Below are 93,690 nucleotides of genomic sequence, written 5' to 3' on the forward strand. Positions count from 1 at the left end.
CGCAAGCCCTGATCCTGGCGCCAACCCGAGAGTTGGCGCTGCAAGTAGCAACCGCTTTTGAAACCTACGCCAAGCAAATGCCAGGCGTTACCGTTGTGGCCGTTTACGGCGGCGCGCCGATGGGCCCGCAACTGAAAGCAATCCGTAATGGCGCGCAGATCGTTGTCGCTACCCCGGGTCGTCTGTGTGACCACCTGCGTCGCGACGAGAAAGTGCTGTCGACCGTGAACCACCTGGTTCTCGACGAAGCTGACGAAATGTTGAAGCTGGGCTTCATGGATGACCTGGAAGTCATCTTCAAGGCTCTGCCAGCGACCCGTCAGACCGTTCTGTTCTCGGCTACCCTGCCGCAGTCGATCCGCGCCATTGCCGAACGCCACCTGCGCGATCCGCAACACGTCAAGATCCAGACCAAGACCCAGACCGTTACCGCGATCGAACAGGCTCACCTGTTGGTTCACGCTGACCAGAAGACTTCGGCCGTTCTCAGCTTGCTGGAAGTGGAAGACTTCGACGCTCTGATCTTGTTCGTGCGCACCAAGCAAGCGACTCTGGATCTGGCCAGTGCCCTGGACGCCAAAGGCTACAAAGCCGCTGCGCTGAACGGTGACATCGCCCAGAACCAGCGTGAGCGCGTGATCGACTCGCTCAAGGATGGCCGTCTGGACATCGTTGTTGCGACCGACGTTGCTGCTCGTGGTCTGGACGTTCCGCGCATCACCCACGTTTTCAACGTGGACATGCCGTACGATCCGGAATCCTACGTTCACCGTATCGGCCGTACCGGCCGTGCCGGTCGCGAAGGTCGTGCGCTGCTGCTGGTGACTCCGCGTGAGCGCCGCATGCTGCAAGTGATCGAGCGTGTAACCGGTCAGAAAGTGGCTGAAGTTCGTCTGCCGGACGCTCAGGCTGTTCTCGATGCGCGCATCAAGAAACTGACCAACAGCCTGTCGCCGCTGGTCGCTGATGCCGAATCGACTCACGGTGAACTGCTCGATCGTCTGACCGCGGACATCGGCTGCACCCCGCGTGCTCTGGCTGCTGCTCTGCTGCGCAAGGCCACTAACGGTCAAGCGCTGAACCTGGCTGCAATCGAGAAGGAACGTCCACTGGTGCCGAACAACGCACCGCGTGGCGACCGTCCTGAGCGTACCGGTGATCGTCCGGATCGTGGTGACCGCGAGCGTCGTGCGCCAATGCCTTTGGGTGAAGGCCGTGCTCGTTGCCGTACCGCGCTGGGTGCGCGTGACGGTATCGCCGCCAAGAACCTGCTGGGCGCCATCCTCAACGAAGGTGGTCTGGCCCGTGAAGCGATCGGTCGCATTCAGGTGCGTGACAGCTTCAGCCTCGTTGAGCTGCCGGAAGATGGTCTGGACAAACTCCTGACCAAGCTGAAGGACACTCGCGTTGCTGGTAAGCAGCTGAAACTGCGTCGCTATCGCGAAGATTGATCCGCCCTTGGGCTGATTGATCGAACATAAAAAATCCCCGACTGGTTCGGGGATTTTTTTTGCCTGTTTGAAAGATCAAAAGATCGCAGGGTAGGAGCTGCTGAAGGCTGCGATCTTTTGATTTTGCCTTTGCCGAAGCGGTAAATATCCATACCCAGCGCACCCATGGTGAATCCCTTATGCGCCACACTGAATTCACCCCCGGCACCCCGGGCAAAGTACAACGGCAACAAATGCTCATCACTCGGATGGCTGCGCACCGCGTTCGGTGCCTGCTGGCGGTAGTCATGCAGCGCCGCTTCATCATCGGTCGCAAGCTTTTCGATCACCCAGTCACGGAAGTCTTTTGCCCACGGCTCCACGCTTTCCGGACCGGCATGCCAGTCCAGCTCGCGCAGGTTGTGGGTGATGCTGCCCGAGCCGATCAACAAAATCCCTTGTTCACGCAAGCCTGCCAACGCACGACCAACACGGGTTTGCAGCGCTGGACCGCCGCGACTCGGCAGCGAAACCTGCACCACCGGAATGTCCGCTTGCGGGTACATCAGCGACAGCGGCACCCACACGCCGTGGTCGAACGGCCGTTGCGGATCGAGGCGTGCCGGCAGGTCGTTGGCGCTCAGCAACTCGGCGACTTCGGCAGCCAATTGCGGATTGCCCGGCGCCGGGTACTGCACTTCAAACAACGCCCGAGGGAAGCCGCCGAAGTCATGCCAGGTCTCGGGCTGCAGATGGCTGCTGACCAGCAATTCGTGGCTCTCCCAATGTGCGGAGACGATCACGATAGCTTTAGGTCGGGGCAGTTCAGCGGCCAGTCGGGCTAGCGCCGGGCCACTCGCGCCGGGCTCCAGCGCAAGCATGGGTGAACCATGGGAAATAAACAGGCTGGGAAACATGATGGGTTCCTGAGCGTTAAGATGGCTCATCATCAGTCACATCATTGATCTAAATCTAATATAAGTTTTAACGCTTTTTGATCGAATTTTTAGGGGGATTCATGCAGCCTGAGTTTTGGCACAAGAAGTGGGCTTCGGACCAGATCGGTTTTCATTTGTCTGAGGTGAACCCGCATCTACAGCGACACTGGCCTGACCTCCCGATTCCTGCGCAGGCGCGGGTGTTGGTTCCGTTGTGTGGGAAAAGTCTGGATTTGCTGTGGTTGGCTGAGCGTGGCCATCAGGTGCTCGGGATTGAGTTGTCGGAAAAGGCCATTGAGGCCTTTTTCAGTGAGCAACATGTACAGCCGCAGGTTAGCGAGAAAGACGGGTTCAAGGTCTATCGCGCCGACTCCATTGAATTGTGGTGCGGTGATGTCTTCACGCTCACGGCAGAGGATGTGGCTGATTGCACGGCGCTGTACGACCGGGCAGCGCTGATAGCCCTGCCGCCGCCGATGCGTGAGCGCTATGTGGCGCATCTTCAGCAGATCCTGCCGCAGGGAGTGCAAGGGTTGCTGATTACGCTGGATTACGATCAGGCGCAGATGCCCGGGCCGCCGTTTGCAGTGGTGGATGATGAGGTGCAGCGGTTGCTGGGCGGTGCTTGGCAGGTGCGGGTGCTGGAAGAGCAGGATGTGCTGAGTGAGAGCGGGAAGTTTCTGCAGGCCGGGGTGACGCGGTTGGCGGAGCGGGTTTACCGTATTTCGCCTCGTTAGTTTGTGTTGGCTGTTCCGGCCTCATCGTTGGCAAGCCAGCAATCAGGCCAGTGGGAACAACCCATTACTCTAAGCAAAAAAAAGGCCCGCATCACTGCGGGCCTTCTTGTTTTTACGCCAGTCTGATCAACCGCGACGACGCAATGCGTCGATACGCTCTTCCAGCGGCGGGTGGCTCATGAACATGCGGGCGAAGCCCTGTTTGATGCCACCGTTGATGCCAAAGGCGTTCAGGGTGTCCGGCATGTGCACCGGCAGACCCTGCTCGGCGCGCAGGCGTTGCAGGGCGCCGATCATTGCGCTGGTGCCAGCCAGACGCGCACCGGCTTCGTCTGCGCGGAATTCGCGTTTGCGCGAGAACCACATGACGATCGCGCTGGCCAGAATACCCAGTACCAGCTCGGCGAAGATGGTTGCCACGTAGTAGGCAATGCCCTGGCCTTCTTCGTTCTTGAAGATCACCTTGTCGACGAAGTTGCCGATGATCCGCGCGAAAAACATCACGAAGGTGTTCACCACGCCCTGGATCAGCGCCAGGGTGACCATGTCACCGTTGGCGACGTGGCCGATTTCGTGGGCCAGCACGGCTTTCACTTCATCGGGCGAAAACCGTTCGAGCAGGCCCTGGCTGACTGCGACCAATGCGTCGTTCTTGTTCCAGCCCGTGGCGAACGCGTTCGCTTCGTAGGCCGGGAAAATACCGACTTCGGGCATCTTGATCCCGGCTTCGCGGGACAATTGCTCAACGGTTTGCAGCAGCCATTGCTCATGCCGGGTACGTGGCTGGCTGATGATCTGGGTACCGGTGCTCATCTTCGCCATCCACTTGGAGATGAATAGCGAGAACAGCGAGCCGGCGAAACCAAAGACCGCACAGAAAACCAGCAGCTGACTAAGGTCGAGATCAACCCCGTTGGCCGCCATGAACCCGTTGAAGCCGAAAAGGCTCAGGGTGATGCTGGCTATCAGCACGACCGCCAGGTTAGTGGCCAAAAACAGCAGGATGCGCATCATGGTTGTAGAAATCTCCTCAAGCTAAAGATGTAGCGTACTGCGGGGTATATAAGGTGCGGCACCCGGCTATTCAACTGGGTGACTATTTCAAACTGTGTCCTACAGCAGTTTCCTCGGCGCGCGACCTGTTTCCCACGACAGACACCGACACGGACGACGGGCAGTCGCGACCCGTCGCCATTGCGTCAGACGCAGGTAACCGGTACGAAACGCAAGTGTAGAAGGCGTGTGGATGTGGGTAATGCAGAAGTGTTGCTGAATCAGACAGTGCGCAACGTTTGGGTCGTTGCGCACTGCTGGCCAGTTACTGGCGGTATGACTTGATAAAGCTGCCGATACGGCCAATCGCCATTTCCAGATCATCGACGCGGGGCAGTGTGACGACGCGGAAGTGATCCGGCCACGGCCAGTTGAACGCTGTACCTTGCACCACCAGCAGCTTTTCGGAGAGCAGCAGGTCGAGGACGAATTTTTCGTCGTTGTGGATCGGACAGACCTTCGGGTCGATCCGTGGGAAGGCGTACAGCGCACCCATTGGCTTGACGCAGCTCACGCCGGGAATGTCGTTGAGCAGCTCCCAGGTGCGGTTGCGCTGCTCCAGCAGGCGACCCTGCGGCAACACCAGATCGTTGATGCTCTGATAGCCGCCCAGTGCGGTCTGAATGGCATGCTGGCTCGGCACGTTGGCGCACAGGCGCATGTTGGCCAGCATGTCGATGCCTTCGATGTAGCTCTGGGCATTGTGCTTCGGCCCGGAAATCGCGATCCAGCCGGAGCGGAAACCGGCCACGCGATAGGATTTGGAAAGACCGTTGAAGGTCAGGCACAGCAGGTCCGGAGCCAGCGAGGCGGTGCAGATGTGCACGGCGTCGTCGTACAGAATCTTGTCGTAGATTTCGTCGGAGAACACCACCAGATTGTGCTGACGGGCCAGCTCGAGCATGCCCAGCAACACTTCTTTTGAATACACCGCGCCAGTCGGGTTGTTCGGGTTGATGATCACCATGGCCTTGGTGTTCGGGGTGATCTTGGCCTTGATGTCGGCCAGGTCCGGGAACCAGTCGGCGCCTTCGTCGCACAGGTAATGCACGGCGTTGCCGCCGGCCAGACTGACGGCGGCGGTCCATAGCGGGTAGTCCGGCGCTGGCACCAGCACTTCGTCACCGTTGTTGAGCAGTGCCTGCAAGGACATCACGATCAGCTCGGACACGCCGTTGCCCAGGTAGATGTCTTCGATACCGACACCTTCTACCTGCTTTTGCTGGTAGTACTGCATCACGGCCTTGCGCGCGCTGAACAGACCTTTGGAGTCGCTGTAGCCTTGCGCGGTCGGCAGGTTGCGGATCACATCCTGAAGGATTTCGTCCGGCGCTTCGAAACCAAACGGCGCCGGGTTGCCGATGTTCAGCTTGAGGATGCGCTGGCCTTCCTCCTCCAGACGTTTGGCGTGCTTTAGCACCGGGCCGCGAATGTCGTAGCAGACGTTGGCGAGCTTGTTCGATTTGCTGAACTGCATGGCGATGTGATCCCGAAAATGAACGATCCAGGCGGCGGATGGACAACCGTACTGGGATTCCTGCGTCTTCACACAGGCGGACGTCTGAGCCGTGGCTCCGAGAATCCGTTTGAATGCGCCCGGTCTGGCTGCCAGACTGGCGCGTGACGAGGCGCAATCATACGTGCCGCCCGATCCGTGGAAAAGGTACAGATCGGGCTTTTTCAGCCGCTGAGGTGTGATGATGGAAAAGTTGGAAAAAACCCTGGAAGAGTGGAAAGCCATGCTCGATCCGCAGCAGTACGAGGTTTGTCGCCTCAGTGCGACCGAGCGACCGTTCTCCGGCAAATACAACGCCACCAAAACCGACGGTGTTTATCACTGCGTGTGCTGCAACGAGGCACTGTTCGATTCCAATACCAAATTCGATTCCGGCTGCGGCTGGCCGAGCTTTTACGCGCCGATCGGTGAAAGCGCCATGACCGAGATTCGCGACATCAGCCACGGCATGATTCGTACCGAAGTCAAATGCGCCCGTTGTGACGCGCACCTGGGGCACGTGTTCCCGGATGGCCCGCCACCGACCGGTTTGCGTTACTGCATCAACTCGGTGTGCCTGGATCTGGTGCCCCGCGAGTAGGTGATCGGGTGGCCCGAGGGTCGCCTTTCTGATAATTAAATTGCACGCAATTTAATTGCTCGCTATGTTTGGTCTTTCCCGATGATCTGAGGAGCCCGTCTCATGAGCGACAACTTGCTGAATATCCCGTGCACCACCATCAAGGGTGAGCAAAAGACCCTGGCCGATTTCGCCGGCAAAGCCGTGCTGGTGGTCAATACCGCGAGCAAGTGCGGTTTCACTCCGCAATACAAAGGTCTGGAAGCGCTGTGGCAGACCTACAAGGATCAAGGCCTGGTGGTGCTGGGCTTTCCGTGCAACCAGTTCGGCAAGCAGGAGCCGGGCAACGAGGGTGCAATCAGTGAGTTCTGCGAATTGAATTTCGGTGTCAGCTTCCCGCTGTTCAAGAAGATCGAAGTCAATGGCGCCGGAGCCCATCCGCTGTTTGTGCAATTGAAGAAGCGCGCTCCCGGCGTACTGGGCTCGCAAGGCATCAAGTGGAACTTCACCAAATTTCTGATCGGCAAGGATGGCCAGTTGGTCAAGCGCTTCGCTCCGGCCACCAAGCCGCAGGATCTGAGTCGCGAGATCGAAGCCCTGCTCAAATGAACAACCTGCCCGTTGATTCGCTGAAGCTCGACAGTCAGTTGTGCTTCAAGTTGTATGCCGCGTCCCGGGCGGTGATTCGCGGCTATAAGCCGATGCTTGATCAGCTTGGCCTGACGTATCCGCAGTATCTGGCGATGCTGGTGTTGTGGGAATGGCAGGAGTGCGGGCCGGAGCAACCGACCGTCAAGGCTTTGGGTGAGCGTCTGACGCTGGATTCCGGAACGCTGACGCCATTGCTCAAGCGTCTGGAGCATTTGCAACTGGTTCAGCGTCAGCGCTCGGTGCGCGATGAACGTGAAGTGCATTTGAGTCTGACGCCAGAAGGGCAATTGCTGCGCGAACAGGTCGGGCCACTCAAGGCCCGCCTGCTGTGCGACAGCGGGGTCGATCTGGACCGACTCAACGCATTGCGCGACGGTCTCGATCAGTTACTGGGGCAGATCAAGGCGCTGTCGTAGTCCGGATCCACTGATCCAGCAGCGCCGCCAGTTCTTCTCGGCGAAACGGCTTGGCCAGATAGTCGCTCATGCCCGCGGCCCGGCAGCGTTCGCGTTCTTCAGACATGGCATTGGCCGTCAGGGCAACGATTGGCAGGTCCGGCCATCGCCCGCTCTGGCGGATCTGCCGGCTCGCCTCGTAGCCGTCCATGACCGGCATGTTGCAGTCCATCAACACCAGATCGAAGGCCTGATATTCCAGTTGATCCAGTGCTTCGGCGCCATGGGCGGCGACGATGACATCACAGCCGAGTTTGCCGAGCATGCCTTTGGCGACCAGTTGATTGACCGGGTTGTCTTCGACCAGCAGCACCCGACCGCGTCGTATGGATGGCAAAGTTTCCAGCTGTGCGTCGCTGATAGTGGCGACGTCCGGTTGCAGGGTCCGTCGCAGGTTCTGGTAGAGCGCGTTACGCGCCAGCGGTCGTGCCTGCTGTTGCAGTGGGGCGAGGGCTGCCGCCTCTTCGCTGGGCAGAAAACTGCCATAGGCCGTTACCAGCAGAATGGGCGCGCCGAGTGTAGGACGCAGCCCGAACAGACACTCCGGACAGTCGGTAATCACCACGTCCGGCGTCACGCCCAACAGTGAGTCGTCGAGGGTGCGTTGCTCATACTCAAGCCCCCAGACCGGCAGCAAGCTTCTTAACAACTCGGCCAGGCCACTGCTGGCCGGGGTGATGGCGAGGACTTTGCCCTGCAGAGGCGCCGGAGCCAGCGCGCGCGTATGGCAGGGCAGTGGCAGTTCGGCGCAGAACTGACTGCCGAAACCGGTCTCTGAACTGATGGTCAGGCGCCCCCGCATCGCTTCGCATAGGTTGTACGTCAGCGCCAGCCCCAGTCCTGTGCCGCCGTACTGACGGGTGATACCTGCGCCCGCCTGAGTGAACGGCTGGAAGATTCTCACCTGGGCTTCCTGTGCGATGCCGATACCGGTGTCGCAGACTTCGATACGCACGCCATCCTGGTAGGCCGACAAGCGCACATCGACCCGACCGAAGCGAGTGAATTTCAGCGCGTTGGACAGCAGGTTGCTGACGATCTGTCGGACCCGGGTCGGATCCCCCAGTACCAGCGCCGGAAAATGCGGATCGATCAGGCAGGTCAGCTCGACGCTCGGCGCCGCGTTTTGCGAGAGCAGGTTGGCGGTGTCTTCGATCAATGAGCCGAGATCGAACGGAATGTGTTCAAGCTCCAGTTGCCCGGCATCGAACTTTGACAGGTCGAGAATATCGTTGAGCAACTCCACCAGCACTTTTCCCGAGTCGTGGGCGATCGACAGTTGTTGCTGCTGCTCGGCGTTCAGTGGCCCGTCGAGCGACAACGCGATCATCCCCAGCAGTCCGTTGAGCGGCGTGCGGATCTCATGGCTCATGTTGGCGAGGAACGCCGAGCGGGCTTCGGCCATTTCCAGTGCCGTGCTGCGGGCGACTTCGAGTTCCTCATTGGACTGGCTGAGCCGCGCGTTGATGGCCTTGAGTTCGGCGGTTCGCGCCGAGACGATGGTTTCCAGTTGGCCGAGGTAGTCGGTCAGACGGTTTTCCGCGTTGCGCCGCTGCTGGATCTCGGTGGCGATGTTCTCGAATTGCTGATTGGCGACTTTGACCAGCACGCCGATTTCATCGTTGGCGTGTCCGGCCGGACACTCCAGCGTGGTCGCTTCGGCGCTGCGCGGATCGCGCCCGCTGAGTTCGCGGATCACCCGCACCAGCGGTTTGGTGAGCATCACGTAGAACAGCGCCAACAGGAGCCCGGTCAGGATCAGGCTGCGGGCGAACCCGTTGAGCAGGGTGATCTCGGCCCGGCGCAGGAAGCGGCTGCCGAAGGCATAGGTATCCACTTCCAGGCTCAAGACACCCAGCGATTCGTTGGGTAGATGGTCCAGATACAGGCGATCTTCGAACTGGCGTTTGGCACCGAACAGGAAGTCGCTGATCATTCGATAGCTGCTTTGCAGCTCAGGGCGTTTGACGCTGGCCAGCACGGTATTGTTGTTGTCGGTCAACTGCGCCGAAATGATTGCCGGTGAACGCAACAGGCCCAGGGTGAGTTCCTGAGCCAGTTCGGCATCGATGTTGTAGGCGATACGTGATGCCGGGTTATGGCTGATTTCCAGCAAAGACAGGATTTCACGGTTGATGGAGGCGTCTTCGCTGGCATAATCGATGCCGATTTGCAGCAGGCTGAGCAGCGTGCCCAGAATGAACCCGACCAGCACAGTAAGCCTGGCTTGTTTGTACGACAGCCGGTGGGTGAATTTGATATCCATGGGGTGTTGAACCACTTCCGTTTCCCTTCGCTGCTCAAGCATAGTCGATCATGTATCGATACCGAGGTTCCCGAATCGCCTTGTAACAAGGCACGGGGCGGGAATTTTGATCCGCGAGTCGTCGCTGGATCGCCATCATCACTGTGAACGTGCCCGAGGAGAAGATGTGGATTCCCGATTGAATGCTTTTCTTGAACGTGCCGAGTCGGTTCTGGCGCGGATCGAACCGTTGTTGCCGGCGCCGCGCCCGGTGATCGACTGGGGCACTTGCCTGGCCGCGCGCTGGCAGCGTGACGGCCGCAGCGGATATTTGCTGCCGCTGGAAGTCAGCCTTGATATGCGTTTGTCCGACCTGATCGGTGTTGACCGGCAACTGGAACAACTGGGGCGCAATACCCAGCAATTTCTTGATGGCATGCCGGCCAACCATGCGCTGCTCTGGGGCTCGCGTGGGACCGGAAAGTCCTCGCTGGTAAGGGCGTTGCTCGCTGAACACGCCGAGTCGGGCCTGCGTTTGATCGAGATCGAGCGCGACCATCTGGCCGACTTGCCGCGGGTGGTCGAGCAGATCGGCAAACTGCCGCAACGTTTTGTGTTGTTTTGCGATGACTTGTCGTTCGAATCCGGTGAGGGCGATTACCGCGTGCTCAAAAGCGTGCTCGACGGCTCGCTGGAACAGGCGCCGGACAACGTCTTGCTGTACGCCACTTCCAACCGTCGCCACCTGGTGCCGGAGAAGGAAAGCGACAACGAAAACTGGAAACGCGTCGACGGCGAACTGCACCCCAGCGAAGCGGTGGAAGACAAGATCGCGCTGTCGGACCGTTTTGGTCTTTGGTTGTCGTTTTATCCGTTTACTCAAGAACACTTCCTCAACGTCGTCGAACACTGGATCGGCCAACTGGCCGCCAAGGCTGGTCTGAGCTGGCAGCGCGACGAAGAGCTGGAAATTCTCGCCGTGCGTTGGGCCACCGGCCGCGGTAATCGCAACGGACGTTGCGCATACCAATTCGCCCGTTACTGGGTGGGACTGAAATTGTTGGAGCACAAGCCATGATTGATTTGCAACAAAGCGGCCAAGGCCTCGAAGGCTATGGCATGTTGGCTGCACAACTGGAATCGCTGCTGGCGGACGAGCGCGATTTTATCGCCAACGCCGCGCAGTTCTCGGCATTCCTGTTCAACCAGCTCGATGACCTGAACTGGGCCGGTTTTTACCTCAATCGCAACGAAGAGCTGGTACTCGGCCCGTTCCAGGGCCAGATCGCTTGCGTACGCATTCCGTTTGGGCGCGGCGTGTGTGGCGCGGCGGCGGCCAGCCTGCAGACGCAGCGGGTTGAAGATGTGCATGCGTTTCCCGGCCATATCGCCTGCGACAGCGCCTCGAACAGTGAGTTGGTGGTGCCGTTGGTCAAAGAGGGTCGCCTGATCGGCGTGCTCGATCTCGACAGCCCGAAGCTCGCCCGTTTCGGTGCACAGGACCAGGCAGGAATCGAGCAACTGGCGGCGATTTTCCTGCGTCTGACCGACTGCTGATCACGCGCCAAGGCCAGCCTTGTGCAACAGGCTGGCCGTGTCCACGGCATCGATCTGCCGAGGATCGAGAAAGCGCTCGGCGTACTGCATATACACGCCGTCGTTGATGAACAATCCAAACAACTGCGCATCGATGTGCGCCTCGCGGCACATGGTCGCCATGATTCCCAATGCCTCGCTCAATGACTTGGCTTTCTTGTACGGGCGATCGGCAGCGGTCAGCGCCTCAAAAATATCGGCGATCGCCATCATCCGTGCCGGCAGGCTCATTTCTTCGCGCTTCAGGCGTTTGGGGTAGCCGGTGCCGTCCATTTTTTCATGATGCCCACCAGCGATTTCGGCAATGCTGTCGAGGTGGCCGGGGAAGGGCAGGTGACTGAGCATCATGATCGTCTGCACCATGTGGTGATTGATGATGTAGCGCTCTTCGCGGGTCAGTGTGCCGCGGGCGATGCTCAGGTTGTACAACTCGCCGCGATTGTATTTGTGGCGCGGCACATCCAGCTTGAAGCCCCACGGATTGTCTTCAGGGATTAACTCGTTTTTATCGCGATCGAGCAAATGTTCTGGCTTGTCCGCCAGCAGCTTTTCACTGACCGGCAAGTTTGGCGCAGGGGTTCGGGCCTGACGCTTGTTTTCTTCCCACGACACGCCCAGGCGGTCGTCCAGCGTGCGCAGCCAGGTGCGTTGGGACAGATCATTCAGACGTTGCAAATCTGCCTCGGCCATCGCTTCGCTGCCCAGGTTGCAACGGGCGACAAAGGCAAAGTCTGCGTCCAGTGCGCACAAGGTCTGCTCGCGCATTTCGGCCAGCGTCGCTTCGTCTCCACCCAGGGCCAGCGCCTGCCAGTAATTGATCCAGGCATCGCGCTTGAGCACTTCGAAACGGGTTCGGATCTCGTGGATGCGATCGTTGATGGTTTCCAGTTTGGTGGCTTTGTCGACCACGTATTCCGGCGTCGTGACCTTGCCGCAGTCGTGCAGCCACGCGGCAATGTGCAAGGCTTCCCATTCGTCCTCGCTGGGCTGATAAGTGCTGAAGGCGGGCGCCTGACTCGCTGCCGCGGCTTGAGCGAGCATCAGCGTCAGTTCCGGTACGCGTTGGCAATGTCCGCCGGTATACGGGCTCTTGGCGTCGATGGCCCCGGCGAGCAACTGAATGAAGGCATCGAGCAATTGCTTCTGTCTGGCTTGCAGGCGCTGGCTCTCGATGCTCACCGCCGCAGCGCCGGACACCGCTTGCAAGAAGGCGATACGGTCGGGGCGCAGTTTTTCCAGATCGGCCGGGGTGCCGCTGTCGTTGATCAACAGGATCAAAAGGCCGATGGTTTCGTTGTGGCGGTTGCGCAGACGGATACCGATGAGATGGATCCTCGGCGCTGCCATTGCCAGCAGCACTTTCTGCAAATCCCCGGCGTTTTCGAAACCTAAGTTGCTCACCACGTTGTCGGCGCTGACCAGTTGTTCAAACCACGCCGGACCCGCGCGCTCTTGCAGGTCGTGGCCCTGAATGTCGAACGCCTCCAGTGCTTGTGGCGCGCCATCGATTACCAGACCGTAAGGCTCCATGCGACTGCCGTCGTGTTCACGCAGATAAATCAGCCCTGCCTGAGCCTGGGCGATCTGCACCGTTTCAAACAGCACCCGTTGCAGCAGCGGTGCGAATCGGGTTTCGGCACACAGGCTGTCGGTGATCCGGAAGAAGCTCGCCAAGGTGTCTTTCATCCGCGCCATCGACACGCTCAACTGGTCGACTTCCAGCACCGGCGAGCGTCGAGCCAGCGGAAAATTGAAGTCGAAACTGCGAATCGCATCGGCTTCCTTGACCAGCGCGTGCAAGGGCTTGACCAGAATTCGTGAGATCAGCCAGCCCAGTGGCAGGCACAGCAGCAAGGTGGCGAGGGTGATCAGCGCACCTTGCCAGCGCATGTGATAGGCATCGGCCAGCAATTCGTCTTCCGGCACTAGCAACGCCAGCTGCAAACCTTTCGGACCGCCTTCCTGAATGCTGCTGCGGGCGACAATCCATTGCCGGCCATCGGCATTCAGACGATTGCCGGTGTGCTCAGCGGACAGCAGCCTATTGAGGCTCGGACTCAAGTCAGCCACTTTGGCCAGGTGTGCGGTGCTGTCATTAACGATCAGTCGGCTACTGTCGGGGTAGGCCACGGCGTTGCCGTCGGAATCGAACAGGGCGATTTCGGTGGACGGTGTGACGACATGTTTACGCAAGGTGGCAGACAGGGCTACCAGCGTCAGATCGGCGCCAATGACCGCGTTTTCGCCACTGCGTCGGGCCAGCGTAGTGCCGACGTTGTGGGTTGAGAAAAAGACGTAGGGCTCTGTGGTGATTTGTTCGGTTTGCTGGCGGGCATTGATGTACCAGGCGCGGTCGCGCGGATCGTAGGGATCCCGGGGATTGTCCTGCCGGCTGATCGGCGTCAATGCCTGATCGAAGAACAGTGACTGCGAGCGCACTTCGCCGCGCGGGTCATGCTCGATGCTCCAGACCTGATACGCCGCCGCTTCGGGGGCGCTGAGCAGTGTTTTCAGGGCCGCGTTGCGTAGCGGGCGCACCATGAAGAAATCGCCGTTGGCATAACCCAGATACAGCGAAGCGAGGTTCGGGTTGTCCGTGAGGGACTGGCTGAACGGCCTGAGCAGCGGCAATCGTTGTTCAAGCCCCGAAGCCCGGGTAGCGGGATTGTCCGCCAGCAGGCTCAGCAGGTGACGGATCGGCTGATAGGTGGCAGACATGTCCAGGCGCACTTCCTGCTCGATCCGATCGAACAGTTTCTCGCTACTCGACAGGATGATCTGCGTCGTCTGGCGATAGTTGAACAGCCCCAGCACCACGCCTGTGAGCAACAGGAGAAACGTGAACATGACACTGATGTGTACGTGCAGCGGAAACCGGCGTTGCTCCGGGTGCAGTGGGCTGGGCATTTCGGGTTCTCCATGATGGTTAACTCACTGCTCAGCGCCAAGCATAGTTAAGGCAAGCTCATTGTGCTTTGGTCAGACAACGCCAATTGTTGTTGCAAGGCTTGCTCCAGTTCGAGCATTGCCCTGTTGCTCGCCTCGCAGAGGCGGGCGATCTCATCTGTTGGCAAAGCCTGCGCGCAGGCCTGTTCAAGAGCATTGCAACATTCGATCACCTGCGTCGCCTGCGCGATGCGCGCGGCGCCCTTGATTTTGTGAGCGACTACGGCCAACGCCCCGCGATCTTGTCGCGGCGATAGCGCGAGCAGTTCCTGTCGGTCGAGACGGCTGCTTTTTAGCAGCTCGACCAGCAGTCGTCGGGCCTGTGTCGGGTTGCCGCCGGTCAACAGGTTAAGGCTTTGCAGGTTGAATGCCGCAGGCTGCGACGCTGGAGTGATGCCATCGACCCACTGGCTGAGGAGACTCAGGCTCAAGGGTTTGAACAGGCAGTCGTCCATGCCGGCCTGTTTGCAGCGTTGTATTTCTTCGGGTTGCGCATTGGCCGTGAAACCCAGCACGGTGCAGGGCGGCCAGCGGTTCTGCAGCTCCTGCTGGCGAATGGCACGGGTCAGCTCATAACCGTTCATCACTGGCATGTTGCAGTCGACAATCACCAGATCAAAGCCGCCATCCATCCACCGTTCAAGCCCGCTGCGGCCGTTCTCGGCGAGGCTGAAATGATGGCCGAGGAATTCCAGTTGCTGACACATCAACAGGCGGTTGGCCGGGTGGTCATCGACCACAAGCACCCGCAGAGGCGTTAGCGAAGTCTTGAGCGCGGGTTCGTTTCTGGTCGTGCTCACCTGGACAGGCAGAGTTTCCAGCGGTAGCGAAACGCAGACCTGAGTGCCTATTCCGGGCTGGCTGCTCAATTGCAGCTGGCCGCCCATCATTTCGCACAGGTTGCGACTGATGACCAGGCCCAGACCCGCGCCGCTTCTGGCTTGCTGATGGCTGTTTTCCGCTTGCGCGAAAGGTTCGAACAAGCGTTGCTGATCCTCCGCACTGATACCCACGCCGCTGTCCTGTACGGTCAGTTGCATCAGTGCCCGTGCAGGCATCTCCGTGTTCATGAGATCGAGGGTAATCCTGACGTGACCGTGCTCGGTGAACTTGATGGCATTGCTGACTAGATTGGACAGCACTTGTTTGAAGCGCAGCGGGTCCAGATCGACATCGACCGCCAGGTCCGGCGGGTTGACGATGACTTGCAGGGCGAGATTCTTCTGTCGGGCGAGGCCGTCGAAGATTCTGGCAACCGACGCCACCATGTCGACCAGATTGACCCGTTCAGGACAAAGACTCAGGCGCCCCGACTCGATCCGTGCAATGTCGAGAATGTCGCCGATCAGGCCCAGCAGATCCTTTGCCGAATGGTAGGCCGTATCGATCGACGAACGATCCGGATGCTGTGTGTCCATGCGTCTGAGCGTCAGTTCGAGCATGCCGATCACGGCGTTCATCGGGGTACGGATTTCATGGCTCATGGTGGCCAGAAACGTGCTTTTGGCGCGGTTGGCTTCATCCGCCTGCTCCTTGGCCGCGCGAAGGTCTTCGAACAGCTGGCGGCGTTCACTGATGTCGATCCAGCCACCGATGATGCCTTTCACATCGCCGCTGGAGTCGCGATAGGGAAGTATCCAGTGATAGATCGTCAGGCGGCGGTTGCCGATGTGCAGCGGCCGGTCGAGCACCAGCGGAGTGCCTTCTGCGACGACGCGCTGATAATCGGCTTGAAAGGCCTGTGCCTCGAAAGCGTTGCTCAGGGTGCCCTGCATGACGCTTTTGCCGATAACGTCCTCACGCTTGGCATTGAAGGCTTCGAGGTAGCTGTCATTGCAGCTTTGCAACAGGCCCTGGCGGTCGCGAACGTAGATCGGATGCGGCGTACCGTTGACCAGCGAGCGCATGAATTCGAACTGGTCGTTAAGGGCACGTTCGGCCGCCTGGCGTTGTTTGATCTGGTGTCGCATATAAGCATTCCAGGCCAGCAACAGCAGCAGAACCAGGCAAGCGGCAGTGATCATTTGATAGAACAGACGCTGGTAGTTGTGCCAGATATTCTGGGAGGCGGTGGAGTAACCGCGCCACCGGCCATTGATCACACCCAGCTCTTCCGGGGCAATGCTCAGCAGAGCTTTGTTGATGATCGAGCCCAGCTCCTTGTTGTCGCGGGCGGTCGCCAGAGAGAACGCGGCCTGACCGGTGCCGATGGTGGTGGTGATCTGCAATGGATGGTCAAAGATCCGCGAAGAAATGAAGTAATTGGCGATCACCAGCGAGTTCACCGCGCCGTCGACATGCCCCTCGGCAAGCAACGAAACGGCGCTGAAGGTATCGGCCGTTTCGATCAACTGAATGAGTGGAAACTCTCGGCGCAGGTACTCGACCATCGGGTTGCCCTGGGCGATAGCCAGCGGCTTGCCTTTGAGCTGGCCCAGATTGGTTGGGCCATCGGCGCTTTTGCGGGTTAGCAAAACATAGGAGTTTTCCAGGTAAGGGCGACTGAAGTTCAGGGCTTTTTCCCGTTCGGCGGTCGGCAGCAGTGCTGCAATCAGATCGGCTTGATGGCTGTCGAGTTGCTTGATCATGTCCGCGTCGTTGCGACTGCGGCGAATCTCGAAACGCAGGCCGGTGCGCAATCGGATCAGTTCGAGCAGATCGGCGCTGATGCCGCGAAAATTTCCATCATTGTCGAAGAAGGTCAGCGGCGCAAACGCCTCATTGACCACCACGCTCACGACAGGGTGCTGTTTGAGCCACGCCTCTTCGCGCTGGGTCAGTTGCATTTTCTGATCGGTGAGCAACAGGTCGCTGCCGGCACTCCAGCGTTTGGCGATGTTGTCGCGTTCGCTGCTTGGCACCGCTTTGAGTACGGTGTCGATGATGCCCAACAGGTGCGGATTGTTTTGGCGTACGGCGAAGCTGAACCCCTGGGCTTCCTGTTTGCCGAAATTGGCCATGCGCACGTTGTTGAGGTAGCCCTTGTTGATCATGTAATGCGTGGAAATGGTATCCCCGAGAAACACATCGGCCTGATCGAATGCCACGGCGTTGATTGCATTCTGGTAGGAGGGATAGCAGGTAATCAGCGCTTTTGGATACAGCGCCTTGACCTCGGGCAACGGCAGATAGTGATAGACCATGCTCAGTCGCAGCCCCGCCAGGCCTTCGCTCAGTGAGCGGGTTTCGTCCTCGCGGGTGACGAGTACAGGCTGATCAATGGCATAGGGTGTGGAAAGCGCGAGGCTGGCGTTGCTCGCCTCGAAGCCGTTGGCTGTGCCGAGCAGGTCGACCTGGCCGTCGACCAGTGCGCGAATCGCAGCATCCCGGGAGGGGAAGCGCTGCACCCGGATTGGCAAACCGGTGGCCTGACTGAGGATTCCGGCGTAGTCAGCCGTCAGACCTTCGTAATCCTTTCCGCTGACGGTCATGTCAAAGGGTGGGTAGTCGGGCGCGGAAGTGCCGAGTATCAGTTCGCTGCGCTCATGCAGCCACTGCCGTTGGGACTGTTCGAGCGCGACCGGGACCGACTCGCTTGCCGACCGGCTGAGCAAGACATAGTCCGCCGAAGCGCCAGGCATGGCGAACACGTTGGCGCTCAAGTACAGACCGGCGCACAACGCAATTAAGTAGTCCTTTAAACGACTGGGCATGCGGGCTCTCACACGAGTGCGTTACGTTTGGCCATCTCGATAAGTTCTACAAGTGATTTGGCTTTGAGTTTTTGCATCAGGCGTTTTTTGTAGGTGCTGACGGTTTTATTGCTGAGGAACATGCCCTTGGCTATTTCCTTGTTGGTACGGCCCTGAGCAAATAGTTGCAATACCATCAACTCCCGATCATTGACGGATTTGAAAAGTTCCAGTTCTGCGTAACGAATATCGTCGCTGCGCACCGGATTCAACGCCTGGCTGGGGAAATAGTTGTAACCGGAAAGTACTGCCTTTATCGCGCTGACCAGTTCGCTCAAGTCTTCTTGTTTACAGACATATCCTGACGCGCCGGACTGCATGCAGCGAATACCGAATAAAGTCGGGCACTGGGCGGTCAGTACCAGGGTCTTCAATGGTGAACTCATGGCGTTGAAGCGGGCCAGCACTTCCAGGCCGTCGAGCTTGGGGATACTGATGTCGAGAATGATCAGGTCAGGCATGCACTCGCGCACCATCTGCATGGCATCGACCCCGTTATCGGTTTCACCGACGACCTTATAACCTTCATGTTCCAGCAGCATGCGAACGGCGAGACGGATGACCGGGTGATCGTCAACAATAAAAACGGAGTTCATAATCAAATCCCATACAAGCACGAATAAAGCGCGCACCTTAGCTCAGATGAATGAACACTCGCATGAACTGACTTGGCTCCAGTCGCGTTATCGGATAATTCCTACAATTAATGAGGAAAGGGACTACGGCCAAACTAGGATCAACGTAAGGAAGTGCAGGGATGGTATCGGCTTATAGTTGGCTGTGTTTGTTTTGCAAGTGCTGGATGTCAATAGTTATTTCATCGCTGTTTAAGTGTGCTGATTCGTCGCTTTTTTGTTGTTGGTTGTTTTGCCGTTATATCCCGGCATAAAACTGCTAAATGCACTCGTCGAAAATGACATTGCAGGTAGAAAATGATCGACAGGTAATCAGCCTGCCGGCGGTACCGGCCGGCTGAATACGCTGGATCAGTGGCTGGAGCGCCCAGTCATTTCCAGCGCCATGTCGCTGGCGTAGCTGTCGGTCATGCCAGCGATGAAATCGATCATGCGCAAAAACGATGCGTGCAATGTACCTTGTGGGTCCGGCGCATTGTTGCCCAGCAAATCGAGGATGCGTCGGCTTTTGAACGACGGAGTACGCCCATTGTGCTGTTCCAGCGCGGCGCCGCAGAACGAATTGAGCAGAATCTCCAGCGTCGTATAGGCGCCGATTTCGTGCAGGGTTTTGCGTTTGTCCTGAAAGATCTTCTTGCGCGCAATGTCCTTGGCGTTCAGCACACACCGCTTGGCCGGGCCGTGCATGTGCTCGACCAGATCGCCGTGCAACGTGCCGGCGAGCAGTGCGTCCTGTTGCTCGACAAAGGCCCGCGCGGCGGCGTTGGTCAAATGCTCGATGGCTTTGCCGCGCAGGATCGCCAGTTTGCGCCGCCGTGAATCCTGCGGACCGAGTTGGCGATAGGTTTCCGGTAAATCATCGCCCACGAGGCCGAGCAGCAGGGATTCGACTTCGGCGTACTCCAGCAACTCCATCTCAAGACCGTCTTCGAGGTCGATCAGCGCGTAGCAGATGTCGTCAGCGGCCTCCATCAGGTACACCAATGGATGGCGCGCCCAGCGTTGGTCTTCCAGTTGCGGCAGGCCGAGCTTGTGGGCAATTTGCTCAAGCAGCGGCAGTTCGCTCTGATAGCAGCCGAACTTGTGCTTCTTGTAACCGAGGGAGTCGGCGTGACGAGCCGTCCACGGATACTTCAGATAAGTGCCGAGGGTGGCGTAGGTCAGGCGGGTGCCACCGTCGAACTGATGGTACTCAAGCTGCGTGAGCACGCGGAAGCCCTGGGCATTGCCTTCGAAGTTAAGGAAGTCACCGCGCTCGGCTTCGCTCATGCCGTCCAGCCAGCCACGCCCGGCCGCTTGCTGAAACCAGTGGCGAATAGCGTCTTCACCGGAATGGCCGAACGGCGGATTGCCGATGTCGTGAGCCAGGCAGGCCGACTGCACAACCATGCCGAGGTCGGCAGGATCACACCAGTCGGGAAGGGCACTGCGCAGGGTTTCGCCAACGCGCATGCCCAGCGAACGGCCCACGCAGCTGACTTCCAGCGAGTGGGTCAGGCGTGTGTGGATATGATCATTACTGGTGACCGGGTGCACTTGGGTTTTACGGCCCAGGCGACGGAAAGCTCCCGAGAAAATGATGCGGTCATGGTCTTTATGAAAAGGGCTGCGGCCAAGCTCTTGCGGGCTGTACAGCGGCTTTCCGAGGCGTTCGCGGTTGAGCAGGGTTTGCCAATCCAAGGCTGATTCTCTCCGTCAGGTGACTGAATTGACCTAGCTTCCCGGTTCAGCCGTATGCCTGCAAGCGGAACTATAATCCTGCAGCATCGATATCGATCAACAGCAGGCGTTCGCCATTGTCGAAGAACTGCCCGGCCGTCAGGCAATACTGGTTGCTGGTGGCATCTCGGTAGGTATTGGAGAGGGTCAGACGCCGTTCGTCCCAACCTTCGGCCAACAGATGATAGAAGTACGGACGCCACGACCAGTTGTGTCCCAGATAGCGGTTGTCGGCGATCCAGCCGTTGTGGCGCCATTCCAGATTGGGGGTCAGTTGCGTGCCGTGGCGGTCGCACTGATAAAACCGCAGCAGCCATGGAAATGCTTCCAGGTGGGGCAATGCACTGAGTGGCGCACGGGCTTGCGCCCATTTTTGCAGGATCGCCATCAATTCACTAAGTTGCTGGCGCATCTGCATCAATCGCCCACGCTCGGCGAGCTTCTGCTGAACGTAACGCTGGCGCAGCTCGGCAAAGCGCTGCACAAAGGCGTCGGTGGCAAAGAACGCCTCCTGCGCCCGAGCGAACAGGAAACCCTGCACGTAGCGCGATCCGCATTCCAGAGCGAAATTCAGCTGCGCCTCGGTTTCGACCCCTTCGGCAATGATCCAGCAGCCGGTTTTCTCGGCCATTTGCGCCAGGGCCTTGACCACATCACTGCTCGGCCCGCCCAACGCGGCGGCCTGAAACAGTCGCATGTCGAGCTTGAGGATGTCCGGTTGCAGCGCCAGCACTCGATCGAGTTGCGAATAGCCGGCGCCAAAATCATCAATGGCAATCCGTGCCCCAGCCTCGCGATAACGCGCAACCACTTCGGCCAGACGTTGGCCATTGCCGCCCAGTTCGGTGATCTCGAACACAATGCGCTGTGGATCAACGTTGTGTCGCGCCAGTTGCTTGAGGCTGGGCAGGGCCTGGTCGGGGCGCAGGCGACTGATCCAGCGCGGCGACATATTGAGACTGAGAAACCAGTCAGCCGGGGCTTCATGCAGACGGCTCAGGGCGTTGTCGCGGATCTGCCGGTCGAGGCGGCGCAGGGCCATGGCCGGCGTGCGCGGGTCAGCGAACAGCGGCCCGACCGAGGTCAATTGTCCATCGCTCTGGCGCAGGCGGCCCAAGGCTTCGACGCCGGCGATGCGTCCAGTGGCGGTATCGATGAAAGGCTGAAAACAGGCGAGCGGTTGCCCGTCGATCACGGGGCCTCCTTAGTCGTTCTTGTTCTGGTTGAAACCTGCCGACCGGGTAGGCGTTCAGGATTGAACCTCTTCTAGAAAGAGGTTCATCCCGAAGGTATTGCAAGAATGTAGCCAGTTGCGAGAGGTCAGCGTTTGCCCGAACTCTGCATGACCAGTTTGATCAGTGGCCCGAGGCTGGTACCGAGGCGAACCAGTCGGGTCAGGCCACCGACGCCGCCGCTTTTCGCGCCCTTACCGGTGATGAATCCCAGCAGGGTGACAGCGGCCACGCCCCACAACGGCGCGTGTTTGATGCCGAATCCGCCTTGCAGGTTTTGCGACATGCCGCGCATGCGTTGCAAGGGTTGCAGCACTTGCCCGGCTTCGTGACGGATTTCCTGACGATGCATTTCCATGCGCAGGCGGATCAGTGCCTTGCGCATTTCCCGACGAGAGCTGTTATGTGGAATTTCAGGCAGGCTCATGGCAGCAGACGCTCCCGGTCGTTGGCCAGCTCTTCGAGCGTGCCGTGGAAGGGTGAGGATTCATCGAAGACCGCAGCCTTCAGGCGCACCCCGCAGAACGCGGCCGCCAGTGTGTAGAACACGCACAGGCCGATGATCGCGGGCAGACGATAGGTGTCCCAGAACACGATCAACACCAACGTCGACAAACCTACCAGCAACAGAAGGGCAAACACCAAGGCCAAGCCTGCGAACAGCAACAGGCTGACGGTACGTGCTTTCTGCTCCTGCAATTCGATGCCGAACAATTCGACATGACTGTGCAACAAGCCAAGGACAGCGGCGCCCAAACGCCGCGTGGAGGAAGTGGTGCCCGCAGCCGGGCCGGATTCACCGATCGACATAATCAGCGCCGAGTAGCCAGCAGGCCGATCAGAAAACCTAAACCGGCAGCGATGCCGACGGATTGCCAAGGATTGGCCGACACGTAGTCTTCAGTTGCGGTGACCGCCGCCTGACCGCGCTCGCGCAGGGTGTCTTCGGTCAGCTTCAGGGTTTCCCGTGCACGCAGCAGGCTGTCGTGGATCTGTTCACGCAACTCATCAGCCTGATCGCCGGCCAGAGTGGCGGTGTGCTCGAGCAACCGTTCGGTGTCGGCGACCAATGTCTGGAAGTCGTTCATCAGGATTTCTTGAGCAGTCTTTGCCTTGATGCTGGCCATGGGTGGATCTCCGTAAGTGGCGTCTGAAGCGTTCGAGTATGAGCCTTGCGCGAAGGTTCAGTACAAATGACTGGTACAGCTTTTGCTATGTCGTGGTGCGTCGCCCGACAGTCGTGCGCTGTTGCCGAGCGTACAAGCGGGAAAACCTTAACTCAAATAACCACGGTTCGTATCAGGGCATCGACCTTGTGCGCCAAAGCGGTTCATCGGACAGCCTGATCCATGACTGCGCGGTCGCAACTTGGTGCATGAAATGCTCGTATGAACTGATTTGGTGCTCTATTTACCTGCCAGGTCTGCCTCTTTATGGAAAATCTGCAAAGCGCTGTGGACACGTTGGTTCACAGCTCCAATACGTTGTTCATTCTGATCGGTGCGGTGATGGTGCTGGCGATGCACGCCGGTTTCGCATTTCTGGAAGTCGGTACGGTGCGCCAGAAAAACCAGGTCAACGCCTTGTCGAAGATCCTCAGCGATTTCGCCGTCTCGACCCTGGCCTATTTCTTTATAGGCTATTGGATCTCCTACGGCGTGACGTTCATGCAGCCGGCGGCGGTGCTGAGTGCCGATCATGGCTATGGGCTGGTGAAGTTTTTCTTTCTGCTGACCTTTGCCGCAGCGATCCCGGCGATTATCTCCGGCGGCATTGCCGAGCGGGCACGTTTCGTTCCTCAGTTGTGTGCCACAGCGCTGATCGTGGCGTTCATTTATCCGTTTTTCGAAGGGATGATCTGGAACGGCAACTATGGCCTGCAAGCCTGGCTGACGGCGCAGTTTGGTGCGGCGTTCCATGATTTCGCCGGCTCCGTGGTGGTACATGCCATGGGCGGCTGGCTGGCGCTGGCGGCGGTGCTGCTGCTTGGCCCGCGCAATGGGCGTTATCGCGATGGTCGACTGGTCGCGTTCGCTCCGTCGAGCATTCCGTTTCTGGCTCTGGGCTCGTGGATTCTGATTGTCGGCTGGTTCGGCTTCAACGTAATGAGCGCACAGACGCTGCAGGGTGTCAGCGGACTGGTGGCGGTCAACTCGTTGATGGCGATGGTCGGTGGCACGGTGGCGGCGTTGATCGTCGGGCGCAATGACCCGGGCTTTCTGCACAACGGCCCGTTGGCCGGGTTGGTGGCGATCTGTGCAGGTTCTGACCTGATGCATCCGGTCGGCGCACTGGTGACCGGCGCCATTGCTGGTGCACTGTTCGTCTGGTGCTTTACCGCCGCGCAGGTCAAATGGCGCATCGACGACGTCTTGGGCGTATGGCCGTTGCACGGATTGTGTGGCGTGTGGGGTGGGATTGCCTGCGGGGTTTTCGGCCAGACAGCGCTCGGTGGTCTTGGTGGCGTCAGCCTGATCAGCCAGTTGATCGGCACTGCGCTCGGCGTGGCGGTGGCGCTGATCGGCGGCTTCGTCGTTTACGGCGTGATCAAGGCACTGCATGGCCTGCGCCTGAGTCAGGAACAAGAGTATTACGGCGCCGATCTGTCGTTGCACAAGATCGGCGCGGTGAGTCAGGACTAATTTTCAACATCGTCGGCCCCGGGATAAAAACCGTGCAGCAGGCGATAGCGATCAATGCGCACCTGATCGACTTTCTCCTGTACCTGATGCGCTGGCAGGCCGAGCATGATCAAGGCATGCGAGGCGAGCATCAGGCTCGATTCCAATAGTTCCGGCACCACCTCGGTGGCGCCGGCGGCCTTCAGTTCGGCCCATTGGCTGTCATCACGGGTGCGCACCAGAATCGGCACGTGCGCATTGAGTCGACGAGCTTCCTTGAGGATGCGCAGGGCGACATCGCTTTGATCCACGGCAATCACCAGCAATCGTGCACGCATCAGGCCGATGGCGGTCAGCAGTTCGCCGCGTGAGGAGTCGCCGTAATGCACGTCACTTTCCCCGCTTGAGGCTTCCTGTACCCGCACCGGGTCGTTGTCCAGAGCGATGTAAGGCTGCTTTGCGTTGCGCATGAAACGGCCGATTGATTGACCGACGCGGCCGTATCCGCAAATCACCACATGCTTGTCGAGACTGGCGTTGAGCGCGCTGATCTCCTCGATCTGTGCTTCCTGATTGGGTTTGCGGTGCAGGACTGCGGCGATACGTGGTGCCGCACGCAGCAACAGCGGTGTCAGCAGCATTGAGCAGAACGTCGCCGCGAGCAGCAGGGCGCCCAACTCTGCCGGCATCAGGCTGTTTTGTTGCATCTGCGCCATCAGTGCGAAGCAGAATTCTCCCCCTTGGGCCAGCGCCAAACCACTGCGCCACGCGGTTTCACTGTCACTGCCGCGCCACTTCACCAGCAGCGCCACCACGATGCCCTTGATCACCATCAAACCGAGGGTCAGGCCGAGGATCAGCAGGCTGTGACTGACGAACAATTGCAGGTCGATCAGCATGCCGATGCTGACAAAAAACACCCCGAGCAGAATGTCGCGGAAAGGCCGGATATCGGCTTCGATCTGATGTCGGTAGTGGCTTTCACCCAACAACATGCCGGCGAGAAAAGCGCCAAGGGCAGGGGACAGGCCGAGCAAGTGAGTCAGCCATGCGGTCAACAGCACGATCACCAGCGCCAACAGTACGAACAACTCAGCCGAGCGCGACGCAGCCACTTCATGGAACAGCCGAGGCAACAACCAGCGACTGGCGAGCAGCAGACCGACAAACAGCACCACGGTTTTCGCCAGGGTCATCGGCAATGCCCAATACCAGACCTGATCACTGCTTCCGGCGAACACCGGCACCAGGGTCAGCAGCAAGACCGCGACCACGTCCTGAAACAGCAGAACGCCGACGGCATTCTGGCCGTGACTGCTGAACACTTCGCCGAGGCTACCCAGCTCTTTGGTCACGATCGCCGTGGACGACAGCGACAGTCCTGCGCCAAGCAACAGTGCAGAAGTCATCGGCATGCCAAGCGACATCAGCAGCAGACCCAACAGCGCCGTGCTGATCAGAACCTGCTGGCTGCCCAGACGAAATACGACCTGGCGCAGCGCAATCATCTTCGACAGGGAAAACTCCAGGCCCAACGAAAACAACAGGAACACCACACCCAGTTCAGCCACGTCGGGGAGGTGTTCACTCTCGTTGACCCAATCGAATGCACTCGGCCCGACGAGCAAGCCCACGCACAGGTAGCCCAACACCGGCGGCAATCGCAGGCGACGGAACAGCGCAATCACCACGAGGGACGAGGCGAGGATGATCAACAGGTTGGCAAACACTGGACACTCCGATGTCAGGGCTCTGGCTTTTCAAGCGTAGAGGCAAAAAGACCGGGAGCATTGCGTAATTGGTTTTTCAGCGGGCTGATTTGCGTCAGGGTTTTGCGAGTGAAACGCCACAAATACGCTTAAGCCTTCGGGCTGCGGTGGCTCGACGGGTTTTCAGGGGCGGCATAGAATAGGCGCACTCATTTCTGGTCGAAGCCATCATGCCTCCTGAATGTCAGCTGTTCGGCACCTTGGGGTGTCATCTGTGTGAAGTCGCGGAAGCTGAACTGATGCCCTTTGTCGAGCACGGCTTGCTCGTTGAGCTGGTTGATATCGCCGAGGACGAGCGCTGGTTTGAGGCTTACGGCCTGCGGATTCCGGTACTGCGTCGAATCGACACCGGGGCTGAACTGGACTGGCCGTTCAGCGCCGATGAGGTCGTGGCGTTTCTCCGTTAATCAGCTTTCATGCAGCATTCCGCTGGTCGCTCACGCGCATCCAGCCCTTGGCACTTCCCGGCTTGTTCGGTTACTGTATTTTCATACAGTAATTGGGTCAGAGGGATGAACCGTGGTCAATGTCGAACAGTTGAAGAACAGCGTTAACCGGATGTCGGTTGATGTGGTGCGCGAGGCCGTTCTCGAATTGCGCCTGGACGGGTTGGTCACGGAGGGCAAGACGCCATTCAACAAACTGCATTTCAATACCTGTTTTGCCGAGATCGAAGCCCTGTTTCAGCGCGCCGGTTATCACAAGCAGTTGGACGTGGTCGGTTATCAGGGTTTGCTCTACGCCTTGTACGACCCGGGCCGCTGGGAGGCGGTCGACGTGTTGCGCTGGCTCAAGGAATTCACCGAGGCGGCGGCGCTCAAGTCGATTCCCGCCTGAGGATTCAGCGCTAGGTTCGTTTCCCCCAGTGTTGGATAATGCCGGACTGCTTTAACGGGTCGAGTTTCCGTATGTCCACATCAACATTTTCCGCTGCACAGAATCAGGCCAGCACACTGTACTTGCCGCCGGGTACTTGGCTGACCGTACTTGATTGTTTGTGCGAGCATTTCAGTGCCATTGGGCGCGAGCAGTGGCTGGACCGGATTGCCCGGGGACGGGTGCTGGATGGCCAAGGTCAGCCGATTGCGTTGGACTTGCCCTATAAGGAAGGCCTGCGGATTCACTACTTTCGCGAAGTGCCGGGTGAAAAACCGATACCGGTGGTCGAGTCGATTCTTTATGCCGACGAACATCTGGTGGTGGCTGACAAACCTCACTTTCTCCCGGTGACCCCTGCCGGCGAGTATGTCGAACAAACCTTGCTGCGCAGGCTGATTCGTCGGCTGGACAATCCTCATCTGGTGCCGCTGCACCGGATCGACCGGCATACGGCGGGGCTGGTGATCTTCTCGGCTAATCCGCAAACCCGTTCCGCGTATCAGTCGCTGTTCCCGACACGGCAGATCGACAAGCGCTACGAAGCGATTGCCCCGGCATTACCTGAACTCAGTTTCCCCTTGGTGCACAAAAGCCGCCTTATTGATGGCGAGCCTTTTTTCCGTATGCAGGAGGGGCCGGGCGTCAGCAACACCGAAACGGCTGTGGAAGTCCGGGAAAAGAACGGCGATCTCTGGCGCTACGGCCTGTATCCGGTGACCGGCAAGAAACATCAACTGCGCGTGCACATGACCGCGTTGGGGGCGAGCATCTGCAACGATCCGTTTTACCCGGATGCACTGAAAGACGTCGAGGATGACTACGCCAATCCACTCAAATTACTGGCACAAGGGCTGCGCTTTATCGATCCGGTAACCGGTGAGGAACGTGAATTCGAAAGTCGCATCACCCTGCAATGGTGACATCGGTGCCATTTTTCGAGCGCCCATGAAAAAGCCCGCATATCTATGCGGGCTTTTCTGTATCCGGTGTCGACCCAGAGCTTACAACTCTTTAACGGTACGAACCTGATCCTTGTTGATGCGGGTTTCTTTGCCGTCGAGCTGTTTGAACTCGTAGAAGCCCGAATCATCATCGTATTGCGGGGTGTCGACGGCCTGGATTTCGCGACCGTCATTCAAGGTGATCACTGTTGGCGACGAGCAACCGGCGAGGGTAGCTAGGCCCAGTGCGAGCATGAAAGTGGCGAGGGTCCGTTGAGTCATGAGTGTGTCTCCGAATGGGAATTCTTTTGGTTACTGAGCTTGAGACGTATACAAGGCGTGAGAGTTCCTTGAATAGTGTCAGTCTGACACAGTGTTGTGCGCATTTAACAGGTCGGGGGTGTTCAGGTTGGCCAGCCGTGGGTCGTTGTCGGGACAGTGCAGCGCGGTGGCGCCGAGACCGCGCATGACCCGCCCGGGGCTGCGTTCCCCGGCATTCCAGGCGTCTTCGAAGGCCGGTAAGAGGGCGACCGGGATCACGCACAACAACGGTTCCCAGTGCTCGTCATGGCGCAACATTAATGGTTTGTCATGATGCAGATTCGCGGTCTCGCGCATGCTTTGTAGCAACGCACCATCAATACGCGGGACATCGCAGGGCAATACCAGCAGATGCGAATGGCGTGCGGCTTTCAGGCCGGCGCGAATACCGGCCAACGGACCGGGAAAGTCACCCTCGTCGTCCACCACCAGCTGATCGGCGAACGGCGCGTAACGCTCACGATTACGGTTGCAGGAGATGATCAGGTCATCGGTGAGCGGACGGGTCTTGCGCTGTAGATGCGCAATCAACGGCTCGCCCAGCCACTCCACCAGACCTTTGTCCTGACCGCCCATGCGTTGCCCGCGTCCACCCGCCAAAAGCAAGATGGAGCAGGGCGGCAGTTGCGTGTCAAAGGTCATGGCAGCTCTCCGGAGGGGCGGCGAAAAAAGGGGGCGCTGTGATATAACACCGGGCTGTTTTCCCTACAACTGGAAGAGCCTATGAAAGCCAAGGCTGATGTACCTTTCGTGCCGCTCAATATTGCGGTTCTGACTGTCAGCGATACCCGAACCCTGGAAACCGACACTTCAGGCCAGGTCTTCGTCGACCGCCTGGCGGCCGCCGGCCACAATCTGGCAGCGCGGGTCCTGCTCAAAGATGACCTCTACAAAATTCGCGCGCAAGTCGCCAACTGGATTGCCGACGATGTCGTACAGGTGGTGCTGATCACCGGTGGCACCGGGTTCACGGGCCGCGACAGCACCCCTGAAGCCGTCACGTGTCTGCTCGACAAGCAAGTGGATGGGTTTGGGGAGTTGTTCCGGCAGATATCGGTGGCCGATATCGGCACCTCGACCGTGCAATCTCGAGCGCTGGCCGGTCTGGCCAATGGAACGCTGGTTTGCTGCTTGCCGGGTTCGACCAATGCCGTGCGTACGGGGTGGGATGGGATTTTGGGTGAGCAACTGGACGCTCGTCACCGTCCGTGCAATTTCGTTCCTCATCTGAAACAGGCAGCGCCTTGTGAATCCCGTGGGTAAGCCGGGCAAGACGGGCTCGTTGATGCCCGTCGAAGTGGCGCTGGCGCGACTGCTGGAAATGGCCGAGGCCTCGCCAATCGTCGAGCACGAATATTTGCCACTGGCTCAGGTCGAGGGTCGGGTACTGGCCGAAGATCTGTTTTCGACCCTGGATCTGCCACCTTGGCCCAACAGTGCCATGGACGGATATGCCTTGAACCTCTCGGACTGGGCGGGCGAACCGCTGCCGGTTAGTCAAAAGGTGTTTGCCGGGCAGTCTCCGGAAGCTTTGAAACCCGGTACCTGTGCGCGAATCTTCACGGGGGCGCCGATACCACCCGGTGCCAATTGCGTGGAAATGCAGGAAAACGCTGACGTTCAGTCCGATGGAAGCGTGCGTTTCGTTGAAGCTCTGAAGATCGGGCAGAACATTCGCCCCCAAGGCCAGGAAACAACCGTCGGGGAACTGATACTTCCCGCCGGAACGCGACTTGGTCCGATTGAACAAGGCTTGTCCGCGTCGCTGGGCTGCGCCGGGCTGAAAGTTGTGCGCAAGGTTCGAGTTGCGGTGATTTCTACTGGCGACGAACTGGTCGAACCGGGTCAGCCATTGGGGCCGGGGCAGATTTACAACAGTAATCGGGTGTTGCTGTGCAGCTGGTTACTGCGTCTGGGCTGTGAGGTGATCGACGCTGGCATTCTTCCTGATGACCTTGCCACCACCCGTGCCCGGCTCGGTGAGTTGCAGAATGTTGATCTGATACTTTCCACCGGTGGTGTATCAGTAGGTGAAGCGGATTTTCTGGGTATTGCCCTGCGAGAAGAGGGCGAACTGGCTCTTTGGAAACTGGCCATCAAGCCCGGAAAACCGCTGACATTCGGACATTTCCGCAATGTGCCGGTCATCGGCTTGCCTGGTAATCCGGCGTCGACGTTGGTGACCTTTGCTCTGCTGGCTCGCCCCTACCTGTTGCGCCGGCAGGGAGTGCGGGATGTCGAACCTCTGAAGTTCCCGGTGCCGGCAGGCTTCACCTGGCCGGTTGCCGGCAATCGCCGTGAATACCTGCGTGGGCGTCTCGAGCAAGGGCGAGCGACGATCTATCGCAACCAGAGTTCCGGTGTGCTGCGCAGTGCCGCGTGGGCAGATGGATTGGTTGAAGTGCTGGAAGGCCGCACTCTGAATGTAGGGGATGAGGTCGTTTTCATTCCTCTGAGTGATCTACTGGGCTGATCGAGCGTAAATGCAGGCGTCGGCTGAAACAGTCGATGCCTGCAATGTTTCTCTGAGTCAATGGCTGATCAGCGTAACAAGCTGGTCGAATCGGCTATTGGCCACCCAACCCAGCAGAGCCAGTACTACTGCTGTTGCACCCGCCGAATAGGCAAGACGGTGTTTGATTGTTCTGACGTCACTACGAACTTCGTCCATGTCCCGTCGAATGTATTTGAGGTGGGTTTCCAATTCGGTAACACGAGGTTCCATATCAACTTCTCCAGTGGTCTTGGCGTTGCTTTTGAACTCGGACTTGGGGTTCGCGCGACTTTCGGCGAGAGGGCCAACCGGACTCACTGGCATTCTGGCTTCAAGGCTCTGCATGGAAAAATCCAACAGCGGCTGTTTCGGATAGAAGCCAGTAACCTTTTCCATCTGTCGAGCTGTTAAAAAAACTCGGGGTGTATCGACTCATTACATGCACGTCCTTGTGTTATTGGGATGATTGATACCGCCGACACACGGTGAACCAATGGCCGAGCTTGGTCAATTAAGCCGATTCCTCTTGTTTTGTAAGAAAAAATACCGCTGTGTAAGACGCCTCGTCCGGTCGCTTGAATTAATTGTCATTCTTGCGGCTTTTTTAGGTGCCGCTGCGGTCAAGATGTTTCAACCGATTCAATTCAGGGAGTGACGCTATGAGTGAACGCCGGGCACTGTTGATTCTGCATGGCAAGCAGGCACTCAACGAGGCGGTTCGCGCCGCAGTCGAGGACAAACGCAAGCAAGGCTGGGAATTGGCAGTGCGTCTGACGTGGGAGGCAGGCGATGCCCAACGATGGGTGGAGCAAGCGCTGGCGGATGGCTATCGGCAGATCATTGCCGGTGGCGGAGACGGCACTTTGCGCGATATCGCCGAAGCTCTCGCGGCGCATCCGGGGAAAGCCAGTCTGGTACTTTTGCCCTTGGGGACTGCCAACGATTTTTCCCGCGCAGCGGGAATCCCGCTGGAGCCGGCCGAGGCGCTTGAGCTTCTCGATGTACCCGCGCGTGATATTGATCTGGGTGAAGTGGGCGGGCAGATTTTTCTCAACATGGCCACCGGTGGTTTTGGCAGTCAGGTCACGGCCAATACTTCAGAGGATCTGAAGAAAGTGCTGGGCGGTGCGGCCTATCTGTTCACCGGTCTGTCACGATTCAGCGAGTTGCATGCCGCATATGGCGAGTTGCAGGGGCCGGACTTTCACTGGAGCGGTGAGTTGCTGGCATTGGGGATCGGTAATGGTCGTCAGGCGGGAGGCGGGCATGTGCTGTGTCCGCAGGCACTGGCCGACGACGGATTACTGGATGTCAGCATCTTGCCAGCGCCACAGGAGCTGGTCGGCACGTTGAAGAGTCTGCTGAGCGACGGTTTTGGCATCGACAACATGTTTGTGCGAACCCGTTTGCCGTGGGTCGAAATCAAGGTCGCCGAGGGGCTGTACATTAATCTTGATGGTGAACCGCTGGAAGGCGAAAACATGCGATTCGAGGTAAGGCCTGCGGCGTTGCAGGTGCACCTGCCGAAGGACTCGCCTCTGTTGACCGTCAAGCAGCCTCTCAGTCGTCCAGACTGATGATCTGTTCGCGCACGGCGAACAGCACCAGGCCTGCCACATCGTAGATTTGCAGACGCTTCATGATTTGCGAGCGGTGGGTCTCGACGGTCTTGATGCTCAAGCCCAGGCCGTTGGCAATTTCCCGGGTCGATTTGCCCCGCACGATCAAGCGCAGGATTTCCAACTGTCGGGCGGTCAGATTGTGCGAGTCGGCGATTTCCGGCTGTTGCTTCTGATTGCGGGTCAGCGCCTGGGTGATCACGGTGTGGGCGATGGCCGGACTCAAGTAACGCTCGTTGTTGCGCAAGGCTTCCAGCGCGTGCTCGAGTTCGGTGGCGGTGGTGTCCTTGAGCAGATAACCGTGGGCGCCGGACTCCAGCGCCTGCATGATCAGCGCGGGGTCCGTGTGCATCGACAGGATCAGCACTTTGCTCTGCGGACGCACCCGCTTGAGCCGCTGCAGGGCTTCCAGGCCGCCGGTTTCTTTCATGGATATGTCCAGCAGCACGATATCGGGGCTCAGTTGCTCGACCATCTCGAGCAACTGCGAGCCGTCGTTGGCCTCGCCAATCACTGCGTAACCGGGAATATCCAGCACCAGAGCGCGCACGCCGGCCCTGATCAGCGAGTGGTCATCCACCAGAAGTAAGTTACAAGTCAACGCATAACCTTATTCGTACTGGCCCGCTCGAGTGCGCGGGGCGCCCAGGGGAAAAGTGCTTCGATTTGAGTGCCTTTGCCCGGTTCGCTAATGACGCTCAGGGTGCCACCCAATTGTTCGATCCGTTCGGCCATCCCGGCCATGCCGCGTTGTCCTTCACGACCCGGATTCGCGGCCGGAGCGAATCCCTTTCCGTCATCGCTGATCAGCAATGTCAGGCCTTTTGGCAGGCGTTGCACGCGTATCAACAGATTTCTTGCCTGCGCGTGTCGCAGGATATTGGTCACGGCCTCTTGGGTAATGCGAAAGGCAGCGACCGCCATTTCTTCCGGAATGCCGTTGAGGCGCTGCTGGCAATCGAGACTCCAGTGCACGCTGGTGTTGGTCAAAGTCTTGAGCAGGTGCGCACGCAGGCTGGCCTCAAGACCGAGGCTGGTCAGTTGACGTGGATTGAGAATGGCCGAGACATCGCGCACCTTGTTCAATGTTTCTTCTAGGGTGTCGCAAAGCGCCGTGCATTGCTCCTGCAAGTCTTCCGGCATGCGCCGTTTAAGCCAGTCGCTCTGAAGTTTGGCGGCCGTCAGCAGTTGGCCGATATCGTCGTGCAGCTCCCGGCTGAGGCGATGGCGTTCGTTTTCCTGGACTTCCAGCAGGCGGTCAGCGAGTTCTTGCGGCTGGAATTTGATCGATTTGCGCGACAGCCGATATTGCACCCAGACGCAGGCGGTGGCGGCGATGTTCAGCAGCAACAGTCCCAGGCCGATCTGTGTGGAAAAACCATAGGTCAGCAGGCTGCCAAGTGTGGCCGCGATACACAGTATGAGCGTGAACCGGCGTGCATTTTCCCGGGAGGGTGGCCATGTTGTGATCGACTTGAGGCTGGCGTACATAACGGATGGAGCCAATGGATTTTCGCTGCGGGCAGACCGGCCGGTGGCTGGCGGGTCTCTGTCTGAAAATGCTGTCAATTATGTTATTGAATTCAACGTGGTTCAGTGTACGTATTTTGACTGCCAACTTCGTAGATGTCTTTCTCTGAAGTCACTGTGCCATTAACTAGAAGGCAACTAGTGGGCGGCATAATACCACTTAAGATACCGTTGGTCGCGTTCGCTATATATGTCCAATGAGCCAGCAAATACGCCATGTTGGACGCGAGTTCCATAACTGGGGGAAATCGATTTATTGTCATCGATAGATATCGGTGTTGCCTGAAGTTGGGTTCTTTAGACACAGGCAAACCCTGAGCCCGGCTGGAAATATTCGCCTCTGTCAGGTGTGATTATTTAATTCGATTTGTCGCTGGCAGGTATGAACTGTTCAATTGCGACATTGGACGATGCGAACGGCGATCTTGTCAGCGGTGGATCACACCCTATCAGGCCTGGCGCTCCGAAAAGGACAAGAGGGGCAAGCGTTTGGCTGTGAGCGCTGGTTGGAACTCGGGTTGACCAACTTGAAAGGCGAAGGCCTCGATCAGCAAGGTTTGTTCACTGTTATCGAGGCTCAGTTGTCCGGTGTTCTGGTCGACCAGTTCAAGTTGCCAGGCCATCAGTGTGAAGCAATCCTTCAATGCATCCAGGGCCTGTTGGTGCAGGTCGACGTGGTCCTGAGCCAGATTGAGCAAGCCGTAAATATGCAGGGAAAACTCGGAAATCGCTTCAAGCGCCAGGGCTTCAGCTCTGCTGGCAAGCTTGAGGAGCGTGCTGAGCATGCAGTCGATGGCGTCCTTGTCGTTGCTGATCAGTTGCAGATGACTGAGGCATTCTTCGGACTTGGCCAGGAGCGTTTCAGCTTCGACAAGAAATTCGGGGAACCGTTGCGCCCACTCTTTACGGTCGATTGGCATGCTTATCTCCACAACGTCATGTCTGATGAGGGAATGCCGTGTGTGACGACGATCGTGAATCGTCGGGAGATCGCGCCCAGACGTGCAGGTACACAGGCTGAGAGGTTCCAGAGGGTTTGTTTCCGCTGAACTGCGATCGCACACAATAGCCTGACTCCGTTCATGCAATGAGAATGGCGTCACATTAATGGCTATTGGATATTGCGAATATCAGGTTGGGCCTGATTGTTACTAGGGGAATCCCTTAGGCGCGGGAACCTACCGTGCAAACCGAGGTCGCGCCGCGAAGACTTTAGCAGATGAAAAACACGGAGCCAGTAAAGCATGATGTTAATGTGACATCAATGCCCTGATGTGGCATTTTGATAGTGATTTCTGCGGGGATCAAGATTCAGCATTTACAGCCGATAACACCTCTTAGTGAATTCATCAGAACAAGCCCAGGAGTCATTGATGGCCGGCATTCTCGACACGGTAGACCAACGCACGCAACTGGTGGGTGAGAATCGCCTGGAAATTCTCATGTTCCGCCTGGCCGGACGGCAATTGTTCGCGATCAACGTGTTTAAGGTTCAGGAGGTTCTGCAACTGCCAAAGTTGACCCTCATGCCTCAGCGTCACCCGTTTGTCTGCGGTGTGGTCAATCTGCGCGGGCAGACCTTGCCGGTGATCGACCTTTCGCAAGCGATCGGCATGCGTCCACTGGTACCCGGTCCGAACAGCACCATCATCGTCACTGAGTACAACCGCTCGGTGCAGGCCTTCCTCGTCGGTGGTGTGGATCGCATCGTCAACATGAACTGGGAAGCCATTCTACCGCCGCCAACCAGTGCTGGCCGCCAGCACTATCTGACCGCGATCAGCAAAGTTGACGATCAGTTGGTGGAAATCATCGACGTCGAAAAAGTGCTCGCCGAAATCGTTCCGTACAACGCCAAGGTATCGCGCGACAAGCTCGATGATCCGGTGCTGGAACGTGCCCGGGGCCGAGAAGTGCTGCTGGTGGACGACTCCAACGTGGCACTCTCGCAATTGCGTGACACGCTTGGCCAGCTCGGCGTGAAAATGCACATTGCCAGCGATGGCCTGAAGGCGCTGAACATGCTCAAGGCCTGGGCCGACACCGGCGTGAACATGACCGACAAACTGCTGATGGTGTTCACCGACGCGGAAATGCCGGAGATGGACGGCTATCGCCTGACCACCGAAATCCGCAACGATCCACGCCTGCGTGGGCTGTACGTGGTGTTGCACACCTCGCTGTCCGGCAGTTTCAACGACTCTATGGTGAAGAAGGTCGGCTGCGACAATTTCCTCTCCAAGTTCCAGCCGGACAAACTGGTCGATGTGGTTCGCCAGCGTCTGATGCTCGATGAAGTGCCGGCCTGATAGCCCTGCTCAAAGGCTGACTTCATGTCAGCCTTTGATTCGTTGATGAAGCTCGTATAGGGTGGCGTTTTTTACCCATCAGGGAGCTGGCCATGCTGCGTCTGAGCGCGCTTTATCGTTACCCGTTGAAATCCGGCAAAGGCGAGGTTCTGCAAGGGATCAGCCTGGACAAGCTGGGGCTTGAGGGTGATCGACGCTGGATGCTGGTGGACGAAGCCAGCGGGCGTTTCCTGACTCAGCGCGCAGAAGCGAAGATGAGCCAGTTGTCGGCACTGTGGAATGCCCACGGCGGACTGACGCTCAGCGCACCTTCGCATGCGTCGATTGAAATCGCCGTGCCGGACAGCGGTGCCGAACTGCGTGGTGTGACCATTTGGCGTGACACCTTGCGGGTGCCGGACGCTGGCGATGACGCAGCGAAGTGGGTCAGTGATTTCATCGGTAAGCCGACCCGTCTGGTGCAGGTGCCTGTGGATCGTGCGCGTACGACGCAGGCTGGTTACGGCAAGGAGGACGATCAGGTCGCATTCGCCGATGGTTTTCCGTTGTTGCTGATCGGTGAAGCGTCGCTGCAGCACCTGGCGCAACAGGTCGGACGGCCGCTGGAAATGCTGCGTTTCCGGCCGAATCTGGTCATTGAAGGCAGCGACGCGTATGCCGAAGACAGTTGGAAGCGTATTCGTATTGGCGATGTCGAGTTCCGCGTAGTCAAGTCGTGCTCACGCTGCATCCTCACCACCATCGACCCGCAAACGGGCGAGCGCAGCGCTGATCGCGAACCGCTGGCGACGCTGCAAAAGACTCGCGCGCAGGCCGATGGCGCGATGTTCGGGCAGAATCTGGTGAATGACAGCAATGGTCGTCTTGAGGTCGGGATGCCGGTGGAAATTCTCGAGTAACCCAACCCTGAAATGAAAAATGCCCGTGTCTTTGGACACGGGCATTTTTATTACGCCGGGGGAAAGCCGTGGACTCAGCCGCGGTATTCGCACAGGTAAGCGGTGTCGACTGCGACTTTCAGCTGGAACTTGCTGTTGGCCGGTACGTTGAACTGGCTGCCGGCGGCGAAGGTTTCCCAATCGTTGCTGTCGGGCAATTTGACGCTCAGTGCGCCGGAAACAACGTGCATGATTTCACGCTGGGCCGTGCCGAATTCGTATTCGCCCGGAGCCATGACGCCGATGGTCGCCGGACCTTCAGCAGTGCCAAAGGCGATCGACTTGACGGTACCGTCGAAGTACTCGTTGACTTTAAACATGGGCGATTCCTCGAAAAGGGCTAAAAAGTGGGGCGGCCAGTATGCACAAGGCCATTAACGCCGTCACGCCCCTAAAGCGGCAGAACCAGCGGCAGCAAGCGTGCGGTATTGCGCGCATCCTCCAGCGCCCGATGTTGCTGACCGCTGAACTGCATGCCGGCCAGTTGCAGCGCGCCGTTGAGCCCCAATGGCCGTTCCAGGCGCCGGGCCTTGGCGAAGCGTTGCTTGAGGTTCATATGCGGCACCCGGCTCAAGGCGCTGTCAAGTTGTAGCCGCTGCCATTCCTGCAATAACTGTTTGCGGTCGTAATCGCCCCAACTCGCCCAGCCTTCAAGACGTGTCTGATGCTGACCAAGCCAGCGCTCGAACGCTGGCCAGACCTCCGTCAAAGGCTGCGCCGTGTCGATATTGGCCTGGGTGATGTGCGTGAGTTCACGACAAAACGGCGTCAGCAATGGCCGACGTGTGGGTTTGACGAAACGCTGAAAGTGATCCTGTTCGCGCCCCGCACGATCGACCAGCGTGGCGCCGATTTCGATGATTTCCATTTCCGTAACCGGCCAGCCACCCTCGTCGGTGGTGGCTTCCAGATCAATGACCAGCCAATGGGGCATCGCAGGCTTCCTGATTTCCGCGTCCTGATAGATCAGAGCGTAGTCAAACCCTGCGTTTGCGCCTGGCGACTCACTCTACCTGCAACAGAACCTGACGATTTTTTACCTGATCGCCGACCTTGACCTGCACCCGCTTGAGCACGCCGTCGATGCCGGCCTTGAGCGGGTGCTCCATTTTCATTGCCTCCAGCACCACCAGCAATTGACCCTTGCTGACCGCGCTGCCTTCGCTGACCAGTACGTCGACGATGGCGCCATCCATCGGCGCCTTCAAGGTGCCGGAGCTGACGCTGGTCTGACTGCCGATCACGGCATGAGTTCGATCCTCCAGGCGCAGGCTGCCGGGATGGGTGAACAGCCAGAGTTGCCCGACATCGAGGCGATAGGCGTGACGTTGGCGCAGGCCGTCGATTTCCAGCGTGACCGATTTTTCGCTGTGATTAATCAGTTTCAGTTCAAGGGAGCGTTCCGCGGTTTGCACCTGAATCACCTCTCCCGCGAGCTTGAGCAGTTGCACGGTCCAGTTCTGCTCATCGAGGCCAAGCCGATAGTGCAGCGGTACATTGGCGTTGTTGCGCCAATGGCTCAAGGGCGCTCGGTGCTGTCGAGCGGACGCCTGGTAAAACAGCACAGCGGCAATGGCAAGTTCTTCGGCACTCGGTGTGTAAGGGTGCAGGCTTGGGTGATCGCTGAAGTGCCGAGGAATGAATCCGGTACTGAATTCGCCGCTGATGAACTGCGGATGTTGCAGCAGGTTGTCGAGTAATCGCTGATTGCTTTGCACGCCCAGCAAGACGCTATCCTGCACCGCACGCAGCAGTTTGCGCCGCGCCTCTTCACGGGTAGCGCCGTGAGCGATCAGTTTGCCGAGCATCGGGTCATAGAACGGGCTGACCGATTGCCCTTCGAACAGGCCGTGATCGATTCGTGCGCCGTGCTCAAGCGCCGGTTCCCATGCTTCGATGCGGCCGGTTTGCGGGAGAAAATCTTGCGTCGGATCTTCGGCGTACAGCCGTACTTCCATCGCATGACCATGGAGTTGCACTTGCTCCTGGATCAACGGCAGCGGCTGCCCCTCGGCGACCGATAATTGCCAGGCGACCAGATCCAGCCCCGTGATCAATTCAGTCACCGGATGTTCCACTTGCAAGCGGGTGTTCATCTCCAGAAAGTAGAACTGCCCGCGCGCGTCGAGCAGGAACTCCACAGTGCCGGCGCCGACGTAACTCACCGCGCGCCCAGCCTTGAGCGCCGCTTCGCCCATGGCCTGGCGCAACTCGGCGGTCATGACCGGGCAGGGCGCTTCTTCAATGACTTTTTGATGGCGCCGCTGGATTGAGCAGTCGCGTTCGCCAAGGTAGATCAGGTGGCCGTGGTGATCGCCAAACAGTTGCACCTCGACATGTCGCGGTTCGATCAGTGCTTGTTCGAGGATCAATTCGTCGCTGCCAAATCCATTGAGGGCTTCAGAGCGGGCGGTACGCAGTTGTGCAGGCAGCTCGTCAGCGTTGTGCACAAGACGCATACCGCGCCCGCCGCCGCCGGCGCTTGCCTTGATCATCAGCGGGTATCCGATGCGTTCGGCTTCGCGCAGCAACGTTGCATCGTCCTGTTCTGCACCTTGATAACCGGCAATGCACGGTACGCCGGCATCGAGCATGGCGAGTTTCGACAGGCGCTTGCTGCCCATCAATTCGATGGCGTCGGCGCTCGGACCGATGAAGATCAGCCCGGCCTGTTCGCAGGTTCGGGCGAATTCGGCGTTTTCCGAGAGGAAACCGTAGCCGGGGTGGATTGCATCGGCCCCGCTGCGGCGAGCCGCGTCGAGGATGGCGGGGATGTTCAGATACGACTGCTGCACCGGCGCCGGGCCGATGTGCACGGCTTGATCGGCCATTTGCACGTGCAGTGCATCGGCGTCGGCATCGCTGTAGACGGCGACGGTGCGATAGCCGAGGGCTTGGGCGGTGCGCTGGATACGGCAGGCGATTTCACCGCGGTTGGCGATCAGGATTTTGTGGATGGCGGGCATGGGCTGTTCCCTCGAAAGTTGCGGTGTATGTGCTGGCCTCTTCGCGGGCAAGCCCGCTCCCACAGGGTCAGGTGGCCCACCCGGGTTTGCGTTTTTGCATGAACGCCATGGTTCCTTCGATTCCCTCGGCACCCGTCACCGCGTCGCTGAACCACTGCGCCGCCTCATCCAGCAGCTCACTCGATGGCTGCCCGGCACTGGCCAGCAGCAGTTGTTTGGTCATGGCATTCGCCTCTGGTGCACAGCACAAAACATGTTGCAGCACCTCATCCAACCGCTCGGCCAACGCTTGTGCATCCTGCTCGACAAAATGCACCAGCCCCAACCGCCGAGCCTGATGGCCGTCGAAACGCGCAGCGGTGAGGGCCAGTCGTCTGGTTTCAGTCAGGCCGATGCGTTGCACCACAAACGGGGCGATCTGCGCCGGTAACAGACCGAGACTGGTTTCCGGTAAGCCGAACTGCGCTTTGTGGTCGGCAATTGCGATGTCGCTTACGCAGGCAAGACCGAATCCGCCGCCCATGACCGCGCCTTGCAATACGCAGATCAGCACTTGCCGCGCGTGCTGAGCTTCTTCGAGCAGCGCGCCGAACGTCCGGTTCAAATCACGGTAAGCGTCGGCTCCCTGGGCGCGGGCACTGGCCATGTCCTTGATGTCGCCGCCGGCACAGAAATGTCCGCCGCTACCGCTGAGCACCAGGGCCCGAACAGTCCGGTCATCGTGAACGGCCGCCAACACGGCGCGCAATTCGGTGACCATCTGCAGGCTCATCGCATTGCGGCTGTCCGGGCGATTGAGGGTGATGTGCAGTACGCCGCCATGCAGCTCCAGCAGCAGCGTCTGGCAAGCGGGCAGGGTGCTCATTTCTTTTTCCCCGGCAAAATACCCATCAGTTTGCAGATGATCCCCAGCATGATTTCGTCGGCGCCGCCGCCAATGGACACCAGTCGCACATCGCGATAGGCGCGGGCCACCGGGTTGTCCCACATGAAACCCATGCCGCCCCAATATTGCAGGCAACTGTCGCTGACTTCGCGACCAAGGCGCCCGGCCTTCAGCTTGGCCATCGAAGCGAGGCGGGTGACGTCCTGGCCTTTGATGTACTGCTCGGTGGCCTGATAGACCAGCGCTCGCAGGCATTCGATTTCGGTCTGCAGTTCGGCGAGGCGGAAGTGGATCACCTGATTGTCGATCAGTGCACTGCCGAAGGTCTTGCGCTCCTTGCAATACTCAATGGTGCTGTCGATGCAGTATTCCAGGCCCTTGATCATGTTCGCCGCACCGAACAGACGTTCCTCCTGAAACTGCAGCATCTGCATCATGAAGCCTGCGCCTTCGTGACCGATGCGATTGCGCTGCGGCACGCGCACGTCGTCGAAAAACACTTGGGCGGTTTCCGAACTGCGCATGCCGAGCTTGTCCAGATGCGAACTGAGGCTGATCCCGGGCGTGTTCATCGGCACCATGATCAGTGACTTGTTGATGTGCGGCTTGTCGTCCGAAGTGTTGGCCAGCAGGCAGATGAAATCGGCGCTCGGCGAGTTGGTAATCCACATTTTGCTGCCGTTGATCACGTAGTCGTCGCCATCCTTGCGCGCGCTGGTCTTGAGCCCGGCAACGTCAGAGCCGGCACCGACTTCGGAAACTCCGATACAGCCGACCTGCTCGCCGGTGATCGCCGGACGGAGGAATTCTTCGCGCAGTTCATCGGAGCCGAAGCGCGCCAGCGCCGGGGTACACATGTCGGTCTGCACGCCGATCGACATCGGAATGCCGCCGCAGTGAATGGTGCCGAACTCTTCGGCCGCGACAATCGAATAGCTGTAATCGAGGCCCATGCCGCCGAATTTTTCCGGTTTGGAAATCCCTAGCAAACCGAGTTCGCCAGCCTTGCGGAAAATCTCGTGGATCGGAAAGCGTCCGGCCTTTTCCCATTCCTCGACGTGCGGATTGATCTCATGGTCGACGAACTGGCGGACGGTGCGGCGCAGCGCTTCGTGTTCCGGGGTGAAGATCATTTTTATTGTTCTCCGTAAGATCCGTGGCGGTCAGAACCGGCTGACGCCGAAGCTGTTGGGTTGCAGTGCGCGAATGTCCGCTTCGTGACAGATATCCAGCAGGTAGCCGAGCAGGGTGCGCGTGTCGCGTGGATCGATCAGCCCGTCGTCCCACAGGTTGGCGCTGCCATACAGCGCGGTGGATTGGCTGTCGAGTTTCTGCGCGGTGACCTGTTCGAGCATGTCGAGCATTTTTGGATCAGGCACCAACCCGTCCTTGAGCTGTTTGGCTTCGGTGACGATGCGCAGCACCTTGCCGGCCTGGGCGCCACCCATCACCGCCGTACGGCTGTTGGGCCAGGCGAAGATGAACCGTGGATCGAGACCGCGTCCGCACATCGCGTAGTTGCCGGCGCCGTAGGAGCCGCCGACGACAATCGTCAGTTTAGGCACCCGTGCGTTGGCCACCGCTTGAATCAGTTTCGAGCCGTGTTTGATAACGCCTTGCTGCTCGGATTCGGTACCGACCATGAAGCCGGTAGTGTTGTGGAAAAACAGCAGCGGCGTCTGGCTCTGGTCGCACAGCTGGATGAACTGCGCAGCCTTGCTCGCGCCGTTGGGGGTGATCGGGCCGTTGTTGCCGATGAAGCCGCAGGCGCGGCCCTGGATTTTCAACTGGCCGCAAATGGTTTGCTGATCGAACTCACACTTGAATTCGAGGAACTCTGATTCATCGGCGATGCGCGCGATGATTTCGCGCACGTCATAAGGCTTCTTCGGATCGTCCGGGATCAACCCCAGCAGTTCGTCGATGGGGTAGAGCGGCTCCTTGTACTGCGGTTCCGGCAGCCACGGCAGTTGTTCATTCCACGGCAACATGCGCAGGATTTCGCGAACCTGACGGACACCGTCGGCATCGTTCTCGGCCAGGTATTCGGCAGTGCCGGCGACCTGTGCGTGCATCTCGGCGCCGCCCAGTTCTTCATCGGTGGCCACTTCACCGGTCGCCGCTTTGAGCAGCGGAGGGCCGGCGAGAAACAGCTTGGCTTTGCCGCGCACCACCACCACGTAATCCGACAGCCCCGGTTGATAAGCGCCACCCGCCGTGGCCGAACCGTGAACCACGGTAATCTGCGGCAAGCCCATCGCCGACATGCGCGCCTGATTGGCAAAGCTGCGCGCGCCTTCGACGAAAATCTCCGCCGCGTAATTGAGATTGGCGCCGCCGCTTTCGGCCAGGGTGATCACCGGTAGTTTGTTTTCCTGGGCGATCTGTTGCAGGCGCAGGGATTTTTTCAGGCCGCTGGGCGAGATCGTCCCGCCCTTGATCGCGCTGTTGTTCGCCACCACCATCGCGCGAATGCCCGACACGTAACCGATGCCGGCAATCAGCCCGCCACCGGCCGCGCTGCCGTCCTTGTCATCGTGCAGTTTGTAACCGGCGAGGCTGGCCAGTTCGAGGAACGGCGCGCCGGGGTCGAGCAGCAGGTTCAGGCGTTCGCGCGGCAGCAATTGCCCGCGCTTGTCGAATTTCGCCTTGGCTTCAGCGGCCTTGTTCAGCAAGTTCTGTTCGAGTTGTTGCACTTGCTCGATGGCCGTAAGCATCGCCGCACGGTTGCGGGCGAATGCTTCGCTGTGCGGATCGAGTTGGGACTGGATCTGCGCCATGGCTTACTCCTTGTCCTTGAGTACGTCCGGAAGGTACGCCCGGTGGAACCCGTTGTACGACTCGCTGTGCGTCGCCTTGTGCAACGGCCATGCCCGACTGCCGAGACTGGCGGCGCCGTCGATTTTCAGCGTGCTGCCACTGATGAATGCCGCTGCCGGACTGAGCAGAAACACAATCGCCGCGCTGACTTCCGACTCGGTGCCGATGCGTTTGAGCGGCACATGTTCGCGCAGGGTCGGGATCACCGCTTTGAACGCGCCTTCGTAGGTGTCCATGCCGCTGGACGCAATCCAGCCCGGCGCAACCGCGTTGACTCGCACCCCGGCATAACCCCACTCGAACGCTGCGGTCTTGGTGAAGTTGTCCATGCCCGACCGTGCCGCGCCGGAATGGCCCATGCCGGGCATGCCGCCCCACATGTCGGCGAGCATGTTGACGATGTTGCCGCCGTGCTTGCTCATCGACTGGTTGAACACTTCCCGCGCCATCAGGAAACCGCCGACCAGATTGGTGCGCAGCACGGTTTCGAAACCTTTCTGATTGATAGAAGCCAGCGGCGACGGGTATTGGCCACCGGCGTTGTTGACCAGTCCGTGGATCGGCCCATGTTCTGAGATCAACTCGGTGACCAGCAGTTTGACGGCTTCTTCATCGCGGATATCGCACGCTTTCCAGTGCGCGCGACCACCGTCGTCGGCGATCTCGGCAGCGACCTTTTGCAGCTTTTCCGGCTTGCGCCCGACCAGCAGCACATTGGCGCCGAGGGCTGCGAGCTCATGGGCGGTGCAGCGACCGATGCCGCTGCCGCCACCGGTGACGATGATGGTTTGGCCGCTGAACAGATCGGCTGTGAAAATCGACGCGTAAGCCATGCAAACAATCCTCTAGTCGAACTGCTCGGCGATGCTCTGTGGCACCGGGATCTGGATTTCCAACAGTTGCTGGGCGAAGGCTTTGCCTTGTGGATCGATGCGCAGACTGGCCACGCCACCGCCGCCGAGGGCGTTTTCCAGGAGAAAATTCAGGCTGTGGGTGCCGGGCAAATACCAGCGTTCGACCCGACCGTGAATCGGGTCGAGGACATGGCTCATCCAGTCGACGATGACCGCCGGGGTCAACGCTTCGGCGATCCACGGCAGGTATTCGGGCCGGCGTGGCAGGACGCCAATGTTGCTGTGGTTGCCCTTGTCACCGGAACGCGCCACGGCCAGTTTCACCAGCGCAACACTGGCGTCGGCGCGGCCTTGAGGTTTGGGGGGTTGATCGGCGATTGGCAGATCGTGGCTGTCGAGTGCGGTCAGTGAGGGCAGGGCGCATGGGTGTTTTTCACCGGCCATTTCGACGTGCAGCGCGCAGGCACTTTTGTCGATCAGGAACGAAAACAGCCGGATCACCGGATAGACCGTCGGCCGTCCGCCGACGATGCCGGTCAGCCCCGGGGCCATGCCGGTCGCGGCCTGGGCGATTTCCCGGGAGAACACAATCAGCGCCTGTTTGTGCGGATGGCGCACCGCAATTTTTATCACCACTTCGCGGCTGTCGCGCCGCTGGCCGTGGGGGCCGTAAGTGGCTTCGCTGCCCAGAAGTTCAATGTGGGTTTCGCTATAAGGCACCCAGCCTCGTTGACTGAACATCTCGGCGGTCTTGTCGATGATCGCCTGGCTGACGCGTTGTGCTTTTTCCACCGCGTCGATGCCGGCGATCAGGCAACTGGCGGTGCAGCGGAAGCCGTCCGGCCAGGTGGCGCTGACTTTGTATTTGTCGCTGGCAGGCAGACCTTTGGCGCCGTGCACATGCACTGCGTTTCTACCTTGTTGCTGAAGTTTGACCTGACTGAAATCGCAGACCACATCGGGCAACAGATAGGCCTGCGGATCACCGATTTCATAAAGCATCTGCTCGCCAACGGTCAGCGGCGTGACCAGTCCGCCGGAGCCTTCGGGTTTGCTGACGATGAATTGGCTGTCGGCGCTGACTTCTACGATCGGGAAACCGATGTGCTCGTAATCCGGCACGTCGCGCCAGTCGGTGAAGTTGCCGCCGGTGCATTGCGCGCCGCATTCGATGATGTGTCCGGCCAGCGCGGCCTGGGCGAGTTTGTCGTAGTCGTGCCACGACCAGCCGAATTCATGCACCAGCGCTGCGCTGACCACGGCGCTGTCGACTACCCGGCCGGTAATGACGATATCGGCGCCCAGTCGCAGGGCTTCGACGATGCCAGGGGCACCGAGGTAGGCGTTGGTCGATACGCACATCGGTGGCAGAGGGGCGCCGGTGAACATTTCGCTGATGCCGGTGAGTTGTTTGAATTGCGGTTGCAAGTCATCGCCCAGCAGGACGGCGATTTTCAGTTCGACGCCGGCCTTGTCGCACGCCGCTCGCAGCGCCGTAGCGCAAGCCTGAGGGTTGACCCCGCCAGCATTGCTGATGACGCGGATTTTCTGCTCGGCCAACTGTGGCAGCAGCGGCGTCAGCACGTCGACGAAGTCACCGGCGAACCCGGCCTGCGGGTCTTTCATGCGTGCGCCGGCCATGATCGACATGGTGATTTCGGCCAGGTAATCGAACACCAGGTAATCCAGGCATCCTCCCGCCACAAGCTGCGCGGCGGCGGTTGACGTGTCACCCCAGAAGGCACTGGCGCATCCGATGCGAACGGTTGTGGGCATTTTTGTCTCCGACTCAGGAACCTGCGACAGAAGTGTCTGGAGGCTACCAAGCAAGCGCTTGGTTTGTAAACAACTGAAACTATCTTCTACCCAAGCGCTTGCTTGGTCGCCGTCGGCGGCTTAAATTGCGCGCAACCCTGCGGTTTCAGGGGGCAACAGACTGATCGACTGTAGGAGAGAACGGGTGGACGAGCAAAAAGCCCTGAGGGTCATGCGCGAACTGGTCGACGACGGCCAGTTGACCGACCCGGACAGCGCCCGTGGCAAATTGCTGCAAGTGGCGGCTCACCTGTTCCGCAACAAAGGCTATGAGCGCACCACCGTGCGCGATCTGGCCGGCGCGGTGGGCATTCAGTCGGGGAGCATTTTTCATCACTTCAAAAGCAAGGATGAAATCCTGCGCGCGGTGATGGAAGAAACCATCCGTTACAACACTGCCTTGATGCGCGCAGCGCTCGCCGACGCGAGCAATGTCCGCGAGCGGGTGTTGGCGCTGATTCGCTGCGAATTGCAGTCGATCATGGGCGGCAGCGGCGAAGCCATGGCGGTGCTGGTCTACGAATGGCGCTCGTTGTCCGAAGAGGGCCAGGCCAAAGTTCTCGCGTTGCGCGATGTTTATGAAGACATCTGGCTGCAAGTGCTGGGCGAGGCCAAGGACGCCGGATTTATTCGCGGCGACGTCTTTATTACCCGACGTTTCCTCACTGGTGCATTGTCCTGGACCACCACTTGGTTCCGTGCCGGCGGCAGTTTGAGCCTGGATCAGTTGGCCGATGAGGCGCTGATTCTGGTTCTTGAAGAGCGTTGAAGCACTTTCTATCGGGTCGGGAAACTGGCTAACTGGGCGAAACCGCCTAGCTTGAATGCATTGATCGGTACTTTTTCGGGGAGTGGGGTGTTTTGAAGTCTTCGCCAATTCGGACGGCCGCGGGGTTTTTGCTCGCAGCGCTGGCTGCAATATGGGTAATGCCCACACAGGCAGCGCAATTGGTGCGGGTGGGCGCGGCGCATTTTCCGCCCTACACCGTTCGCCCGGAAAACGGTGCCGACACCGGTCTCTTGCCACAATTGGTCGAGGCGTTGAATCGCCTGCAAAGCGACTATCAGTTCGTGCTGGTACCGACTTCGATTCCCCGGCGTTTCGGTGATTTCAAGCAGGGACGGATCGATATGGCGATCTTCGAAAACCCGGAGTGGGGCTGGAAGGAGATTCCCCACACCGACGTCGACATGGGGCTGGAGGACGCTGAAATTTTCGTCGCACAACGGGAAGAAGGGCGCAAGGAGAGCTATTTTGCCGATCTCACCGGCAAGCGTCTGGCCTTGTTCAGTGGTTATCACTACGAGTTCGCCAACTTCAATGCTGATCCAAAATTCCTTGCCCAGAACTTCAAGGCAACACTGACCTATTCCCACGACAGCAACCTGTTGATGGTGCTGCGCGGGCGCGCGGATATCGCGCTGGTGACCCGCTCCTATCTGAGTGATTACCTGCTGCGCAACGAAAAGGTGCGCGATGAGTTGCTGGTGTCGCAGCGAATCGATCAGGTCTACCACCACTACGCAATTCTTCGTCCAACCGCACCAATAACCGGTGATGCGTTCGGCAAACTGCTGAAAGGTTTGCGCGACAACGGTGAGATGCTGAAAATCTTCGATCCGTACCGGATTGCGGTAGTGCCGGTGCCCCATCACTGAAGCACTGATTGCTGCCCAAGCCTAAATTTCTCCGCTCGGCTCACGTCCCATCGTTGAACTGTCGACGATTATCGTGAGCCCGACCCATGTCCAATCTGAATGACCTGACTGCCCTGGCCTTGCCTTCGGGCAGCCAATTGGTAGCCGATGCAACCGAAAGCCGTCTGAGCCTGAGCCTGGATGGGCAACCATTGATTCGCCTGCGACTGGATCGTGAGGCCAAAGGGCCGATCCAGATCGATGAGCGTTTTGCCCTGCCGCCTGGCCAGGCGCTATGGGCTGCCTGTTACTGGCTGTTTGCGCGGGACCCGGAGTGCCAGCAATTGACCTGGCAACTCGATCAGCCACCGACCGAAGCTTTACTCAGTGGTTTGTTGGTAAACACCGATGTGCCCGGTGAATACCGCTGCGATCGCACGCTGTTCTGGCAACTGCCGCAACCTTGGCTCGGCGCGTCGCTCACTGGCAGCTATCCGCAGCAAATGGTCATCAGCGGTGGCAAGCGCCATCCGTTGCGACCGGTGAAGCCGCGCGGTGAGGTTTACCGGCGTTTTGATGCTCGTCTTGGCGCATGGATTTCCCTGCGCACGGTTGAGATCGATGAAGACCTGCCGCGTTTCAATCGCTGGCAGAACAGTCCGCGGGTGGCCAGTTTCTGGCAGGAAGAGGGCAGCATTGAAAAGCATCGCGAGTACCTGAGCAAACTCGACGCCGATCCGCATGCGCTGACCTTGATCGGCTGTTTCGATGATCAGCCGTTTGCCTATTTCGAAGCTTATTGGGCCAAGGAAGATCGCATCGCACCGTTCTACGAAGCCGACAACTACGACCGTGGCATTCACATGCTGGTAGGGGAGGAGGATCACCGCGGTCCGCACAAAGTAGCGAGTTGGTTATCGGCGCTGGTGCACTACCTGTTTCTGGATGACCCGCGCACGCAGCGCGTGGTTGCCGAGCCGCGTGCCGACAACGCGAAGATGATCGGCCACATGCAGAATCAGTGCTTCCATTGCGAGAAAGAGTTCGACTTCCCGCACAAGCGCGCGGCCCTGATGATCTTGGGGCGTGAGCGGTTTTTTGATCGCTGCAAATTGGCTTGAAGCAAAAGATCGCAGCCTTCGGCAACTCCTGCACGGGTATCGCGTTAACCCTGTAGAAGTTGCCGAAGGCTGCGATCTTTTTTGTGCGGACAACTCGGTTTCAGCGACGACCCACAGCCACCGCATCCCGACGACTGCCCGACACCTTGCGGCAGTGCACCAGAGCATCACGAATCATGAAGTTGACCAGGGTCGGCGAGACGCCGAGTTCCTTGGCGATGTCCTTTTGCGGCACGCCGTGCAGGCGGTACATCTCGAATGCATAGCGAGTGCGGCTGGGCAGCTCGGTCAGTGCATCGGCAATGTTTTCCAGGGTCGAGAAGTTGATGTGCGAGGTTTCCGGCGAAGCACCTTGAATGACCACGTTCAGCCCTTCCTCTTCAGGGCCGGAATACTTCTGCTCCAGCGCCTGTTTGCGGTAGTGATCGATGGCGAGGTTGCGCACGATCTGGAACAGATAACTCAGTTGAGCCTTGATCGACGACGTGATCGGTGGTGCTGATTGCAGTCGGAAAAACGCATCCTGCACGACATCCTCGGCACGCGAGCGGCAGCCGGTAATGCGCGCTGCAATCTTGACCAGAATCAGTCGGTTGTCGACAAAAGCCTGGAGTAGCGGTGAATCGCACCTGCTTGTGGATACTTGTTCCGTCATGGAAATCACCTTGCTGCCAATTGGTTCGTGGGACGCCGGGGAGAGGAGGGGCGCCCTACACATCGAGCGACAAATTATGTTGAATGATAATGATTGTCAAATGAGAAAGAGAAGTAATGCTCTGAATTATTGCGATCTGAGAACTGCGACACGCCGCCGCACCCCGGCCCCATTGACGATCCAGCCTGCCGACTAATTATTTCAAGACGTCATCCGTTCTCATTGGTGAATGGTTCCGGATAAAGAGTCCCGGCCAGACAGCATTCCCATGCCTTGCGCGGTCGGCGTAGACCGCGTCCTGCATGCCCTCGAAGGGCGTGACGCAGCAACCCGATTCCACTAGCAAGCCGAATTCAGGCAGGAAACCTCATGACCGACGCGTTCGAACTCCCCAGCACCCTGGTCCAAGCCCTCAAGCGCCGCGCGGCCCTGACGCCGGATCGACTGGCCTTGCGTTTTCTCGCTGAAAACGAAGAGCAGGCTGTGGTGCTCAGCTATCGCGAACTGGATCAGCGCGCGCGCACCATTGCTGCCGCGTTGCAGGCCGAGGCCGAGTTCGGTGATCGCGCGGTGCTGTTGTTTCCCAGCGGTCCGGATTACGTCGCGGCATTTTTCGGTTGCCTGTATGCGGGCGTGATCGCGGTGCCGGCCTATCCGCCGGAGTCCGCCCGCCGTCATCACCAGGAGCGTCTGCTGTCGATCATCGCCGACGCCGAACCGCGCCTGCTGCTGACCAGTGCCGACCTGCGTGAAGCGCTGCAACAGATCGAAGGTGCGCCGCCGCTGTTGTGCGTCGATACCCTCGACAGCGCATTGGCTGATCGTTGGGTCGAACCCGATCTGCCGGCAGACCACATCGCCTTTTTGCAATACACCTCTGGCTCTACTGCATTGCCCAAAGGCGTGCAGGTCAGCCATGGCAACCTGGTCGCCAACGAGTTGCTGATCCGTCACGGTTTCGGCATCGATGTGAACCCGGACGACGTCATCGTCAGTTGGCTGCCGCTGTACCACGACATGGGTTTGATCGGCGGATTACTGCAACCGATTTTCAGCGGCGTACCGTGCATCCTGATGTCGCCGGCGTACTTTCTTGGACGGCCATTGCGCTGGCTTGAGGCGATCAGCCAATACGGCGGCACCATCAGCGGCGGACCGGATTTCGCCTACCGTTTGTGCAGCGAGCGGGTCAGTGAATCGGCGCTGGAGCGTCTCGACCTGAGCCGTTGGCGTGTGGCCTATTCCGGCTCTGAGCCGATCCGTCTCGACACCCTTGAGCGCTTCGCCGAGAAGTTCGTGACCTGCGGTTTCAGCGAAGACAGTTTCATGGCCTCCTACGGTCTGGCCGAAGCGACGCTGTTCGTTGCCGGCACCCCGCGTGGCACCGGTATTCCCGCGCTGCGCGTGGATGATCAGGCGCTGGCGCAAAACCGCGCCGAGCCTGGCGATGGCAGCCCGATCATGAGTTGCGGCGTCAGCCAGCCGGAGCACGCGGTGCTGATCGTCGAACCGAACAGCCTGGTAGAACTGGCCGACAACGCCGTTGGCGAAGTCTGGGCTGCCGGGCCGAGCATCGCTCATGGTTACTGGCGCAACCCCGAGGCCAGTGCCAATACCTTCGTCCAGCACGCCGGCCGCACCTGGCTACGCACGGGCGACTTGGGCTTCATCCGCGAGGGTGAGTTGTTCATCACCGGTCGTTTAAAGGACATGCTGATCGTGCGCGGGCACAACCTGTATCCGCAGGACATCGAGAAGACTGTCGAAAACGAAGTGGAGGTGGTGCGCAAGGGCCGTGTCGCCGCGTTTGCGGTTACTCAGAACGGCGAGGAGGGAATCGGTATCGCCGCGGAAATCAGCCGCAGCGTGCAGAAAATCCTGCCGCCGGACGCATTGATCAAAGCCATCCGCCAATCGGTGGCTGAGGCATATCAAGAAGCTCCGAGTGTGGTGGTGCTGCTCAATCCGGGCGCGCTGCCAAAGACTTCCAGCGGCAAACTGCAACGTTCGGCCTGCCGCAATCGTCTGGCCGACGGAAGCCTCGACAGCTACGCATTGTTCCCGTCGACCACTTCCGAAACCCAGGATGCGACGGCATCAGCCTCCGAACTCGAAACCCTGATCGGCAAAATCTGGGCCGAACAGCTGAACGTCAAACAGGTCAACGCCGACGATCACTTCTTCCTGCTCGGCGGCAACTCGATCGCCGCCACGCAAGTGATCGCCCGCGTCCGCGAAGAGCTGGGTCTTGAACTGAATCTGCGCCTGCTCTTCGAGGCCCCGACCTTGTCCGCGTTCGCCGCTGCGGTGGCGCAACAGCAACACGACGGCGGCAGCGCCCAGGGCGAAATCTCCGTCCTGTCCCGCACCGAACCGATGCCTCAATCGCTGGCGCAGAACCGTCTGTGGATCACTTGGCAGCTCGATCCGCAGAGCAGCGCCTACAACATTCCCGGTGCCCTGCGTTTGCGCGGCGAACTGGACGAAGACGCCTTGCGCGCCAGCTTCCAGCAACTGATCGACCGCCACGAATCCCTGCGTACACGCTTCTTCGAACTCGACGGTGTGGCGCTGCAACAGGTCGACGCGACAGCTGAATTGAATCTGCAACTGATCGACATCAGCGACCTGCCAGCCCATGAGCGTGAGGCCCGAGCCCGGCAGATCCGTGAGGACGAAGCGCGTACCCAGTTCGATCTGGAAAAAGGCCCGCTGCTGTGGGTGACGCTGATCCGCCTCGACGATGAAGATCACCAACTGCTGGTGACGCTGCATCACATCATCGCTGACGGCTGGTCGCTGAACGTGTTGATCGATGAGTTCTCGCGTCTGTACGCCTGCGCTTCCCAAGGGCAACGTGCCGAACTCGCACCGTTGCCAACTCAATACGCCGACTACGGCAGCTGGCAGCGCCAATGGCTGGCGCAAGGCGAGGGCGAGCGGCAACTGGCGTATTGGAAAGCGCAATTGGGGAATGAGCATCCGACGCTGGAACTGGCCACCGATCATCCGCGTTCCGCCTTGCAGGTTCACAGCGCGGCACGACACAGCGTGCGATTGGGCGTCAGCCTCAGCCAAGCGATCCGACAGACTGCCCAAGCGAACGATGCCACGCCGTTCATGCTCTTGCTATCGGCGTTCCAGAGCCTGCTGCATCGCTACAGTGGGCAGCGAGATATCCGCATCGGTGTGCCCAATGCCAACCGTCCGCGCCTGGAAACCCAAGGCCTGATCGGCTTCTTCATCAACACCCAAGTGCTGCGCGCTGACGTCGATTCGCGGCTGTCCTTTATCGAGTTGCTGGCGCAAACCCGTCAGGCTGCACTCGGGGCACAAGCGAATCAGGATCTGCCATTCGAACAACTGCTCGAAGCTTTCCCGCAGGCCCGCGAACAAGGTCTGTTCCAAGTCATGTTCAACCATCAGCAGCGCGACCTGAGTGCGCTCAAGCGCCTGCCGGGCCTGCTCGCCGAAGAATTGCCGTGGCACAGCCGCGAGGCCAAGTTCGATCTGCAACTGCACAGCGAGGAAGACCGTAACGGTCGCCTGACGCTCTCCTTCGACTACGCCAACGAACTGTTCGATGCGCAGACGATCGAGCGTCTGGCCGAACACTTCAGCAATCTGTTGCGCGACGTCTGTGAGCATCCGCAACACGCCATCGGCGATCTGCAACTGCTGACCGCCACTGAACACGATCAGCAAAAAGACTGGAGCATCGCCCCGTGCGCCCCGGCGCAACAATGGCTGCCGGAGCTGCTCAATGAACAAGTGCGCCTGACCCCGGAACGCACTGCGCTGGTCTGGGACGGTGGCAGCCTCGATTTCGCCGAACTGCATGCTCAAGCCAACCGCCTGGCGCATTACCTGCGTGACAAAGGCGTCGGCCCGGATGTCTGCGTGGCCATCGCTGCCGAGCGTTCGCCGCAACTGCTGATTGGCCTGCTGGCAATCATCAAGGCCGGCGGCGCCTACGTGCCGCTGGACCCTGATTATCCGGCTGATCGCCTGGCCTACATGCTCAGCGACAGCGGCGTCGAACTGCTGTTGACCCAGACCGAATTGCTTGACCGCTTGCCTGCCAGCGAAGGCGTCAGCGTTATCGCCATGGACGCGTTGCACCTGGAAAACTGGCCGAGCCAGGCACCGGTTTTGCACCTGCACGGCGACAACCTCGCCTATGTGATTTACACCTCCGGCTCCACTGGCCAGCCGAAAGGCGTCGGTAACACGCACGCGGCACTGGCCGAACGTCTGCAATGGATGCAGAACACCTATCGCCTCAACGAAACCGACGTGCTGATGCAAAAGGCGCCGATCAGTTTCGACGTGTCGGTGTGGGAATGCTTCTGGCCGCTGATCACCGGTGCACGTCTGCTGATTGCCGGCCCGGGCGAACACCGTGATCCGCATCGCATTGCTCAGCTTGTTCAGCAATACGGCGTGACTACGCTGCATTTCGTGCCGCCGCTGCTTTCGTTATTCGTCGACGAGCCGCTCAGCGCTGAATGCACCAGCCTGCGCCGTGTCTTCTCTGGCGGCGAAGCCTTGCCGGCGGAGTTGCGTAACCGCGTACTGGCGCAACTGCCAGCGGTGCAACTGCACAACCGATATGGCCCGACCGAAACCGCGATCAACGTCACTCACTGGCATTGCACAACGGCCGATGGCGAACGCTCGCCGATTGGCCGACCGCTGGGCAACGTGGTGTGCCGCATTCTCGACGCCGACCTCAACCCCATGCCGGCCGGCGTGCCCGGTGAGCTGTGCATCAGCGGCATCGGCCTGGCCCGTGGTTACCTCGGCCGCCCGGCGCTGACTGCCGAACGTTTCGTTGTCGATCCATTGGGTGAGCAGGGCGCGCGTCTGTACCGTACCGGCGACCGTGCACGCTGGACAACCGACGGCGTCATCGAATACCTCGGCCGTCTCGATCAACAGGTCAAGCTGCGCGGCTTTCGTGTCGAACCGGAAGAAATCGAAGCGCGTTTGCTCGCTCAAAACGGCGTCGCCCAAGCCGTGGTGCTGGTACGCGAAACCGCCGCTGGCGCACAACTGATCGGCTACTTCACCGCCACCGACGCCCGCGAAGATCAGGACGCGCAGATCACTCGCCTGAAAACCGCTCTGGCCGCTGAGCTGCCGGAATATATGGTCCCGGCGCAACTGATGCGCCTTGACGAAATGCCCCTCAGCCCGAGCGGCAAACTCGACCGTCGTGCCTTGCCTGAGCCGCAATGGCAAGTGCGCGAACACGTCGAGCCGGTCACTGAACTTGAGCAACAGATCGCCGCGATCTGGCGTGAAGTGCTGGGTCTGGCGCAAGTCGGCCTGCGCGACGATTTCTTTGCCCTCGGCGGTCACTCGCTGCTGGCCACGCAAATCATCTCGCGTAGCCGTCAGGCCTGCGACGTCGAGTTGCCGTTACGAGCGCTGTTTGAACACAGCGAACTCGGTGATTTCGCTGAACAGATCCGTCTGATCCAGGCCAGCGGCCGCACCAACAAACAGCCGTCAATTGAAAAAGTCGACCGCAGCCAACCGGTACCGTTGTCCTATTCGCAACAGCGCATGTGGTTCCTCTGGCAGATGGAACCGGACAGCCCGGCGTACAACGTTGGCGGCATGGCGCGCCTGCGCGGCGTATTGCATGTCGAGCGTTTCGAGGCAGCGTTGCAAGCGCTGATCCTGCGTCACGAAACCCTGCGCACCACGTTCCCGAGCGTCGATGGTGTTGCTCGTCAGCGCGTGCATGCCGAGAGCGGCGTGCGCATGGACTGGAAGGGTTTTTCGAAACTCGCGGCTGATGTCCGTGAGCAAAACGTCCAGCAACTGGCTGACGAGGAAGCGCACCAGCCGTTCGATCTGGAAACCGGTCCGCTGCTGCGTGCCTGTCTGGTCAAGACCGCCGAGCAAGAGCATTACTTTGTCCTGACCCTGCACCACATCGTCACCGAAGGCTGGGCGATGGACATCTTTGCCCGCGAACTCAGCGCGCTGTACGAAGCCTTTGTCGATGACCGTGATTCGCCGCTGGAACCGCTGCCGGTGCAGTACCTCGACTACAGCGTCTGGCAGCGTAACTGGCTGGAGTCCGGCGAACGTCAGCGTCAGCTCGACTACTGGACCGCGCAACTGGGGCGCGAACATCCGTTGCTGGAATTGCCGGGCGACCGTCCGCGTCCGCCGGTGCAAAGCCATCAGGGTGAACTGTTCCGCTTCGACCTCAGCGATGATCTTGCCGCCCGTGTCCGTGCGTTCAATGCGCAAAACGGCCTGACCCTGTTCATGACCATGACCGCCGCGCTTGCCACGCTGCTGTACCGCTACAGCGGCCAGACCGATCTGCGTATCGGCGCGCCGGTGGCCAACCGCATCCGCCCGGAAAGCGAAGGGCTGATCGGTGCGTTCCTCAACACCCAGGTGTTGCGCTGCCAACTCGACGGCCAGATGTCGGTCGGCGAATTGTTCGAGCAGGTTCGTCACACCGTGATCGAAGGCCAGTCCCATCAGGATCTGCCGTTCGATCATCTGGTCGAGGCTTTACAGCCACCGCGCAGCGCTGCTTACAACCCGCTGTTCCAGGTGATGTGCAACGTACAGCGCTGGGAGTTCCAGCAGAGCCGCATGCTTGCCGGTATGACCGTCGAATACCTGGCCAACGATGCGCGGGCGACCAAGTTCGACCTCAACCTGGAAGTCACCGACCTCGACCATCGCCTCGGGTGCTGCCTCACGTACAGCACCGATCTGTTCGACGAACCGACCATCGCGCGCATGGCCAAGCATTGGCGCAATTTGCTGGAAGCGCTGATCGCCGATCCGCAGCAGCGCCTGAGCGAACTGCCGTTGCTCGACAAACCTGAGCAGCAGCACCTGCTCGACAGCCTTGGCATCGAGCCGGGTGAGCATCGTCTCGATCAGTGCATCCATCACCTGTTCGCCGAGCAGGCCCTGGTGCGCAAAGACGCACCGGCCCTGACCTTCGCCGGCCAGACCCTGAGCTACGCCGAACTCGACGCCCGCGCCAATCGTCTGGCCTGGGCGCTACGTGAGCGTGGGGTTGGGCCGCAAGTGCGGGTCGGTCTGGCGCTGGAGCGTTCGCTGGAAATGGTCATCGGCCTGCTGGCGATACTCAAGGCCGGCGGCGCCTACGTTCCGCTGGACCCGGAATACCCGCTCGACCGTCTGCACTACATGATCGAAGACAGCCGCATCGGTCTGCTGCTCAGCGACAGTGCGATGTTCAAAGCGCTTGGCGATTTGCCGCCGAGTGTGGCGCGCTGGAGCCAGGAAGATGACAGCGCGGCACTAGCGGATTACCCGGCCACGGAGCTGCCCTTTATCAGTCTGCCGCAGCATCAGGCCTACCTGATTTACACCTCGGGCTCGACCGGAAAGCCGAAAGGTGTGGTGGTCTCCCACGGTGAAATCGCCATGCACTGCCAAGCCGTGATCGAACGCTTCGGCATGCGCCCGGACGACTGCGAGCTGCACTTCTATTCGATCAACTTCGATGCCGCCACCGAGCGTCTGCTGGTGCCGCTGCTGAGTGGCGCGCAAGTTGTGTTGCGTGCGCAAGGTCAGTGGGACGCCGAAGAAATCTGCGGGCTGATTCGCACCCATCGCATCAACGTGCTGGGTTTCACCCCGAGCTACGGCAGCCAGTTGGCGCAACTCCTGGCGACGCAAAACGAAGTCCTACCGGTGCGGATGATCATCACCGGCGGCGAAGCATTGACCGGCGAACACCTGCAACGGATTCGCGCAGCGTTCAAACCGAGCCTGTTCTTCAACGCCTACGGCCCGACCGAAACCGTGGTCATGCCACTGGCCAGTCTGGCCCCGGATGTGCTGGAGGAGGGCGCCGGCAGTGTGCCGATCGGCAGCGTGATCGGTGCGCGTGTTGCGTACATCCTTGACGCCGATCTGGCACTGGTGCCGCAAGGTGCGACCGGCGAACTGTTCGTCGGCGGCGCCGGTCTGGCGCAGGCTTACCATGATCGTCCGGGCATCACAGCCGAGCGTTTTGTCGCTGATCCGTTTGCCGTCGATGGCGGTCGCATGTACCGCACCGGCGATCTGGTGCGCCAGCGCGCCGACGGTCTGGTCGAGTACCTGGGCCGGATCGACCATCAGGTGAAAATCCGTGGTTTTCGTATTGAGTTGGGCGAAATCGAAACCCGCCTGCTCGATCACGATTCGATCCGCGAAGCGGTGGTGCTGGCAGTGGATGCGCCGAGCGGCAAGCAACTGGTTGGCTACCTCGTCACCGAGATCGCAGAGCAAAGCGAACCCAAACAGGCCGAATTGCGCGAAGCCCTTAAGTCGCACCTCAAGACGCAATTGCCGGATTACATGGTGCCGACGCACCTGATCCTGCTGGCGAGCATGCCGCTGACCGCCAACGGCAAACTCGACCGCCGCGCCTTGCCGGCGCCGGACCCGGAGCTCAATCGTCAGGATTATGTGGCACCGAGCAACGAGCTCGAACAAACCCTGGCGCAGATCTGGTGCGAAGTACTCAACGTCGAACAGGTCGGGCTCAACGACAACTTCTTCGAACTGGGCGGCGACTCGATTCTGTCGATTCAAGTGGTCAGCCGCGCGCGCCAGCAGGGCATTCATTTCAGCCCGCGTGACCTGTTCCAGCATCAGACCGTGCAGACTCTCGCCGCTGTGGCGAGTCGGAGCGAGCAGGTGACGGCCGAACAAGGTTTGGTCGCCGGTGAATCACGTCTGACGCCGATTCAGCACTGGTTCTTTGATAGCGATATTCCTCAGCGTCAACACTGGAACCAGGCGTTGCTGCTGGAGCCGACCGTTACGCTGGAACCGCACCGTCTGGAGCAGGCGCTGCTGGCAGTGATCGAGCAGCATGACGCCTTGCGTCTGCGCTTCACCGAGGCCAACGGCGCGTGGCAAGCGACGCACCAACCGGTGTCGGATGCGGCAGTGCTGTGGCAAGTGCGAGTGTCCTCGATGGACAAGTGTGAGGCATTGTTCGCCGATGCCCAGCGCAGTCTCGATCTGGAAAACGGCCCGCTTCTGCGCGCCTTGCTGGTCGATGGCCCGGAGGGTCAGCAGCGCCTGTTCATCGCTATCCATCACTTGGTGGTCGACGGTGTGTCGTGGCGCGTTTTGCTCGACGATCTGCAAACCGTGTATCGCCAGCTGGACGCCAATCAGTCAGTCAAGTTGCCGGCGAAAACCAGCGCCTTCAAGGATTGGGCGGCACGCTTGCAGGCTTACGCCGGCAGCGAATCCCTGCGTGAAGAACTCAACTGGTGGCAAACCCAACTGGCCGGCCCGAACGCTGATCTGCCTTGCGAAAATCCGCAGGGCGGCCAGCAGAATCAGCACGCACAAACGGTTAGCGTGCGTCTGGATGCCGAGCACACCAAACAATTGTTGCAGCAAGCGCCGAGCGCTTATCGCACCCAGGTCAACGATCTGTTGCTGACCGCCCTGGCCCGCGTGATGTGCCGCTGGAGCGGCCAAGAATCGGCGCTGATTCAACTCGAAGGTCACGGCCGCGAAACCCTGTTCGACGAGATCGACCTGACCCGTACCGTCGGCTGGTTCACCAGTGCCTATCCCCTGCGCCTGACTCCGCACAACATCGAAGAGGCCGCAGGACAGGGCGCTTCGATCAAGGCGATCAAGGAGCAACTGCGCGCGGTGCCGCATAAAGGTCTGGGTTATGGCGTGCTGCGTTATCTGGCCGATGATTTCAGCCAGCGCAGCATGTCGGCGCTGCCGAACGCACCGATCACCTTCAACTACCTCGGCCAGTTCGACCAGAGCTTCGGCAGCGATGCGCTGTTCCGTCCGCTGGATGAGCCGGTCGGCGCGGCCCACGATCCGCAGGCACCGTTGCCGAACGAGTTGAGCGTCGACAGTCAGGTTTATGGCGGTGAATTGCTGCTGCGCTGGACCTTCAGCGCCGAGCGTTACGACGCGCAGACCATCAATGATCTGGCCGAGGCCTACCTCGCCGAACTGCAAAGTCTGATCAGCCATTGCCTGCAAGACGAGGCCGGTGGCCTGACGCCTTCGGACTTCCCGCTGGCCAGACTGACCCAGGCGCAACTCGATGCCTTGCCAGTGCCGGCCACGCACATCGAAGACGTTTATCCGCTGACGCCGATGCAGGAGGGCATGCTGCTGCACACCCTGCTCGAACCGGGCACCGGTCTGTACTACATGCAGGATCGCTACCGCATCAACAGCGAACTTGATCCCGAGCGTTTCGCCCAGGCGTGGCAAGCGGTGATCGCCCGTCATGAGGCGCTGCGTGCATCGTTCTGCTGGAACGTCGGCGAAGACATGCTGCAAGTGATTCACACCCCGGGCCGCACGCCGATCGATTACCTCGACTGGAGCGCGATCAGCGATGCCGATCAAGAGCCAAAGCTGCAAGCACTGCTGAAACGCGAGCGTGAGGCCGGGTTCGATCTGCTCAATCAGGCACCGTTCCACCTGCGCCTGATCAAGGTCGGGGCGGCGCGCTACTGGTTCATGATGAGCAACCACCACATCCTCATCGATGCCTGGTGCCGTTCGTTGCTGATGAATGACTTCTTCGAAATCTACACCGCCCTTGGTGAAGGTCGCGAAGCCCAGTTGAGCGTGCCGCCGCGTTACCGCGATTACATCGGCTGGCTGCAACGCCAGAGCCTGGCCGAAGCGCGGCAGTGGTGGCAGCAGAACCTGCGAGGTTTCGAACGCACCACGCCAATCCCGAGCGACCGTCCGTTCCTGCGTGAACATGCCGGCGAAAGCGGCGGGATGGTCGTCGGCGACCGCTATACCCGACTCAACGTCGAGGACGGTGCCCGTCTGCGCGAGCTGGCCCAGGCCCATCAACTGACCATCAACACCTTCGCCCAAGCGGCGTGGGCACTGGTGCTGCGGCGCATGAGCGGTGATCGTGACGTGCTGTTCGGTGTAACCGTGGCCGGGCGTCCGGTGGAAATGCCCGAGATGCAACGCACTGTCGGCCTGTTCATCAACAGCATTGCGCTGCGGGTGCAGATCCCGGCGGACGATCAGCGCGCCAGTGTGCGTCAGTGGTTGAGCGGTTTGCTCGACAGCAACATGCAACTGCGCGAGTACGAATACCTGCCGCTGGTGAGCATTCAGGAACAGAGCGAACTGCCGAAAGGCCAGCCGCTGTTCGACAGCCTGTTCGTCTTCGAAAACGCCCCGGTGGAAGTTTCCGTGCTGGATCGCGCGCAGAGTCTTAACGCGACTTCGGACTCGGGCCGCACCCACACCAACTTCCCGTTGACGGCGGTGTGCTACCCGGGCGATGACCTCGGCCTGCATCTGTCGTATGACCAGCGTTACTTCGACGAGTCGACGATCGAGCGGATGCTCGGTGAATTCAAACGTCTGCTGCTGGCATTGGTCGATGGCTTCCATGGCGACATGGCCGATCTGCCGCTGCTCGGCGCTGAGGAACAGGACTTTCTGCTGCACGGTTGCAACCAGAGCGCCCATGACTATCCGCTGGAGCAGAGCTATGTTTCGCTGTTCGAAGCGCAGGTCGCGCAGCATCCACAGCGGATTGCTGCCAGTTGCCTCGATCAGCAATTGAGTTTCGAGGCGCTGAACCACAACGCCAACCGTCTCGGTCATGCACTGGTTGCGGCCGGGGTGCAGATGGATCAACCGGTGGCGTTGCTGGCCGAACGTAACCTTGATCTGTTGGGCATGATCATCGGCAGCTTCAAGGCGGGTGCCGGTTACCTGCCGCTGGACCCGGGCCTGCCGAGTCAGCGCCTGCAACGGATCATCGAGCTGAGCCGTACGCCAGTGCTGGTGTGCAGCGAGGTGTGCCGCGCGCAAGCGCAGACTTTGCTGGATGAATTCAGCTGCGCCAATCGCCCACGTCTGCTGGTCTGGGAAGAGGTGCAAGCAGCCGCGACATCCTTGGTAAACCCAGGTATCCACAGTGGCCCGGACAATCTGGCCTATGTGATCTATACCTCGGGTTCCACCGGCTTGCCGAAAGGTGTGATGGTCGAGCAGCGCGGCATGCTTAACAACCAGTTGAGCAAGGTGCCCTATCTGCATCTGACTGACGCTGACGTCATCGCGCAGACCGCGTCGCAAAGTTTCGATATTTCGGTCTGGCAGTTCCTCGCCGCACCACTGTTTGGTGCGCGGGTCGACATCGTGCCGAACACCATCGCCCACGATCCGCAAGGTTTGCTGGTGCATGTGCAGGAACAGGGCATCACCGTACTGGAGAGCGTGCCTTCGCTGATTCAAGGCATGCTCGCCTCGGATCGCCTGAGCCTCGACGGCCTGCGCTGGATGCTGCCGACCGGTGAAGCGATGCCGCCCGAGTTGGCGCATCAGTGGCTGTTGCGTTACCCGCAGATCGGCCTGGTCAACGCTTATGGCCCGGCGGAATGTTCCGATGACGTGGCGTTCTTCCGCGTCGACCTGGCCTCGACTCGCGGCAGTTACTTGCCGATCGGTACACCGACCGACAACAACTTGCTGTACCTGCTTGATGGCGCGCTGGAACTGGTGCCGTTGGGTGCGGTGGGTGAGTTGTGTGTGGCGGGCACCGGCGTCGGTCGCGGGTATGTCAGCGATCCGCTGCGTACTGCACCAGTATTTGTGCCGAACCCGTTCGGCGCGCCGGGTGAGCGTCTGTATCGCACGGGTGACCTGGCGCGACGTCGTAGCGATGGCGTGCTGGAATATGTTGGCCGGGTCGATCATCAAGTGAAGATCCGCGGCTACCGCATCGAGCTGGGTGAAATCGAAGCGCGTCTGCACGAACAGCCGGAAGTCCGTGATGCGGCGGTTGGCGTGCAGGAAGGCGTAAACGGCAAGCACTTGGTCGGATATCTGGTTGCTGCGGGTTCGGCGGTCAATCCGAGTGAACGTCTGGAGCGAATCAAACAGCGCCTGCGTGCCGAACTACCGGAATACATGGTGCCGCTGCACTGGTTGTGGCTGGAGCAACTGCCGCTCAACGCCAACGGCAAACTCGATCGCAACGCCTTGCCGGCGCTGGGGATCGGCCAGTTGCAGAGCCAGGATTACCTGGCCCCGCGCAACGAACTGGAGCAGACCCTGGCGGATATCTGGGCCGAAGTGCTGAAGGTCGACAAGGTCGGCGTGCGCGACAACTTCTTTGAACTGGGCGGCCATTCGTTGCTGGCGACGCAGATTGCTTCGCGGGTGCAAAAAACCCTGCAACGCGACGTACCGCTGCGGGCGATGTTCGAATGCAGCACGGTGGCGGAACTGGCCGAGTACATCGATGGGCTGGCGGCGAGTGATATCACCGAGGAGAAGGTGGATCGCTTGAATGACCTGATGGCGGAGCTGGAGGGCTTTTGATTTTCTAGCGCCTGAACCGGCCTCTTCGCGAGCAGGCTCGCTCCCACATGGGGTTTGTGTCGATCGCAGATCCCCAGTGGGAGCGAGCCTGCTCGCGAATGGCGGCGCTACATTCGCGTACATTTCCAGGGTTGACGATCCAGAACCGGCAGCTCAGTCTGCCGGTTCTCTTTTTTCCCGCGCAGGTGAATCGATGCCTTTTTTCACGGTGGACGGACAAGCCCTTCATTACATTGACCAAGGCACCGGCCCGGCTGTGCTGCTGGCCGGCAGTTACCTGTGGGACCAAGCCATGTGGGCGCCGCAGATCGCTGCGCTGTCGTCGCACTATCGGGTGATTGCGCTGGATCTGTGGGGCCATGGCGAGTCCGGGCGATTGCCGCAAGGCACCACATCTCTGGACGACATCGCCCGTCAAGCGCAGGCCTTGCTCGATCATCTGGATATCGATCAGGTGACTTTGGTGGGATTGTCGGTCGGCGGCATGTGGGGCGTGCGTCTGGCACTGGCGGCACCACAGCGGCTCAATGGTCTGGTGTTGATGGACACCTATGTCGGTGTTGAACCCGAGCCCACCCGTCAGTACTACTTCTCGTTGTTCAAACAGATCGAAGAAACCGGCGAAATCTCGGAGCAATTGCTCGATATCGTCGTGCCGATTTTCTTCCGGCCGGGGATCGATCCACAGTCGGCGCTTTACCAGGACTTCCGCGCAAAACTGGCGGCGTATTCAGCCGATCGCCTGCGCGAAAGCATCGTGCCAATGGGCCGCATCACCTTTGGTCGCGATGATCTGTTGCCGCGTCTGGGCGAGCTGAATGCAGCGACCACGCTGGTACTGTGCGGCGATCAGGACAAGCCACGGCCGCCGTCGGAAGCCAAGGAAATGGCAGAGCTGATCGGCTGCCCGTGGGGGCTGGTACCGGAGGCGGGGCATATCTCCAATCTGGAGAATCCAGAGTTTGTGAATGAGGCATTGCTGAAGTTTTTGGCTGAGCGCAATTAAAAAGATCGCAGCGTGCCACAGCTCCTACAGAGGATCGCATTCTTCTGTAGGAGCTGCGGCACGCTGCGATCTTTTGATCTTGCTTACTTCGGCCCGAGAATCTTCACCAACTTGTCCGGCGTCGGTGCGCCTTGCTGCTGTTGCAGTTCACCCTTGTCGTCCATGTAGAAAATCGCTGGTGTGGCCTGCAACTCCAGGTCTTCCATCAACTGCATGTTCGCTGCGAGTTTGGTCTGCACTGCCGCTGGAATGTCTTTCAACGCCTTGAGCGAACTGCCCTTGCCGGCCTTTTCGTGATCTTCCAGGGCTTTACTCGGATCCTTGGCCGCCAGCAACGCGGCGGACTTGCCCGGGCTGTCTTCGCGGATGATGCCGACCATGATGTGGCGCAACTGCACCTTGCCGGCCTTGACCCACGGTCGGGCCTGTTCCCAGAACATGTTGCAATACGGGCAATTTGGATCGCTGAACAGGTACACCGTGCGCGGCGCATCCTTGTTGCCGTCCTGAATCCAGTTGCTCGCTTCGAACTTGGCCCAGACTTCCTTGGCCAGCGGCGCGTAGACCAGTTTTTGCAACGGTTCGCTGCTCAAGTCTTTGCCATCGGCGTCGTACAGATTGCCCAGCAGCACGTGTTTGCCGTCCGGGGTCAGGTACAGCGCCATGCCGCGGTTCTGGTACTGCGCCGCGTAACCGCGCAAGCCATCGGGGGCATCGAACTGGCCGACGATTTTTGCGCCTTTGGCTTCGATCTGTTTGATCGCCGCAGGCAATTCTTCAGCGGCCTGAACCGACGGCAGTTGCAGCAGGGCAGTGCCCAGAGTCAGCGTCAGCAGGTGGCGGAGGCGGGGCATGGCAGTTTCCTTGAAGAGGTGGACGGTGCGGCGGTCGGATTTGGGGTATCGAAGTTTTCCAGGGCGCGAGCCAGGCTGGCGTTCGACAACTCGCCCAGATGACTGGCCAACAATCGACCATCGGGGTTATAGAACAGGGTAGTCGGCAATGCCATGGAACCCACGGCCTGGCCCAGTCGGCCGCCGCGATCGAACAACACGTTGTTGAGGCTCAGGCCTTGAGTTTCGAGAAATGTCGCCACGCTTTGCATGCTTTCGGCCTGATTGACGAACAGGAACGTCAGGTCCGGGCGTTGCTGCTGGGCATTTTCCAGCACCGGCATTTCGCGCCGGCACGGTGGACACCAGGTCGCCCACAGGTTGATCACCAGCGGGCCGCCCTTATAGTCGCTGAGTTTGATAGTTTCCCCGGCAGCGTTACGCAGGGTGATGTCCGGCAGTCGGGTGCCTTGTTCGTAGATGTTCAGCGACAGCGTCGCCAACAGCCAGAACGCTACACCGCTGGCGACGCCAAAGCCCAGCGGCCGACGCAGGCCCGGACGCCGCCAGCCGCGATACAGCGCGGCGAGCAGCAGGACGATCACCCCCGGCCAAGCGAGGAAACCGCCATCGCGCAGATCGACGATCTGCCACGGATCGTTGCGGTAGTGCGACCAATACAAAGCCACAAAGGCAATGCGCGCTGCCAGCATGCCGAGCAGAAAAAGACTGAACAGCGCCGACTCGGGGTTGTCACCGCCGCGTTTGGCCACTCGCCAACCGACGAAGGTTGCCAGTGCCAAGGCACTGATCAGCAGCAGGTGGTTAAGCGCGATGGCAAAGGTGCCGAGGGTGAAAGTCAGCATTAATTGGCGTCTCGGGTGGTGGTCCAGCGTTGCAGGAACGTATCGGCATCGACTTCGCCGGTGATGCGCTGGCTGCGGCGCTCTTCGCCATCGGCGCCGATCCACACGAAACTCGGTGGCCCGGGCACTTTATAACGGCTGAGCAATTCGCGACTGGCGGCGTTGTCGGCGGTGACATCCAGTCGAAGCAGACGTACATCGCTCAGCGCCTGCATCACCTTGTCCTTGCCGAACACCTGCTTTTCCATGACTTTGCACGATACGCACCAGTCGGCGTAGTAATCGAGCAGCACCCACTGGCCCTGAGCCTTGGCGGTATCGAGTTCGCGTTGCAGTGCCGCCGGATCCTTGATCGTGGTGAACGCGTCATGGCCACTCGGCGCAGCGCTGACGGCACGGCCGCCACTGTAAACCTGCAATGGCTGATACGGATCATCGCTGCCGCCTGCCGCACCTATTACCAGCAAACCGCCCCATAACCCGAGCAGTAATCCAGTAGCACCAAACAGTTGGGCGACACGGCCAAAGCCTTCAGATTGTTTCCAGGCGCAATAAGCAGCGATCAACAGCAGGGCGCCACACAGACCGAGCCACAACGATGGATCCAGCACCGGGCGCAACATCAACAATGCCGTCGCGAGGAACAGGAAGCCGAAGATGCCCTTGAGCAGATTCATCCAATCGCCGGGTTTTGGCAGGAAGCGATTGCCGACCGTCACCAGCAGCAACAGCGGCACACCAATGCCGATCCCCAGCGAGAACAGGATCAACCCGCCGTGCAAGGCGTTGCCGCTTTGCGCGATATACAGCAGGGCACCGGCCAGCGGTGCGGTCATGCACGGACCGACCAGCAAGCCAGATAGCGCGCCGAGCACGCCAGCACCAATCAGGCTGCCGCCGCTGCGACTGCGCGAGGCGTGTTCCAGTCGATCACGCAAGGCCACTGGCAATTGCAATTCAAAGAAGCCGAACATCGGTAGCGCCAGCACAACAAACACTGCCGCGAAGGCGCCGAGCAGCCACGGATTCTGTAACCAGGCTTGCAAGTTTGCGCCGAGCAGCGCAGCAATCACGCCCAACGTCGCATACACCAGCGCCATGCAAATCACATAACTGCCGGCCAGCGCGAAACCACGGCGCGGCGTCGCGCCACTGCCGACAATCATCCCGGCCAGAATCGGCAACATCGGCAACGTACACGGGGTGAACGCCAATAGCAGGCCGAGGCCGAAAAACACCAGCAGGCTCCAGCCCAGCGCTCGTTGTTGCAGGCTGCTGGCCAGAGCTTGATCCGGTGCTTCGGCGCCTGCCGAGGCGGTCGCTTTGCCGCCCAGATCAATGACCCGGGTTTGCGGCGGATAACAAAGGCCCGCATCGGCACAGCCCTGATAACTGACTTTGATCTGCCCGGTGGCCGCCGCCGGGATCTTCACTTCCAGCCCTTGGCGATAAACCGGTTGTTCGCCGAAAAATTCGTCGCTGTGGGATTCGCCTTCGGGCAATGTTGGCTGCTGCTCGACGGTCAGGCCGTCGAACTTCAGACGTTTCTGGTACAGGTAATAGCCGTCGGTGATCTGCCAGAACAGCTGGGTTTCACCCGATTCCAGGCGTTCGGAGGTGAGTACAAACGCTTTGTCGACCGGCAAAAACTCTGGTTTAGTCTCAAAAGGATTGTTCCCGGCCTGGGCCAGGCCCGAGATCAGAAGCGCAAACAGTAGAAAAATATGACGCATGGAGAAGCCTTGTCCCTGTGCAATTGAGGTGCAGAATGGGCGGCGGCGATTAACCGATAATTAACCGTATCCTACAAGGCTCCCCGGGTTCGGCCAATCAGTCACGCAGCAGTCCCGGCCAATTGCTGTCATTGATTGGGTGCGGGCCGGAGACCAGTCGATCCGTCTGAATGTTGTAAATCAGGTACTGGTTGTTGGTGAGAAAGATGTACCAGTAACTGTCTGCGAAAGTTCGATCATTTTGTGCGGCCGTGATCATTCGATTTTTAAACGGGATCAACGCGCCCAGACGATGCTGGCCGAACGGGTTGCGGGTCAGTGTTTTTGCTTTGTAGTTGAACGTCAGGTAATGACCGTCATTGAGAATGAACCTGAACAGAAAAGGGTGCCCCGTTATTTCTGCCCACGTGCCGGCAATGATTTTGTCAAAGTAGGGAACAATCGGTTTCCAGAGCGTATCGGCGACTTTGTAAATACCGGTGACTCTATCTTCATCCTGGTTGTATTTGCACACGGCCGGTATGTCGCCGTAGTAAAAGAACAGCCAGGCGATGTCTTCGTCGCTTCCGGCGTTGAACCCCAGCGAGGTCGAGGTAAATCCGAAGCGCAGATCCTTGGCATGCAGATCAAATGCATCCCAGCGACCCATGATGGGGCGTGGATAGCCCTCGGGTACCGTATTGTCGCCAATGCTGAATTGAGAGTAAGTGTCGGTGTTTTTGAAGAAGAAATAGATTCTATCGGGGCCGGAGCGCCAATCAACGGCAACGAAGTTTTCAAGTTTTGGCATGTTTGTTAATTCCTTTTAACGGGTTGTTTTAATGTGCAGGCAGGTTATCCGGCTGGATTAATTATCAGTAGTGCTTAAGTGTGGGATTTCATTTCTCGGGACTTATTGAAGTGCCTGCAGTGCGCAATTAAGGAATGTGTTCCGCCGGGTGCCGGCCTGCTCAATTCTGCGAGCGGCTTCCCGTCACTACCGAGGATGGCCATAATTGCCGCTTAATCCTCACCTGCTTCACTCGCGTTTTTTTCAGGGAGCGCCCATGCACGTACTGGTTTGCGAAGACGATGAACTGATCGCCAGCGGCATCGTTGCCGGCCTCACGGCTCAAGGGCTGACTGTCGAGCACGTCAATACCGCGTCCAAGGCGCGGGCGATGCTCAAGGTTGCCGAGTTTGACGTGATGGTGCTTGATCTCGGCCTGCCCGACGAAGATGGCTTGAAACTGCTGCAGCAACTGCGTCAGCACGGTCTGGAGATTCCGGTGCTGATTCTGACCGCGCGCGATTCGGTCACTGACCGGGTCGACGGCTTGCAGGCCGGTGCCGACGATTACTTGCTCAAACCGTTCGATCTGCGTGAGCTATTCGCCCGTCTGCAAACCTTGCTGCGTCGAGTGGCCGGGCGCAGCGTCAACCTGATTGAACACGGTGCGTTGACCTACGACCCAAGCAGCCGCGAAACCATGCTGGCCGGGCAACCGGTGGATTTGTCGCGACGCGAACAATCCCTGTTGCAGGCTCTGCTGCACAATCGCGGTCGGGTGCTGTCCACCGAGCAATTGAAAGACAGCGTCTACGGTTTCAATGATGAGCTGGAGAGCAACGCGTTGAACGTGCATATCCACCACCTGCGCAGCAAACTCGGCAAAGGCATCGTCGAAACCGTGCGCGGTCTGGGTTATCGCCTGGGGCCGGCCGATGGTGGAGAACAAGGCAAGTGATGAGCCTACGACTGCGCCTGAGCCTGACTCTCGGCGCCGCGTTTGCGCTGATCTGGGCGCTGGCGGCGGCCTGGATGCTCAGCGACCTGCGCAATCAGATGATGTTTTCCCTTGATCAGCGTCTGGTGGCGTCGGCGCGCATGGTCGCCGGTTTGCTGGAGCAACTGCCGACCCTGCCGAGCAAGGGCGAAGGCACCCATTTCAGTGCCGAACAACTGAACATTCCCGGAGGCATGGCCTGCCAGGTCAGTTCCTTGCGCGGAGAAATTCTCGCACGCAGCCACAACAATCCCGAACAAGCGCTGGAAGCCGAGAAAATGGGCTTCCACGACCAGATGATCGACGGTGCGCCGTGGCGCAGTTTCACTCTCGCCCGGGGCGATGTGCGGATTACCACAGCGGATCGGCAGATCGAACGTGAAGCGCTGAACATGTCGATCCTGCTGGCGGCGTCGGTGCCGGTGGGCGTGGCGTTGCTCGGCTGCCTGTGCCTGCTGTGGCTGGGGATCGGCCAAGGGCTGGCGCCGCTTAACCGTCTGCGTGAGGCCTTGATGCGGCGCAATGCCGATTCGCTCGAACCCTTGCAATTGCAGGCGTTTCCCAGCGAATTGAAGCCTTTGCTCGATACCCAGAATCAACTGTTCCAGCGCATTGGCAAGACCATCGAGCGCGAACGTCGGCTGACCGGCGACGCCGCCCACGAGCTGCGCAGCCCGCTCACGGCGATCAAGACCCACCTGCAAGTGGCGCGAATGACCGACGGTGCCGCCCGCGATCAGTCGCTGGCCAAGGCCGAGGAGGGCGCTGATCGCCTGCATCGCACGCTTGAGCAATTGCTGTTGCTGGCGCGGGTCGAGGGCAGCCTGTCGTTTGACGACGGCTCGCAGTGCAGCGCCGAGCAAGTGGCGCGGCTAGCGATTGCCGATGCCACGGGCGGCGAGCGCCTGCGAATCAAATTGCAACTGCCGGAACAGCTTTCGACAGCACCCTTGCAAATGCCGGCGGTGCTGTCGATTGCCGCGCTGCGCAATCTTCTCGACAACGCCCTGCGCCACACCCCCGAAGACTGTGCGGTCGAGTTGAGTCTGGAAACCATCGGCAACCGCGTACGTTTTATTGTGCGGGACCATGGCCCGGGCATCGCTCAGGATGATCTGCAACATCTGACCCAACGCTTCTGGCGCAATGGTCAGAGTACCGGCTGCGGCCTGGGCCTGGCGATTGTTCAGGCCATCGTCCAGCGTTGCGAATGTGCCCTGCATTTCGACAGCCGCCCGGATGGGCTGCGCGTTGAGTTGACCATGCCATTGCAGGCCATTTGAAACCGCTCTCGCGGGATCTGCATGCGGCACATCAAATGTAACCTCTCTCCAATGGCTATCCGGCTGTCGTGACGTTAAGGTCACGACAGCTTTGACTCAATGGATTGAGGGAACAGCGCCATGGAAGCACCCATCTGTATTCGTCCGGCCATCCTGGCCGACGTCGGCATCATCTGTCGCATCATCGAACGTTCGATCCGATTCGGTTGTGCGCTCGATCATCGCAACGACCCGCTTATCGTCAACGACTGGATCCGGCAGCAATCTGCCGATTTGCTCAGCGCCTGGCTTGCCGACCCGCATTTCTATCTGAATATCGCCTTGCTGGCGGACAAACCGGTCGGTGTCGGCCTGGCTCAGGGCAGTGGCGACATTGTGCTCTGCTATGTACAACCGGAATCCTTTCGCCGTGGCGCGGGGCGAGCGCTGATGAACGATCTGCAAGGCTGGCTGCGGGTGCGCGGTGTGCTCCATGCCCACCTCAACAGCACACGCACTGGCGAAGCGTTCTATCATCATCTGGGCTATCGCGAATCTGAACCACCCCTCATACACAAAGGCTTGCAGATCCTGCCCATGTACAAGCCACTGCCATTATCCGGATGACGAGTCGATCAAGGGGCTAAATCCTCGCCTCGCTTATGCGTTTCCAGAACAGGAAAACCTGCAAGTGCGCCCCGCGACCGGAACGCGCACCTGTCCGGTGTGCTGTTTTGGTCACAATCCATAGCGAATTGAGGGGTCGAGAGATGTCAGTCGCCACCAGCCTTATCGAAGAGTCGCCGGCCCGGGTTACCACGGTGCCAGCGGAAACGTTGTATCAGTTCAATGAATCGCCACTGCTGACCCGTCAGGCACAGCAGGAATCCAATGCCCGCAGCTATCCGCGCCGCATTCCGCTGGCGCTCAAGCGTGCCAAGGGTCTGTATGTCGAAGACGTCGAAGGGCGCACCTTTATTGACTGCCTGGCCGGTGCCGGCACGCTGGCACTGGGGCATAACCACCCGGTGGTGATCGAAGCGATCCAGCAGGTATTGGCCGATGAGTTGCCGCTGCATACGCTCGACCTGACCACCCCGGTCAAGGATCAATTCGTTCAGGATCTGTTCGGCCTGCTGCCACCGGATCTGGCGGCGCAAGCGAAGATCCAGTTCTGCGGCCCGACCGGCACTGATGCAGTGGAAGCGGCATTGAAACTGGTGCGCACTGCGACCGGGCGCAGCACGGTGCTGTCATTCTCCGGTGGTTACCACGGCATGAGCCAAGGGGCGTTGAGCCTGATGGGCAGCCTGGGGCCGAAAAAACCGCTGGGCGCATTGCTCAGCAACGGCGTGCAGTTCATGCCGTTCCCGTATGACTATCGTTGCCCGTTCGGCCTCGGCGGCGCAGCCGGGGTGAAGGCCAACCTGAGCTACCTGGAAAACCTGCTCAACGATCCCGAGGCCGGCGTGCAATTGCCAGCAGCGGTGATCGTCGAGGCGGTGCAGGGCGAGGGCGGGGTGATTCCGGCGGATATCGAATGGCTGCGCGGCTTGCGTCGGATCACCGAGAAGGCTGGTGTGGCGCTGATTGTCGACGAAATCCAGAGCGGTTTCGCCCGTACCGGCAAGATGTTTGCCTTCGAACACGCTGGCATCATCCCGGACGTGGTAGTGCTGTCCAAAGCCATCGGCGGCAGCCTGCCGCTGGCGGTGGTGGTGTATCGCGACTGGCTCGACACCTGGCAGCCGGGCGCCCACGCCGGCACCTTCCGCGGCAACCAGATGGCGATGGCTGCAGGTTCTGCGGTGATGCGTTATCTGGTTGAGCACAAAGTGTGCGAACACGCCGCCGCCATGGGCGCGCGCTTGAGCGAGCACCTGCGCATCCTGCAGCGCGACTTCCCGCAACTGGGCGATATTCGCGGCCGTGGCTTGATGCTTGGCGTCGAACTGGTCGACCCGAACGGTGCGCCGGACGCACTCGGCCATCCACCAGCGTTTGCGCGGCTGGCACCGCTGGTGCAGCGCGAATGTCTCAAGCGCGGTTTGATTCTGGAGTTGGGTGGCCGTCACGGCGCGGTGGTGCGTTTCCTCCCGCCGCTGGTGATCACCGCTGCCGAAATCGACTGCGTTGCCGAGATCTTCGGTCGTGCGTTGGCTGCTGCCATCGCCGCCGAGTAAATTTTTCGCCGCGCCGAACGTTCTTTCTACATACCCGGCTGCACCTGCCGTGCAGCCCCCCCTACAACGATGGAGAACCAGCATGACGTCAGTATTCGACCGCGAGGACATCCTCTTTCAGGTCGTGGTCAACCACGAAGAGCAGTACTCGATCTGGCCGGATTACAAGGCCGTGCCAGAAGGCTGGCGCACCGTGGGCAAGAGCGGCCTGAAAAAGGAATGCCTGGCCTACATCGAGGAAGTCTGGACTGACATGCGCCCGCTGAGCCTGCGCCAGAAAATGGAAGGGCAGGCTGCGGTTCAATAAGCTTCCGGCCAAAAAGAAACCCGCTGGACTGGAGACAGTCAGCGGGTTTTTTCATGTCCGGAACATGCGTTGTCCTTGCTGGCCTCATCGCCAGCAGGCTGGCTCCCACATGGGATCACCTAACCCTGTAGGAGTGAGCCCGCTCGCGATGAACGATAACGCGGTGTAACTGAACTTACGCCCCACTCAGCCCCTTGAGCAGCAGATCCACATTCCCCTCAAGCTCCGCCACCGGATCTTCGGCATCAGTACTCAACACCACCAGATGACTACCGGACTCGGCGATCGCCGCTTTCACCGCGTCTGACGGTTGTCGGTGATGCAGCACCACCGCCACGTCATTGTCCTTGAGCGCCGCCGTCAATTGCTTCAAATCCTCCGGCGTCCACTCCGCATCAGGACGTGGATCCTGCCCGATCAGCTCCAGATTCAGGCTACCGATCAGATAGCCGAAGTGGTCGCTCAAGCTCATCACACTCAGATTGTCTGCATTGGCCAGACGCGCCTCGCTGTCGGCGCTGAGTTTGAGCAGGCGCTGTTTCAACGCCGCCAGGTTCGCTTCGATCTTCGGCTTGGCGGTCGGTGCCAGACGCACCAGATCCGCTGCCATCACGTCTGCCATGCGCCCCATGTTGTTGCTCGCCAGCCATGGCTGGCTGTTCAGTCCATCGACCTTCAACCCTGGTTGCACGGCAATACCGGGCAGGGCACCGTCGACCGGGCGTGCGGCATCGACCTCAACAATACGGATGTTGCTGCGACGGGCGATCGGGTACAGCGGGTCATCGGCCCACAGCGAGCGCACGCCGATGACCGCGTCGGCATTACTCGCCAGTTTGTCCAGCGCCGTAGCGCCGCGACCCGTGAAGTAAGCGGTCTGGCGGCTGCCCGGCAAGTTCGCCGGCGCCGCGCGTTCCAGGTTGATACCGGTGCCTTTGAGCAATGCTTCGCCCAAGCCGTAGGTGATCGGTAGCGAGGCCAACACCCGCAAGGGCTTGGAGCTTTCGGCGGCCATCAACGGGCTGCAGACCACGCCGCACAGCGCCATGCTCAGGGTCAGTTTTCTCAGTGAAAAAGCCATTTATCCAAGGTTCCCTTTCAGACTGGGTACGACACCGCGCGCGATGGCGGCGAGGGCGAACGCAATGCCGGCGACCAGAATGATCGCGGCGCCGGACGGGATCGGCAGATCGAAGACGATCGGCGCAAGAATCCCGCACAAGGTGCTGACGGTGGCAATCAGTACCGAACACCAGAAGAAGCCCTTGAGCGACTGGCTGAGCAAACGCGCCGCCGCCGCCGGAATCACCAGCAGGGCACCGACCAGAATCGCGCCGATGACTTTCACCGCCGCCACGGTGATCAGCGTCACCAGAATCACGAACAAGTAATCGAGGGTCTTCACCGCCACTCCGCGTACCGCCGCCAGTTGCGGATTGAAGCTGGCCAGCATGATGCGGTTGTACAGCGGCAGTGCGAGGGCCATGACCAGCGAACCGACGATGGCCAGCACCGCCAAATCATTGCCGTTGACGGTCAGCACCGAACCGAACAGCACGTTTTCCAGAATGTGTACGTTGATCTTGCCGGCCAGAATCAGCAGCAGGCTCGCACCCAGCGCCAGGGATACCGAGAGGAACACGCCGATCAAGGTGTCTGGCGCCAGACCCGTGCGGTTGCGCAGGTAGTTGAGCAGAATGCCGAACAGCAGGCAGTAACCGAACAGGCTGCCATACGGCCCGGTGTAGGGTTCGCCGAGCAGAATGCCGATGGCCACGCCGGTTAGCGCTGCGTGGCCGACTGCTTCGGAGAAAAACGCAAAGCGCTTGACCACCACCAGCGTGCCGAGGCCGCCGAGCACCGGGCCTATCAACAGACCCGCGAGCAGCGCATTGACCACAAAACCATAGGCCAGCGCTTCGGGCAGGTAACCCGACGAGGCCCAGCCCTGAACCATCAAACGAAAGGCTTCGTAACTCATCAGACAGCGCTCCGTGGATGGGTCGAAAACAGCGTCAGCAGACGCTCCGGGGTCAGCGCCTGTTGCGGTGTGGCATCGAACAGCACGCGACGGTTGAGACCGGTGACGCGATCGGCCAGACGTCCGACAGCCTCCAGATCATGTTCGATCCACAACACGGTGATGCCCGCCGCGCGCCAGTCCCCGAGCAGGCGTTCGAACACCTGAATCCCGGCCTCGTCGAGCGCCGACATCGGCTCATCCAGCACCAGCAGTTGCGGCGCCGGGATGAGCCCTTGGGCGAGCAGGACCCGCTGACGCTCACCGCCGGACAGAGCGCCCATGCGTCGCTTGCGCTTGTCTTGCATGCCGACCCGTTCCAGCGCCTCACCGATGGCGCCAGCGTAGTGTTTGCTCAAGCCGAGAAAGGCCGGGCGGCGCTGGCACATGGCGGCCATGAAATCGTCGACCGTCATTGGCAAGCCGCGGTCGAATTCCAGCGCTTGCGGCACGTAGCCAATGGTGCCGGGCTCGCCGGGCCATTGCAGGCTCAACTGGCCTTGATGCGGCATTTGGCCGAGCAAGGTCTTGATCAGCGAACTCTTGCCACCACCGTTGGGGCCGACCAGCGCATGCACGCTGCCGGGTTGAACCTGGAAGGTGACCTTGTCGAGAATGGTGGTGCGCCCAAGGGTCAGGCTGACATCAGCAAAATCGAGAGTCGGCCCGCAAACCTGTGGGAGCGAGCTTGCTCGCGAAGGTGTCGTGTCAGTCAACGGGTGCGTTGAGTGTTCAACCGCATTCGCGAGCAGGCTCGCTCCCACAGGGGTTTCGGACTGGTCAGAGAAGGTTTCTTTGGAGGTCATGCCCCTGACTCCTGAATCGCCCGCACCACGGTGTTGAGGTTGCCGGTCATTTCCTTTTCGTACTTGTCGGCGGTGTATTCGCCGTAGGAAATGTGCGACAGCGGGTACAGCTTCACACCGGACTCTCGCTGAATGGTGTCGACGTAAGAGGACGGAAAGTCCATTTCCGAGAAGATCACCTTCACGTCCAGTTCGCGCAGTTGGTCGATGGTCTTCTTCAACTGGCTCGGGCTCGGCTCGATACCGTGGGCCGGTTCGACCACGGCCGTCACTTCCAGACCGAATTCGCGCAGCAGGTAATCGTAAGCCGCGTGAACGGTGGCGACGCGCAGTTCGGCGTTCGGTGCCTGGATCAGCTTGGCCAGCGCGTCGGCGCGCATCTGCCGCAGACGTTTGCCGTAGGCACGGGCGTTCTGGGTGTAAGTCTTGGCGTTGTCCGGGTCGAGCTTGCCCAGTTCCCGGGCGATGTTGTTGACCTGGGCAATCGAAGCACTGATCGACAGGAACGTGTGCGGGTTGACCACTTTGCCGGCACCGCGCGCGGCAACTCCGGTGGCGGCCAGCAGCGGCACGTTTTCGTTGGCTTCGATGGTCTTGATGTTCGGTGTTTCGCTGGCGGCGATCATGCGGTCAGCGAAGTCGTCATGGCCGACACCGTTGAGCACGATCACGTCCAGGCCGCTGATACGTTTGATGTCCTCGGCCCTTGGCTCGTAAGCGTGCGGGTTGAAACCGGCCGGAATCAGCGGCACGACCTCGGCCTTGTCGCCGACGATGTTCGCCACGTAGCTGTAATAAGGATGCAGGGTAATGCCGATGCGCAGGCGTTTTGCCTGATCGGCACTGGCCAGTGGGCTCAACAGACAGGCACACAGGCCCATTAGAAACAGGCGCAACAACGGACGGCGTGGCGATGAAATAGACATGGGCAAACGGTCTTCTCTCGGGTGAGTGCGAGGAATCAATGGCGATGTTCGCGGGTAACCCCGGCATCGTATTGCGCGACGATCTGTTTCCAGCCGGCGGCGGACAGGGCCGCGTCGGTCAGCGCTTGAGGCGCCTTGAGTTCGGCTTGGCGGTTGAGCCATATATCTGGCGCCGCTTTGGCATCGGCATCGACGCGCATCAGAAACGAACCGGCGACGGCAGGCGTCTGGCTGTGACCGAAATAGGCGCTGTCGGCCTGCATTTGCCAGACGTGACCGCCACGACTGACGGAACTGGCGTCCTGGGCAAACGGAGCGAAACCTTCATCCGCCAGGTTTTGCGGGGTTGGCAGGGTTTTCTGCTCTTCACGCAGCAACTGGATTTCGTCCAGCGTCACCCGCAGGTCGGCATAGATGCCTTGCTCGGCGGCGCTAAGGTCACGCCGGGCATCGAACTGGTTGCTGGCGACGGGCTCCTGTTCATGGGAAACCCCGCGCCAGGCCACCGCGGAGCCGGCCAGCGCGAGGATCAGCAGACACAACAACAGAACGTTGAGGGTTTCGTGGCCGGCACCTGCCGGGCGCACGATTTGTGTGGTGGGCGTACTCATGGGGCTTCGATATCCGCTTGGTCGATTTCGACTACGTGGCCTGGGCCCGCGTCGAACAGCACGTAGAACTCGGCGCCGGGTTTCTTGAAGGTCAGGGTTGAGTCACTACCGAGCTTGCCGGGCACCAGAATGGTTTCGTCGTAGCCAATCACGTCGAGGGTCACGCCCGGGGCGCCGCTGCCGTCGGAAAAACCGCCGGTGCATTGGATCTGCTCGTCGTCGATGGCTTTGCATTCACACATCGGGTTATGCGCCAGAGCGCTGGCGCTGAAACCGGCGAACAGCACCAGCAGCGCGGCGCTCAGCCGCAGGCGGGAAGGGCGAGAGCAGCTCATGGTTTGGCTCCTTGTGTGTTCAGCCAGGCAAGGGTGGCGGGAGAGGCCTGGCTCAGGGGAATCGAGGCCTGATGCATGCTGCCGTCCCAGCCTTCCATGGTGATCCACAGTTCGGCATCGGCTTTGGTTTTTTCCGGGACTGGCAGTTGGGCACCCATGCGGTAAGGGGTGCCGAAGAAAATCACCCCGGCGGCGCGCAGACTGCGGGGTTTGCCGATGCGCAGATAAGTCGCCTTGACCTTGTCGACGCAAGCGTCACACAGGGCGGCGTTGAAGCCTTTCAGATAACCGGCCGGGCCGCCGCGCGGCGCTTCATCGCGCAACTCGGCGAGGCGCAGGCTCCAGGGGCCGACCTGAATTTCGCCGACTTCCCGTTCACCGAGGCCACTGTCGCCGCGGAACAGGGCGGCATCGGCGAAGTATTTGGGCATGAAGCCCAGCGGAATCAGCAGCAACAGCACGTTGATGTGAAACCGCCATTTGTGCCAGAACTGACTCAGGCGTGAGGGTTGAGCGGCAGCAGTGGATTTGCTCACAGGTTGGCCTCCGACACTTCACGATTCATGGCCGGTTGGGGCAGGACACGATTCTTTTTACTTTCCCGCTTGAGTGCGTTGGCGGTCGCCAGGGCGGTGCGTTTGGTCCAGATCAACAGGCCGCTGAGCACCATCATGCTCAGCAGCAGGCCGAAGAAAAACCAGATCAGCTTGATCCACAATCCGCCAAAGTCCCCGGTATGCAGCGGGCGCATGGATTCGGTGACGAATTCCAGTGAGGAACGATCGGACAACAACCGCGAAGCCGCCATGTCACCGTTGTACGGATTGATCGTGGCGGTCTGGAACATCAGCGGATACCAGCCCCGGCCACCGACACTCATATGGCTGTAGGCATTGCCCGGCAGGCTGACGAAACTGACCTCCAGGCCGGGGATCTTCTGCTGGGCGATTTCAATGGCGTGATCCAGGCTGATTCGCGTGGGCGGTGAGCCGTCCGGCGAAAGCGGTACAGCCTCACGGGCCATTGCCGGGATGATCGGTTCGCTGGAAATGGAAATCTGGTTATCCGACAGCAACGCCTGAATCAGGAACCAGGTGCCGGTGATGGAAATCACCGCAATGAACCAGATCGACCAGATACCGCTGAGTCGGTGGAAGTCTCCCCAGAAAATCCGCGCGCCGTGGCGAAAGCGCAGGGTCGGGTTAAAGAAACCTTTCCAGAAGCGTTTATAAACCACCAGACCAGTGATCAGCGAAACCAGCAAAGGCAGGCCGAGGAACGACACCAGATACCAGCCCCAACTGAAACCGTTGGTGAACGGCACGAGCCACCAGCCATGCAATGCACGGGTGAACGCCTTGAAATTGAAGGTCGGTGCCGTGCCCTGGATCACCCCGGTGTAAGGGTTGACGTAGACCGTCAGCGAACGACCGTCCGGGTAGCTGACCTCTACGTCCAGGGCAAAGTGTGATTCGTCGGGGCGGCTGATGCTTTCGACCACGGTCTGTGGTTCGGCTTTCTTGATCGCCGCCAGCACCTGATCGTAGCTGAGCAGCGGTGCATCGTCCGACGGCTGACTGGCGCGCATCTGCGGATTGGCGAGCCAGACGATCTCCTGGCTGACCACCGCCAACGTCCCGGTCACGCAGACAATCAGGACGAAAAACCAGATGGGTAACGCGAGCCAGCTATGCACCAGGAACCACAGTTTGGAGCGGGATTTCTTCGACATGATTACGCGTCTTGATTTCGGTGGAAGGGAGCACGGCTACGGGCTTCGCAGCACGGGATTCCCCGAAAGGCGTTCGTGGCTTTTGCCTACGCGAACGGCCTGCATCTCTATAGGACGGATGAGCGAGGTAAATCCCGATGATCGATATGAAAGCAAATGTTTCGCAATTCGCATCTGCACCACTGAACCCTTGTGGGAGATCAAACACGATTCATGAATGACGCCATCACCCTCCGCCAATTGATGCCCGCCACCCGCTCCCTATGATGGAAATCACCCGGATTGCCTCAGTGAGCGCCTTTGATGACCCCCAGAACCCTCTACGACAAACACATCGATGCACACACGGTGTGCCGCCTCGACGATCAGGGCCACGTGCTGCTGTATATCGATCGTCAGGTGATCAATGAGTACACCAGCCCGCAGGCTTTCAGCGGTTTGCGCGATGCCGGACGTGACGTCTGGCGCCCGGGCACGGCGCTGGCGGTGGTCGATCACGTCAACCCGACTGCGCCTGTGCGAGTGGCGGCAATGGCTGATGAGGGCGGCGCGCGGCAAGTGTCGTATCTGGCGGAAAACTGCCGGGACTTCGGCATCGAACTGCTGGATATCCTCGATAAACGCCAGGGCATCGAACATGTCATCGCTCCCGAGCAAGGCTTCATTCTGCCGGGCATGGTGATCGCTGCCGGCGACAGCCACACCACCACCTATGGCGCACTCGGCGCCTTCGGTTTCGGCATTGGCACCTCGGAAATCGAGCATCTGCTGGCCTCGCAGACCCTGGTCTACAAACGCCTGAAAACCCTGCGCGTGACCGTTGATGGCGAACTGGCCCCGGGGCTGACCTCAAAAGACGTGATCATGGCGCTGATCGGCCGGATCGGCGCGTCCGGGGCCACCGGCTTCGCCATCGAGTTTTGCGGTTCGACCATCGACGGTCTGAGCGTTGAAGCGCGGATGACCATCTGCAACATGGCGGTCGAAGCCGGTGCGCGCGGCGCATTCATGGCGCCGGACGACAAGGTCTTCGCCTACCTCAAAGGCAAACCCCGGGCGCCCGCAGGTGAGCTGTGGGAGCGCGGACTGACAGCGTGGCGAGAATTGCACAGCGATCCGGGCGCGGTGTTCGACCGGGAAGTTCATCTCGACGCCAGCCTGCTCGAACCGATGGTCACTTGGGGCACCAGCCCGGATCAGGCCGCCGCCATTGGTGCGCGAGTGCCGGATCCACAGGACATCAACGACCCGATCCTGCGTCAGGGCATGCGCCGCGCCCTCAAATACATGGGTCTGGAAGCGGGCATGGCGCTCAGCGATATCGTCATCAGCCATGCGTTTATCGGCTCATGCACCAACGCGCGGATCGAGGATTTGCGTGATGCCGCCAGCGTCGTGCGCGGGCAACGTGTGGCTGGGCATGTGCGGGCGATGATCGTACCCGGCTCCAGCGAAGTCCGCGCCCAAGCCGAGGCCGAAGGTTTGGCGCAAATCTTTATCGATGCCGGTTTTGAATGGCGCCAGTCGGGCTGCTCGATGTGCCTGGCGATGAACGACGACGTACTCGCGCCCGGTGACCGCTGCGCTTCGAGCACTAATCGCAATTTCGAGGGCCGTCAGGGCGCCGGCGCGCGCACCCATCTGATGAGCCCGGCAATGGTCGCCGCCGCTGCGATCAGAGGGCGACTCACCGACATCCGCCACTTTGGAGAACGCTCATGAGCCTGCAACCTTTCACTCAGGTCAGCGGCCAGGCCGCGCCGTTGCTGGCGGCCAACGTCGATACTGACGTGATCATGCCTAAACAGTTTCTCAAGGGTATCGATCGTCAGGGACTGGATCGCGGCTTGTTTTTCGATCTGCGGTTTCTGCCCGATGGCACGCCAAGTCCCGAATTCGTGTTGAACAAGCCAGCCTGGCAAGGGGCGAGTTTCCTTGTGGTCGGGCCGAATTTCGGCTGCGGTTCCAGCCGTGAGCATGCTGTGTGGGGCTTGCAGCAGATGAGCATCCGCGCGCTGATCGGCAGCAGTTTTGCCGGGATCTTTTATGACAACTGCCAGCGCAACGGGGTGTTGTTGATCACGCTGGAAGAGGCGCAGGTGCAGCGGATCGGGCGGCTTGTCGGCCAGCCTGACAGCGCGCGGATCAGTGTTGATCTGGAGGCACAGCAGATTGAATTGGCGGATGGCTCGGTGATTGATTTTCAGATTGATACGTTGCGCAAGACCGCGCTGTTGCTGGGGCTGGATGCGATCGGCAGCACGTTGCAGCGGCATGAGCAGATCAAGGCGTTCGAGCGCGAGCATCTAGCTAACAACCCTTGGCTATCCTGATACACCTCTGACCCTGTAAGCGTGAGCCTGCTCGCGATAGCGGCCATTCAGTCAATGATGATGTTGGCCGACACTGTGCAATCGCGAGCAGGCTCACTCCTATATTGGTTTTGTGGGGGTTTAACTACAGGGACAGATCCCGGAAATGCACCTGCAAAAACTCCACACACGCGCGCAATTTCCCCGAATGCGCCAATCGAGTCGGGTACACCGCCCAGACGTCGGCGCTCTGACTGTAATCGTCCAGCACCTGCACCAACCGTCCCTCATCCAGCAACGGCTTCACGTCCCACAATGAGCGCAGCAACATCCCACGACCATCCAGCGCCCATTGCAGGACGATCTCGCCATTGTTCGACGACAACGGCCCGCTGACCCGCACGCTTTCCTGCGTGCCGTCACGATGCAGATCCCAGATGCCGAACGCGTTGTCGCGCTCCTTGATCACCAGGCAATCGTGCTGCTGCAAATCATCTAGTGTCTGGGGCGTACCACGTCGTCGCAGATAGTCCGGTGCGGCACACAACACCCGTCGGTTGCTGGCCAGACGGCGAGCGATGTGTTGGCCGGGAATGTCATCACCCACGCGGATCTCCAGATCGAAACCCTCATTGACGATGTCCACCCCCCGGTCAAACAAATCGAGGCGAATCTCCAGTTGCGGGTAACGCTCGGCCAGCAACGAAACTGCAGGCGCGACGTGATTGCGGCCGAAACCGAAACTGCTGCAGATGTGCAGACGCCCAGACGGGCTGTCATGGGCGTCGGAAAGTTCGTCGTGCAGTTGCTGGAAGTCATCGAGAATGCGCAACGCCCAGCGCTGCACCCTTTCGCCGTCCTCGGTCAGAGACACGCGGCGACTGGTGCGGTGCAACAGGCGCGTGCCGAGGGTGGTTTCGAGAATCTGGATGCGCTTGCTGACGTAAGCCGGGGAAAGGCCCAACTCATCCGCCGCAGCGGCGAAGCCGTTCTTGCGGATCACGGTGAGCAGCACGCGCAGGTCTTCGGGCAGGGGCACGGTGTCTTTCTTCTGGGTCATGGCAAAACGAGCACTTGCGGCACAAGCCGCCAGCATAGCATCGGCACTTGCAGGCTCGGTTCAGCGCAGAAAATCCAGCGCTTCGGCGAGCAATAGTTCGGGGATTTCTTCGGCGATGTAATGGCCGGCGGGCAAGGATTGGCCGCTAACGTTGGCGGCCACCTGCTGCCATTCCTTGAGCGGATCGAAGCAGCGCCCGACTGTGCCCTCGGCGCCCCACAAAACCCGCAGTGGCAGGTGCAGATGGCGCTGCGCAGCAATGTCGGCGCGATCATGTTCCAGATCGATGCCGGCGCTGGCGCGGTAGTCCTCGCAGATACCGCGAGCGCTGCCCGGCTGCTGCAAGCAGCGCAGGTATTCGCCGAACGCTTCGTCGGTAAACGGCTTGAGTCCGGCACTGCGACTGCCCATCACGCTGCGCAGGTAAGACTCGGGATCGGCCTCGATCAGGGTTTCCGGCAGCGGCGCCGGGCGAATCAGGAAGAACCAGTGCCAGTAGGCGCGGGCGAAGGCTTCGTTGGTTTGTGCATACATCGACAGGGTCGGGGCGATGTCCAGCAGCATCATGCGTTGCACGGCGGCGGGGTGGTCGAGCGCCAGTCGATGGGCGACCCGGGCGCCACGGTCGTGGGCAAGGACCGAGAACTGCTCGAAGCCCAGCGCCTGCATCAGTTCGATGTTGTCCCGGGCCATTTCGCGTTTTGAGTAGTTGTGGTGCAACTCGTCGGCGGCCGGGCGCTCGCTATCGCCATAACCGCGCAGGTCGGCGGCGACCACGGTGAAGTGCTCGGCCAGTTGTTCGGCAATCTTGTGCCAGATCACATGGGTCTGCGGGTGACCGTGCAACAGCAACAGGCCTGGGCCGCTACCGCCGAGACGATAGGCAATGTCGACGCCGTTGACGTGACGCTGGTTTTTGAGGAATCCGGCAAACATCGGGCTGATCCTTGTTCAGGGTTTTATAGATGCATCCTGAAATTGTCCGGGGGTTGGGGCAAGGGGCAAAGCGTGAGGGGCGGGTTCATGAAGTGTGTTGTCAGTGATGGCCTCATCGCGGGCAAGCCCGCTCCCACAGAGATCTGAGGGGTGACAGCTATTTATGCCACCCCGCGAAACACTGTGGGAGCGAGCCTGCTCGCGAAGAGGCCAGTGATAACACTCCAAAGCTCAACCTTGTTGAAACATCTCCATCGCCCGCTGCTTGATTTGCTCTTCGGTCAGATCTTCCTTGTGCGTGGCCAGAAACCACAGATGCCCATACGGATCCTTCAACGTCCCGCTGCGATCACCGTAAAACTGATCCTTGACCTCGGACACCACCGTCGCACCGGCATCCAGCGCCCGTTGGAATGATTTATCGACATCGGTCACGTATAGATGCAAACCGACTGATACAGCTTTGTCGGGATTGCTCAATGGCCCCTGATCGCACGGCGAGCCGAGCATGATTGCGCTGTCGCCAATACGCAGCTCCGCGTGGCCGATGCCGCCGTCGGGCATGGCCAGACGCATGACTTCGGTGGCACCGAAGGCTTTCTTATAGAAATCGATGGCCTCAGCAGCCTTTTGGATGCCGAGATACGGGGTAATGCTGTGATACCCCTCCGGGATAGGTTTGACGCTCATGACGTTCTCCCTGATTGTTGTTCTACGAGGTGTAACTTCACCGGATTACCGGAAAAACCACTATAGGGCTGTCTTCGCGGCCAGGATTTTCGCCCGACGAGCAGCACCCATCATCAGTCCTGAATAAAGTGTGGCCCCGGCCCCTGTTCGCCCAACACGTCACCCTGATTGCGCAACGGGCAGGCCTCCATCGACAAACAGCCACAACCGATGCAGCCCGTGAGCCGGTCGCGCAGCAGTGTCAATTGATTGATCCGCTCATCCAGCTCCCGACGCCACTGCTCAGACAGAATCTTCCAGTCCGCTGCCGTCGGTGCGCGATCATCCGGAAGATTTTTCAGTGCCTCACCGATCTCTGCCAGAGGAATCCCCAGACGCTGCGCAACTTTGATCAACGCCACCCGGCGCAGCACGGTTCGTGGATAACGGCGTTGATTGCCGGCATTGCGCTGGCTCTTGATCAAGCCTTTGGATTCATAAAAATGCAGCGCGGTGACCGCAACGCCGCTGCGCGCCGCGACCTCGCCGACGGTTAGCTGCTTGTGCACAGTCTCTTTGGTGATCATTTGAAGATAGCTCTTGACCTTGACTTAACTAGAGGTTTTACCCTGCGCTTCGTCGAGTCGCAAGATTCGCCTTACAGCCAAGTGGGGACTTTTCATGCAAGCATCAGCGAAAAACCGCAGCTTCACACAATTGATCGAATTCGAGATCGAGCCACGGCAGCAACCGGCGCTGGTCTCGGCGCTGTCGGTGCAGGCCGAGCGTCTGGCCCAGCGCTACGGAGGTTTCGTCAGCGCGAGTGTGCAAGCCAGCGACGATGGCCGGCGGGTATTGAGCTTTCTGCAATGGCAGAGCCGCGAGGCGGGGGAGGCCGCATTCAGCAGTTTCGAAAGCGGCGAGCAGGATTTCTGGCAGTTGATCCGCACCCATCAGGCGAAAACCGTGACTTTCAACTCGTTTCAGGTATTGAGCAGCATCGCCCGCAGTCACGACGATGCACTGCACTGCAATCTGGTGAGTTAGATGAACAACTGGATCAGCTGCTTAGAACGTTTATCGATCTTTATAGATATCTAAGAGATAGGCGCAGTCATTGCTGATTCACTGATAGCCACTATTGAAAGCGTTGATTTCTGCGCGAGCGTACCGGGGCGTAGCCTTTCTCCATCGACCCCCACCGCTCGCCAGGACGCTCCCATGAATCGTTTACTGACTGTTTCTCTGCTGCTCGCTGTCTCCGTACTTGCCGGTTGTGCCTCTCACAACTCTCCAGAGCTGCGCCCCTACACCGAAGAAGAATCTCGGGAGTTGGCGATGGAAGCGCTGAACCGCAGCGGTTTGTCCTTTGACGAATACCACGCTAAGAAAGCTCAGTTGCTCGGCCAGTCGCAGTTCGACAAGAAGGCTGAAATGAGCGCGGAACGTGCCGTACAGCTGCACGGTCGGCCAAGCTGAAAACAAACTGTACTGCTAGAAGTTTTACCCAACTGTCCGTGGGTTTACCGGCCTGCGTGGGATAGGGTCTACACCTGAATGACCCTGACGGATTTGCCCACGATGACCCTCTCGCTTGATCTATTGTTGGGCTTTGCCCTGTTTGCTCTTGTCACCTCGATAACGCCGGGGCCAAACAACACCATGTTGCTGGCATCGGGCGTGAACTTCGGCTTTAACCGCACCATCCCGCACATGCTGGGCATTACCTGTGGCTTTTTTGTCCTGGTGGTGGCGGTGGGTTTTGGCCTGGGCGCGGTGTTCCAGACCTATCCGATTCTTTATACGATTCTGCGTTATGTCGGCGCGGCGTATCTGTTGTATCTGGCGTGGAAGATTGCTCATTCGGGACCGGTCGGTGACAACGTTCAAGGCGAAGCCAAACCGATCAGCTACCTCGGCGCAGCAGCGTTCCAGTGGGTCAATCCTAAAGCGTGGATCATGGCCATCGGTGCCATCAGCACGTACACGCCGATGCAGGGTTACTTCACCAATGTGCTGGTGATCGCTGCCGTGTTCGCCATCATCAATCTGCCGAGCGTCGGCGTCTGGGCGGCGTGCGGCACGCTCCTGCGCAATGTGCTGAAGGACCCGCGCTGGTTGCGCGTGTTCAACTGGGGCATGGCGGCGTTGCTGGTGGTTTCCCTGTACCCGTTACTTCTCGAAAGCTTTAGCTGACGCATTGCTTCAACCGCTGGCCCGATGCCTGTTAAGCTCGGCTTCAGGAGCGTTCCTACGCACTTTTAAATGAAGTTGTTCTTCTTTAACGGCATCCGATCAGGTATTGATGACGCTCTCGAACCGACGCGCAGCTCACAAGGCTGCGCTGTGCCGTTTGCAGATACGAGCCTCCTGATCCCGGAACACGCTCTGCGAGTCTTTTATGAACACACGTCCGTTGTATTTCGATTACGCCGCCACTACTCCGGTGGACGAGCGGGTCATCCAGGTGATGATCGAATGTCTGGGGTTTCACGGTAATTTCGGCAACCCGGCTTCCAGCTCCCATGCTTTTGGCCAGCAGGCCCGGCAAACGGTTGAGCAGGCCCGCCGACAAGTCGACGAACTGGTCGGCGCGCAAGCCGAACAGATCGTCTGGACTTCCGGTGCTACCGAGTCCAATAACCTTGCTCTCAAAGGTGTAGCCCAAGCGCGCGGCGTGTCCGGCGGGCACATCATTACCAGCCAGATCGAACACAAAGCCATCCTCGATACCGCCCGTCAATTGCAGGACGCTGGCGTTGCCGTGACTTATCTGGTGCCGGACGCCGACGGCCTGATTACCCCGCAAGCGGTCAGCGAAGCGATGCGTGATGACACCTTTCTGGTGTCGCTGATGCTGGTTAACAACGAACTCGGCACCGTCAACGACATCCCTGCCATCGGTGAAGTCGTTCGCGGTCGCGAGGCGTTGTTCCATGTCGATGCGGCTCAGGGCGCGGGCAAAGTGGCAATCGATCTGACGCAATGGCCGGTCGATCTGATGTCGTTCTCGGCGCATAAACTCTACGGCCCCAAAGGCATCGGTGCGCTGTACGTCGGCCCGCGTGCGCAAAAGCGCGTCCAAGCGCAGATACATGGTGGCGGGCATGAGAGCGGGTTGCGCTCCGGAACACTTGCGACGCATCAGATCGCCGCGATGGGTGCGGCATTCGCCTTGGCCGCTGCTTCATTTGATGAAGAGAAAAACTCCATCGTCGCTTTGCGTGAACGCTTGCTCGAACAACTTTTGAGCCTGCCGGGCGTGCGCCTCAACGGCAGTGCCACGCAACGCATTCCGCATACCTTGAGCCTGACCTTCAGCGAAGGCGAGTTCAATAGTGCGGCGCTTAGCCATTCAATCGCATTCTCCGCGACCTCGGCCTGCAATTCCGCGAGTAACGCGCCATCCCACGTGCTGTTGGCACTGGGGCATGACACAAGGCTGGCCGGGCGTACGATTCGCCTGAGTCTCGGCCGTTTCACCACCGCTGAAGATATCGACAAGGCTTTTGAACTGATCAAGACCGCCTGCACCAGTGCTCCGGCATTCTGGGCGACAGGGCTTTAAACGCGCCGACCTGATGGCGACGAACAATAACGATGAAGTGATTGGCAGGAGACATGATGAGTACCCAGACTTTGACCGAGGGATCGGTTCCCCAGCGCCTTGCGCACACCCGTGAACTGATGCGCCGCGAAGGCATTCATGCGCTGTTGGTGCCTTCCGCCGACCCGCATCTGTCGGAATATCTGCCGGGGTACTGGCAAGGCCGCCAGTGGCTGTCGGGTTTCCATGGTTCGGTCGGGACTTTGATTGTCACCCACGATTTCGCCGGCGTTTGGGCCGACAGTCGTTACTGGGAACAGGCGACCAAGGAACTCAATGGCAGCGGCATCGAGCTGGTCAAGCTGCAACCCGGTCAGCCAAGCCCGCTGGACTGGCTAGCCGAGCAGACACCTGAAGGTGGCGTGGTTGCGGTCGATGGCGCGGTGATGGCAGTGGCCTCTGCGCGCACACTGGGCAGTAAACTTGAAGCGCGCGGTGCCCGTCTGCGTACCGATATCGATCTGTTGACGGAAGTCTGGAGCGACCGGCCGACGCTGCCGAATGCACCGATCTATCAGCATCTGCCGCCACAAGCGACCGTCAGCCGTGGCGAGAAACTCGCCAAACTGCGTGAATCCTTGCAGGAGCGCGGCGCCGATTGGCACTTCATCGCCACCCTCGACGATATCGCGTGGCTGTTCAACCTGCGTGGCGGCGATGTGTCGTTCAACCCGGTGTTTGTTTCCTTCGCCTTGATCAATCAGCAGCAGGCCACCTTGTTTGTCGCGCTGAGCAAGATCGATGCGCAGTTGCGCGCAGTACTCGAACACGATGGCGTGACGCTGCGTGATTACAGCGAAGTGTCCGACGCCTTGCGCGCCGTGCCGAGTGGCGCGAGCCTGTTGGTGGATCCGGCGCGCGTCACCAGCGGTCTGCTGGATAACCTCGACAGCGGTGTGAAATTGGTCGAAGGCTTGAACCCGACGACACTGGCCAAGTCGCAAAAAAGTGAAGCCGACGCCGCGCACATCCGTAAAGCGATGGAGCAGGACGGCGCAGCGCTGTGCGAATTCTTCGCCTGGCTGGAGTCGGCCTGGGGCCGCGAGCGCATTACCGAACTGACCATCGACGAGAAGCTCACCGCTGCCCGTGAACGTCGTCCGGATTACGTTTCCCTGAGTTTCAACACTATCGCGGCATTCAACGCCAATGGCGCGATGCCGCACTATCACGCCACTGAAGAAGAACACGCGGTGATCGAAGGCGACGGCCTGTTGCTGATCGATTCCGGCGGTCAGTATCTCGGCGGCACGACCGACATCACGCGGATGGTGCCGGTCGGTACGCCAACCGAAGAGCAGAAGCGCGATTGCACGCGTGTGTTGAAAGGCGTGATTGCGCTGTCGCGGGCACAGTTTCCGAAAGGCATTCTATCGCCGTTGCTGGATGCCATCGCTCGCGCGCCGATCTGGGCTGAAAGCGTCGACTACGGTCACGGCACCGGTCACGGCGTCGGTTATTTCCTCAATGTTCACGAAGGCCCACAGGTCATTGCCTATCAGGCAGTGCCGGCGCCGCAAACCGCGATGCAACCGGGCATGATCACTTCCATCGAGCCTGGTACTTATCGTCCTGGCCGTTGGGGCGTGCGTATCGAGAACCTGGCGATGAACCAAGTGGCGGAGAGTAGCGAGTTCGGCGAGTTTCTCAAGTTTGAAACCTTGACCCTGTGCCCTATTGACACGCGCTGCCTGGTGCCAGCGTTGCTGACTCAGGACGAGAAACAGTGGTTCAACGCTTACCACGCGCAGGTGCGTGAACGTTTGAGTCCGTTGCTCGACGGTGCTGCGCTGGAATGGCTGAACACGCGTACTGCGGCCATTTGATGGGTTGGCACTCAGGCGCTGAAGTCCGCGCTTGAGTGCCGGGATCAATCTAGGTCAAGGCTTCTTCGACGAAGTCCAGGCGATCCTGCCCGAAGAACATCTGGTTGCCGACAAACATTGTTGGGGCACCGAAAACGCCACGTTTAACCGCGGTTTCGGTGTTCACCTTCAGTGCAGCCTTCACGGTTTCATCGTTGGTCAACGCCAGGACTTCATCGGGATCGAACCCATGTTCGATCAATACGCCAGCAACGATTACCGGGTCGTTGAGGTTTGCGCCTTCCACCCACAACGCAGCGAACAGACAATCGATAAACGCCTCAAAGCGTTCCGGCTGGCGTAGCTGTATGCCAGTGACGGCGCGCATCAACAGCAGCGTGTTGATCGGGAAGTGCGGGTTGAACTTGAGGGACACGCCATAGCGTTTGGCGTAGCGATCCAGATCCTGAAACATATAGCGACCCTTGGCCGGAATCATTGCCGGCGATGCATTGCCGGTCGCCTTGAATACACCACCGAGCAACATCGGAATGTATGTCAGCTCGCTATTGGTATCAGCGCAGATCTTTGGCAGCTGGGTGTAGGCCAGATACGTCGCAGGGCTGCCGAGGTCAAAATAGAATTCCACGGTTTTCGTCATTGTCGCTGCTCTCTATTTATTGTTTTGGGCGGTGGGTTCACCAGCGTTCGTTCCAGGGGCGCAGATCCAGCTCAAAGGTCCACGCATCACGTGGCTGACTGTGCAAATACCAATAGTTTTCGGCGATGTGTTCGGGGTTGAGAATACCGTCCTGATCCTTGGTGGCGTATTTCTCAGGGAAGCTGTTGCGGATGAAGTCGGTATCAATGGCTCCATCGACTACCACATGGGCGACGTGGATGTTCATAGGGCCAAGTTCCCGCGCCATGCTTTGCGCCAGTGCGCGAATGCCGTGTTTAGCTCCGGCGAACGCGGCGAAGCCTGACGCACCGCGAAGTCCGGCAGTGGCACCGGTGAACAGAATCGTACCGCGCTGACGGGTGACCATGCGTTTGGCTACTTCACGGGCATTGAGGAAACCGGAGAAACAGGCCATTTCCCAGATCTTGAAATACTTGCGCGCAGTTTCTTCGAGGATGCTGCAGGGCACGTTGGCGCCGATGTTGAATACAAAGGCTTCGATTGGACCGAGGCGGGTTTCGATGTCTTCAATCAGAGCGATTACGTCTTCTTCTTTGCGCGCATCGCAGGCAAAACCATGAGCTTCGCCGCCCTCAGCCTCAATGGCCTCCACCAGCGGCTGCAATTTGTCGGCGCTGCGCCGTGTAACACAGGCGATGAATCCTTCCTTGGCAAAGCGCTTGGCAATGGCTCCGCCGGTTGCATCGCCTGCACCGACAACCAATACGACCTTCTTGTTATTCATGGGTAGACCCCTTTAGTAAACGATCGTTAAGTGAACGAACGTTATGCTAGGATCCGATTAACGTCAAGGCGGTCAATTCGAGGGCAAACACATGCGTTACTCCGCCAGTCACAAGCTGGAAACCCGAGAGAAATTATTGCAGAGCAGTGCGCTGTCGGCGAAGCGATCCGGGTTTTCCACGGTCGGTGTCGATGGTTTGATGAAGGCTATTGGCCTGAGTGGCGCGGCGTTTTACAGCCACTTTTCGTCGAAAGATGCGCTGTTTATTGCCATCGTCGAGAGAGAGTTGGGGCAAAGCATGGAGCGATTGGGTGGGCAAAGCGAGCCGGATCGCGAGCGGCTGCAACGCTGCCTCAGACATTATTTGAGCATGGCTCATGTTGAACAACCCGAATCTGGCTGTGCTTTGCCTGCGTTAGGCGCGGAAATCGCTCGTTCGGATATTCAGGTACGCGAGCAGGCAGAGCTGTGGATCTGCCGGCTTCAGGAGAGTTGGGCGCGGATACTTGAGAGTGACAGTCTGGCATGGTCGGTTCTGTCGCAGTGCGTGGGAGCACTGGTGGTGGCGCGTATGTTGGCCAGCCCGGACATTCAGAGAACAGTGCTGAAGTCCAGCCATGACGAGATTTGTCGCCAGATCACCAGGCAGCCCTGACCTATTTACAGATGACTATCATGCTGCGGCTGGTATAGCCCGCAGGATTGAGGCCGAATGGATAGTCGCCAGGCTCCTCCACGGAATCTCCCGATTTGGCGATAACTTTGTAGCCTTTCGGAGCGCAGGAGCTGGCTGCGCTGTTATAGCACTGGTCCCAGGAGGACGAGAGCCCCGAGCAGTTGATGTGCAGCCCTTTTTTGCCGTGCTTTACCTGGGTTTTCGAGGTCGCCGCGCAACCCGCGATTGCGAGTACGGCGATCAATATCAAAATTCGTTTCATTCCCGTCCTTATAGCGGCCACGAGTCTGGCGCTCGGGTCTGCCTGTATTCGCCTGCGCTCAAAGCGTTTTGAAATCCCTGTCCGAAAAAATCCATGTCTGGCATTGGGTTACGAGCCTAAACATGGCCTATATGAACGCCAATTGCCAGACCTTCGTTAAATCCTGTTTCAATCTGCCGCGATGGCAGGCTTGGCGGCACTGCCCATGGTCATGGTCGCGCCGACGGAAGCCAGAATAATGCACAGGATCGCCATCCATTGTGACAGCGTGAGGTATTCCTGCAGAAACAGCAGGCCCGACAATGCTCCGAACGCGGGTTCGATGCTCATCAAAGTACCGAAAGTGCGCGCGGGCATGCGGGTGAGCGCGACCATTTCCAGTGTGTAGGGGAGGGCAGTGGACAGGATCGCGACGCCAATCGCGATTGGAATCAGTGATGGCGTCAGTAGCGCAGCGCCAGCATGCACGATGCCTATGGGGGCTACAAACAATGCCGCAATCATTACGCCTAACGCTGCGGTCGTGACGCCGTTGTCAGCGCCGGCCTTCTGGCCGAACAGAATGTAAAGTGCCCAGCAGACTCCGGCACCCAGGGCGTAACTTGCACCGATCAAATCGATTCCGGCAGTGGTTGCTCCCGTCGGTATCAACAGCATGAGTCCGGCGGCGGCCAGGCCGATCCATAGAAAGTCGATGGCGCGACGGGATGCATATATAGCTACAGCGAGCGGGCCAGTGAATTCGAGAGCAACTGCTATGCCCAGCGGCACTGTGCGCAATGACATATAGAAGAGGAAGTTCATGCCGCCCAGCGCCATGCCGTAGACAATCACTGTGCGCAACGACTTGGATGTCAGCTTCGCGCGCCACGGACGCAGCAGTAACAACATGATCACGCTGGCGAAGATCAGACGCAGAGTGGTAGTTCCTTGAGCGCCCACTACGGGGAACATGCTTTTGGCCAGGGATGCACCGGACTGGATCGATGCCATGGCTATTAATAGCAGGCCAACCGGGAACAGCATGGAGGCAAGAGAGCGTGGTTGGTCATTCATTGCGCGGCATCGTCCGAAATAAGAGCAGAGTATTGTTTTGGCTATTGGGCAATATACTGCGCAATCTCGCCTATGCCGTCTATATATAAGCTGGGTTTTCAGCTGTTTCGATGAAAAGTAAAATTAACGGTTGACGGCAGATTCTGGAAGTCTATAATTCGCCCCACTTCCGGCGCAGTCGAAACGGAAAACTCCTTGAGATTCAATGAGTTACACGGTTTTCGGCAGTGGGTTGCTTCAGTTCATCGAAGCCTGGAAGGAGTTGAAAGAGCGGTGATGTTTGGCTCTTTTAACGGTTCGATCTTCTCGGTCGAAAGCGGAGAAAAAGAGGTGTTGACAACAGCGAGTAACGCTGTAGAATTCGCCTCCCGCTAACGAGAGATCGGAAGCGCAAGTGGTTGAAGTTGTTGAAGAATTCTTCGAAAACTTCTGAAAATAATCACTTGACAGCAAATGAGGCTGCTGTAGAATGCGCGCCTCGGTTGAGACGAAAGATCTTAACCAACCGCTCTTTAACTACTGAATCAAGCAATTCGTGTGGGTGCT

81 protein-coding genes and 1 pseudogene are annotated in these 93,690 nt (G+C 59.5%); 34 read left to right on the top strand and 48 right to left on the bottom strand.

From position 1 onward, the window contains the following. Positions 1-1,451, top strand: a 1,451-nt coding sequence (locus ACIOVB_RS09660; RefSeq protein ID WP_401267113.1) for a DEAD/DEAH box helicase, incomplete at its 5' end; no start/stop codon positions are given. Between the two features lie 131 nt (positions 1,452-1,582). Here ACIOVB_RS09660 and ACIOVB_RS09665 read toward each other — a convergent pair. Further along, positions 1,583-2,347: pseudogene (locus ACIOVB_RS09665) on the bottom strand (DODA-type extradiol aromatic ring-opening family dioxygenase); the annotation flags it as partial. Positions 2,348-2,448: 101 nt separating this feature from the next. Here ACIOVB_RS09665 and ACIOVB_RS09670 point away from each other — a divergent pair. Further along, entirely contained in the window at positions 2,449-3,105 is a 657-nt protein-coding gene (locus ACIOVB_RS09670; RefSeq protein ID WP_401267226.1) for a thiopurine S-methyltransferase, read from the top strand. Positions 3,106-3,231: 126 nt separating this feature from the next. Here ACIOVB_RS09670 and htpX read toward each other — a convergent pair whose 3' ends face one another. Continuing rightward, on the bottom strand, positions 3,232-4,119 hold the full coding sequence (gene htpX, locus ACIOVB_RS09675; protein WP_007908619.1) for a protease HtpX: 888 nt from the start codon (positions 4,117-4,119) through the stop codon (positions 3,232-3,234). 304 nt (positions 4,120-4,423) lie between these two features. After that, positions 4,424-5,635, bottom strand: a complete 1,212-nt coding sequence (locus ACIOVB_RS09680) for a pyridoxal phosphate-dependent aminotransferase (RefSeq protein ID WP_401267115.1) — start codon at positions 5,633-5,635, stop codon at positions 4,424-4,426. Positions 5,636-5,858: 223 nt separating this feature from the next. Here ACIOVB_RS09680 and msrB point away from each other — a divergent pair, with 223 nt between their 5' ends. The 3 genes from msrB (at position 5,859) to ACIOVB_RS09695 (ending at position 7,300) form a co-directional block, all read left to right on the top strand. Further along, entirely contained in the window at positions 5,859-6,254 is a 396-nt protein-coding gene (gene msrB / locus ACIOVB_RS09685; RefSeq protein ID WP_401267118.1) for a peptide-methionine (R)-S-oxide reductase MsrB, read from the top strand. A 102-nt stretch (positions 6,255-6,356) separates the two neighbouring features. Continuing rightward, a complete protein-coding gene (locus tag ACIOVB_RS09690) occupies positions 6,357-6,842 on the top strand; it encodes a glutathione peroxidase (RefSeq protein WP_187679568.1) in 486 nt (161 codons plus the stop codon). Beyond that, entirely contained in the window at positions 6,839-7,300 is a 462-nt protein-coding gene (locus ACIOVB_RS09695; RefSeq protein WP_401267122.1) for a MarR family winged helix-turn-helix transcriptional regulator, read from the top strand. Before ACIOVB_RS09690 ends, ACIOVB_RS09695 begins: the two co-directional genes overlap by 4 nt. Here ACIOVB_RS09695 and ACIOVB_RS09700 read toward each other — a convergent pair. Continuing rightward, entirely contained in the window at positions 7,284-9,605 is a 2,322-nt protein-coding gene (locus tag ACIOVB_RS09700) for a response regulator (RefSeq protein ID WP_401267124.1), read from the bottom strand. The two genes, ACIOVB_RS09695 and ACIOVB_RS09700, sit on opposite strands and share 17 nt — an antisense overlap. Before the next feature lie 166 nt (positions 9,606-9,771). Here ACIOVB_RS09700 and ACIOVB_RS09705 point away from each other — a divergent pair, with 166 nt between their 5' ends. Together ACIOVB_RS09705 and ACIOVB_RS09710 are read left to right on the top strand one after the other, a co-directional pair. Next, positions 9,772-10,662 (top strand): ATP-binding protein, encoded by an 891-nt coding sequence (locus ACIOVB_RS09705; RefSeq protein WP_401267127.1) that lies wholly within the window; start codon positions 9,772-9,774, stop codon positions 10,660-10,662. Continuing rightward, on the top strand, positions 10,659-11,141 hold the full coding sequence (locus tag ACIOVB_RS09710) for a GAF domain-containing protein (protein WP_187679564.1): 483 nt from the start codon (positions 10,659-10,661) through the stop codon (positions 11,139-11,141). The genes ACIOVB_RS09705 and ACIOVB_RS09710 overlap by 4 nt, the downstream gene beginning before the upstream one ends. Here ACIOVB_RS09710 and ACIOVB_RS09715 read toward each other — a convergent pair whose 3' ends face one another. The 8 genes from ACIOVB_RS09715 to ACIOVB_RS09750 form a co-directional block, all read right to left on the bottom strand. After that, positions 11,142-14,087: an HD domain-containing phosphohydrolase gene (locus ACIOVB_RS09715; RefSeq protein WP_401267129.1), complete on the bottom strand. Its 2,946-nt coding sequence runs from the start codon at positions 14,085-14,087 to the stop codon at positions 11,142-11,144. A 47-nt stretch (positions 14,088-14,134) separates the two neighbouring features. Next, positions 14,135-17,779, bottom strand: coding sequence for a transporter substrate-binding domain-containing protein (locus tag ACIOVB_RS09720; RefSeq protein WP_401267131.1), 3,645 nt, complete (start codon positions 17,777-17,779; stop codon positions 14,135-14,137). A gap of 8 nt (positions 17,780-17,787) precedes the next feature. Then, a complete protein-coding gene (locus tag ACIOVB_RS09725) occupies positions 17,788-18,414 on the bottom strand; it encodes a response regulator transcription factor (protein WP_016985478.1) in 627 nt (208 codons plus the stop codon). A 390-nt stretch (positions 18,415-18,804) separates the two neighbouring features. Further along, a complete protein-coding gene (locus tag ACIOVB_RS09730) occupies positions 18,805-20,133 on the bottom strand; it encodes a deoxyguanosinetriphosphate triphosphohydrolase (RefSeq protein WP_401267134.1) in 1,329 nt (442 codons plus the stop codon). 70 nt (positions 20,134-20,203) lie between these two features. Further along, a complete protein-coding gene (locus tag ACIOVB_RS09735) occupies positions 20,204-21,367 on the bottom strand; it encodes an EAL domain-containing protein (protein ID WP_401267136.1) in 1,164 nt (387 codons plus the stop codon). Between the two features lie 125 nt (positions 21,368-21,492). Beyond that, positions 21,493-21,831 carry a hypothetical protein gene (locus ACIOVB_RS09740; RefSeq protein WP_401267139.1) on the bottom strand — a complete coding sequence of 113 codons (339 nt, stop codon included), beginning with the start codon at positions 21,829-21,831 and terminating at the stop codon, positions 21,493-21,495. After that, positions 21,828-22,214: a phage holin family protein gene (locus ACIOVB_RS09745; protein ID WP_187679558.1), complete on the bottom strand. Its 387-nt coding sequence runs from the start codon at positions 22,212-22,214 to the stop codon at positions 21,828-21,830. The genes ACIOVB_RS09740 and ACIOVB_RS09745 overlap by 4 nt, the downstream gene beginning before the upstream one ends. A gap of 2 nt (positions 22,215-22,216) precedes the next feature. After that, positions 22,217-22,531, bottom strand: a complete 315-nt coding sequence (locus tag ACIOVB_RS09750; protein ID WP_401267141.1) for a YqjD family protein — start codon at positions 22,529-22,531, stop codon at positions 22,217-22,219. A 306-nt stretch (positions 22,532-22,837) separates the two neighbouring features. On the opposite strand from ACIOVB_RS09750, the gene ACIOVB_RS09755 reads away from it, so the two are divergent. After that, entirely contained in the window at positions 22,838-24,046 is a 1,209-nt protein-coding gene (locus ACIOVB_RS09755; protein ID WP_187679557.1) for an ammonium transporter, read from the top strand. On the opposite strand, the gene ACIOVB_RS09760 is transcribed toward ACIOVB_RS09755, so the two are convergent. Continuing rightward, positions 24,043-25,755, bottom strand: a complete 1,713-nt coding sequence (locus ACIOVB_RS09760) for a monovalent cation:proton antiporter-2 (CPA2) family protein (RefSeq protein WP_187679556.1) — start codon at positions 25,753-25,755, stop codon at positions 24,043-24,045. The two genes, ACIOVB_RS09755 and ACIOVB_RS09760, sit on opposite strands and share 4 nt — an antisense overlap. 209 nt (positions 25,756-25,964) lie before the next feature. Between ACIOVB_RS09760 and ACIOVB_RS09765 the strand changes: the two genes are divergently transcribed. The 3 genes from ACIOVB_RS09765 (at position 25,965) to ACIOVB_RS09775 (ending at position 27,593) form a co-directional block, all read left to right on the top strand. Continuing rightward, positions 25,965-26,201: a glutaredoxin family protein gene (locus tag ACIOVB_RS09765; protein WP_401267145.1), complete on the top strand. Its 237-nt coding sequence runs from the start codon at positions 25,965-25,967 to the stop codon at positions 26,199-26,201. Between the two features lie 112 nt (positions 26,202-26,313). Beyond that, positions 26,314-26,631 (top strand): transcriptional regulator, encoded by a 318-nt coding sequence (locus ACIOVB_RS09770; RefSeq protein ID WP_003226726.1) that lies wholly within the window; start codon positions 26,314-26,316, stop codon positions 26,629-26,631. A gap of 71 nt (positions 26,632-26,702) precedes the next feature. Continuing rightward, complete coding sequence (locus ACIOVB_RS09775) at positions 26,703-27,593, top strand: pseudouridine synthase (RefSeq protein ID WP_401267147.1); 891 nt, start codon at positions 26,703-26,705, stop codon at positions 27,591-27,593. Positions 27,594-27,674: 81 nt separating this feature from the next. Here the strand turns inward: ACIOVB_RS09775 and ACIOVB_RS09780 are convergent, their stop codons facing one another. Both ACIOVB_RS09780 and mobA read right to left on the bottom strand, forming a co-directional pair. Beyond that, on the bottom strand, positions 27,675-27,896 hold the full coding sequence (locus ACIOVB_RS09780) for a YgdI/YgdR family lipoprotein (protein WP_187679553.1): 222 nt from the start codon (positions 27,894-27,896) through the stop codon (positions 27,675-27,677). Positions 27,897-27,974: 78 nt separating this feature from the next. Next, positions 27,975-28,577 (bottom strand): molybdenum cofactor guanylyltransferase MobA, encoded by a 603-nt coding sequence (gene mobA / locus ACIOVB_RS09785; RefSeq protein ID WP_187679552.1) that lies wholly within the window; start codon positions 28,575-28,577, stop codon positions 27,975-27,977. An 81-nt stretch (positions 28,578-28,658) separates the two neighbouring features. Between mobA and moaB the strand changes: the two genes are divergently transcribed. After that, positions 28,659-29,198, top strand: coding sequence for a molybdenum cofactor biosynthesis protein B (gene moaB, locus ACIOVB_RS09790; RefSeq protein WP_187679551.1), 540 nt, complete (start codon positions 28,659-28,661; stop codon positions 29,196-29,198). Then, positions 29,182-30,408 (top strand): gephyrin-like molybdotransferase Glp, encoded by a 1,227-nt coding sequence (gene glp, locus ACIOVB_RS09795; protein WP_401267150.1) that lies wholly within the window; start codon positions 29,182-29,184, stop codon positions 30,406-30,408. The genes moaB and glp overlap by 17 nt, the downstream gene beginning before the upstream one ends. 57 nt (positions 30,409-30,465) lie before the next feature. On the opposite strand, the gene ACIOVB_RS09800 is transcribed toward glp, so the two are convergent. Next, the gene (locus tag ACIOVB_RS09800; RefSeq protein ID WP_187679575.1) at positions 30,466-30,774 is read right to left on the bottom strand and encodes a hypothetical protein; all 309 of its coding nucleotides are present in this window, start codon (positions 30,772-30,774) and stop codon (positions 30,466-30,468) included. 314 nt (positions 30,775-31,088) lie between these two features. On the opposite strand from ACIOVB_RS09800, the gene yegS reads away from it, so the two are divergent. Further along, positions 31,089-32,006, top strand: a complete 918-nt coding sequence (gene yegS / locus ACIOVB_RS09805; RefSeq protein ID WP_401267153.1) for a lipid kinase YegS — start codon at positions 31,089-31,091, stop codon at positions 32,004-32,006. Here the strand turns inward: yegS and ACIOVB_RS09810 are convergent. The 3 genes from ACIOVB_RS09810 to ACIOVB_RS09820 form a co-directional block, all read right to left on the bottom strand. Further along, complete coding sequence (locus ACIOVB_RS09810; protein ID WP_187679548.1) at positions 31,990-32,649, bottom strand: response regulator transcription factor; 660 nt, start codon at positions 32,647-32,649, stop codon at positions 31,990-31,992. The two genes, yegS and ACIOVB_RS09810, sit on opposite strands and share 17 nt — an antisense overlap. Next, the gene (locus ACIOVB_RS09815) at positions 32,646-33,539 is read right to left on the bottom strand and encodes a sensor histidine kinase (protein ID WP_401267229.1); all 894 of its coding nucleotides are present in this window, start codon (positions 33,537-33,539) and stop codon (positions 32,646-32,648) included. Before ACIOVB_RS09815 ends, ACIOVB_RS09810 begins: the two co-directional genes overlap by 4 nt. Positions 33,540-34,027: 488 nt before the next feature. Beyond that, positions 34,028-34,498, bottom strand: a complete 471-nt coding sequence (locus ACIOVB_RS09820) for a hypothetical protein (protein ID WP_187679547.1) — start codon at positions 34,496-34,498, stop codon at positions 34,028-34,030. A gap of 453 nt (positions 34,499-34,951) precedes the next feature. On the opposite strand from ACIOVB_RS09820, the gene ACIOVB_RS09825 reads away from it, so the two are divergent. Together ACIOVB_RS09825 and ACIOVB_RS09830 are read left to right on the top strand one after the other, a co-directional pair. Next, positions 34,952-35,887 (top strand): chemotaxis protein CheV, encoded by a 936-nt coding sequence (locus ACIOVB_RS09825; RefSeq protein ID WP_003226705.1) that lies wholly within the window; start codon positions 34,952-34,954, stop codon positions 35,885-35,887. Positions 35,888-35,979: 92 nt separating this feature from the next. Further along, entirely contained in the window at positions 35,980-36,786 is an 807-nt protein-coding gene (locus ACIOVB_RS09830; protein WP_187679546.1) for an MOSC domain-containing protein, read from the top strand. Between the two features lie 74 nt (positions 36,787-36,860). On the opposite strand, the gene ACIOVB_RS09835 is transcribed toward ACIOVB_RS09830, so the two are convergent. The 8 genes from ACIOVB_RS09835 to ACIOVB_RS09870 all read right to left on the bottom strand — a co-directional run bounded on the left by ACIOVB_RS09835 (position 36,861) and on the right by ACIOVB_RS09870 (position 46,127). Beyond that, complete coding sequence (locus tag ACIOVB_RS09835) at positions 36,861-37,145, bottom strand: pyrimidine/purine nucleoside phosphorylase (protein WP_169914502.1); 285 nt, start codon at positions 37,143-37,145, stop codon at positions 36,861-36,863. Between the two features lie 71 nt (positions 37,146-37,216). Beyond that, the gene (locus ACIOVB_RS09840; RefSeq protein ID WP_187679545.1) at positions 37,217-37,759 is read right to left on the bottom strand and encodes an exonuclease domain-containing protein; all 543 of its coding nucleotides are present in this window, start codon (positions 37,757-37,759) and stop codon (positions 37,217-37,219) included. 70 nt (positions 37,760-37,829) lie between these two features. Continuing rightward, positions 37,830-39,791, bottom strand: coding sequence for an acetyl/propionyl/methylcrotonyl-CoA carboxylase subunit alpha (locus ACIOVB_RS09845; RefSeq protein WP_401267159.1), 1,962 nt, complete (start codon positions 39,789-39,791; stop codon positions 37,830-37,832). Positions 39,792-39,858: 67 nt separating this feature from the next. After that, a complete protein-coding gene (locus ACIOVB_RS09850; protein WP_401267160.1) occupies positions 39,859-40,656 on the bottom strand; it encodes an enoyl-CoA hydratase/isomerase family protein in 798 nt (265 codons plus the stop codon). Further along, entirely contained in the window at positions 40,653-41,810 is a 1,158-nt protein-coding gene (atuD, locus tag ACIOVB_RS09855; protein ID WP_401267163.1) for a citronellyl-CoA dehydrogenase, read from the bottom strand. Before atuD ends, ACIOVB_RS09850 begins: the two co-directional genes overlap by 4 nt. 30 nt (positions 41,811-41,840) lie before the next feature. Continuing rightward, positions 41,841-43,457 carry a geranyl-CoA carboxylase subunit beta gene (gene atuC, locus ACIOVB_RS09860; protein WP_401267166.1) on the bottom strand — a complete coding sequence of 539 codons (1,617 nt, stop codon included), beginning with the start codon at positions 43,455-43,457 and terminating at the stop codon, positions 41,841-41,843. A gap of 3 nt (positions 43,458-43,460) precedes the next feature. Beyond that, positions 43,461-44,330, bottom strand: a complete 870-nt coding sequence (locus tag ACIOVB_RS09865; protein ID WP_401267168.1) for an SDR family oxidoreductase — start codon at positions 44,328-44,330, stop codon at positions 43,461-43,463. 12 nt (positions 44,331-44,342) lie between these two features. Next, a complete protein-coding gene (locus ACIOVB_RS09870) occupies positions 44,343-46,127 on the bottom strand; it encodes an acyclic terpene utilization AtuA family protein (RefSeq protein ID WP_401267171.1) in 1,785 nt (594 codons plus the stop codon). 184 nt (positions 46,128-46,311) lie between these two features. Between ACIOVB_RS09870 and ACIOVB_RS09875 the strand changes: the two genes are divergently transcribed. From ACIOVB_RS09875 to ACIOVB_RS09885, 3 genes are all read left to right on the top strand, one after another. Then, the gene (locus ACIOVB_RS09875; RefSeq protein WP_187679538.1) at positions 46,312-46,935 is read left to right on the top strand and encodes a TetR family transcriptional regulator; all 624 of its coding nucleotides are present in this window, start codon (positions 46,312-46,314) and stop codon (positions 46,933-46,935) included. A 92-nt stretch (positions 46,936-47,027) separates the two neighbouring features. Next, on the top strand, positions 47,028-47,825 hold the full coding sequence (locus tag ACIOVB_RS09880) for an ABC transporter substrate-binding protein (RefSeq protein ID WP_187679537.1): 798 nt from the start codon (positions 47,028-47,030) through the stop codon (positions 47,823-47,825). An 86-nt stretch (positions 47,826-47,911) separates the two neighbouring features. Continuing rightward, the gene (locus ACIOVB_RS09885) at positions 47,912-48,925 is read left to right on the top strand and encodes a GNAT family N-acetyltransferase (RefSeq protein WP_401267173.1); all 1,014 of its coding nucleotides are present in this window, start codon (positions 47,912-47,914) and stop codon (positions 48,923-48,925) included. 100 nt (positions 48,926-49,025) lie between these two features. Here ACIOVB_RS09885 and ACIOVB_RS09890 read toward each other — a convergent pair whose 3' ends face one another. Further along, positions 49,026-49,580: an RNA polymerase factor sigma-70 gene (locus tag ACIOVB_RS09890; RefSeq protein WP_064120208.1), complete on the bottom strand. Its 555-nt coding sequence runs from the start codon at positions 49,578-49,580 to the stop codon at positions 49,026-49,028. A 369-nt stretch (positions 49,581-49,949) separates the two neighbouring features. Here ACIOVB_RS09890 and ACIOVB_RS09895 point away from each other — a divergent pair, with 369 nt between their 5' ends. Together ACIOVB_RS09895 and ACIOVB_RS09900 are read left to right on the top strand one after the other, a co-directional pair. Then, positions 49,950-62,948: a non-ribosomal peptide synthetase gene (locus tag ACIOVB_RS09895; RefSeq protein ID WP_401267177.1), complete on the top strand. Its 12,999-nt coding sequence runs from the start codon at positions 49,950-49,952 to the stop codon at positions 62,946-62,948. Positions 62,949-63,141: 193 nt separating this feature from the next. Then, on the top strand, positions 63,142-63,954 hold the full coding sequence (locus ACIOVB_RS09900; RefSeq protein ID WP_401267179.1) for an alpha/beta fold hydrolase: 813 nt from the start codon (positions 63,142-63,144) through the stop codon (positions 63,952-63,954). Between the two features lie 83 nt (positions 63,955-64,037). On the opposite strand, the gene dsbG is transcribed toward ACIOVB_RS09900, so the two are convergent. The 4 genes from dsbG to ACIOVB_RS09920 all read right to left on the bottom strand — a co-directional run bounded on the left by dsbG (position 64,038) and on the right by ACIOVB_RS09920 (position 68,176). After that, a complete protein-coding gene (dsbG, locus tag ACIOVB_RS09905; RefSeq protein WP_401267180.1) occupies positions 64,038-64,808 on the bottom strand; it encodes a thiol:disulfide interchange protein DsbG in 771 nt (256 codons plus the stop codon). Further along, on the bottom strand, positions 64,784-65,653 hold the full coding sequence (locus ACIOVB_RS09910) for a TlpA disulfide reductase family protein (protein ID WP_187679532.1): 870 nt from the start codon (positions 65,651-65,653) through the stop codon (positions 64,784-64,786). Before ACIOVB_RS09910 ends, dsbG begins: the two co-directional genes overlap by 25 nt. Beyond that, positions 65,653-67,386, bottom strand: coding sequence for a protein-disulfide reductase DsbD (gene dsbD, locus ACIOVB_RS09915; protein ID WP_401267182.1), 1,734 nt, complete (start codon positions 67,384-67,386; stop codon positions 65,653-65,655). Before dsbD ends, ACIOVB_RS09910 begins: the two co-directional genes overlap by 1 nt. Positions 67,387-67,483: 97 nt before the next feature. Next, positions 67,484-68,176 carry a hypothetical protein gene (locus ACIOVB_RS09920; RefSeq protein ID WP_401267185.1) on the bottom strand — a complete coding sequence of 231 codons (693 nt, stop codon included), beginning with the start codon at positions 68,174-68,176 and terminating at the stop codon, positions 67,484-67,486. 256 nt (positions 68,177-68,432) lie between these two features. Here ACIOVB_RS09920 and ACIOVB_RS09925 point away from each other — a divergent pair, with 256 nt between their 5' ends. The 5 genes from ACIOVB_RS09925 (at position 68,433) to ACIOVB_RS09945 (ending at position 72,904) form a co-directional block, all read left to right on the top strand. Further along, positions 68,433-69,113 carry a response regulator gene (locus tag ACIOVB_RS09925; RefSeq protein ID WP_187679529.1) on the top strand — a complete coding sequence of 227 codons (681 nt, stop codon included), beginning with the start codon at positions 68,433-68,435 and terminating at the stop codon, positions 69,111-69,113. Continuing rightward, a complete protein-coding gene (locus tag ACIOVB_RS09930) occupies positions 69,113-70,435 on the top strand; it encodes an ATP-binding protein (RefSeq protein ID WP_401267188.1) in 1,323 nt (440 codons plus the stop codon). Before ACIOVB_RS09925 ends, ACIOVB_RS09930 begins: the two co-directional genes overlap by 1 nt. Positions 70,436-70,555: 120 nt before the next feature. Then, positions 70,556-71,041 carry a GNAT family N-acetyltransferase gene (locus tag ACIOVB_RS09935; RefSeq protein WP_401267190.1) on the top strand — a complete coding sequence of 162 codons (486 nt, stop codon included), beginning with the start codon at positions 70,556-70,558 and terminating at the stop codon, positions 71,039-71,041. Positions 71,042-71,184: 143 nt separating this feature from the next. Next, on the top strand, positions 71,185-72,597 hold the full coding sequence (locus tag ACIOVB_RS09940) for an aspartate aminotransferase family protein (RefSeq protein WP_401267192.1): 1,413 nt from the start codon (positions 71,185-71,187) through the stop codon (positions 72,595-72,597). Between the two features lie 82 nt (positions 72,598-72,679). Next, complete coding sequence (locus ACIOVB_RS09945) at positions 72,680-72,904, top strand: MbtH family protein (RefSeq protein ID WP_187679525.1); 225 nt, start codon at positions 72,680-72,682, stop codon at positions 72,902-72,904. Between the two features lie 175 nt (positions 72,905-73,079). Here ACIOVB_RS09945 and ACIOVB_RS09950 read toward each other — a convergent pair whose 3' ends face one another. From ACIOVB_RS09950 to ACIOVB_RS09985, 8 genes are read right to left on the bottom strand one after another with little or no spacing between them, the layout of a single operon-like run. Continuing rightward, positions 73,080-73,985: a metal ABC transporter substrate-binding protein gene (locus ACIOVB_RS09950; RefSeq protein ID WP_401267196.1), complete on the bottom strand. Its 906-nt coding sequence runs from the start codon at positions 73,983-73,985 to the stop codon at positions 73,080-73,082. Continuing rightward, positions 73,986-74,885 (bottom strand): metal ABC transporter permease, encoded by a 900-nt coding sequence (locus ACIOVB_RS09955; protein WP_007917717.1) that lies wholly within the window; start codon positions 74,883-74,885, stop codon positions 73,986-73,988. Further along, on the bottom strand, positions 74,885-75,730 hold the full coding sequence (locus ACIOVB_RS09960) for a metal ABC transporter ATP-binding protein (RefSeq protein ID WP_401267198.1): 846 nt from the start codon (positions 75,728-75,730) through the stop codon (positions 74,885-74,887). The genes ACIOVB_RS09955 and ACIOVB_RS09960 overlap by 1 nt, the downstream gene beginning before the upstream one ends. Next, a complete protein-coding gene (locus tag ACIOVB_RS09965) occupies positions 75,727-76,656 on the bottom strand; it encodes a metal ABC transporter substrate-binding protein (RefSeq protein ID WP_401267201.1) in 930 nt (309 codons plus the stop codon). The genes ACIOVB_RS09960 and ACIOVB_RS09965 overlap by 4 nt, the downstream gene beginning before the upstream one ends. A gap of 35 nt (positions 76,657-76,691) precedes the next feature. Further along, complete coding sequence (locus tag ACIOVB_RS09970) at positions 76,692-77,267, bottom strand: DUF6162 family protein (protein WP_401267203.1); 576 nt, start codon at positions 77,265-77,267, stop codon at positions 76,692-76,694. After that, complete coding sequence (locus tag ACIOVB_RS09975; protein ID WP_187679521.1) at positions 77,264-77,602, bottom strand: hypothetical protein; 339 nt, start codon at positions 77,600-77,602, stop codon at positions 77,264-77,266. Before ACIOVB_RS09975 ends, ACIOVB_RS09970 begins: the two co-directional genes overlap by 4 nt. Continuing rightward, positions 77,599-78,138 carry a thiamine pyrophosphate-binding protein gene (locus ACIOVB_RS09980; RefSeq protein WP_401267205.1) on the bottom strand — a complete coding sequence of 180 codons (540 nt, stop codon included), beginning with the start codon at positions 78,136-78,138 and terminating at the stop codon, positions 77,599-77,601. Before ACIOVB_RS09980 ends, ACIOVB_RS09975 begins: the two co-directional genes overlap by 4 nt. Beyond that, complete coding sequence (locus ACIOVB_RS09985) at positions 78,135-79,334, bottom strand: PepSY-associated TM helix domain-containing protein (RefSeq protein WP_401267208.1); 1,200 nt, start codon at positions 79,332-79,334, stop codon at positions 78,135-78,137. The genes ACIOVB_RS09980 and ACIOVB_RS09985 overlap by 4 nt, the downstream gene beginning before the upstream one ends. A gap of 303 nt (positions 79,335-79,637) precedes the next feature. Here ACIOVB_RS09985 and leuC point away from each other — a divergent pair, with 303 nt between their 5' ends. Beyond that, entirely contained in the window at positions 79,638-81,056 is a 1,419-nt protein-coding gene (leuC, locus tag ACIOVB_RS09990; protein WP_401267211.1) for a 3-isopropylmalate dehydratase large subunit, read from the top strand. Continuing rightward, positions 81,053-81,667 (top strand): 3-isopropylmalate dehydratase small subunit, encoded by a 615-nt coding sequence (leuD, locus tag ACIOVB_RS09995; RefSeq protein WP_401267213.1) that lies wholly within the window; start codon positions 81,053-81,055, stop codon positions 81,665-81,667. The genes leuC and leuD overlap by 4 nt, the downstream gene beginning before the upstream one ends. Positions 81,668-81,791: 124 nt before the next feature. Here the strand turns inward: leuD and ACIOVB_RS10000 are convergent, their stop codons facing one another. From ACIOVB_RS10000 to soxR, 4 genes are all read right to left on the bottom strand, one after another. Then, positions 81,792-82,742, bottom strand: a complete 951-nt coding sequence (locus tag ACIOVB_RS10000; RefSeq protein WP_401267215.1) for a LysR substrate-binding domain-containing protein — start codon at positions 82,740-82,742, stop codon at positions 81,792-81,794. A 24-nt stretch (positions 82,743-82,766) separates the two neighbouring features. Beyond that, on the bottom strand, positions 82,767-83,642 hold the full coding sequence (locus tag ACIOVB_RS10005) for an alpha/beta fold hydrolase (RefSeq protein ID WP_401267216.1): 876 nt from the start codon (positions 83,640-83,642) through the stop codon (positions 82,767-82,769). 231 nt (positions 83,643-83,873) lie between these two features. Continuing rightward, on the bottom strand, positions 83,874-84,332 hold the full coding sequence (locus tag ACIOVB_RS10010) for a VOC family protein (RefSeq protein WP_187679514.1): 459 nt from the start codon (positions 84,330-84,332) through the stop codon (positions 83,874-83,876). A 113-nt stretch (positions 84,333-84,445) separates the two neighbouring features. Then, on the bottom strand, positions 84,446-84,898 hold the full coding sequence (soxR, locus tag ACIOVB_RS10015; protein WP_187679513.1) for a redox-sensitive transcriptional activator SoxR: 453 nt from the start codon (positions 84,896-84,898) through the stop codon (positions 84,446-84,448). 94 nt (positions 84,899-84,992) lie between these two features. On the opposite strand from soxR, the gene ACIOVB_RS10020 reads away from it, so the two are divergent. The 5 genes from ACIOVB_RS10020 to ACIOVB_RS10040 all read left to right on the top strand — a co-directional run bounded on the left by ACIOVB_RS10020 (position 84,993) and on the right by ACIOVB_RS10040 (position 89,744). Further along, positions 84,993-85,358, top strand: a complete 366-nt coding sequence (locus ACIOVB_RS10020) for an antibiotic biosynthesis monooxygenase (protein WP_401267218.1) — start codon at positions 84,993-84,995, stop codon at positions 85,356-85,358. Positions 85,359-85,532: 174 nt separating this feature from the next. Continuing rightward, a complete protein-coding gene (locus ACIOVB_RS10025) occupies positions 85,533-85,790 on the top strand; it encodes a hypothetical protein (RefSeq protein ID WP_187679511.1) in 258 nt (85 codons plus the stop codon). 102 nt (positions 85,791-85,892) lie between these two features. Continuing rightward, entirely contained in the window at positions 85,893-86,507 is a 615-nt protein-coding gene (locus tag ACIOVB_RS10030; RefSeq protein WP_187679510.1) for a LysE family translocator, read from the top strand. A 205-nt stretch (positions 86,508-86,712) separates the two neighbouring features. Next, positions 86,713-87,879: an aminotransferase class V-fold PLP-dependent enzyme gene (locus ACIOVB_RS10035; RefSeq protein WP_401267220.1), complete on the top strand. Its 1,167-nt coding sequence runs from the start codon at positions 86,713-86,715 to the stop codon at positions 87,877-87,879. Between the two features lie 56 nt (positions 87,880-87,935). Next, positions 87,936-89,744, top strand: a complete 1,809-nt coding sequence (locus ACIOVB_RS10040) for an aminopeptidase P family protein (protein ID WP_401267222.1) — start codon at positions 87,936-87,938, stop codon at positions 89,742-89,744. A 49-nt stretch (positions 89,745-89,793) separates the two neighbouring features. Here the strand turns inward: ACIOVB_RS10040 and ACIOVB_RS10045 are convergent, their stop codons facing one another. After that, entirely contained in the window at positions 89,794-90,384 is a 591-nt protein-coding gene (locus ACIOVB_RS10045) for a 2-hydroxychromene-2-carboxylate isomerase (RefSeq protein ID WP_187679507.1), read from the bottom strand. A 37-nt stretch (positions 90,385-90,421) separates the two neighbouring features. After that, positions 90,422-91,150 carry an SDR family oxidoreductase gene (locus ACIOVB_RS10050; protein WP_187679506.1) on the bottom strand — a complete coding sequence of 243 codons (729 nt, stop codon included), beginning with the start codon at positions 91,148-91,150 and terminating at the stop codon, positions 90,422-90,424. A gap of 91 nt (positions 91,151-91,241) precedes the next feature. Between ACIOVB_RS10050 and ACIOVB_RS10055 the strand changes: the two genes are divergently transcribed. After that, complete coding sequence (locus tag ACIOVB_RS10055; RefSeq protein ID WP_187679505.1) at positions 91,242-91,805, top strand: TetR/AcrR family transcriptional regulator; 564 nt, start codon at positions 91,242-91,244, stop codon at positions 91,803-91,805. Position 91,806: 1 nt separating this feature from the next. Here the strand turns inward: ACIOVB_RS10055 and ACIOVB_RS10060 are convergent, their stop codons facing one another. Both ACIOVB_RS10060 and rhtA read right to left on the bottom strand, forming a co-directional pair. Next, a complete protein-coding gene (locus tag ACIOVB_RS10060) occupies positions 91,807-92,088 on the bottom strand; it encodes a hypothetical protein (protein ID WP_187679504.1) in 282 nt (93 codons plus the stop codon). Positions 92,089-92,256: 168 nt separating this feature from the next. After that, positions 92,257-93,144 carry a threonine/homoserine exporter RhtA gene (gene rhtA / locus ACIOVB_RS10065; protein ID WP_187679503.1) on the bottom strand — a complete coding sequence of 296 codons (888 nt, stop codon included), beginning with the start codon at positions 93,142-93,144 and terminating at the stop codon, positions 92,257-92,259. Positions 93,145-93,690: the final 546 nt, after the last annotated feature.

It is taken from the genome of Pseudomonas sp. NPDC087639 (assembly GCF_044743385.1).
In the GTDB taxonomy this organism is placed as follows: domain Bacteria; phylum Pseudomonadota; class Gammaproteobacteria; order Pseudomonadales; family Pseudomonadaceae; genus Aquipseudomonas.

Bases quoted from the DNA above. Each gene is read 5' to 3' on its own strand.
- ACIOVB_RS09670 (WP_401267226.1), top strand. From the start codon at position 2,449: ATGCAGCCTGAGTTTTGGCACAAGAAGTGGGCTTCGGACCAGATCGGT.
- htpX (WP_007908619.1), bottom strand. From the start codon at position 4,119: ATGATGCGCATCCTGCTGTTTTTGGCCACTAACCTGGCGGTCGTGCTG.
- ACIOVB_RS09680 (WP_401267115.1), bottom strand. From the start codon at position 5,635: ATGCAGTTCAGCAAATCGAACAAGCTCGCCAACGTCTGCTACGACATT.
- msrB (WP_401267118.1), top strand. From the start codon at position 5,859: ATGGAAAAGTTGGAAAAAACCCTGGAAGAGTGGAAAGCCATGCTCGAT.
- ACIOVB_RS09690 (WP_187679568.1), top strand. From the start codon at position 6,357: ATGAGCGACAACTTGCTGAATATCCCGTGCACCACCATCAAGGGTGAG.
- ACIOVB_RS09695 (WP_401267122.1), top strand. From the start codon at position 6,839: ATGAACAACCTGCCCGTTGATTCGCTGAAGCTCGACAGTCAGTTGTGC.
- ACIOVB_RS09700 (WP_401267124.1), bottom strand. From the start codon at position 9,605: ATGGATATCAAATTCACCCACCGGCTGTCGTACAAACAAGCCAGGCTT.
- ACIOVB_RS09710 (WP_187679564.1), top strand. From the start codon at position 10,659: ATGATTGATTTGCAACAAAGCGGCCAAGGCCTCGAAGGCTATGGCATG.
- ACIOVB_RS09715 (WP_401267129.1), bottom strand. From the start codon at position 14,087: ATGCCCAGCCCACTGCACCCGGAGCAACGCCGGTTTCCGCTGCACGTA.
- ACIOVB_RS09720 (WP_401267131.1), bottom strand. From the start codon at position 17,779: ATGCCCAGTCGTTTAAAGGACTACTTAATTGCGTTGTGCGCCGGTCTG.
- ACIOVB_RS09725 (WP_016985478.1), bottom strand. From the start codon at position 18,414: ATGAACTCCGTTTTTATTGTTGACGATCACCCGGTCATCCGTCTCGCC.
- ACIOVB_RS09740 (WP_401267139.1), bottom strand. From the start codon at position 21,831: ATGAGCCTGCCTGAAATTCCACATAACAGCTCTCGTCGGGAAATGCGC.
- ACIOVB_RS09745 (WP_187679558.1), bottom strand. From the start codon at position 22,214: ATGTCGATCGGTGAATCCGGCCCGGCTGCGGGCACCACTTCCTCCACG.
- ACIOVB_RS09750 (WP_401267141.1), bottom strand. From the start codon at position 22,531: ATGGCCAGCATCAAGGCAAAGACTGCTCAAGAAATCCTGATGAACGAC.
- ACIOVB_RS09755 (WP_187679557.1), top strand. From the start codon at position 22,838: ATGGAAAATCTGCAAAGCGCTGTGGACACGTTGGTTCACAGCTCCAAT.
- ACIOVB_RS09765 (WP_401267145.1), top strand. From the start codon at position 25,965: ATGCCTCCTGAATGTCAGCTGTTCGGCACCTTGGGGTGTCATCTGTGT.
- ACIOVB_RS09775 (WP_401267147.1), top strand. From the start codon at position 26,703: ATGTCCACATCAACATTTTCCGCTGCACAGAATCAGGCCAGCACACTG.
- ACIOVB_RS09780 (WP_187679553.1), bottom strand. From the start codon at position 27,896: ATGACTCAACGGACCCTCGCCACTTTCATGCTCGCACTGGGCCTAGCT.
- mobA (WP_187679552.1), bottom strand. From the start codon at position 28,577: ATGACCTTTGACACGCAACTGCCGCCCTGCTCCATCTTGCTTTTGGCG.
- moaB (WP_187679551.1), top strand. From the start codon at position 28,659: ATGAAAGCCAAGGCTGATGTACCTTTCGTGCCGCTCAATATTGCGGTT.
- ACIOVB_RS09800 (WP_187679575.1), bottom strand. From the start codon at position 30,774: ATGCAGAGCCTTGAAGCCAGAATGCCAGTGAGTCCGGTTGGCCCTCTC.
- yegS (WP_401267153.1), top strand. From the start codon at position 31,089: ATGAGTGAACGCCGGGCACTGTTGATTCTGCATGGCAAGCAGGCACTC.
- ACIOVB_RS09815 (WP_401267229.1), bottom strand. From the start codon at position 33,539: ATGTACGCCAGCCTCAAGTCGATCACAACATGGCCACCCTCCCGGGAA.
- ACIOVB_RS09820 (WP_187679547.1), bottom strand. From the start codon at position 34,498: ATGCCAATCGACCGTAAAGAGTGGGCGCAACGGTTCCCCGAATTTCTT.
- ACIOVB_RS09825 (WP_003226705.1), top strand. From the start codon at position 34,952: ATGGCCGGCATTCTCGACACGGTAGACCAACGCACGCAACTGGTGGGT.
- ACIOVB_RS09830 (WP_187679546.1), top strand. From the start codon at position 35,980: ATGCTGCGTCTGAGCGCGCTTTATCGTTACCCGTTGAAATCCGGCAAA.
- ACIOVB_RS09835 (WP_169914502.1), bottom strand. From the start codon at position 37,145: ATGTTTAAAGTCAACGAGTACTTCGACGGTACCGTCAAGTCGATCGCC.
- ACIOVB_RS09840 (WP_187679545.1), bottom strand. From the start codon at position 37,759: ATGCCCCATTGGCTGGTCATTGATCTGGAAGCCACCACCGACGAGGGT.
- ACIOVB_RS09845 (WP_401267159.1), bottom strand. From the start codon at position 39,791: ATGCCCGCCATCCACAAAATCCTGATCGCCAACCGCGGTGAAATCGCC.
- ACIOVB_RS09850 (WP_401267160.1), bottom strand. From the start codon at position 40,656: ATGAGCACCCTGCCCGCTTGCCAGACGCTGCTGCTGGAGCTGCATGGC.
- atuD (WP_401267163.1), bottom strand. From the start codon at position 41,810: ATGATCTTCACCCCGGAACACGAAGCGCTGCGCCGCACCGTCCGCCAG.
- atuC (WP_401267166.1), bottom strand. From the start codon at position 43,457: ATGGCGCAGATCCAGTCCCAACTCGATCCGCACAGCGAAGCATTCGCC.
- ACIOVB_RS09865 (WP_401267168.1), bottom strand. From the start codon at position 44,330: ATGGCTTACGCGTCGATTTTCACAGCCGATCTGTTCAGCGGCCAAACC.
- ACIOVB_RS09870 (WP_401267171.1), bottom strand. From the start codon at position 46,127: ATGCCCACAACCGTTCGCATCGGATGCGCCAGTGCCTTCTGGGGTGAC.
- ACIOVB_RS09885 (WP_401267173.1), top strand. From the start codon at position 47,912: ATGTCCAATCTGAATGACCTGACTGCCCTGGCCTTGCCTTCGGGCAGC.
- ACIOVB_RS09890 (WP_064120208.1), bottom strand. From the start codon at position 49,580: ATGACGGAACAAGTATCCACAAGCAGGTGCGATTCACCGCTACTCCAG.
- ACIOVB_RS09895 (WP_401267177.1), top strand. From the start codon at position 49,950: ATGACCGACGCGTTCGAACTCCCCAGCACCCTGGTCCAAGCCCTCAAG.
- ACIOVB_RS09900 (WP_401267179.1), top strand. From the start codon at position 63,142: ATGCCTTTTTTCACGGTGGACGGACAAGCCCTTCATTACATTGACCAA.
- dsbG (WP_401267180.1), bottom strand. From the start codon at position 64,808: ATGCCCCGCCTCCGCCACCTGCTGACGCTGACTCTGGGCACTGCCCTG.
- ACIOVB_RS09910 (WP_187679532.1), bottom strand. From the start codon at position 65,653: ATGCTGACTTTCACCCTCGGCACCTTTGCCATCGCGCTTAACCACCTG.
- dsbD (WP_401267182.1), bottom strand. From the start codon at position 67,386: ATGCGTCATATTTTTCTACTGTTTGCGCTTCTGATCTCGGGCCTGGCC.
- ACIOVB_RS09920 (WP_401267185.1), bottom strand. From the start codon at position 68,176: ATGCCAAAACTTGAAAACTTCGTTGCCGTTGATTGGCGCTCCGGCCCC.
- ACIOVB_RS09925 (WP_187679529.1), top strand. From the start codon at position 68,433: ATGCACGTACTGGTTTGCGAAGACGATGAACTGATCGCCAGCGGCATC.
- ACIOVB_RS09930 (WP_401267188.1), top strand. From the start codon at position 69,113: ATGAGCCTACGACTGCGCCTGAGCCTGACTCTCGGCGCCGCGTTTGCG.
- ACIOVB_RS09935 (WP_401267190.1), top strand. From the start codon at position 70,556: ATGGAAGCACCCATCTGTATTCGTCCGGCCATCCTGGCCGACGTCGGC.
- ACIOVB_RS09940 (WP_401267192.1), top strand. From the start codon at position 71,185: ATGTCAGTCGCCACCAGCCTTATCGAAGAGTCGCCGGCCCGGGTTACC.
- ACIOVB_RS09945 (WP_187679525.1), top strand. From the start codon at position 72,680: ATGACGTCAGTATTCGACCGCGAGGACATCCTCTTTCAGGTCGTGGTC.
- ACIOVB_RS09950 (WP_401267196.1), bottom strand. From the start codon at position 73,985: ATGGCTTTTTCACTGAGAAAACTGACCCTGAGCATGGCGCTGTGCGGC.
- ACIOVB_RS09955 (WP_007917717.1), bottom strand. From the start codon at position 74,885: ATGAGTTACGAAGCCTTTCGTTTGATGGTTCAGGGCTGGGCCTCGTCG.
- ACIOVB_RS09960 (WP_401267198.1), bottom strand. From the start codon at position 75,730: ATGACCTCCAAAGAAACCTTCTCTGACCAGTCCGAAACCCCTGTGGGA.
- ACIOVB_RS09965 (WP_401267201.1), bottom strand. From the start codon at position 76,656: ATGTCTATTTCATCGCCACGCCGTCCGTTGTTGCGCCTGTTTCTAATG.
- ACIOVB_RS09970 (WP_401267203.1), bottom strand. From the start codon at position 77,267: ATGAGTACGCCCACCACACAAATCGTGCGCCCGGCAGGTGCCGGCCAC.
- ACIOVB_RS09975 (WP_187679521.1), bottom strand. From the start codon at position 77,602: ATGAGCTGCTCTCGCCCTTCCCGCCTGCGGCTGAGCGCCGCGCTGCTG.
- ACIOVB_RS09985 (WP_401267208.1), bottom strand. From the start codon at position 79,334: ATGTCGAAGAAATCCCGCTCCAAACTGTGGTTCCTGGTGCATAGCTGG.
- leuC (WP_401267211.1), top strand. From the start codon at position 79,638: ATGACCCCCAGAACCCTCTACGACAAACACATCGATGCACACACGGTG.
- leuD (WP_401267213.1), top strand. From the start codon at position 81,053: ATGAGCCTGCAACCTTTCACTCAGGTCAGCGGCCAGGCCGCGCCGTTG.
- ACIOVB_RS10000 (WP_401267215.1), bottom strand. From the start codon at position 82,742: ATGCTGGCGGCTTGTGCCGCAAGTGCTCGTTTTGCCATGACCCAGAAG.
- ACIOVB_RS10005 (WP_401267216.1), bottom strand. From the start codon at position 83,642: ATGTTTGCCGGATTCCTCAAAAACCAGCGTCACGTCAACGGCGTCGAC.
- ACIOVB_RS10010 (WP_187679514.1), bottom strand. From the start codon at position 84,332: ATGAGCGTCAAACCTATCCCGGAGGGGTATCACAGCATTACCCCGTAT.
- soxR (WP_187679513.1), bottom strand. From the start codon at position 84,898: ATGATCACCAAAGAGACTGTGCACAAGCAGCTAACCGTCGGCGAGGTC.
- ACIOVB_RS10020 (WP_401267218.1), top strand. From the start codon at position 84,993: ATGCAAGCATCAGCGAAAAACCGCAGCTTCACACAATTGATCGAATTC.
- ACIOVB_RS10025 (WP_187679511.1), top strand. From the start codon at position 85,533: ATGAATCGTTTACTGACTGTTTCTCTGCTGCTCGCTGTCTCCGTACTT.
- ACIOVB_RS10030 (WP_187679510.1), top strand. From the start codon at position 85,893: ATGACCCTCTCGCTTGATCTATTGTTGGGCTTTGCCCTGTTTGCTCTT.
- ACIOVB_RS10035 (WP_401267220.1), top strand. From the start codon at position 86,713: ATGAACACACGTCCGTTGTATTTCGATTACGCCGCCACTACTCCGGTG.
- ACIOVB_RS10040 (WP_401267222.1), top strand. From the start codon at position 87,936: ATGAGTACCCAGACTTTGACCGAGGGATCGGTTCCCCAGCGCCTTGCG.
- ACIOVB_RS10045 (WP_187679507.1), bottom strand. From the start codon at position 90,384: ATGACGAAAACCGTGGAATTCTATTTTGACCTCGGCAGCCCTGCGACG.
- ACIOVB_RS10050 (WP_187679506.1), bottom strand. From the start codon at position 91,150: ATGAATAACAAGAAGGTCGTATTGGTTGTCGGTGCAGGCGATGCAACC.
- ACIOVB_RS10055 (WP_187679505.1), top strand. From the start codon at position 91,242: ATGCGTTACTCCGCCAGTCACAAGCTGGAAACCCGAGAGAAATTATTG.
- ACIOVB_RS10060 (WP_187679504.1), bottom strand. From the start codon at position 92,088: ATGAAACGAATTTTGATATTGATCGCCGTACTCGCAATCGCGGGTTGC.
- rhtA (WP_187679503.1), bottom strand. From the start codon at position 93,144: ATGAATGACCAACCACGCTCTCTTGCCTCCATGCTGTTCCCGGTTGGC.